104 protein-coding genes and 4 pseudogenes (2 of these 108 cut by a window edge) are annotated in these 115,343 nt (G+C 42.6%); 12 read left to right on the top strand and 96 right to left on the bottom strand.

The window, feature by feature from the left end:
• From ACXAGP_RS12475 to ACXAGP_RS12465, 3 genes are all read left to right on the top strand, one after another.
• Positions 1-1,679 carry the 3' portion of a hypothetical protein gene (locus ACXAGP_RS12475; protein ID WP_475261767.1) on the top strand. It extends 133 nt beyond the left edge of the window, so 1,679 of the gene's 1,812 nt are visible here — the last part of the coding sequence; its start codon lies beyond the left edge, outside the window; the stop codon is at positions 1,677-1,679.
• A 116-nt stretch (positions 1,680-1,795) separates the two neighbouring features.
• A complete protein-coding gene (locus tag ACXAGP_RS12470) occupies positions 1,796-2,800 on the top strand; it encodes an isocitrate dehydrogenase (RefSeq protein WP_475261766.1) in 1,005 nt (334 codons plus the stop codon).
• A 181-nt stretch (positions 2,801-2,981) separates the two neighbouring features.
• Positions 2,982-3,293 (top strand): ComEA family DNA-binding protein, encoded by a 312-nt coding sequence (locus ACXAGP_RS12465; RefSeq protein ID WP_475261764.1) that lies wholly within the window; start codon positions 2,982-2,984, stop codon positions 3,291-3,293.
• Positions 3,294-3,380: 87 nt separating this feature from the next.
• On the opposite strand, the gene galU is transcribed toward ACXAGP_RS12465, so the two are convergent.
• The 8 genes from galU to ACXAGP_RS12425 all read right to left on the bottom strand — a co-directional run bounded on the left by galU (position 3,381) and on the right by ACXAGP_RS12425 (position 10,959).
• Positions 3,381-4,271 (bottom strand): UTP--glucose-1-phosphate uridylyltransferase GalU, encoded by an 891-nt coding sequence (gene galU / locus ACXAGP_RS12460; RefSeq protein ID WP_475261762.1) that lies wholly within the window; start codon positions 4,269-4,271, stop codon positions 3,381-3,383.
• Between the two features lies 1 nt (position 4,272).
• Positions 4,273-5,616, bottom strand: a complete 1,344-nt coding sequence (locus tag ACXAGP_RS12455) for a UDP-glucose dehydrogenase family protein (protein WP_475261761.1) — start codon at positions 5,614-5,616, stop codon at positions 4,273-4,275.
• Between the two features lie 15 nt (positions 5,617-5,631).
• Positions 5,632-6,690: a nitroreductase family protein gene (locus ACXAGP_RS12450; protein ID WP_475261760.1), complete on the bottom strand. Its 1,059-nt coding sequence runs from the start codon at positions 6,688-6,690 to the stop codon at positions 5,632-5,634.
• Positions 6,691-6,715: 25 nt separating this feature from the next.
• The gene (locus ACXAGP_RS12445) at positions 6,716-7,639 is read right to left on the bottom strand and encodes a glycosyltransferase family 2 protein (protein ID WP_475261758.1); all 924 of its coding nucleotides are present in this window, start codon (positions 7,637-7,639) and stop codon (positions 6,716-6,718) included.
• Positions 7,632-8,819, bottom strand: a complete 1,188-nt coding sequence (locus ACXAGP_RS12440) for a polysaccharide pyruvyl transferase family protein (protein ID WP_475261757.1) — start codon at positions 8,817-8,819, stop codon at positions 7,632-7,634. Before ACXAGP_RS12440 ends, ACXAGP_RS12445 begins: the two co-directional genes overlap by 8 nt.
• A 96-nt stretch (positions 8,820-8,915) precedes the next feature.
• Positions 8,916-9,389, bottom strand: coding sequence for a PssE/Cps14G family polysaccharide biosynthesis glycosyltransferase (gene pssE / locus ACXAGP_RS12435; protein WP_475261755.1), 474 nt, complete (start codon positions 9,387-9,389; stop codon positions 8,916-8,918).
• Entirely contained in the window at positions 9,386-9,883 is a 498-nt protein-coding gene (pssD, locus tag ACXAGP_RS12430) for a PssD/Cps14F family polysaccharide biosynthesis glycosyltransferase (protein WP_475261754.1), read from the bottom strand. The genes pssE and pssD overlap by 4 nt, the downstream gene beginning before the upstream one ends.
• On the bottom strand, positions 9,883-10,959 hold the full coding sequence (locus ACXAGP_RS12425) for a glycosyltransferase (RefSeq protein WP_475261753.1): 1,077 nt from the start codon (positions 10,957-10,959) through the stop codon (positions 9,883-9,885). Before ACXAGP_RS12425 ends, pssD begins: the two co-directional genes overlap by 1 nt.
• Positions 10,960-11,302: 343 nt before the next feature.
• Between ACXAGP_RS12425 and ACXAGP_RS12420 the strand changes: the two genes are divergently transcribed.
• Positions 11,303-11,896: a sulfotransferase gene (locus ACXAGP_RS12420; RefSeq protein ID WP_475261752.1), complete on the top strand. Its 594-nt coding sequence runs from the start codon at positions 11,303-11,305 to the stop codon at positions 11,894-11,896.
• Between the two features lie 48 nt (positions 11,897-11,944).
• On the opposite strand, the gene ACXAGP_RS12415 is transcribed toward ACXAGP_RS12420, so the two are convergent.
• The 7 genes from ACXAGP_RS12415 to ACXAGP_RS12385 all read right to left on the bottom strand — a co-directional run bounded on the left by ACXAGP_RS12415 (position 11,945) and on the right by ACXAGP_RS12385 (position 19,815).
• Positions 11,945-13,246: a flippase gene (locus ACXAGP_RS12415; protein WP_475261751.1), complete on the bottom strand. Its 1,302-nt coding sequence runs from the start codon at positions 13,244-13,246 to the stop codon at positions 11,945-11,947.
• A 40-nt stretch (positions 13,247-13,286) separates the two neighbouring features.
• Entirely contained in the window at positions 13,287-14,555 is a 1,269-nt protein-coding gene (locus ACXAGP_RS12410) for an O-antigen ligase family protein (protein ID WP_475261750.1), read from the bottom strand.
• A gap of 18 nt (positions 14,556-14,573) precedes the next feature.
• On the bottom strand, positions 14,574-15,491 hold the full coding sequence (locus ACXAGP_RS12405) for a Wzz/FepE/Etk N-terminal domain-containing protein (RefSeq protein WP_475261749.1): 918 nt from the start codon (positions 15,489-15,491) through the stop codon (positions 14,574-14,576).
• Positions 15,492-15,497: 6 nt separating this feature from the next.
• On the bottom strand, positions 15,498-15,860 hold the full coding sequence (locus tag ACXAGP_RS12400) for a DUF2304 domain-containing protein (protein WP_475261748.1): 363 nt from the start codon (positions 15,858-15,860) through the stop codon (positions 15,498-15,500).
• Positions 15,861-15,863: 3 nt separating this feature from the next.
• Positions 15,864-16,577, bottom strand: coding sequence for a glycosyltransferase family 2 protein (locus tag ACXAGP_RS12395; protein WP_475261747.1), 714 nt, complete (start codon positions 16,575-16,577; stop codon positions 15,864-15,866).
• 64 nt (positions 16,578-16,641) lie between these two features.
• On the bottom strand, positions 16,642-17,838 hold the full coding sequence (locus ACXAGP_RS12390; RefSeq protein WP_475261746.1) for a lipopolysaccharide biosynthesis protein: 1,197 nt from the start codon (positions 17,836-17,838) through the stop codon (positions 16,642-16,644).
• 30 nt (positions 17,839-17,868) lie between these two features.
• Positions 17,869-19,815, bottom strand: coding sequence for a polysaccharide biosynthesis protein (locus ACXAGP_RS12385; RefSeq protein WP_475261744.1), 1,947 nt, complete (start codon positions 19,813-19,815; stop codon positions 17,869-17,871).
• 301 nt (positions 19,816-20,116) lie between these two features.
• On the opposite strand from ACXAGP_RS12385, the gene ACXAGP_RS12380 reads away from it, so the two are divergent.
• The 4 genes from ACXAGP_RS12380 (at position 20,117) to ACXAGP_RS12365 (ending at position 24,357) form a co-directional block, all read left to right on the top strand.
• The gene (locus ACXAGP_RS12380; protein WP_475261742.1) at positions 20,117-21,250 is read left to right on the top strand and encodes a glycosyltransferase family 4 protein; all 1,134 of its coding nucleotides are present in this window, start codon (positions 20,117-20,119) and stop codon (positions 21,248-21,250) included.
• A 23-nt stretch (positions 21,251-21,273) separates the two neighbouring features.
• Entirely contained in the window at positions 21,274-22,221 is a 948-nt protein-coding gene (locus tag ACXAGP_RS12375) for an NAD-dependent epimerase/dehydratase family protein (RefSeq protein ID WP_475261741.1), read from the top strand.
• Entirely contained in the window at positions 22,214-22,765 is a 552-nt protein-coding gene (locus ACXAGP_RS12370; protein ID WP_475261740.1) for a sugar transferase, read from the top strand. The genes ACXAGP_RS12375 and ACXAGP_RS12370 overlap by 8 nt, the downstream gene beginning before the upstream one ends.
• 377 nt (positions 22,766-23,142) lie before the next feature.
• The gene (locus ACXAGP_RS12365; RefSeq protein ID WP_475261739.1) at positions 23,143-24,357 is read left to right on the top strand and encodes an ArnT family glycosyltransferase; all 1,215 of its coding nucleotides are present in this window, start codon (positions 23,143-23,145) and stop codon (positions 24,355-24,357) included.
• Between the two features lie 193 nt (positions 24,358-24,550).
• Here the strand turns inward: ACXAGP_RS12365 and ACXAGP_RS12360 are convergent.
• The 25 genes and pseudogenes from ACXAGP_RS12360 to ACXAGP_RS12240 all read right to left on the bottom strand — a co-directional run.
• A pseudogene (locus ACXAGP_RS12360) lies at positions 24,551-25,174 on the bottom strand (IS256 family transposase); the annotation flags it as partial.
• A gap of 40 nt (positions 25,175-25,214) precedes the next feature.
• Positions 25,215-26,289, bottom strand: a pseudogene (locus ACXAGP_RS12355) (IS3 family transposase).
• A 75-nt stretch (positions 26,290-26,364) separates the two neighbouring features.
• A pseudogene (locus ACXAGP_RS12350) lies at positions 26,365-26,763 on the bottom strand (transposase); the annotation flags it as partial.
• 124 nt (positions 26,764-26,887) lie between these two features.
• Complete coding sequence (locus tag ACXAGP_RS12345; RefSeq protein WP_475261738.1) at positions 26,888-27,997, bottom strand: glycosyltransferase family 4 protein; 1,110 nt, start codon at positions 27,995-27,997, stop codon at positions 26,888-26,890.
• 11 nt (positions 27,998-28,008) lie between these two features.
• On the bottom strand, positions 28,009-28,686 hold the full coding sequence (locus ACXAGP_RS12340) for a sulfotransferase family 2 domain-containing protein (protein WP_475261736.1): 678 nt from the start codon (positions 28,684-28,686) through the stop codon (positions 28,009-28,011).
• Positions 28,687-29,757, bottom strand: a complete 1,071-nt coding sequence (locus tag ACXAGP_RS12335; RefSeq protein ID WP_475261735.1) for a glycosyltransferase family 4 protein — start codon at positions 29,755-29,757, stop codon at positions 28,687-28,689.
• 169 nt (positions 29,758-29,926) lie between these two features.
• Complete coding sequence (locus ACXAGP_RS12330) at positions 29,927-31,282, bottom strand: polysaccharide deacetylase family protein (RefSeq protein ID WP_475261733.1); 1,356 nt, start codon at positions 31,280-31,282, stop codon at positions 29,927-29,929.
• A 2-nt stretch (positions 31,283-31,284) separates the two neighbouring features.
• Positions 31,285-32,256: a GNAT family N-acetyltransferase gene (locus ACXAGP_RS12325; RefSeq protein WP_475261732.1), complete on the bottom strand. Its 972-nt coding sequence runs from the start codon at positions 32,254-32,256 to the stop codon at positions 31,285-31,287.
• Positions 32,253-33,410, bottom strand: coding sequence for an aminotransferase class V-fold PLP-dependent enzyme (locus ACXAGP_RS12320; RefSeq protein WP_475261730.1), 1,158 nt, complete (start codon positions 33,408-33,410; stop codon positions 32,253-32,255). The genes ACXAGP_RS12325 and ACXAGP_RS12320 overlap by 4 nt, the downstream gene beginning before the upstream one ends.
• The gene (locus tag ACXAGP_RS12315; RefSeq protein WP_475261728.1) at positions 33,400-34,338 is read right to left on the bottom strand and encodes a sulfotransferase family protein; all 939 of its coding nucleotides are present in this window, start codon (positions 34,336-34,338) and stop codon (positions 33,400-33,402) included. Before ACXAGP_RS12315 ends, ACXAGP_RS12320 begins: the two co-directional genes overlap by 11 nt.
• 432 nt (positions 34,339-34,770) lie before the next feature.
• Positions 34,771-36,357 carry a hypothetical protein gene (locus ACXAGP_RS12310; protein WP_475261727.1) on the bottom strand — a complete coding sequence of 529 codons (1,587 nt, stop codon included), beginning with the start codon at positions 36,355-36,357 and terminating at the stop codon, positions 34,771-34,773.
• Between the two features lie 117 nt (positions 36,358-36,474).
• Positions 36,475-38,097: a hypothetical protein gene (locus tag ACXAGP_RS12305; protein ID WP_475261725.1), complete on the bottom strand. Its 1,623-nt coding sequence runs from the start codon at positions 38,095-38,097 to the stop codon at positions 36,475-36,477.
• Between the two features lie 3 nt (positions 38,098-38,100).
• On the bottom strand, positions 38,101-38,919 hold the full coding sequence (locus ACXAGP_RS12300; protein WP_475261724.1) for a sulfotransferase domain-containing protein: 819 nt from the start codon (positions 38,917-38,919) through the stop codon (positions 38,101-38,103).
• The gene (locus ACXAGP_RS12295) at positions 38,920-40,338 is read right to left on the bottom strand and encodes a lipopolysaccharide biosynthesis protein (protein ID WP_475261722.1); all 1,419 of its coding nucleotides are present in this window, start codon (positions 40,336-40,338) and stop codon (positions 38,920-38,922) included. It lies immediately after the preceding gene.
• Between the two features lie 61 nt (positions 40,339-40,399).
• Positions 40,400-42,064, bottom strand: coding sequence for an ulvan lysase-like protein (locus ACXAGP_RS12290; protein WP_475261720.1), 1,665 nt, complete (start codon positions 42,062-42,064; stop codon positions 40,400-40,402).
• Between the two features lie 2 nt (positions 42,065-42,066).
• Positions 42,067-43,962: an asparagine synthase (glutamine-hydrolyzing) gene (gene asnB, locus ACXAGP_RS12285; RefSeq protein WP_475261719.1), complete on the bottom strand. Its 1,896-nt coding sequence runs from the start codon at positions 43,960-43,962 to the stop codon at positions 42,067-42,069.
• A 14-nt stretch (positions 43,963-43,976) separates the two neighbouring features.
• Positions 43,977-44,771: a glycosyltransferase family 2 protein gene (locus tag ACXAGP_RS12280; protein WP_475261717.1), complete on the bottom strand. Its 795-nt coding sequence runs from the start codon at positions 44,769-44,771 to the stop codon at positions 43,977-43,979.
• Positions 44,772-44,992: 221 nt separating this feature from the next.
• Complete coding sequence (gene wecB, locus ACXAGP_RS12275) at positions 44,993-46,063, bottom strand: non-hydrolyzing UDP-N-acetylglucosamine 2-epimerase (RefSeq protein ID WP_475261715.1); 1,071 nt, start codon at positions 46,061-46,063, stop codon at positions 44,993-44,995.
• 23 nt (positions 46,064-46,086) lie between these two features.
• Positions 46,087-47,196: a DegT/DnrJ/EryC1/StrS family aminotransferase gene (locus ACXAGP_RS12270; RefSeq protein ID WP_475261714.1), complete on the bottom strand. Its 1,110-nt coding sequence runs from the start codon at positions 47,194-47,196 to the stop codon at positions 46,087-46,089.
• 33 nt (positions 47,197-47,229) lie between these two features.
• Entirely contained in the window at positions 47,230-47,811 is a 582-nt protein-coding gene (locus tag ACXAGP_RS12265; RefSeq protein WP_475261713.1) for an acyltransferase, read from the bottom strand.
• 12 nt (positions 47,812-47,823) lie between these two features.
• Positions 47,824-48,780: a Gfo/Idh/MocA family protein gene (locus ACXAGP_RS12260; protein WP_475261711.1), complete on the bottom strand. Its 957-nt coding sequence runs from the start codon at positions 48,778-48,780 to the stop codon at positions 47,824-47,826.
• Between the two features lie 356 nt (positions 48,781-49,136).
• Positions 49,137-50,603 carry an O-antigen ligase family protein gene (locus ACXAGP_RS12255; protein ID WP_475261709.1) on the bottom strand — a complete coding sequence of 489 codons (1,467 nt, stop codon included), beginning with the start codon at positions 50,601-50,603 and terminating at the stop codon, positions 49,137-49,139.
• 12 nt (positions 50,604-50,615) lie between these two features.
• Positions 50,616-51,905 carry a Vi polysaccharide biosynthesis UDP-N-acetylglucosamine C-6 dehydrogenase TviB gene (gene tviB / locus ACXAGP_RS12250; RefSeq protein ID WP_475261707.1) on the bottom strand — a complete coding sequence of 430 codons (1,290 nt, stop codon included), beginning with the start codon at positions 51,903-51,905 and terminating at the stop codon, positions 50,616-50,618.
• A gap of 14 nt (positions 51,906-51,919) precedes the next feature.
• Positions 51,920-52,942: an NAD-dependent epimerase gene (locus tag ACXAGP_RS12245; RefSeq protein ID WP_475261705.1), complete on the bottom strand. Its 1,023-nt coding sequence runs from the start codon at positions 52,940-52,942 to the stop codon at positions 51,920-51,922.
• A gap of 331 nt (positions 52,943-53,273) precedes the next feature.
• Positions 53,274-54,758, bottom strand: a complete 1,485-nt coding sequence (locus ACXAGP_RS12240) for a Wzz/FepE/Etk N-terminal domain-containing protein (protein ID WP_475261704.1) — start codon at positions 54,756-54,758, stop codon at positions 53,274-53,276.
• A 202-nt stretch (positions 54,759-54,960) separates the two neighbouring features.
• Between ACXAGP_RS12240 and ACXAGP_RS12235 the strand changes: the two are divergent.
• Positions 54,961-55,523 (top strand): annotated as a pseudogene (locus tag ACXAGP_RS12235) (integrase core domain-containing protein); the annotation flags it as partial.
• A 98-nt stretch (positions 55,524-55,621) separates the two neighbouring features.
• Here ACXAGP_RS12235 and ACXAGP_RS12230 read toward each other — a convergent pair.
• The 18 genes from ACXAGP_RS12230 to ACXAGP_RS12145 form a co-directional block, all read right to left on the bottom strand.
• On the bottom strand, positions 55,622-56,719 hold the full coding sequence (locus ACXAGP_RS12230; RefSeq protein ID WP_475261702.1) for a glycosyltransferase: 1,098 nt from the start codon (positions 56,717-56,719) through the stop codon (positions 55,622-55,624).
• Positions 56,712-57,863: a glycosyltransferase gene (locus ACXAGP_RS12225; protein ID WP_475261701.1), complete on the bottom strand. Its 1,152-nt coding sequence runs from the start codon at positions 57,861-57,863 to the stop codon at positions 56,712-56,714. Before ACXAGP_RS12225 ends, ACXAGP_RS12230 begins: the two co-directional genes overlap by 8 nt.
• Positions 57,860-59,020, bottom strand: a complete 1,161-nt coding sequence (locus ACXAGP_RS12220) for a tetratricopeptide repeat protein (protein WP_475261700.1) — start codon at positions 59,018-59,020, stop codon at positions 57,860-57,862. The genes ACXAGP_RS12225 and ACXAGP_RS12220 overlap by 4 nt, the downstream gene beginning before the upstream one ends.
• A gap of 533 nt (positions 59,021-59,553) precedes the next feature.
• Positions 59,554-60,942, bottom strand: a complete 1,389-nt coding sequence (locus tag ACXAGP_RS12215) for a hypothetical protein (RefSeq protein WP_475261699.1) — start codon at positions 60,940-60,942, stop codon at positions 59,554-59,556.
• A gap of 191 nt (positions 60,943-61,133) precedes the next feature.
• Positions 61,134-63,215, bottom strand: a complete 2,082-nt coding sequence (locus ACXAGP_RS12210; RefSeq protein ID WP_475261697.1) for a type II secretion system protein D — start codon at positions 63,213-63,215, stop codon at positions 61,134-61,136.
• Positions 63,208-63,753: a hypothetical protein gene (locus tag ACXAGP_RS12205; protein WP_475261696.1), complete on the bottom strand. Its 546-nt coding sequence runs from the start codon at positions 63,751-63,753 to the stop codon at positions 63,208-63,210. The genes ACXAGP_RS12210 and ACXAGP_RS12205 overlap by 8 nt, the downstream gene beginning before the upstream one ends.
• Positions 63,746-64,297 carry a hypothetical protein gene (locus ACXAGP_RS12200; protein WP_475261694.1) on the bottom strand — a complete coding sequence of 184 codons (552 nt, stop codon included), beginning with the start codon at positions 64,295-64,297 and terminating at the stop codon, positions 63,746-63,748. Before ACXAGP_RS12200 ends, ACXAGP_RS12205 begins: the two co-directional genes overlap by 8 nt.
• On the bottom strand, positions 64,290-65,381 hold the full coding sequence (locus ACXAGP_RS12195; protein ID WP_475261693.1) for a hypothetical protein: 1,092 nt from the start codon (positions 65,379-65,381) through the stop codon (positions 64,290-64,292). The genes ACXAGP_RS12200 and ACXAGP_RS12195 overlap by 8 nt, the downstream gene beginning before the upstream one ends.
• A 10-nt stretch (positions 65,382-65,391) precedes the next feature.
• Complete coding sequence (locus ACXAGP_RS12190; protein ID WP_475261692.1) at positions 65,392-66,183, bottom strand: hypothetical protein; 792 nt, start codon at positions 66,181-66,183, stop codon at positions 65,392-65,394.
• Between the two features lie 2 nt (positions 66,184-66,185).
• Positions 66,186-66,890: a pilus assembly FimT family protein gene (locus tag ACXAGP_RS12185; RefSeq protein ID WP_475261690.1), complete on the bottom strand. Its 705-nt coding sequence runs from the start codon at positions 66,888-66,890 to the stop codon at positions 66,186-66,188.
• Positions 66,887-67,303, bottom strand: coding sequence for a PulJ/GspJ family protein (locus tag ACXAGP_RS12180; RefSeq protein ID WP_475261689.1), 417 nt, complete (start codon positions 67,301-67,303; stop codon positions 66,887-66,889). The genes ACXAGP_RS12185 and ACXAGP_RS12180 overlap by 4 nt, the downstream gene beginning before the upstream one ends.
• The gene (locus ACXAGP_RS12175; RefSeq protein WP_475261688.1) at positions 67,304-67,696 is read right to left on the bottom strand and encodes a type II secretion system protein; all 393 of its coding nucleotides are present in this window, start codon (positions 67,694-67,696) and stop codon (positions 67,304-67,306) included.
• A complete protein-coding gene (locus ACXAGP_RS12170) occupies positions 67,680-68,885 on the bottom strand; it encodes a type II secretion system F family protein (RefSeq protein ID WP_475261687.1) in 1,206 nt (401 codons plus the stop codon). The genes ACXAGP_RS12175 and ACXAGP_RS12170 overlap by 17 nt, the downstream gene beginning before the upstream one ends.
• Positions 68,885-70,534, bottom strand: a complete 1,650-nt coding sequence (locus ACXAGP_RS12165; RefSeq protein WP_475261685.1) for a GspE/PulE family protein — start codon at positions 70,532-70,534, stop codon at positions 68,885-68,887. The genes ACXAGP_RS12170 and ACXAGP_RS12165 overlap by 1 nt, the downstream gene beginning before the upstream one ends.
• A complete protein-coding gene (gspG, locus tag ACXAGP_RS12160; RefSeq protein WP_475261683.1) occupies positions 70,531-70,929 on the bottom strand; it encodes a type II secretion system major pseudopilin GspG in 399 nt (132 codons plus the stop codon). Before gspG ends, ACXAGP_RS12165 begins: the two co-directional genes overlap by 4 nt.
• Positions 70,930-70,993: 64 nt before the next feature.
• On the bottom strand, positions 70,994-72,070 hold the full coding sequence (gene wecA, locus ACXAGP_RS12155; RefSeq protein WP_475261682.1) for a UDP-N-acetylglucosamine--undecaprenyl-phosphate N-acetylglucosaminephosphotransferase: 1,077 nt from the start codon (positions 72,068-72,070) through the stop codon (positions 70,994-70,996).
• A gap of 9 nt (positions 72,071-72,079) precedes the next feature.
• Positions 72,080-74,830 (bottom strand): SLBB domain-containing protein, encoded by a 2,751-nt coding sequence (locus tag ACXAGP_RS12150; RefSeq protein ID WP_475261681.1) that lies wholly within the window; start codon positions 74,828-74,830, stop codon positions 72,080-72,082.
• A 196-nt stretch (positions 74,831-75,026) separates the two neighbouring features.
• Positions 75,027-76,535, bottom strand: coding sequence for a peptide MFS transporter (locus ACXAGP_RS12145; RefSeq protein WP_475261679.1), 1,509 nt, complete (start codon positions 76,533-76,535; stop codon positions 75,027-75,029).
• 245 nt (positions 76,536-76,780) lie between these two features.
• Between ACXAGP_RS12145 and ACXAGP_RS12140 the strand changes: the two genes are divergently transcribed.
• Positions 76,781-77,059, top strand: a complete 279-nt coding sequence (locus ACXAGP_RS12140) for a DUF6170 family protein (RefSeq protein ID WP_475261678.1) — start codon at positions 76,781-76,783, stop codon at positions 77,057-77,059.
• Positions 77,060-77,089: 30 nt separating this feature from the next.
• On the opposite strand, the gene ACXAGP_RS12135 is transcribed toward ACXAGP_RS12140, so the two are convergent.
• The 10 genes from ACXAGP_RS12135 to ccmA are packed head-to-tail and all read right to left on the bottom strand — an operon-like array spanning position 77,090 to position 84,921.
• The gene (locus ACXAGP_RS12135) at positions 77,090-77,839 is read right to left on the bottom strand and encodes an MlaA family lipoprotein (RefSeq protein WP_475261677.1); all 750 of its coding nucleotides are present in this window, start codon (positions 77,837-77,839) and stop codon (positions 77,090-77,092) included.
• On the bottom strand, positions 77,836-79,098 hold the full coding sequence (gene ccmI, locus ACXAGP_RS12130; protein WP_475261676.1) for a c-type cytochrome biogenesis protein CcmI: 1,263 nt from the start codon (positions 79,096-79,098) through the stop codon (positions 77,836-77,838). Before ccmI ends, ACXAGP_RS12135 begins: the two co-directional genes overlap by 4 nt.
• Positions 79,095-79,571: a cytochrome c-type biogenesis protein gene (locus ACXAGP_RS12125; RefSeq protein ID WP_475261675.1), complete on the bottom strand. Its 477-nt coding sequence runs from the start codon at positions 79,569-79,571 to the stop codon at positions 79,095-79,097. The genes ccmI and ACXAGP_RS12125 overlap by 4 nt, the downstream gene beginning before the upstream one ends.
• Entirely contained in the window at positions 79,564-80,151 is a 588-nt protein-coding gene (locus tag ACXAGP_RS12120; protein ID WP_475261674.1) for a redoxin family protein, read from the bottom strand. Before ACXAGP_RS12120 ends, ACXAGP_RS12125 begins: the two co-directional genes overlap by 8 nt.
• Positions 80,144-82,144: a heme lyase CcmF/NrfE family subunit gene (locus tag ACXAGP_RS12115; protein WP_475261672.1), complete on the bottom strand. Its 2,001-nt coding sequence runs from the start codon at positions 82,142-82,144 to the stop codon at positions 80,144-80,146. Before ACXAGP_RS12115 ends, ACXAGP_RS12120 begins: the two co-directional genes overlap by 8 nt.
• Positions 82,141-82,623 (bottom strand): cytochrome c maturation protein CcmE, encoded by a 483-nt coding sequence (ccmE, locus tag ACXAGP_RS12110; protein WP_475261671.1) that lies wholly within the window; start codon positions 82,621-82,623, stop codon positions 82,141-82,143. Before ccmE ends, ACXAGP_RS12115 begins: the two co-directional genes overlap by 4 nt.
• Before the next feature lie 33 nt (positions 82,624-82,656).
• The gene (gene ccmD / locus ACXAGP_RS12105) at positions 82,657-82,884 is read right to left on the bottom strand and encodes a heme exporter protein CcmD (protein WP_475261670.1); all 228 of its coding nucleotides are present in this window, start codon (positions 82,882-82,884) and stop codon (positions 82,657-82,659) included.
• Between the two features lie 2 nt (positions 82,885-82,886).
• Positions 82,887-83,633: a heme ABC transporter permease gene (locus ACXAGP_RS12100; RefSeq protein ID WP_475261669.1), complete on the bottom strand. Its 747-nt coding sequence runs from the start codon at positions 83,631-83,633 to the stop codon at positions 82,887-82,889.
• Complete coding sequence (gene ccmB, locus ACXAGP_RS12095) at positions 83,633-84,298, bottom strand: heme exporter protein CcmB (protein ID WP_338293805.1); 666 nt, start codon at positions 84,296-84,298, stop codon at positions 83,633-83,635. Before ccmB ends, ACXAGP_RS12100 begins: the two co-directional genes overlap by 1 nt.
• Entirely contained in the window at positions 84,298-84,921 is a 624-nt protein-coding gene (gene ccmA / locus ACXAGP_RS12090) for a cytochrome c biogenesis heme-transporting ATPase CcmA (protein ID WP_475261667.1), read from the bottom strand. The genes ccmB and ccmA overlap by 1 nt, the downstream gene beginning before the upstream one ends.
• 176 nt (positions 84,922-85,097) lie before the next feature.
• Here ccmA and ACXAGP_RS12085 point away from each other — a divergent pair, with 176 nt between their 5' ends.
• Both ACXAGP_RS12085 and ACXAGP_RS12080 read left to right on the top strand, forming a co-directional pair.
• Positions 85,098-87,359, top strand: coding sequence for a hypothetical protein (locus ACXAGP_RS12085; RefSeq protein ID WP_475261666.1), 2,262 nt, complete (start codon positions 85,098-85,100; stop codon positions 87,357-87,359).
• Between the two features lie 3 nt (positions 87,360-87,362).
• On the top strand, positions 87,363-87,677 hold the full coding sequence (locus tag ACXAGP_RS12080) for an EscU/YscU/HrcU family type III secretion system export apparatus switch protein (protein ID WP_475261664.1): 315 nt from the start codon (positions 87,363-87,365) through the stop codon (positions 87,675-87,677).
• 13 nt (positions 87,678-87,690) lie between these two features.
• Here the strand turns inward: ACXAGP_RS12080 and ACXAGP_RS12075 are convergent, their stop codons facing one another.
• The 28 genes from ACXAGP_RS12075 to fliF form a co-directional block, all read right to left on the bottom strand.
• On the bottom strand, positions 87,691-88,167 hold the full coding sequence (locus ACXAGP_RS12075) for a DUF2802 domain-containing protein (protein WP_475261662.1): 477 nt from the start codon (positions 88,165-88,167) through the stop codon (positions 87,691-87,693).
• A 45-nt stretch (positions 88,168-88,212) separates the two neighbouring features.
• Positions 88,213-89,625: a mannose-1-phosphate guanylyltransferase/mannose-6-phosphate isomerase gene (locus ACXAGP_RS12070; RefSeq protein WP_475261661.1), complete on the bottom strand. Its 1,413-nt coding sequence runs from the start codon at positions 89,623-89,625 to the stop codon at positions 88,213-88,215.
• Positions 89,626-89,634: 9 nt separating this feature from the next.
• Positions 89,635-90,990, bottom strand: a complete 1,356-nt coding sequence (locus tag ACXAGP_RS12065) for a phosphohexomutase domain-containing protein (protein ID WP_475261660.1) — start codon at positions 90,988-90,990, stop codon at positions 89,635-89,637.
• 56 nt (positions 90,991-91,046) lie between these two features.
• On the bottom strand, positions 91,047-91,538 hold the full coding sequence (locus tag ACXAGP_RS12060) for a chemotaxis protein CheW (RefSeq protein WP_475261658.1): 492 nt from the start codon (positions 91,536-91,538) through the stop codon (positions 91,047-91,049).
• A 32-nt stretch (positions 91,539-91,570) separates the two neighbouring features.
• The gene (locus ACXAGP_RS12055; protein WP_475261657.1) at positions 91,571-92,332 is read right to left on the bottom strand and encodes a chemotaxis protein CheW; all 762 of its coding nucleotides are present in this window, start codon (positions 92,330-92,332) and stop codon (positions 91,571-91,573) included.
• Positions 92,329-93,108 (bottom strand): ParA family protein, encoded by a 780-nt coding sequence (locus ACXAGP_RS12050; protein WP_475261656.1) that lies wholly within the window; start codon positions 93,106-93,108, stop codon positions 92,329-92,331. Before ACXAGP_RS12050 ends, ACXAGP_RS12055 begins: the two co-directional genes overlap by 4 nt.
• A gap of 61 nt (positions 93,109-93,169) precedes the next feature.
• Positions 93,170-94,300, bottom strand: coding sequence for a protein-glutamate methylesterase/protein-glutamine glutaminase (locus ACXAGP_RS12045; RefSeq protein WP_475261655.1), 1,131 nt, complete (start codon positions 94,298-94,300; stop codon positions 93,170-93,172).
• Positions 94,301-94,330: 30 nt separating this feature from the next.
• On the bottom strand, positions 94,331-96,586 hold the full coding sequence (locus ACXAGP_RS12040) for a chemotaxis protein CheA (protein WP_475261654.1): 2,256 nt from the start codon (positions 96,584-96,586) through the stop codon (positions 94,331-94,333).
• A gap of 14 nt (positions 96,587-96,600) precedes the next feature.
• Positions 96,601-97,359: a protein phosphatase CheZ gene (locus ACXAGP_RS12035; RefSeq protein WP_475261652.1), complete on the bottom strand. Its 759-nt coding sequence runs from the start codon at positions 97,357-97,359 to the stop codon at positions 96,601-96,603.
• 34 nt (positions 97,360-97,393) lie between these two features.
• Positions 97,394-97,777 (bottom strand): chemotaxis response regulator CheY, encoded by a 384-nt coding sequence (gene cheY / locus ACXAGP_RS12030; RefSeq protein ID WP_229529426.1) that lies wholly within the window; start codon positions 97,775-97,777, stop codon positions 97,394-97,396.
• 43 nt (positions 97,778-97,820) lie between these two features.
• A complete protein-coding gene (locus ACXAGP_RS12025) occupies positions 97,821-98,546 on the bottom strand; it encodes an RNA polymerase sigma factor FliA (RefSeq protein WP_338293821.1) in 726 nt (241 codons plus the stop codon).
• Positions 98,543-99,409 (bottom strand): MinD/ParA family protein, encoded by an 867-nt coding sequence (locus ACXAGP_RS12020; RefSeq protein ID WP_475261651.1) that lies wholly within the window; start codon positions 99,407-99,409, stop codon positions 98,543-98,545. The genes ACXAGP_RS12025 and ACXAGP_RS12020 overlap by 4 nt, the downstream gene beginning before the upstream one ends.
• Complete coding sequence (gene flhF, locus ACXAGP_RS12015; RefSeq protein WP_475261650.1) at positions 99,406-100,788, bottom strand: flagellar biosynthesis protein FlhF; 1,383 nt, start codon at positions 100,786-100,788, stop codon at positions 99,406-99,408. Before flhF ends, ACXAGP_RS12020 begins: the two co-directional genes overlap by 4 nt.
• A gap of 27 nt (positions 100,789-100,815) precedes the next feature.
• A complete protein-coding gene (gene flhA / locus ACXAGP_RS12010) occupies positions 100,816-102,915 on the bottom strand; it encodes a flagellar biosynthesis protein FlhA (RefSeq protein WP_475261649.1) in 2,100 nt (699 codons plus the stop codon).
• A gap of 81 nt (positions 102,916-102,996) precedes the next feature.
• Positions 102,997-104,118, bottom strand: a complete 1,122-nt coding sequence (gene flhB / locus ACXAGP_RS12005) for a flagellar biosynthesis protein FlhB (protein WP_475261647.1) — start codon at positions 104,116-104,118, stop codon at positions 102,997-102,999.
• Between the two features lie 15 nt (positions 104,119-104,133).
• Complete coding sequence (gene fliR, locus ACXAGP_RS12000) at positions 104,134-104,916, bottom strand: flagellar biosynthetic protein FliR (protein ID WP_475261646.1); 783 nt, start codon at positions 104,914-104,916, stop codon at positions 104,134-104,136.
• Between the two features lie 4 nt (positions 104,917-104,920).
• Positions 104,921-105,190 carry a flagellar biosynthesis protein FliQ gene (gene fliQ, locus ACXAGP_RS11995; RefSeq protein ID WP_229529433.1) on the bottom strand — a complete coding sequence of 90 codons (270 nt, stop codon included), beginning with the start codon at positions 105,188-105,190 and terminating at the stop codon, positions 104,921-104,923.
• A gap of 6 nt (positions 105,191-105,196) precedes the next feature.
• The gene (gene fliP / locus ACXAGP_RS11990) at positions 105,197-105,904 is read right to left on the bottom strand and encodes a flagellar type III secretion system pore protein FliP (protein WP_475262121.1); all 708 of its coding nucleotides are present in this window, start codon (positions 105,902-105,904) and stop codon (positions 105,197-105,199) included.
• Between the two features lie 37 nt (positions 105,905-105,941).
• A complete protein-coding gene (gene fliO, locus ACXAGP_RS11985; RefSeq protein ID WP_475261645.1) occupies positions 105,942-106,325 on the bottom strand; it encodes a flagellar biosynthetic protein FliO in 384 nt (127 codons plus the stop codon).
• Between the two features lie 43 nt (positions 106,326-106,368).
• Positions 106,369-106,797 carry a flagellar motor switch protein FliN gene (gene fliN / locus ACXAGP_RS11980; protein WP_475261643.1) on the bottom strand — a complete coding sequence of 143 codons (429 nt, stop codon included), beginning with the start codon at positions 106,795-106,797 and terminating at the stop codon, positions 106,369-106,371.
• Positions 106,798-106,816: 19 nt separating this feature from the next.
• Positions 106,817-107,881 carry a flagellar motor switch protein FliM gene (gene fliM / locus ACXAGP_RS11975; protein WP_475261642.1) on the bottom strand — a complete coding sequence of 355 codons (1,065 nt, stop codon included), beginning with the start codon at positions 107,879-107,881 and terminating at the stop codon, positions 106,817-106,819.
• Positions 107,882-107,914: 33 nt separating this feature from the next.
• Positions 107,915-108,451 carry a flagellar basal body-associated protein FliL gene (fliL, locus tag ACXAGP_RS11970; protein ID WP_475261641.1) on the bottom strand — a complete coding sequence of 179 codons (537 nt, stop codon included), beginning with the start codon at positions 108,449-108,451 and terminating at the stop codon, positions 107,915-107,917.
• A gap of 86 nt (positions 108,452-108,537) precedes the next feature.
• Positions 108,538-110,535, bottom strand: coding sequence for a flagellar hook-length control protein FliK (locus tag ACXAGP_RS11965; protein ID WP_475261639.1), 1,998 nt, complete (start codon positions 110,533-110,535; stop codon positions 108,538-108,540).
• A 138-nt stretch (positions 110,536-110,673) separates the two neighbouring features.
• Complete coding sequence (gene fliJ / locus ACXAGP_RS11960) at positions 110,674-111,114, bottom strand: flagellar export protein FliJ (protein WP_475261638.1); 441 nt, start codon at positions 111,112-111,114, stop codon at positions 110,674-110,676.
• Entirely contained in the window at positions 111,114-112,451 is a 1,338-nt protein-coding gene (gene fliI, locus ACXAGP_RS11955; RefSeq protein WP_475261636.1) for a flagellar protein export ATPase FliI, read from the bottom strand. The genes fliJ and fliI overlap by 1 nt, the downstream gene beginning before the upstream one ends.
• 21 nt (positions 112,452-112,472) lie before the next feature.
• Positions 112,473-113,252: a flagellar assembly protein FliH gene (fliH, locus tag ACXAGP_RS11950; protein ID WP_475261634.1), complete on the bottom strand. Its 780-nt coding sequence runs from the start codon at positions 113,250-113,252 to the stop codon at positions 112,473-112,475.
• 20 nt (positions 113,253-113,272) lie between these two features.
• Positions 113,273-114,304, bottom strand: a complete 1,032-nt coding sequence (fliG, locus tag ACXAGP_RS11945) for a flagellar motor switch protein FliG (RefSeq protein ID WP_475261632.1) — start codon at positions 114,302-114,304, stop codon at positions 113,273-113,275.
• Positions 114,305-114,307: 3 nt separating this feature from the next.
• A protein-coding gene (fliF, locus tag ACXAGP_RS11940; protein ID WP_475261630.1) for a flagellar basal-body MS-ring/collar protein FliF crosses the window boundary here: on the bottom strand, positions 114,308-115,343 show its 3' portion. Its footprint extends 656 nt past the window's final position; only the last 1,036 of its 1,692 coding nucleotides appear in the window; its start codon lies beyond the right edge, outside the window — the gene reads right to left on this strand; it ends in the stop codon at positions 114,308-114,310.

Here is a 115,343-nt window from a genome sequence, read left to right as displayed (position 1 = left end):
ATGTTGAACAAACCGAATTGTTTTGCGAACGCTTCCTGGACACCTTAATCAATTATCCGGGCCCACTACTGGCTCAGCTACACTACAACAAAACCAATTTAAGCTACTTTTATAATTTTCAATTTAACTGCCTGATCTTCTGTGGCTTGTTACTCTTACGCAATAACTTTAATCTCACTACAGCCCAGCAAATACTATCTGGCGTTCTTACCTGGTGTATTACCGCCAAACCCGAGATTGAGGCTCGTGCCGGGCAAAAAAGTCAAGATTCGAAATGCAATTTTAGCAGTGTTAAGACGCAACTCATTCGGGCCTTAAGCCACTATCAACGACAAATCTGGTTAGAGTTACTCACCCACACCAGTGCTAAAGAGATGGTTCGGTTGCAGGCATTAATAACAAGCCGCAACACGAAATCACCCAACAATGACTACTTAAGCATCACATTGTATATGGCGTCGCTTGTTACTCGCACACCCGAGAAAGCGGCCATTAGCTATAGTAAAGCCATAGTCAAATTAACTCAGACAAGTCATTGTTTCGCCCTATCCCTGCTAGAGCCTCTAATGGACTACCCAGGAACGATACTTCCAGGGTGCACATTACTATTGAGTGATAATCAAAGAGCATTGTATTTAGGCCGCCACCAGAATGAACTTTATTGCCTGCCCTATTCAGCCTCGCTAAAAAATTATGATGATGAAATAAGCGCCATCACTGAGTCCCAAATTCGCAAAGTTGCTGCCCCCGGCAACCTGAATAATATCAAACTCGCCGATAAGTGGTGGGGACCCGCATGGCAAGAAGTTCAAGCTATAAATAAAATATCAGATGGTCAAAAGATCTACGCCAGAGGCTTCAGGCTGGACAAGCCACCCGAGTCACTGGTGGCAGTGATCGAGCATTTGAGCGCTCAAGACATTGATATTGATCAGTTGATCGCGCTGATAGAATCCGAGCCCAGTTTCGCTGATCACATACAGCTAACAGCCAGCCAACAGTCAAGGGCTAATTTACGCATTAATAATGTAAAACATGGACTGTTAATGCATGGCTTTGAGCGCACCCAAAGCGTGTTGGTAGAAAAAGCCTTAACCAGCCGCTTAAGTCAACACCAGTTTCCCATGCAAGACATTATTTATCAGTTCGTCAAATTATGGTCTGGCTTTGCACACGCCATCGCTTTGCGGCACGTCAAATTCATACCGGAGCAAGCCAGTTGTTGGGTGTATTTCGCAGCAGCGGGGCTGTTCACCCATGGAGAATTAAAGTTAAAACAACATTGGCAATACAGTAATACCGCCAGCACCAGAGACAGTCACAAAATCCAGCTCAAACAACCTCAATTGTTGTGGCAACACGCCTACAAACTTGCTTGCAGTTGGGCACAAGATAAGGCAATTAGAGATGCCCTGCGGGACGGTCTGGCGAAACAATCCCTGCCACCGACAGCAAAGCGCTCCCTGCCCCATGTTTTATTAAACTTGAGTCTCAATCTAGCTTCTTCAGTATTTTTCGAAGGTGTAATTCCGGAGTTCGATTCTGATGAATATTTACAACAATATTGTCAAAGACTCGCAATAGACAGGGCGAGGTTTAGCGAAATATGCCAAGAAACGGTGAAAAATTCCCACAATTACTGGCCAATTCACAACAAGTGCTTGTTTGGAAATGGCTAAGCAGGCAAAAAAGTGGTATAAAGTGCGCGAATTATTCATTTCAAAATTCGTCAGAATTAAGACTACACTTTTAGTGCGTGTTGGTCGCTTAACCTAAGTTAATCGGGAAAAATTAGATGACGCAACGAATTACTGTTATTCGCGGTGACGGCATTGGTCCGGACATCGTAGATGCCACTATTCAGGTTCTGGAAAAACTGGGCTGTGATTTTGCCTACGACTATGCTGATGCAGGTTTAATGGCTTTGGAAAACCACGGTGAATTGTTACCACAAGAAACCCTGGATTTGATCGCTAAAAACAAGGTTACCTTGAAAGGGCCTTTAACCACCCCTGTCGGTGAAGGCTTTACTTCTATCAACGTAAGCTTGCGCAAGCAATTCAACTTATACGCCAATGTCCGCCCTGTGCGCTCTTTTAAAGGCACCAAAGCGCGCTATGAAGATATCGATATTATCACCATTCGCGAAAATACTGAGGGTATGTACTCAGGTCTTGGGCAGGTGGTGTCGCCAGATGGTTCAGAAGCTGAAGCTATGAGCAAAATCACTCGCAAGGGCGCTGAGCAAATCGTACGCTTTGCCTACGAATTGGCACGTCGCGAAGGCCGTAAAAAGGTAACTGCGGTTCACAAAGCCAATATTTTAAAATCCACTTCTGGTTTATTCCTGAAAGTCGCCAGAGAAATAGGTGAGCAGTATCCTGATATCGAATCAGCCGAAATGATCGTTGATAACACCTGTATGCAGCTGGTAATGAATCCACATCAATTTGATGTGATGGTAACCACTAACCTGTTTGGTGATATTCTTTCAGATTTATGCGCCGGTCTTGTGGGTGGTTTAGGTATGGCTCCGGGCGCTAACATTGGTCAAGACTGTGCAATTTTCGAAGCCGTTCATGGTTCAGCTCCAGATATTGCAGGCAAGAATCTGGCAAACCCAACTTCTGTCATGCTGGCGGCAGCACAAATGCTGGATTACCTGGAAATGGGTGACAAAGCAGAGAAGCTACGCAATGCACTAAGAGAAGTCATCGAGACAGGTGATCGCACCACTCGAGATTTAGGTGGTAGCCATGGCACCACTGACTTCACCCAGGCGGTTTTAGACAGAGTCTAAGCTTCTTACAAGCAAGTTTAAACGGCCGGCATTTTGTCGGCCGTTTTTGTTTTTAAAAGCCTCTACTCAAAAACTGTACTTTAGTACAGTTGTATGTAATCGCGATTCGAGTTGTAATTTTCTCCGAAGTGAAAGCTAATGTGCCACTTCATCATGGAATCTAAATGTTAAGGAGAAAATTATGAAAGACATGTTTAAACAAGCCAGCATCGCGTTTTTAATGGCTGGCGCATTACTATCCCAACCTACTCTGGCAAACAGCGAAGCTAATTCAGAAGTGGCTGATACGGTGCAAACCATCAGTAAGGTAAACCTCAATACGGCAACGGTTGAGCAACTCACTGGCCTGCCGGGAATTGGCCCTAAAAAAGCACAAGCCATTGTTGAATATCGCAATCAATACGGTGAATTCCTGATTGTTGAGGATATTCAGAATGTCAAAGGCATTGGTCAAAAGGCCTTTGTACGCCTTGAGTCGTTGATCAAAGTCTAGTACCAACGCCATTGAATAATCATTACCAGGATTGGTATAAAAAAACGCGCCAGATGGCGCGTTTTCATAGTTGCCTTTAATGGCCAATCAATTTAGAGAGGCAAGAAATGCTTTAAAATCTTTCGCCAATTCCGGGTGACGCAAGGCGTATTCAACATTAGCTTTCATGTATCCCAGCTTACTGCCACAATCATGACTCTTGCCCTTCATAAAATAGGCTTCTACCGATTGTTTATCCATCAAAGCAGCAATGGCATCGGTTAATTGAATTTCATCACCAGCGCCCGGTGCAGTGCGCTCCAACTGTTTCCAGATATCGGCAGTTAATACATAACGACCCACAATGGCCAGGTTTGATGGCTCCTCTCCTTTAGGCGGTTTTTCTACCATCTGAGTGATTTCAGCGGTTTCACCTTCGTGCAGCTCGACCCCACTAAGATCAACAACACCGAATTTATGCACAAGTTCTCTGGGAACTGCTTCAACCATTATCTGACTGGCGCCCGTTTTATCAAAACGCTTAACCATATCAGCTAAGTTGTCTTTAGTTAGATCACTGGTGGCATCATCAATTACCACATCGGGCAATACGACAGCGAAAGGCGCATCTCCTACCAACGGTTTGGCACACAAAATGGCATGGCCAAGGCCTTTGGCATGCCCCTGACGTACGTGCATAATAGTTACACCCGGTGGACAGATGGCTTGCACGTCTTCCAATAACTGGCGCTTCACTCGTTTTTCCAGTGTCGCTTCTAATTCAAAACTGGTATCAAAATGATTTTCGATACTGTTTTTACTGGCATGGGTTACCAGGACAATATCCTTGATGCCCGCTTTTACACATTCGCTCACGACATATTGGATAAGAGGCTTGTCGACAATCGGCAGCATTTCTTTGGGAATGGCTTTAGTGGCTGGCAACATTCTGGTGCCAAGCCCGGCTACGGGTATTACCGCTTTGGTTACTTTCGTCATATCAATCGAACCTTTTAACTGATTTTCCTCTACCGATGGCATAATAATCGATACCGAGTTCAGCCATAGTTTCAGGGTCGTACAAGTTTCGCCCATCAAAAATGACCGGATGATTCAGACTTTGTTTTATTTGATTAAAGTCCGGAGCTTTAAACATCTTCCATTCTGTACATATCATTAAGCCATCAGAACCCGTTAGCGCTTCCATTGGATCTTCGAGAGTAATCAAGTTGTCCGGATTACCTAACTTGGCACTTAATGCTTCATTGGCAATCGGGTCAAATAGTCTGATTGTTGCTCCTTTTTTCAAAAGCGCATCCATAGCAACCAGGCTAGGGGCTTCTCTGATATCGTCAGTGTTGGGTTTAAAGGTCCCCCCCCAGACAGCAATCACCGTGCCAGCCAGGTTTTCGCCATAATGGCGGTACACCATCTCTTCCAATTTTATCTTCTGAGCAGCGTTTACCGACTCAACGCTTTGTAAGATTTGCGGTGTGTGACCATGATCCAGAGAGGTTTTAATTAAGGCGTTCACATCTTTAGGAAAACAAGAGCCACCGTAGCCGCAGCCAGGATATATAAAATGATAACCAATACGAGGATCGGACCCAATACCATTGCGCACCATCTCAATATCAGCCCCTACCTGCTCCGCAATATTGGCCATTTCATTCATAAAACTGATCTTAGTCGCCAACATGCAGTTTGCAGCATATTTGGTCAACTCTGCACTACGACGATCCATCACAATGGTTCTTTTGTGATTTCGGTTAAATGGTGCATAAAGATTGTGCATAACCCCTAATGCTTTTGCACTATTTGAGCCCAGTATGATTCGGTCAGGCTTAGAGCAATCTGCAATTGCTGCACCTTCTTTTAGGAATTCAGGATTTGATACCACATCAAAGTCAATGTCTGAACCTCGCGCGTCAACCTGCTCTTTAATCACCGCTTCAACTCTGTCACCCGTTCCCACAGGAATCGTAGACTTGTTCACCACAACAGAGTAACTAGTGAGATTTTGCCCAATGGTCTCAGCGACTTTTAACACATACTGCAAATCAGCAGAGCCATCTTGATCCATTGGTGTTCCAACTGCGATAAATATCACTTCAGCATTATCTACGGCAGTTTTTGCATCGGTAGTAAATAATAGTCTCTTTCCACGGTAATTGTTTTTCACCATCGGCTCGAGGCCGGGCTCAAAGATAGGAATGTGCCCCTCTTTCAGTGCATCTACCTTAGACTGATCAATATCCACACAGGTTACTGTGTTACCCAAATCCGCCAGCACTGCAGCCTGAACCAGTCCTACATAGCCAATACCAAAAACCGTGACTCTCATTTAGAATCCTTAATTTTAAACATCTACTTTTAAACTACTCACCGTTTTCTTACTTGAAAACGGTATCATACCGTCGCTGTCACCATAGCCTACGGCAATAAGCATGATAACTCGTTGATCACATTGTAGTTTAAGTTTATTAATTATTTGTTTCTCTCTAACTTCTACATCAGGCCAATTAATTGGGCAAGTGCTCAACCCCAATGTTTCAAATGCCAGCATTAATTGCATAGCGGCTAACGAGCCATCAATGTAGATCAAGTGACGATCTCGTTCAAATGGATAGGCTGATAAATCCCCAACGACGGCAATCAAAACCGGGATATTTTCAGCGAAGCCACCCGTTCCGCCGGCCATTTTTGCGATCTCAACAGCATCCTTTTGTTCCTGCGCGACATAAAAACTAAAGGGTTGGCGATTGCAAGCACTAGGAGCCAGAGACGCTAGCTCTATCGCTTTATCGACTTTCTCTTGCTCAACACTAGCTTCTTTAAACCAGCGGGTTGAACGTCTTTGCATAAACAGGTTGTGTAACTGCTCAGTGGAGATATCCGTTTTAGTCTTGTCAGAGTGGGTATAGGGAACATAGGCTTTTAACTCCAGAGACTCTATTCTTTGAAAAGTCTCTCGCGCCCGTTTAATTGGCGGTGTATCTTTCACAACGTCAAAATAGGCATTGAGTACGTCGTGAGCCCAACTGCGTTCTTCACCACAAAACTCACTACTGCTGCACATTCCTTCATAAGCACGAACAGTTTCTTCAATATAGTTGGCAGCAAAAGATGGCTTCCTGGGCTGCATAATCAGGCCTTTTTCGAGGCGATGAACATTGCGCCGTAACAGGGCACTATTACCCATGTCATAGGAGCGATGAGACTCGTGATAGCGGATTTTGCCTTTTAAAACTGACTGACATTCACGGCCAAACTCGGCTGAAAAAAGGCCATAATACAGTCGGCTAAGCCAGCGTTGGGAACCAAAGAAGCGGTAAATCAACAGTTTAAAGGAAAGAATGTAAGATTTTATGGTGAAAATGTGATGAGGTGACAAGATTTTTCTAAGTAGCGCTTTCATAGCATGTAAATTCCGAGGACAACTCTCAGGCAAAACGTTTTTTCAGATTGAGCAGGAGTCGAAAAATAATAGTAAGGTTCATTTGAGCAAGCACTAATTTAAATCTGGACTTTTTATCTGGTTGACCACAATGGGCCAATTTACGATAGGCTTGCAAAGCTGCCGCTGCATTACCGAGCATCATATTGTAATCTCCTAATGCAGAATACAATACTCTTTTACCCGATTGCGCAGCAGCTGTCTCATTGTTCAGGTAGAACTTATCCAGAATTCTCTGTGCACCGGCAACCTTCTTAGCAAAATTGAAGGTTATTCCTGAATCCGACAATTGATATTCAAGTAAAACCTCAGACAGGACATCTGCTTTGCTAGAATCAGACATTCGCAACATAAGATCTAAGTCTTGATAACTTGCTAAGTCCGGATCAAAGCCCCCAACCTGTATAAAAAGAGATTTGCGAACGATGATAGCAGAACAGGAGACTCCGGCCGCTGCAGCGAGAAAGTGATTGTAGAAATTGCCATCTACATGATATTCAAAACAAGTAACCCTATCTCGGTACACCTGTTTAATGTTGTGGATTAACAATCCCAGCTCTGAGTCTTGCTGAAACGTCGCTATACAATGTTGTAATTTATCTTTTCGCCAGACATCATCATCGTCCAAAAAGGCCACCAGTTCAGCACGGCTTTCTTGTACACCTCGATTCCTCGCAATGCAGGCACCTGAATTTTTAGCAAGGGCAACATATCTGATACGCGGGTCGTCAAATTGTTGCAGTAATTGAGCCGTCGCAGCTCGGTGCTCAGATGACGGATCATTGTCATCAACAATGATCATCTCCCAATCCTCACGCGACTGTTGCCTCACTGTATTTATCGACACCAGTAATTTATCGGGTCTGCCAAAGGTAGGAATAACAACTGATACTGAGGGTGAATTAGACAACAGAGAACGCCTCATCAAACAAGGTACCTAGTTTCAATCGCTGTGCACATGTGTTCAGTTTGTCTGACTCTGCCTGATAATGTTCTAGCAAGAACGCTAAAGCTTTATCAATTTGCTCAACAGCCATATTCTCCCGCACGTCAAAACAGTATTGCTGTTGTTCAAAATGTTGTGTTAGCTCTTGATATTTGACTGCCCAACCTAAGACAAGGCAGGGTTTTCTGCACTTGTAAGCATGCACGACAGCATGGTAACGAGAAGCAATCAGGAACTGCGATTGGTTAATGATCGCGGTTAATTCTAAGGCATTAAAATCGTTTCCGAGAGCGACTACTCTATCATCATCGGCAAACAGCGCTTTGAGCTGGGTAATGATGTCCAAATCTTCAAAAGAGTGGCGTAGAAGATAAACCGTTTTACCTGCCGCAAGCAATTGCTCAATCAAACCTTGATAAAGTGCAGTCAGGGAGTTGCCTTTATTTTTTACATAAACTTTTTGGTTCGGCACAATACACACCGAGTTATTTGCCAACTCCGGTAGATTGTTCTGAGGAATATCGTTAAAAACCAGCTCGTTCTCAAGCTTTGACGTCTGTAACACGGTGTCTAAAGCGACTGAAACATTATCCTCTATTCCCAGCAGTTTCAGGTGTTTTTGTCCATCAACCTCACGGGCAAAGATTTTGTCAGGGTATTGCATTAATTTTTTGGTGTAACGTATCAATAAACCAGCGAACTTTCCCTGAAAAGCGAATGGCCCAAATGATTGAGGGAATAAAACCGTCTTAACACCCGACTTTTTGAAAAAGAATAAATTCGTCAAATAGTCCACAATCCTCGCGGTGCCAAACTGCGAAGACAAGCAAAAACCACTGACATCAATCGCTAAATCTGCCTGTTCAACGGTTTGCCACATTTGTTTTTCTTGTTCTGCGCTAAAATACTTATTCTTGACAAGTAGTCCCAGCAAAGGAAATTTTCTCAGCTTCATACGCAAATCCCAAGGCAAAACGGCAAAGCGATATGATTTTAGCTCATCCGAAGAGCGTCTGGCATCCGGTGCAGAGAGCAATGCGATTTCAGCATCGGGATAACGCTTGCGCACTTCACTAACCACTGATAGCGTCATAGACTGAGCGCCTTTGTTGAACAATTCTCCGCCTGAGATAATTACTTTCATGAATCTAAAGAGTTCCTGTCTTGTCGAGGGAAAAGCCCGCCATTTTATAGCTGACAAGCACAATTGTCATGAAGTAATACCAATAAAAACGGGGAATTATTCACTTTCTGAGAAGCAAGCTTTAAAAATTTTTTGATTTAATTGTTCAGTTAAAAAAAATGACGATTTTTGGTAGGTGCTGGGCTTAAATGATTTAAGTCGATTTAATGAAGATTGTAGCTCATCCAGTTGCATCACACCCAAAGCCAAACCATGCTCAGAAACATAACGTGCCAGTTCGATTTGGTGATTGTCTTTACGCTCAAGATTAGCCACAACAATTGCTGGTTTAACCAATTCCAGCAACTTAAAAACCGTTCCTGCGCCAGCATGACTAATCACCACATCGGCGCTCATCAGCTGCTGTTCGAAATCATCGGCAAATCGAAAATGTTTAAACTTTTTCGGAATATAAGAGCCGCTTGCGATTTGACACTCCACCGCTAAATCTTCCGGAATGTCGCAATGTTCTAATGCTTGAAACAACGAATTAAAAGGCGTCGTTCCAACAGTTACCAAGACTTTTTTCATAATCTGCCACAGTATTTTGCTTTGGGATACAAGTCCAGAAGCTCTTTATTTTGCACCCAAAACTCACTGGCCAGCAGCTCCATAAACTTGCCCGTAAGAGATTTAGAGTAAAATCGACAACAAGTCTCTACGTGCAACACTTCTACCCCTCTGAACCTTGCGAATAAAGAAACTGGAATCGCAAGACCGGGGCCAGTTGTAAGCACATAGCGCACATCATTATTTGAAAAAACACGGACAACTTGCTTTAACAAACTCGTTAAACTGTTGAGCAAGCCTACAACCTTGATACCGCTCTGCTTATCCCTTACCTCTTTCACATCGTAGCGAATTACCCGAGGGTCAATACTTTTGGCTCCAGCTTCTGTTATAGCCACCAAAGCCAATCTCGACACCAGAGTATCAGATATTGCCGCTAATAAGCGCCGCATTTCTTCTGCATGGCCACCCTCTCCATAAACTAACAATAAAGCGGGCTTTTTTGCATTATCCATCAGTGCAGAATTTCCATTAAATGTGTATTGCTGGTTTGGGCATCATATTGTAATGCTGTCTCTCTTGCTGACTCACTGAGTGCATGATAAGCGTCTGGTGTCAACGAAGCACTGTGTAAAAGCTGGTCGACCAATGAATCAACACACCCGGATGAAAAACCAAAACCATTTTGCTTATCCACCAAATAGTCAGCCATACCCGCGTTCATAGTACCAATAACGGGTATGCCACATGCCATTGCCTCCAAGCCTACCAACCCCAAACTTTCCTGCATCTCGGAAGGAAAAACCAGATAATCAAATCTCGTATAAAACTCGGGCAACTGCGCTTGTGGCACCGCACCATGAAATATCACTTTATTTGACAATTCGAGGGGTTTGGCCAAATTTTTGAAGTCATCTGCACGGATACCAGTACCCACAAAATGACAACAAAAATCGATATCAAGCCTTTTTAACGCAGCGATTAGCGTCTCTATTCCTTTTCCAGAATCTAACCTACCAACATAGCCAAGAATCAGTTGGTTATTGGCAACAAAAGATGGCTGCTCGTTCTTGCTCGGCTCAAATTTTTTGGTATCTACACCACCAGACGGGTTCACCTCTACAATATTCCCTGAAATTTCAAACTGTTCCATCAACAGCTGACGAAAGTACTTTGAGGGTACGATGATTTTGCCAGCTTTTTTGAGTGCTTTTCGCGAAATACTCAATTTTATTTTTCTAACCCACTCAGGTTCATATTCAGCTGGTAAAACATCTCCACCGTGGACATGGGCTACGATGGGCAATTTGCGAAACAGCGAAGCCATCAATACGGGAATTGATGAGTGAGCCACATAATGCAAATAAACAACTCTTCGGGTAAACAGCAATCTTATGAATGCCTGTATTATGTACTTCAAATAGTAAAATGCCTTAAGCAAATAACTATCGTGTCTACCTGCTAATACGACTCGCGCTACATCTATCCCCGAAGCCTGCAAAGCCATTTCTATGTTTTTAACAAAAACTCCCTGTGTGGGAGTCTTTGTTGTGGGATACATGTTCGACAGTATAAGAAATCGTTTAGCCATAAAAAAATCTAGCAACCATTAAAAAAATTTAGAGGATAACTGCCTGTGTTATCTCCTGTGTAACCGCACTTAAAGCGGCGATATTTAGCCCTTTTCCTGGTTAATTGTCAATTAAGACAATTTCACATAAAATCCCCTCCCCCAAGGAGCAATGACAAAAACCATGATAGAAACCTTAAAAAAATCACTGAATAACCCGTCAAAAGCCAAACGGGTATTGAAGCATCGTTTACTAAGCCAAATTCAGCGCAATTCCCACTTTAAAAAGGTCATTGTTATCGGTAGAGCGAGAACAGGCTCCAACTTGCTTCTATCCTTTATGAACTCGCACCCACAGTTACATATGGAAGGCGAAATTTTTGCATATCAAAAAAACAAGCCGTCACAAAAGATTTTGGACCGAGTTTATAAGTTACAACCCGAAGCAATAAAAGCTGCGGGTTTTAAAATATTTTATCATCACCCCATGGACGATAAAGATAGTGATATCTGGGAGCTTATCAAGGCCGACAAATCAATCCATGTAATTCAACTTCGCCGCGAAAATATGTTGCGGATGCATATCTCCAGAAAGGTAGCGATGCAATCTGATGTCTGGACCGCCGCATCTAAAAAAGAAGTAGATAAAGTCAGAAACAGACAAGTCTCCTTTACCAAAGAAGAGCTGGAAGAAGGGTTCAACAAAACAAAACGCTGGGAGGCGAATGCGGTTGAGGACTTTTCAGAGCACCCTTTCATTGAGATTTGCTATGAACGCATGATTTCAGATCCCGAAAACGAGTTTGCTAAACTGACAAGCTTCCTTGGTGTTGATCCAATGGCTCCTAAAACCAACCTCAGGAAACAAAACCCAGGAAAATTGCAAGATCTCATTGAGAACTACGATTCGCTTAAAGCAGAATTTGCTGAAACAGAATGGCAACGCTTTTTCGATTGAGAACTGGGTATTTTTCCTTCTCACTCGAACGGCCGCTTTCTAGTTTCTTTATTTGATGCCTGCAATAATCCAACGCACCGGAAAGATTAAGCTTTTTGTCATTACGATGCCCATGGGCCTTGTGGTGGCAGATACGAATAATGCAAAGTAGGAGGCGACGGCATAAGAAAACACCGACGCCCAGGCTGCGCCTATTCCACCATACTCAGGAATGAGCAGATAGTTTGCACCTATATTGCAGACAGCGCCGATGCCGTGGGTAACCAGTGAAAACTTGAGTATGCCCTCGGCAATCAACCATTTGCTTAACAGGGTTCGCATAAAAATAAAAATGCCCCCAAAAATATGAATATTGAGCATATAGGCAGAAGCGCGGTATTCCTGTCCAAACAGCAATACGATAAGGAACTCTGAAAGCAACAAAGTGGGGACAATAACGGCCACTGCCATTGCCAATAATATGTCATTGAGATTTTGCAAACTGCGCTGATATTGTGCCACGTCATTGCTCTTTTTCTTCAATAGAACCGGGAAATAAGCAGCAGTAATCGCAATCGGTATAAAAAACCACACCTCAGATATTCTTGCAGCAACTGAATAAATCCCCGCCTCAGCAGAAGAGCTAAGATGTTGCAACATGACAATATCTATCTTCAAATTAATAACCGTTGCCACACTAGACATGATCAGCCATTTGGATTGGCCAATCATGGAAAATAATCGGTCTTTTTCAACCACCAGTGGCTTTGCTACATCTTTGTCACGCAGGTAAAAAAGCATATTGAATATAGCGACAAACAGAAAATCCAGGCTGTACAAGAATATCAGAACCTGAATCCCCAGATCGTAATAGACTGCCAGCAGTTTCAGACTCAACCCGATTAATAAGGCAAGTAACCGCGAAAAGACTGCGTGATTGTTACGCATCTTTGCCTGAAACCAAAAATTAAATACAGTGAAGGCGCTAAATATCTGTCCCGCAGCTAAACACAAGAGCAAATATTTATTTGACGGACTATCCCAAAAGGCAATTCCCACCAGCACCAGTGCACCTAAACCAGTGCCAATAAAGCGTCCTGCCAGAGCAGTTCCCATTATTTGATGTTGCTTATCTGGTTGGTTTACCAGTTCTCGGGTGATGATTGCATTGAGTCCAAGCGCAGCCAGTGGAACAATGATTAACACTAAAGCAACCAGGTAACTGTAATTACCAAATGCTTCTGTCCCCAAATATCTTGCCAATACAATACTCAGCAACAGGCCACATGGAGCTGAAATGACTTTTTCAAATAATAACCAGTTGGTATTTTTGATTACTGCAATATTGCCAGGTGAGAGCTTTTTCAGCATTAACAACCCAAAATCATAAGTTTATTGAAGTGACGACTCATTAGCTAAAGTGCCCTTTAGCTCCATTGAGCAAACTTTTATTTAAAGCGGCAGCAGTAAGCACTGCCCATAGCGGCGTAACCATACCATTGTACAGCACATGTCCCGCAATGGCAGAAATCAGAATCAATACAACAAAAGCAATAACGGCTGACGAAACCACAGTGTTTTTAGGCTGAATCAACAAACGACCGAACAAAGCCAGGTACCCAAGGTAAACCAATAACGAGAGTAAAATACCAAAGTTAATTTGCATATCAGCCCAATCAAACTCCACTCGCCACACCCCAGCACGTTGCATGGCTTGCATATCCAGGCCTAACATTAGCTGCCAAAAATCTGCTCTCTCAAACAAAGGCCAGATTTCCATCAGCTTCACATCTCTTCCGGAAAATAGCACCCTGGTCAAGCCACCATTGTCATAGAAAAACATGACTCGCTGAAACAGAGGTTGCTCCAGTAACTGCTCTCCAAAAACAAAGATGCCCAGAGCTGTCAGAAAGAGTAAAAGCAAGCCATAGGCGAGCGCTCGAGCGTCGAGGTGCAATGCAATTACCATCAAAGCACAAAGTAAAACGCCAAGAAAACCACTTTTAGTACCTATAAGCAGTGCCACTGCAGAGAGAAAAAGAATCAAGGACAAAAAAAGAATGATAGAACGCTTAAACGCCGTCGTTAGAAACCACGCAGAGCTAATAACTATGACACCGGACACTGCGTTTCCCGAGTAAAAAAAACCTTTTGCTCCAAAGTTCCCATAGGTGGATTGACCTATACCCAACAGTGCAAAAACAACGTTAAGTACCACGATTCCGATGCTAAACAATAAAATCAGGTTGAGCTTTTTGCTGGTGAAGTGGCGAAACGAGCTCAATACCAGCACCATTACAAACAGGTAGATGACTTTGATGGCTTCCTGAAACGCTAAAGTGAACCAAATATTGTCCACCAGATAGAATCGGGCCATTGCCCAGATAAAAGTTGCAGCCACACACAACAAGCACCAGAAGAATCGTCTTGGTTCAAATTGCAAAGCGAACAATAGCATCAGCAGAAACAAACCTTGTTTATAACCCGCAGAAAGGATATTTGGCAGGCCAAGGGTTTTAACAAACAGGCCATTGAGCGTATCGATAAACAGGTAAATCCCCAGCAACAGCAACAATATATTTTCGAAAAGTTGCCGCCTTTGCAGTTCACTTTGCTGTAAACTGCCAGATGGGCCTCGCTTGGCAAGCTCTGCTGCGAAAAAGGTGTTCAAAAGTTTCATTCAGAAGCGAGCTTTAGGTTATGCGCGACGCGGTGTCACCAAAAACACTAAGGTAAACCAAGCTACTACTAAAAAACCACTTAAAAAGCCGGCAGCAATACAAATTAATGCACGACGCGGCGCATGCTTGAGCTCTGGCGTATAAGGTGGGTCGATAATAGTAAAGACAAAATCGGTTCTCACTTCAGCCAGCATTAATTGCTTAGTTTGCTCCTGAATCAATTGATAAAAGACGGTTTTCATTTCGATATCGCCGATCTGTTCAACTTTGGCTTCGAGGTACTCGATATTTTCCTTAGTGGACTGAATTTCCCGACGCCGCATATCGCTGTTTAGCTGGTTAATTATCAGTGCTAACCACTCCTGTGCCAGATGAGGCGAATAAAATTCCAGAGACAACTTAATCAAACCCGTGGCAGTATCTCTTTCAACGGCAAGTATCTGAATAAACTGCTCGTACACTTCTAATGCAGTGGGCTCGGGAGGTCGGCCATTTTTCATCTGCCGAGTCCAGCTATTGGATTGCGCATCGTATACGCCGTCATCCAGCAACAACTCGCCGGATTCGGCATCCCATTCTGTGGCCGCCATCAACTGTGGTTTGATGTTGTATTTTTCCACAAAATTACTCAAAAACTGGCGAGACTTAATTATCTCAAGCGCAACAGTAACCTGATCGGTAGAATCTCCACCAATAGAAATACCCGCTAAAGACGCCAACCCACCAAGCTGCCCCGAAAGATTATTCAACCCACCACCACTTGCCTCCTCTGTAGGAGACAAGGTAGCCTCACTGAGATAGGTATTGGGGATCGTTAAGGTCCAAATTGCCGTTACAAATACCAACACTACAGGGATAGCAATAATCAGTAGTTTTTTTGCGAACAAGTACTTAAATAAACTGTGTAAGCTGTAATCCAGATCACTATTTTCCATGTTGAGTTATTCCTGTGAAGTTCGATTATTGTCTTCAATTTTGGACTCCAAAATTGCGACTTTTTGCACTAATCGGGTAACCGAAATTTGTAATCTTGCGCGCTCAATATCCGCCAATAACAGTTTAATAAGCACAATGGCAAAGCCAACCAAAAGCGGAATGATGGGAGGATACGATATACCCAGCTTAAAACCGATTAAGTCGTTTATGCCAGGGTTTAAGCCATAAAGCAAGATAGCGAATGCCAGAAGCAACCATTTTACCGCATCCCTTTGGATCAGATAATCTCTACGCACCAGCCATAAAATACTACCAGCGATGATAACCGCCAGCACTGAAGAGACGAGTTGAGGATTGTTAAGTACCATGTTTTATTTCAATCTTTTTATTAATTTTGAACGGTCTTCGGGCGCAGCCTTTGCGACACTGATAATTGCTGTTGATAACATGTAATAAGCAACTTTTAACCATGATGAAAATATTCTGGATTCACCATCCAATCGGTCATTAATTTCCACGGGTATTTCCCGATATTTCAACCCTGCAGATTTCAACATCAGTAAAACGCCAACATCTTGATACTCAAGCAAACAGGCTTGCTCACATGTCAGGATAGCCATGGCGGAGCGATTATATGCTCTAAATCCTGACGTTAGATCAGCAATTTGTATTCCCGCAATGGTTCGAAAAAAGCGCCAAGCTACCTTTTTCGAAAAAGTGCCTCTTTCGAAACAAGAGCCAACAACAAAATCCACATCCATATTTTGTTGTATCGCACTAAGTAGCTTGTTTATTTGACATGCCAGGTGCTGACCATCGGCATCCATTGAAATAGCGAGTTCAAAACCTTTATTGTAGGCATGTAGTAAGCCGGTTTGTGTTGCTCTCCAGGCTCCTCTACTTTCCACATGGTTTAATACACACACATCGTAATTGGTGAGCACATTTTTAGTATCATCTTCGCTGCAATCATTTACAACGATAATAAATGCTTCAGGACAATGCTGATTAATGCTGTCTATTACTACACCAATGGTGCTCTGCTCATTTTTCGCGGGGATTACAATAGCTAATGACTGAATCAAACATGCTCTCCATACACTATAAGCGGCGAATTATACAGGGTTACCACAGCAAGGCTACTATGTATCAAGATTTGTTTTTTGCTTCAGGTATGACTTTTAACGTACAAACGAACAATATCACCGCGATCACCATTTCACTGGCCAATCTGCCATATGCCGCGCCTGTTACTCCATAAGTCGGAATAAGAGTCGAATCTAATAGCAGCAACACAAATAAACCGAACAAACTGACTTTAACAAAAATTTTTTCCTTGTGATTAGCGAAGAGTAATGCGGACAGCAATGCATTGATGGCATTTGGTAGTAACGCCAATGTCAGGATTAAAATAAGTTCGAAAGAATCCATGTAGTGGGGGAACAGAGAATGCAAAATAAATTCGCCTAGCAGCCACCAAACCAATAAACCGATCACAAAAGTAAAACTGAGGATTAGCATACTTTTGACCAATAATCGGCTTTGAGCGTTCCTACTTCGACTTTGATTGTAGCGATTAAAAAACAGAAAGGTGACTGGCGCCAATAACAGAATTGCAGCCTCAAACACTTGCAGAGAAAAGAAATACTCAGCCAGTTCATCACTACCAATACCGAAATACTTAATCAGCAACACATCTGATTTCATGAAAGAAACCGTCACCAGTTCAATAATAAAAAAGTGCATCACATTCGCGTTTGCTAACGCTTTTTTCGTATGCGCGGCTTTGATTCCTGTTTTTTTAATCAGATTTAAGCCACCAGCAGATAGAAAAACCAAAATACCAGCTAGTCCCCCAGCAATGAATACCGAGTTCTCACTAATATCTCTACCGTAATAAACAAAAGTGATAAAGACTAGTAACCAAACAAGCCTGTAGACACACAAGGTTAAAACATCTTGCCTATACTTAGACTTACCACGATAGTAGGTTGCCAAAATGTTTATCAACTGCAACCCAGTTACAGCAAAAAGTGCCAAAGCCAGATTGCTATTGAAAGTTTGCCAGCAAACAAAAAACAAAACAGATAAAAAGGTACAGATAAAAAAAGATGAGCCGAGGATCAGCTCACAATCAGGCGTATTGTTTTGACTGGTATATTTAAATAAAGCATCTTTATGACCGGCGTTAATCAATATCAGAAAAAGAGATGCCAAAGTCCACAAGTAGCCATATTCTGCATAGCTGCTTTTATCAAGAAATGTTGCAAAGCTGTACAGCAGAATCAAACTGACAGCAAGATTGAGTGCGGTTAACACCAGGTATTGCAGGTAATCCCTTGCCAATGGCTTTCTCTTATCAATTCATCAAACTGGTTATTTACTGTTTGCTAAAACATGCACGTTTTCTGTGGTCGAGTTATCTTGCTTTTTTTTCACTGACGATGCTTTATTTAAAATATCACACAGTGGCGTTGATGGCTCAAAGCCGGTAGGGGCATCGATTAAAAGTTGTCTAAGTTGCTCAGCGTTATTTTCAATAATGCCGCATTTTATTTTGTCCAACAAAGATTTCAATTCCGCATCTGCGAGCTTAATTTCATTGGCCCTCATGATTCTAGGATGACGCGTTTTGAAGACATCACCGCCAATAAGTAACTCTTCATATAGCTTTTCCCCTGGACGCAATCCTGAGTAGACGATTTCTATGTCTCCCTCTGAGTACTCATCTGGCTTATACGTGTATCCCATTAACTGAATCATGTTTTTGGCAAGATCTGCGATCTTAACGGGTTTCCCCATATCCAAAACGAACACATCACCACCTTCAGCCATCGCCCCAGCCTGGATCACAAGTGATGCAGCCTCAGGTATCGTCATAAAGTAGCGATTAATCTCAGGATGAGTAACAGTAACAGGGCCACCATTTTCTATCTGTTTGCGGAAAAAAGGGATTACCGAGCCTGACGAACCCAAAACATTACCGAATCTCACCATTGAAAATACAGTGTCGGTGCTTTTATCAGCCAAATTCTGAATAATCAATTCTGCCAAGCGTTTTGATGTACCCATTACATTAGTGGGACGCACAGCTTTATCAGTTGAAATCAGCACAAAATGTGAAACTTTGTGTTTCAACGCTGCCTTTGCAACAACTCTGGTACCCCAAATATTGTTCCACAACCCTGCCCCCATATTAAATTCAACAAGAGGGACATGCTTGTAAGCGGCTGCATGATAAACGGTGTCGATATCAAAGGATGCAAAAATCCGCTCAATCAACTTTTCATCTGTTACTGAGCCCAAGATTGGTTTCACCGTAACATCAGGTGCTATTGACGAAAGCTCTTTTTCAATCGCGTATAGATTGTATTCTGACACCTCAAAAATGATCAGTTGTTTGGGAGAATTTTCGACAATTTTTCTGCATAGCTCAGAGCCTATTGAGCCACCCGCTCCTGTCACCAAAACAGTTTTTTCTGCCAAACATTTTTCTAATAAGTCAGCAAAAGGTTTAACTTCATCCCTGCCCAGTAGCTCTTCGATTTGAACTGAACGAAGCTGGGTCACACTGACTTTACCGCTGACCAAATCGGCGGTTCCCGGAATAGTTAACATATCTACGTTCATATTCTGAACTTTAGTAAAGATTTCGCGCTTTTTGTCACTAGAAATACTCGGTATAGCAAATAATACCGTTTTAATTTTGTACACATCAATCAGGAATTGAAGCCTTTCAGGCCCATAAACATCGACGTTCGAAACGGTACTTTTTTGCAAAGTTCTCTCATCATCAACAAAAGCAACCGGGTTGTATTCATTGCCATTTTGCAATGACAAACACAACTGCCTACCTGAAGATCCCGCACCGTAAATAACAACTGGAATCTTGGCAGCATTTTGCCGCATATTAATGACCCCGCGCACCAGTAATCTTGAACCGGCAACCAGTATTAATATAACTGCTCCAAAAATAAACGGTACGGACCGAGGAAGTTGTGCATCAAAGACGAAGACCAAGGCGACAAAAACCATAGTAGATGACAAGGTTCCAACGAACACACTAGAAAGCGCCTTTACATCGAGATATCGAATTACCGCTCTATACAGCCCCAACTTCACCCAAATCAAGAGTGATATCAGTATTGTCAACAACAAAACTGTGTAGATGTCATCTTGCATCCACCTATGCCAGTCCTCTCCTACCCTTACGTATAAAGCAAGAAAAAATGAAAACAGGATCGAGCTAATGTCAATAAACAGTGTGATGAGTCTCTTAGCCCATCTTGGTACTTCAATAATTTTGTCGATTATAGAAAACAAAAACTAGTTCCTACCTAAAGGGAGTGTATTTCTCGCAACTTTGAATCAATACCGCATTGAAAATTCGGTTTTCATCTTAATTGTATTGTAATAAAAAAAGCGCTTATGCCGCAATCGACATTCCCTTAAATTCTGTGGATAATGGCGGACTAATTAAATATGGGAAATCTAAGGGTACTTTGAGGGACTGGTAACATTAAACCTAAACAAAACTCACCTACTGTCAGTTAAGTTTTTCGACAAATACCGCTACTCCCTTACGTCACTAATCCAATACCTGAATCATGAATAAGTAGTAAAAATGTCCTCTAAAAAATTTGTATTAATTGCTAATGCTGCATTTACCATTGTCAATTTCAGACGGGAATTGATTATGTTACTTGTAGAAAGGGGACACACTGTCGTCGTGCTGTGTCCAAAGGAGTGTTCCCTTTTAAATACCCGAAATGCGAGCAAGGAGTTATCTGAATTAGGGGCCCAACATCGTGATATTAATGTCAACAGGCAAGGAATAAATCCTTTAAATGATCTAAAACTGTTTTTTCAAATTGCCAAGATAATTAGGCAAGAAAGCCCCGACTTTGTCCTCAACTATACGATTAAACCTACTTTATACGGCTCTATTGCCGCGAAACTGTTTTCTCAAGCAAAAATATTCTCAAATGTGACAGGCCTTGGATACTTGTTTACCGCGACAGGAGTTAAAGTAAGGCTGCTGGCCATCTTAGTCAAGTCTCAATACTATATTGCGTTAAAGTGTAACACTTTAGTTTTTTTCCAAAATAGTGACGATCTAGCTTTAATGAAAAGCTCAGGGCTTTTGCACAAAGTTCCAACGAAGGTCATTAATGGCTCAGGTGTAAACCTATCTTTATTTGAAAATGTAAAAAGAAATATTAAGGCTGGTCAGTTTGTTTTTGTCGGGCGTTTACTCGTTGACAAAGGGGTGTTGGAATATGTAGCTGCCGCAGAGCAAGTCAAACAACAATTTCCTGAAGCTGAGTTTCTGATTGTGGGGCCGACTGATAGCAACCCAGCAGCAATTAGTGAGGACCAGATAGAAAAGTGGCAAAGCAGCGGTATAATTAATTACATAGGTCCCCAAAAAGATGTGTCCCCATATTTGGCTTCTTCCGAGGTATTTGTATTACCCTCATATAGAGAAGGGACCCCAAGATCTACATTAGAAGCAATGGCAATTGGGATGCCAATTATCACCACTGACGCCCCTGGTTGTAAGGAGACAGTTATTGAACAAAAAAATGGATACAAAGTCCCTGTTAAAAACAGCATCCTGCTAGCCGAGAAGATGATGAGCTTTTTAGAAAACCCAAAGTTATCTAAAGAATATGGTGCCGAAAGTCTCAAACTAGTTCGTGAAAAATACGAAATAACTAAAGTTATAAACTCAATTATCGAAGAATTTGAAGTTTAAGATTTATCACTCTGGAACACAAATTGAAAAAACGAATAGCAATTACCGGCGCAAGCGGATTTATTGGCAAACATTTACTTAAAGCATTAACTGCCAGAGGATACGAAATTACAGTCTTCGTTAGATCTCCGTTGTCAAACTACCCTTCGGAAGTCAACGTTAAGCTTATCTCTGATTTGGATCAAATACAATTTTCACTAGGGGAATTTGATGCACTGGTGCACCTTGCAGGCATTGCTTTTAATTCTGGTATTGGTGAACCTACTAACAACGAAAAATCAGAATATTTTAGAGTAAATTGCCAGCAAACTATTTCTTTATTTGAAAAGTGCATTAGCGCAAAAATCAACAGATTTTATTTCCTCAGCACAGCTTTAGTGCATGGTAACTCAACATTGTCACCGATAAACGAATCACAAGACTTTAACCCTCAATCACCTTATGCTCAATCAAAAATGAGGGCAGAGAAAGGAATCAGAGAAACGAAAAGTGGCCATGAAACGTCTTATACGATTGTTCGAATACCTCCAGTATACGGACAAGGTGTCAAAGGAAACTTGGGATCCATTGAAAAGTTGGTGAGAAAACAGATTCCCACCCCCTTTGGCAGTTTTACTGATAACAAGCGTAGCTTCCTCTCCGTAGATAATCTTACTGACTTTATAAATTCTACATTATTTGAACAAAAAGCGTGTAACGAAACATTTTTCTTATCAGATGACGACGATGTCTCAACCTACACTTTATTTTCTTATATGTACGAAGTTACCGGAACTAGAAGAGTTATGATTCCTGTCCCAATTTGGCTTCTGAGTGCAATTACAAATATTATTGGAAAGAAAGGCTTGTTAGATAAACTAGTTGCTAACTTTCAATTGGATATTCGCAAAGCCAAAACCTTAGTTGGTTGGAAACCCAAAGTTAACCTTTATAAAGGTTTGGAAAAAATGGTAGAGATAAAAAATGATTAGATTACTTGACATAATTTTTGCGATAGCAGGCTTACTTCTTGGCTCTCCTGTTATAATAGTTATTTTCATTGCAGGCCTCTTTGATACAGGATCGCCGCTATTCATACAAGAACGGGTTGGGCGTCACAAAAAACCATTTAAGTTAATCAAATTTCGCACTATGAAAAAAGACACGGCATCTGTGGCTAGTCACCTTGCATCAGCTTCCTCTATCACTCCATTTGGAAAGCTACTTAGAAAATCAAAACTTGATGAAATTCCTCAGTTGTGGAATGTACTTTTAGGTCAAATGAGTCTGGTCGGTCCCCGTCCAGGACTTTTCAATCAATCGGATCTAATTAATGCTAGAAATGCTCTTAACATTTACAAGGCACGTCCCGGAATAACAGGATTGGCGCAAATTAACGATATAGACATGTCAACTCCTGAATTATTAGCAAGAACTGATAAAAAGCTTATCGACTCTTTGAATGTAAGAAGTTACTTTCTATATATTTTTCAAACTATTTTAGGGGCGGGACAAGGAGACCGAGTAAAGCCTTAATGTCAGGCCATACCTTTTTACTTTGAAAACAAGAATTGAAACACTATTCAATCCTCATTATTATCATTACAAATAACGGAGGACGTACAACCTTACATGAATATTTAGTTAGGCTAATGTTTGTATGCTCAGGGAGCATCGTTCACGTTTCAATAAAGAACAACAATCTTTCGCTTAATTGAGTCTTTTAAATAATTACCGACGTAATCAAACACAATAGTTGTTAAGTTGTTTAGATACAGTAAAACTTCTTTAACCTTCGATACATATAACTTTTAACAATAAGGAACACATAAGGTGTCTTGTGAGCTTATGCCGCTATCACGGATAATCTCTGATTTACAGTGGTCACAAAGACTAAATTCCGAGAAAAATCCATGTTAGGTGACTTATTAGGGATAGTACTACTATTAATGCTTGGACTGCTGACAGTCATCGTGAGTCTTACACGCCTTTCCTCTATTGCCGTACCTTTATTGATTGCGGTGACAGTAAGAATTTTAGCTTTACTATACAATGTATATATTGGTCCTTTGCCAGATAGCGGTGCGGATGCATTAAGATTCGAAAGTCAAGCAATGGAATGGGCTGAAAACGGGTTCCAAGCTGCGTTAGGTCATTTTCCGGGGCCACATAGTTTTTTCGTTAGCTGGGTTATTTCGCTCTTTTACGCTGCGACGGATCGCAGCTTATTATTAGCGCAATCCCTGAGTGCTATTTTCGGCGTTGGGACTGTAATGTTGGGTTGGTACCTGACACGTCAGCTGTGGGGCGAACGAGCCGCTCACAAAGCGATCTGGTTGTTGGCCCTGTTTCCGACTCTAATTCTTTACTCTGCATTGGTAATGCGCGAAGCATATATCTGGTTTTTCTTTTTATTAGGGCTTCTTGGGGTGGTGCGATGGGCACAAGGTTACACTAAAAAAGGAATTTTTTTAGGAGCTATCGGTTTCCTCTCTGCAACCATGTTTCATGGTGCCATGTTAATTGCACTTTTAGCATTTGCATTTCTAATAGGAATTTCTGCTATGCGAGTGTTTTTTGTTCGGTTGCTGAGCGGATATTTCCAGCCGTTAGCTCTTTTGGTTATAGCGATTGGTGTGGTAATTTTAGGAAGCTATGCAGCAGGATTTTTTCATGTACCTAAACTTGGATCGGCAGAACAGTTGACAGATGTTGTAAGAATCGTTAATCGTGCAGAAAGTCGCGGGGATGCAAGTTATCCTGAATGGCTACAGCCTAATGATTTCACTGAATTAGTCTTGCTGACCCCGGCAAGAACAGTTTACTTTCTCTTTTCTCCCTTTCCATGGGACGTCAAAGGGCCTAAACACTTGATAGGGCTTTTTGACGGTCTTCTATATATGATGTTGATATATATGATGTGGCGGAACCGGCGTGAAATATGGAGAAACAGAGGCGCACGGGCAATATTTTTAGTAACATTGCCTTTGTTAATAGTCTTTGCGATGGTAATAGGGAACTTTGGCACAGGGCTACGCCACAGAGCTAAGTTTGTTACCTTGATGATAGCTTTGATAGCACCGCGCTTTTGTAGGCGGCGCACAATTTTCAATAATAAAAGGGAATAAGTGATGAGTTGCCATCAATTAATCTAATAAGTTTTAAGGATTCAGAATCTAGTTAATAAAATAAATTAGTGTGATTACCAGGGGAACGTGACGGTCTAACTACCGAGCGATTTTGACGTAATCACACTAGTACAAATAAAAAAACAAACATTACAAAAGAGGGCGTTCAGAATTCTGTGTCAGTTATTCGGGCCTAAATATCTAGCATTCCGTCTAGTCGTCCATCGAAGTGAATAGCGAGCTGAGACAATGTCATATTCCAGTTTTGAATAGGCATTGTCCATTTCTTCGACGCATTTAATATCCCAGCATAGAGCAGCTTAAGCAAACTATTTTCATTGGGGAATCCGCCCTTGGTTTTGGTCAGTTTCCGAAACTGGCGGTGCACCGCTTCAATGGCATTGGTGGTGTAGATGGCCTTGCGTACGTATTCAGGATACTTGAAGTAAACGGAAAGGTTCACCCACTTGTTACGCCACGAGCGAAGAACGATGGGATATTGCTTGCCCCACTTAGCGTCCAGACGCTCAAGCTCTGCTTCAGCGGCCTCTTTGCTTACCGCCCGATAAACCGGCTTAAGATCAGCCATAAACGCTTTCTGATGCTTCGACGCAACATACTTCATCGAGTTACGGATTTGATGGATAACGCATTGCTGAGCTTCCGTTTCAGGATAAATGGAGGCTATCGCTTCAGGAAAACCGTTCAGGCCATCAACACAGGCAATCAGAATATCTTCAACACCACGATTATGCAGATCAGTCAGCACTGATAGCCAATAGTTGGCACCTTCTGATTCAGACAGGTACAGGCCGAGTGGTAATCCCCCCATTTTTAACCGAAGTTAAAAGTAGAGGTTAAGCGGCCATCAGAGGTGGTTTGCCTCCATTAGCCTTGTGCGGTCTCTGGTGATTGTAAAACCAAAGCCATTGGGTTGCATAGTCCTGTACTTCTTCTAATGAATCAAACAGGTGTTTGCTCACCCAACTATATCTTATCGTTCGGTTGTGCCGCTCAATGTAAGCGTTTTGTTGTGGCTTATCCGGCTGAATGTAATCTATCCTTATTTCATGCTTTTTAGCCCACTGTGTGAACTCGTGGCTGATGAATTCAGGCCCATTATCACAGCGTATGACCAGTGGCTTTTCACGCCACTCCAGTAATTGATTGAGGCACCGTAATACCCGCATTGAAGGCAGGGAGAACCCGGCTTCAATCGCAAGTCCTTCACGGCGATAATCGTCAATGACGTTTAACAACCGATAGCTCCGCCCGTCAGATAATTGGTCATGCATAAAATCAATCGACCATACCTGATTCGATTTGATTGGCTCTTTTAGTGGCTCAGGCGCATTACGCTTTAAACGTCGTCGAGGCTTTATCCGCAGATTCAAAGCTAGCTCACAATAAATACGATAAACGCGTTTATGGTTCCAACTGTAGCCTTCTACATTTCTGAGATACAGGAAGCACTGGCCAAAGCCCCAATCAGCATGCTCATCTGTTAAATTGACGAGCCAGTTTGCAATGCAGACATTATCATCATTGAGTTTAGCCTGATATCGATAGCAGGTTTCACTGATGTTGAATGCCCGACACGCAGCACGCACACTTATTTTATTGGAAGCGACAGCTTGTTGCGCCATCTCCTTTCGGCGAGACGGCTTTACCACTTTTTTGTCAGAGCTTCCTGAACAATCTCCGCCTTAAGTCTTTCCTCGGCATACATCTTTTTCAGGCGCGATTCTCTTCTTCCAACTCTTTCAATTTGGACATCAAAGATGCATCCATACCACCGTACTTCGCCCGCCATTTATAAAATGTGGCGCTGCTCATGCCATGCTCACGACAGAGTTCGGGTACCGGTGTACCTGCTTCCGATTGTTTCAGGATCGCCATGATCTGGCTGTCAGTAAATTTTGATTTTTTCATGCAGAATCTCCTGCGTATAGGTTACGAGAAAATTCTACTTTTGACGTCAGTTATTTTTCGGGAGGATTACCCAGTAATAGTGGCTTCGGAGACATCAATGCCATACATGTCTTCTACATGACTACGAATGTCACGGTAGCTCATGCCAAGAGCGAACATCGACAATATTTTCCGGTCTATCTCATCAGTCAGTTTGATTTGATTCTTCTTCACCAGCTTTGGCTCAAAAGAACCTGAGCGGTCACGAGGGGTATCGAGTTCGAACGCACCAACGGATGATTTTACCGTTTTCTTGCTGGAGCCGTTCTTGCGGTTAGGCTGTTCATCTGACTCAAGGTGCTGCTCTAATTCTGCTTTCAGGGCCGCTTCGGTGAGTTGCTTTATCAGGGGAGTTAAGACACCATTTTCACCTGTCAGGCTTTGTCCTGACTGAAGGGCTTTAATGGCATCATCAATATTGAAGTCTTTGGTCATGTGTTATTTCCGTTTTGTATATTTTACTGAAATGACACAGATTTCTAAACACTACCTTACAAAATCATTGACCCATAAGGTAGTTCCGTTTTTTGAAACTACCTTAACCGTCCCATTCCTCATTTTAAACGCTTCGACAATGTTCCGAGTATGATTTTTCAAGCTTGGAAACCAGTTGTTGAATACTAAACTTTTCGATTACTTTTGTTCTGGCAGATTCTATACAGGATATTCTTAATTCTTTATCTTCGATTATTCTCACTAGATTGCTTTCCAATCCTGAAATGTCAGCAACATCTGACATTAAGCCATCTTGTTCATGATTTATCACCTGAGGGATGCCACCAGCATTTGTAGTCACAACAGCACAACCAGAGCTCATGGCCTCCAGTAAAGCAAGGGGTAACCCTTCAAATTCAGAACTCATTAAAAATACATCAAAAGCGGAATAATAAGCGGAAGTATTCTTTTCAACTCCCACCATAATACAATCGATATTGTTCTTGTCTCTGTAATCCTTAATTTCTGTGTATAATGCCCCTCCACCAACAAGTATAAATTGAGTATTTTTACATTTTCTTGATACAGAGTGACATATATCTAACCAAAGCTTTAAACGTTTCTGTTCTCTAAAACTAACCACAGTTCCAATTAACACGGTTTCCGGTGCAATATTATGTTTTTCCCGAACGGCTCGCGCGGATAAAGGGTCGTTTATAAACCGACTGGTATCAATACAGTTTTGCAAAACATCAATCTCAGGTGTTTTTGCAATATTTTTTGAAATAGACTTTAAAACTTCTTCAGAACAAGCGAACACTTGCTCCTGAAAAGGATAAGTAATTTTGTTCAAAAAACCGGTAATCTTGTTATAGCTTTCCTGGAGATTATGCTCTGTATATATTAGTTTACATCCAGTATAGAGCCGAATGATTCGCCCCACTACCCCCACAAGTGGCAGATGGCAATGTAAAATGTCTATTTCGTTGTCTCTTATGTATCTGATAATTTTGGGTATGGACAAAAAGAGTGTTTTATTAATGTTCTTACCGTCAATTAAGAATATTTTACCGCCATTAGATTCGACATCCTCTACCAAATCATTATTTCCCCTAGAAAAAATACAATAATGAAACTGGTACTTTTCTTGATCGTGAAACTTTAGGGTTTCAGATAGCAACATTTCTGCCCCCCCTCTGTTTAACGATTTAATTATGTGTAAAACCTTTATCACAAATATTTCCTTTATTTGGGGTACTTAAAGAGCTCAAAGTCTTTTTGATAGCGTGAATAAATAATATCCTTCACCTCATTTGATAATATTGTGTTTGTATGACTCTTTGACTTATTAATATGTTTTCTCTGGATGGGTTGTTCTGCGAAATTCTGAAACTCCCTATAGAAATCATCAATCTCCTCAACCTTCCATATTTTTTTGACTAATTGCTCACCTTTATCAGAGTGCGTAAATAAATACTGAGGTTGAAATACATAATCCTCAATTTCTAAGTCGACTTTTTTAACCCATTCGTGAACGAATTTCTCGAATGTATCAAAAGCAGAAGTTTGATAACGTTCAGGATTAGCAATCCCCATCACATCGGTGCGCCCCTGTTTTGCAAAATTATATGCCGAAACAAGTCTGTCATAAGGATTTCTCACCAATGCAAAAGTAAAGCTATTATCAAATTCCGATGATAAAGCCGCTTTGAGATCTTTTGCTTTATAGTGGCCTAAAGTCTTGCCGTAAAGTGCATGGCATATTGATGTTCCTGCAGCTTTTGGCACATGTACAAAAATAACTTTGGATTTCGTGTAAGACTTTTTTTTTCGAATCAAATTTAAATATTCAAATTGCTTTTTAGGTAATTGTTTTTTGAAAAAATTAAATATTGATTGTTTAAGTACTTTAAAATTGGCCACTTAGTTTAACTTCCCATAAAGTTCAAGCAGGCTATTACGATGAGACTCAAGTGAAAAAGATTTACGTATAGTCTCCTTTGCGTTCTGAGACAACACCTTTCTTTGTTCAATGCTCATGCCAGACGCATTTTCAACTGCCTTGAAGAAGCTTTCCTTGTTATTGTCAAATACCAAACCATTAACTCCATGCTCAACAATTAACTTTGTTGCTTCCGTGTTTGACACGATTGGTATAACGCCGTATGACATGGCTTCCAATAATGCAAAATTGCCAAAAACAATTTCTGTAGGCAATAAAAAGAAAGATGCTCTCTGGTAATACGCCATGGGATCAATGAATCCATGAAAATCAAACCCTTCCGTTTCTTTCATCTCGTGTAACCGCTGACGATTCTCCGTCGCAATAACGTCACGTTCACCCAGCGATCCTAAAACCGACAAGGAAGTATCTCCTTTACGGTAGAAATACTCTATAACCCAGTCAAAATAGCGCTCTTTGATGATTCTGTTCACCCACAGAAAATCGATTTCTTTATCTACACTTTCATTTTCTTTTGGCAGTTCAACCGCGTTAGGCAAGAAATGAGTATTTTTAACGTTAAGTCGCTTTAAATCATGCTCCATATAGGGTTCCTTGTACCAGACATGATTTGCCCATAAAAACGAGTATTTGACTGACAATTTGTAGAGCCAAGATTCACAATCAAAGTTTTCAGGGCGCAAAGCAATACCTCTGAGAATAGATAACGACTTAATATTTAGGGCTTTAATGATGAGGATATAAAAAATTGCGAACCGACCGATAGGATATAACTCGACATGGTGAATTTTAGACTTATTTTGTTTCAAATAGCCAAACACTTGAAAAATTCGCGTGAATAACTTTTTATCTAAAATCTTTAATGAATTTCTTGAGGATAATATTGCAAAGCGCTCCTTTGAATCTCCCATTGCATCATTGGTGAAAACGGTAAAGTTGTAACCACTTTCATTCATCAACTTAATTTGATTGATATTTTTGTGCTTGAAGGTATCAAGACCTAATATTACTACTTCATTTTTAGTTACCAAGAATTCCTCCAAGAAATACTTCTGCCTTTTATATTGCAAGGCTGGTTAAAACAGAACATAACAATAATGCAAAACTCAATTATTTAAAAAGAGTTATAATGTTATTACCAATCGATTGATTTAGGTCGTGCATACTCAGGAGTCATTCGTTAAAATATTCAGTACACACTTATATGAGTTTCGTGTACAACTTTTTGTCATTTTCATTTTCAAAATGACTGTTGTGCCAAAGAAGACAGTAAACACCGTTATATCTTTGACATATCTCCTTATATTTCAGAAAACGTTCCAACGCCTTATTCGAATATCCCAATCCCTCGTATCTTTCTGCAATAACAGTACACTCCATAGAAATAAGGGGAATTTCTACTACTTTGAGAGCCTCTCTTTTCTTTAAATCAAAAAGTTTAAACGAATGACAGGTTCCGCACCTAAAACCCAAAACCTCTGCATATGCAAGAGTTGAATCATATTTCAGTCCATTAGTGTCCCAAAGTGCCGGAGTTTGCAGCCCATCCCATCGAAGTATGTGCATGCGCCCGCCAAAGCTCGGCGTATTAATACCGGCTTTGGTTAATGCCTTTCTGAGTATATCTACCGACAAGGTAAAGTTCGTTGCATTATCATAGCAATTGTAACCGGGATGAATTCCAATTTCGTGTCCACGACGATGGATTTCCAACATTAACGACTGAATTTCTCTACCTTCCAGCTCAAATACTGAGTCAAAGTTCGACGTTTTATAGGGTATGAAGTAAAACGCTACTTTGTTGCCCTTTTCCTCATTAACGTTCATCATCCAGTCAATTGTGTCTCTGTATCTATCGTTAAGTTTCATACCTAACTGGTAGGCCACATATCGAAACACCGTAGCTACACAAGTTTTTAAGTTTCTTCTTTTTAACAGGTCACCAACTGACTTTCTCGCAGTTAATTGGAATGAACGCCTTATTGGATCGAAGGGACTGTCTAGATCACAGGTGATCAGTTTTTTAAATTTCTCCTCTCTCCGCTTAAGAGATATGTCTAAATGCTTGAAGATGTTCCAAACATATTCAACGTATTCATCCACAACTGGCCGTTCAAGAAAACCGAATTTGTATGCGACGGAAGAAGAAGCTGGAAACCTGTTATGATTATCTCTGGTCTCTTGTAACACTTCTTCATAACGTGACAACATGAAAAATATGCTAGCGAGAACATCCAATCCAATAGAAATTTTTCTTTCTGAAATCTCAGAATAATCGCAACCATAAATAATGACCAAATCTTTTTCTGGAGCAAATTCATTGATTGCGAACATAGGTTCAGGTAAGACACCTAGACGGAGATATTCATGATGGAACTGGTTCCAAAACTCTCCACTTGTTTCGCATATAGTGCCATTTGGCAAAACAAATTTCACACTGGGCTCATTTTCATCTATGTCGATGGTATAGGGCAAACCAAATCTTGTCGACAACAGATAAGAGAGGACATACTTTTTTTCAGGCAGAGCGTTTCCATTACAGACAACTTTGATCATTTCTATTTCAACATTCCCTTAACGGCAATCAATGTATTAAACAATCGCGAAGGAGCATGACTAACAGAAAAGTAAGTTTGTTGTCTGGCGCCAAATGCACGACAAAAACGCTCTACAGGCTCTATCATAGACCCTTCAAAATCAAATTTTTCGGACACTGTAGCGGCAAATTGGATCGCGTGCCAAAGCAACATACTTGTAGCTCCACTATTTCGTAATTCAGGGTCACCACCACTCATAAGATAATAAGTTGAGTCTTTATCCCAAACGATGAAAATGCCAGCATGGGGACGCCCCTTCGTATCTACAGCGATAAATGTTTTGGATCTTTTTTGCACACTGGTTTTGCGGTGAAGATTCTTAACAAATTGCTCTGAGTAAGGAAGAGCGAGCCCCTGTCGTTTGAAGGTGAGCTTATTTAACTCGATGAAAACCTCAACCGGTAAATCATCTTTAATGGTTAAATTGAATTTATCTGTTGCTTTTCTGATGTCTGTGCGAATATTGGCCTGAAATCCGTCCCAAACCTTATCAAGATTCTTCAGATCATCTATAATGTAAGTATAACGTGTGGTCTGAGAGAAACCGGCCCAATAAAATGGCAGCCAATTCTGGAGAGAATAATGCCAATTCTGGTTGAAGAAATGGTACTCAGGCAGTTGAGCAATCAATTTCTCCATGATGTCCTTTTCTTTACTTAGACGTTTTGCATACTTAGCATTAGAAGGAAGTATCCAAGGGCCAAGACTTTTTGTAAGAGGTGGCTGAACTAGCCGTTTAAAGCCTTTTGCGTGTTTCAAAAAATAAGGCATTGAGGCAATTACCTTACCATCCGCCATAACTAGACATACATTCCAGCCATCTTCTCCACACACTATGTCTAACCACCATGCTTGGCTGAACAGTGAAATATCTTCTCTGGTAACACTAAACTCGCGGTAAATGTCTCTTTTTTCTTTTTCACTTAAATTCACTGAGTTTCGAAGCCTCTAACTATGGTATCCAAATCTTGTAGAAATAAATTTTGATGAACTGGAACGTCGAGAGCACACTTTGAAATTTTATAGGAATTCCAATCCATGGACCAATCTCGCCCAATCAAGTTACCCCAGTTAAAGTTGCCAACTCGAATTCCGTTGTTTTGCAATGTTTTTGCTATTTTCGAAGACTTTTCTATTTTGTGAGGAAGAACTCTAAGCTTTAGCCAGGCTGGAGAAACGCCCTTATCGACAAACCACGAATCTATTCCGTTAATTCTTTCAATTAACATTGAAGCATTATCATTCCTAACCGAAACAATCTCTTGGTATCTACTTAACTGCCAGCAGCCTAACTCAGCCCTAACAGGGCCTATTGAAACATCGGGTATTTTAAAAGTACGTTTCCCATTACCCAATAGTCTATTTTGAATTTTTGATAAAAACGAATTTGCGTTTGATATATAATCCCTTCGAACTTGCATTACGCGGTAAAAATCTCGAAGTAACTGTAGTTCTTCCATTGGTTCGATGGCCGATACTTGTGCATAATCTGTAACGCTAAACATGTCATCATTATTCAATACAATCGCCCCCCCCCAACCCAAGGAAATCGGTTTGTCGTAGTTGAAGCTGAATATTGACGCATCACCAATGGTTCCTACTATACGATTATCTATTTTTGCCCCCAAGGTATGAGCGCAATCTTCAATAATCACAACCCCTTTGCGTTTGCATAACGCAATCAACTCGTCAAATTTTGAGGGGATTCCAAAAAAGTGAGTAATAACAACTGCCGCGGTATTGTCAGAAATTTGTTCTTCTATCAGATTTAGATCAAGGGTGCCTAATAATCTCCCAAGGTCATAAGTTTTCACTTCATATCCAGCATTAACTACTGACTCAGCTACAACAGAACAATTAAATGCTGATACAAGCACTTCTGTTTTGCCATTTGCGTGAATTGATTTGAGAAGTGCTGTTAACCCTACTCTACCGCTTGAGAAAAAGTGCACGCTCTTTTTGTTTACATTTAAATATTGAGAAAAATCTAACCTAAACTTTTCTACTGAATCACTTTGATGATTAACGCTACAGTTGCTAATAATTTCAGAGTTCCAAAACTCTTCCACTGTATCTTTAGGTTTCATTCACCGCCACCTTAAGTTCATTCAATAACTCCTCAGGAATAGAATAGCTATTCCTCACTTTGAAAACAGCGGGCACATCATAAGAAGGGGAAAGGTCGACATTGTTCTTCTTAAAGAATGCTCCTATGTCACTCACAGATTTATGAACATCTGAACAAAACGCTTCATAACTCACATGAAATATCTTCGAACTATCCACACTCAAACGTTCTAAGTCCGCATCTATCAACTTCTGGATCTGCTTGACTTGCCCAACAACTTGCTCCGCAGAAGTCAAATTTTTTAAGGACTTAACATTAGGAGGCTCCATCGACCACCATTTATCGTATTGACCGTGAATTTTTTTTCTAACCTCTAATAATGAATGTGCATTTTCCAGAATGTCTCGATCTGTAACAATAAACAAAGCTTCCGGAAACGCCTTAAGAATCGGCTCCAGCCTCAGAGAAACATACATATTTTTAAACAGTATAGGTTTACCACTCACTCTAGTAAATTTTGCTATCGAGCACCTCAATCTAGTCATGGCACTTTCGGAAACATCTTTAGAAGTCGTATATGCAGGATTACGTGGGAAAAATCGATACCAGAATTCACCGCACTCTGAAGGTTCGTGCCACCCTGAGGCTCGACCAAACTGTGAGCTAAATGAAGACTTTTTACGCCGCCCTATATAACGCACAATTCGCTCAATAATGTGAGGAGAGCCGTAGAATTTTGCATGTAAATTGGTCGTATATCCGAGGTCAAATGCATTACAAAGCACTTGCATTAGTACAGTACTGCCTGATCTGGGGGCCCCAATAATAAATATCGGGGGGAATTCAATTGCAACGTTCTTTTTGGCGTTGAGTGAATCAATCCAGCCAAGGACCTTTACATTCAGAAACCAGAGAAAAGCTCGATACACTTTTTTTAGTGTTTTCAAAATTTAATACTTCCTAAATTGCCGAAAAAACATCAAACATTTGCTTCAACAGACAAGACCTCTTCCAACATTAGAGACATTAATGCCAAAGCCTTTTCTAGAACCAAGTTTCAACTCCAAAAGAGACTCAACTCTACCTTGGAGCACTTAATCTCTTTATCTAATGGCCGCCTTTTATTCTGTTAGTATGTTTTATATTGGACTGTTCTAAACCACTACCTCATTGTGACTATCTATTTTGTGACGTTGAATTAGTCAGCCAAAAATACTAAAACGTTTTTCTGTCACACCTAACCAAATAAAACATGACAAACAACCTTTCTGAAATCCAAAGATTACATTGTCCAAGTGAAGAAGTTATTTCATTATTTAATGATAATTTGTGAGCATAGAACTTTATTTTTTTGTCAAACAATGACTGGCCCGAATAATTTAAAGGCTTTCGTCACTGGTCAACTGGTAAAGACTCCACTTAGTACCCTTTGTAGCTATTGGCAGTTCAATTCCAATTTCAGACTGGACCGACTCCCAATCTATCCATCCAACTAAATGGACATCTCTCCCCTTAGTGTCTAGTGGGTTTTCTTCCGACTCATAATACAAAAAGTAACTCCCTTTACAACTTGCCAGATTCTTTTCTATTTCCTCTATACTTCTCCCCCAAAAATCAGCCTCACTATCAGTAATATTATTTTCGAACACCAAATACCAATCGGGAAAGACGTGGATATTTCTCTCCGACGCGAAGTAAAGTACGGCTTCGTGAATAGCTCTTTGCCCGTCAAAAACACGTTGGTAGTTCCCTACAGGATCATCAAAACAACAAATTACTTTCTCACCTGGCGGTATTTTCTCTAATAAATTCACAAGGGCTTTCTTAATTGACCTTAAATCGAATGGTGCTCGTAATGGAACAGTAAATAAATACTTTTGCCTATCGGTAAAAGACAAAAAGTATGGAATTGGATTCATCAATAACAGCCATGAAAGAAATAGCTGCCAGTCAAAAGACATAATTAACATGGCTGTGCAGACTGTCATTATCGGCATCAATATTGAGCCAAGGTCTGCAAATCGCATAATTTTTAAATCGTTAACAATCATTAACATCCACAAACTAACCAGCAAATAATCAACATAACCAGTCGAGAACATATAAAAAAATTGGAATTGAGCTAGTAGAATTGAATAGTAAATCGTTTTGATGTAGTCGCTGGATTCAGCTTTTCTTATTAACTTCTTTTTTCCTTTTACAACTCCAATGCCTTTTGCAACTCGAATGACTTGTTCTAAAAGATGTCCTTTTTCTAACATTCTGAGAAAATGTAGAGCAATTTTCAAAACAGCGGGAATCATGGAAAAAATCGGCATAATACTACTAACTTGCAAAGCACTTGCAAGGCACAGAAATGCTGCAATAAAGCAGGCGGTAATCGAACCAAAACTGCACAACAGCCAACAAATTGCTGCAAGTTCATATTGCTGATTATAAAGGCACCAAATGCCCAAGGGGAAAAACAACCACCCCATAACATTATAATTTTGTAATTCAAATAAATTACAATAAAAGCTAGAGCTGCATAGAGCGCAAGCAATGATCAACCAAAAGTACTCTGTAACTGGCCCTGTTAACCAAAAAGTGTGTAAGAACAACCAACCAAACATACCAATTAGAATCGCTACTGGTCCTAACCGCCAATTCAATATTATTGAGGGTAATGATAAGTGAAACCAACGGCTCAATTCGAAACGGCCGTTACCTATCAGCGTCGAGGTCCCTTGAAAGGAAAACTTTTCAATATTTAGTGCTTGATTCCAATAAAATAGAGAATTGAGTCCCCGGGTTGGATTAAATCGACTGTAATGACTCCACTGACCATTTGCCAAAACCCGACAATTCAATAACGACATAACCAGAAAAAATGGCGTGGTAATGACAACAGTAATCGGTGCAAAAATTAAAGCGAGAATCCCACGATTCCCAAATTTATTAGTGTATCTTTTGATAGCATTTATCATAATAACGATAGTTTAATTCTAGCTTAATAATAGTTCTCTGTTTGTGTCTCCCTCTTTAGCCAAAGCAAAATCCCAGAGATATAAACAGTATGAAATATAGATTGCTGTTCCTATAAGTTACTTCTCAACAACTTTTATAGTTAAATCTGTTTCGATTGCACCTAAAGTAATGATACGTGGAGCAGGTTCACATTCTTGGTGTAAACTAAAGTTAATTGGCTGGTTCATGCACCCATTAGTTATTGTAGACACAGTCAACTTGTTCTTGAGCAATTGTAGCTCAATTGACTGGGCGCCACTAAGATCAATTTGTCCCAAACTGGCTCGACCTATTGTGGAAAATTTACTGTTTGACAGCAAACGATCGATCCTGCGTTGAATATTTCTGAAAACTGCCTTAAAAACGCTTTTCAATCCAGAATTGGGCTTGTAATACTCCCTAGGCGACCATACTTCGATTCTATTATCTTTGACAGAAATCAGGGCTCCGTTGCCCTGTATCGGACTCAGAAAAGAGTTAGAAAGCGCAATGAAAAACTGTTTCTTACCTTCCAATGTGAGAAGATCAATGCTGCAAACCAAAGAACCTGATGACGAAGATCTTCTAATAAAATGTGCTTGGGCATAGTCAATATCTTGTTTTGAAGCAAGCAATGTCACTTTTTCATCGAATACTTCAACGGCTTTCAAAAAGCCTGGCGACACACGAAATTGAGACGATATTACACCAGAATCCCGTAATTGAAATATTGCGAGAGAATTGGTGGCTGCTTGGTGATTCTTACCTTCAAACGGTATCCCCATGAAGAAGCAATCAATAGTTTTATCCATCTGCAACAAAGCTTGTCGATCAAAACAAGGACCTTCGAGCCTATAGCTATGAGAATTGTCCACCGGCCAGCCGTCCGGAATAAGAATTGGGTTTTGTCTGTGCTCCGTCCAATTAATAAAGTCTTTAGTAAAAGCTATCCCGATTGCATAATCGCCCTCTGCCGTACCATTAAAACCAAGCATGAACCAGCCATCTTCAAGTCTAATTATTCTTGGATTACAAACTGCTTCAACGGGCCATGTTTTAACCTGCTTATCAGAAAAAAGTGGACTCCCACCATTCATTGGCGAAAAGTTGATACCATCTGTAGACTTTGCTGCGAATATTTGGCCACGCTTTTTGTTCTCTGACTCATTTGCCTCAAAGCAAATAATGATATTTCCATCGTAATCAACTACCGCATTCAGCACTCCCATCGCTGAAGGATGGGTACGCAGACCCGAAAAATCTTTAGAAGTTAGAATCGGATTGTTAGGATATCGCTCAAAATTTAAACCATCATCACTATATGCAAGACCTATTGCGTCATTGACATTTACTTTTGTAGAACCGCGATAATACATCAGATACTTATTTTCCATCTTAATGCACCAGGGAGATGCCGCGACCGCTCCATCCCAACTCCCTTTATTCACGCTAAGTACGGGCTCTTTAGTTTCTTTCTGCCACGAACGTCCATTGTCAGCACTAACTACTTTCCCGCCTTGCTGCAATGTTCCCTCTTCGGTACTCCCTGTATAAAACGCCTGTAACATCCCATTACTGTTTTTGATAAAACGGCCATCTGGTCCACTTAACAAAGCGATATCTCTGACCCCCCAAGCATCCCAGTCATCTTTTTCTTTACTTTTGCGGTGGACAGGAAAAGCTTCCTTAAGAATCCAATCTGCTTCTAACAGTTGTTTCATTTTCTAAATTATCTCCGAAAAATCATGTCCCACACGAGAAAGGTAGGCTTCTATTTGAGCAAGTTGACCTTGAGAAAACTGATTTATTCCTCTACCAACTTTCCCTTTGTTGAAACGTATTCCTTTGTTGGGATCACGCTTGCCACCTTCAAGCTCATTGATGACTCTTTTTGCTCTATCAACATCAAATTCTATGCCATAGAAATTCAATATTTGCTCAAAGAAACTCAGTTTGTCACCCACCATTTGCTCATAAGAAATAGGCAAAAAATTAATATTTTGTTTGTTTTCCAACCATGGTAAATACAAGTTTATGGAGTAAGGCAATACTATATCAATAACCATCTGGCGCTGGTCTTCTTCTGTCAACTCATTGAAGTTTCTTGGAATATAAAGACCTGTTCCGCCAAGCCAATTTCCATTATTTATATGCTCTTTTACGCTTATCAAACTGTCATAAATATTTCTTGTCATGAACAATGGAGAAAGCCGATATTTCTGTATGAGAGCGAATTGCCTTTCAGACGCAAATAATCTGATATGACGAGCACATGTTTTTCTACTGTTAAAAAACAGCCTTGCGTTGCTTAGCGAGGCATAATCGCCTTTTGCTGCAATTTCAACCTTGTAGGTATCCAAATATTTGTTGAGTACCATCTCGACAAAAGTGGACCCTGTTTTGAACAAGCCCGCTACAACAATTAACTTACCCGGCTTACTTGGCTTGTTTCCGAAATCAGTGACCCAATCTCCAAACTGTGTGTATAGTCGCTCTTTCATCAGTCGGGTCTGTAACTTGTTTAAAATTTTGGAATCAACCACTTAATACTCCAGCGATTTTTTTAATTGAAGCCATAAACTCACACCTATATAAATAGATAACGAGGTAACAATTATAATATCTGATAAATCAATTCCGGGCAGCGCATAACATATTAAATAACCAGTCCCTAAAACACCTATTGCTAAATATTTTGCCACTAAAAAGAAAGGTAAGGGTATTTCCCAGTACTTACGAGAGACCAACACCATTATCACCAGACAGAAAAAATAAGTAAGGGCTGTACTGATAGCTGCCCCTATGTACCCCATTGCAGGTACAAAAAAGTAGTTTAGAATGACACCAACTACCGAAGCTATCCCCATAACATATGCTCTAAGGTAGGTTTTTTCAGCTCGCCAAAGCCCAGGACCGGAAATCATGAAATATCCCCAAAAAACAAATTGCCATGACACTATTCCTACGATAATCCAAGCCTCGAAATATTCAGAAGGAACGACGAAATTTACCAAAACAGGGGAAACAAGAGTCAGAAAAAGTGTTCCAATCGAAGCTATACCAAAATAAACCAACGTTAATTGATAAAAAAGCTTCTCATCACCACTGTTAATTGCATCCATAGCCAATGGAAAAGCCGCTTTTCTGAAAAGTTCAATAGCAACCATAGCAACCGCACCAAACTTTGCTCCAACGGCAAAAAGGCCGAGAACATCCTGCCCATGATAGTATTGAATAAACCATCTATCAGCACTACTCATAAAATAAACAGCCATTCCCGCAGGCAGCAAGGGAGCTCCAAAGCGAATGAGCTTAGGCCATTGCGATGTATGTAATTTGTTAAAACTTAGATAATCGCGCGCATTAAACCACCCTAAAACTCCGATACACGCAGATGCGATCGTCGTTCCCCAGAAGTACCCTTTTAAACCAGCATCTAACAGAAGCGTGAATATGAGGATCAAAGATGTAGCAAGAATTGATTGGCTAATCATAATGAAGATGTACTTCCAAGGTCTGTATAGTAACCTCATTACTTCTGCACTTTGATTCATCACCTGAATGAATAAAGAACCCGCAAATGCGATAGCAAAGTACTCCCAGCTGAGAGCTGAATCAAAGAACACATTGTTTAACAAGGGGGCAAATAGTGTGGCTATCAGAACTATACTTAGCCCCCAAAGCAACCTCCATTGGAGAATGGCGGTAACCAATTCAGCTTGGGCCTGTTTTCCTTGATTTTTTACTTTGTAGAAATAAAACGATTGGGCAGCGTCCATTCCCATTACAAGCAATGCACCAAGGAAGCTACTAATCACAGTTAGCATTTCAATGGCGCCATATTCACTCGGCGAAAATAGTCGAGTATAAATCGGCAGCACCAGAAAGGTGACACTTTTTGCAAAAATTCCGCCAATTCCATAAACAACAGAATCTTTTCCTAACTGTTTTAGCCTACTCACTCACGCAGTCCAATAAATTCTTCATACCATAGAGGCATTGATAAAAAATTCCAGTACCTAACTATTTATTTGCCAATTCCACAGACCATGAATGACAAGTCTCGCCGTCACTATTCAGCTTATTAAGCTGCGCACTGTCGGCTTCAAATCGCATTTCTTTTTCTACGGTGGGGGATTGTTCGATAGAAAAATATCTAGCAGATGCCATGTGCATTCCAACAAAACGATTCCCTTTTTCGAGCCACTCGATTGCTGTGTTCATGACATTACTTTCAAAGTAAAGCCGATCTTCAATTTTAAGCGTATTAGGTTCGATGATTATTGTCCTATTAAGCTCCAACCCAGTTTCTTTCCTCCCACTTATCAGAACCTTCACCAAAAGAGCCTTGGTGATATTTCCAAGTAATATGCTTCTCATGACCGATAAGTTTAAAATGCGTAAAACTAGCATCTTCAAAGGAGTAGGAACCTGGTCAAGCAATTTAAAGAAAGAAACCTTGAACTCAACTTTATGCTCTGAAATTTCTACATTCTCTGCTTGCTGATTAATCTGTGTTGTAACTAATTGACCATTTTTCAGTCGCCCTACATAGCCCACTTCATCAACGATTAAAGTGCGATTTTTTTTGTTAAAAACTTTTAAAACACCGCCACTCGATACTCCAATGACAAGATAAGCCGTAGAGTTAGATATCACAGAGATACCGGCAGCCGAAAAACATTTTAAGAACCCATCTTCTTTCCACTTAAATATTGCATCCCGGACTAGATGAGGTTGTTCCTCCAAAGCTAGTATGTAGTTTGCACTCATTGGCGCGAGATTCCCCATATCAATCTCTAATAAATTGGGCATCCTTCCTTTTTCAATTCCCTTGAGGTATCCCTTTACAAGCCCTGCAGCCAACTTACACGTCCTAGCCAAAATCGAGAGCCCTCCAACATATAAATTGCAAGTACGACGGCTACCATATTCACCTGCAAAACTGCTATCCGGATGGAGAAAATAGGACAAAAATTCGGTACTTCGATTCAGCGAATCCTCTAGATGCTTACATTTAAGTATTGTATTACATTGAGCCAAGTAGTATACGCACAGGGATTGATATCCTGGATCTGCGCCGTCATATTCCAAGAACCAGCCTTCTCCGGACTGTTTTTCCATTATCTGCTGCACAATATAACGGCCCCTGAGAAGGTATTTCTCTTCAGAAAAATATTGATAGGCAAAAATTAAAGACCAAGCTGCACCTGCTAAATGATTTGAAATAAAGCCATGTGTTTCTTCATGAGAAACCAGAAAGTCAGCTGCTCTGCGAAGAGAATTTTCTATACCGATAATTCTGGTAGAATCTATAGAATACTCTTTTATGATTTTTAAACTGGCCAACAGTGGATGCAATAGGAATGCAGTTGCACCGAAACTGTGTTCCTGGGGAAACGCTTGGTCGAAAGAACCATCTTTGTGTTGTATTTTTACAGCAAATTCCAAACCAGAAAGCACAGCTTCTTCTAATGTTTTATCATACCCGTCACCATTTTTTAGAAACCATGCCAAGGTATACACATTTCTTTGATATGTCGCTTCTGGAAAGTCGGTAATCTTCCAAGCCCAATGGTGCCGGTCAAAACACCCATAAGTTTGGCAATAAGGATCGCGATTCTGTGTAAAAAGTAACTTCTTAACAACAGCTTCGATGTCAGAAAGACCAAAAAATGACTCTGACATACCTATACTCCCAACACTTCTTGATGCCACAACTCTAAAGAAAGAATTCCCCATAGCTGTCTTCCACCAACTCCCCCAAACTGCCCTGCATTCCGCAATACTTCAGGTTTGTAAATGCCACGATTCAGACTCTTTGTTGAGGAAAGTGTATCTATGACAAAGTCTCGAACAATTCCAGACTTCATCCAATCATTCAATGGCACAGGAAAACCCATTTTGTCTTTGCGCTCATTGATAGATTTTGGAATGAGATGCCCTGCCGCTTTTTTCAACAGAGACTTTGTTTCACCGCCATTAAACTTGATGCTTGCAGGAATAGATGAGACCAAATCAACAATTCTCCAGTCAAGCAAGGGTACGCGAGACTCAATGGACGCAGCCATGCTGACACGATCTTCAACATGCAACAATGCTGGCAATAATGTTTTCAAATCAAAGTGCGTCATTTTATTAATGTAAGAGGGTGACTCTATGCGATTAAAAATTGACTGGAAGTCTTCAAATACCGATTCAGCACAGAAACCATCAAGCATCTCCCCGGTCAATATATCTCCCAAATCAGGGCTGCGATCTATCAAACGAAAGTATCGCCTATCCATGTCATCAAATAAGCCTTGCTTCCAGAAGTTACTCAACATAGGTTTATATTGTTTTAACATCTGAAGGTTTGACATCAAATGCTCTAATGGAATAGCTGAACTTCCTTCTTCATCGTCTTGCATAATTTTAGCTTTTAAGGACTGTTCTAAGTAACCTACGAGATACCTAGCATAGCCACCGAAAATTTCATCACCACCTTGTCCACCAAGTACTACTTTTACATGTTTAGAAGCTTCTCTACTCACCATGAATTGAGGAAAGACTCCCGGTCCAGCCAAGGGTTCATCCATCATTTTAATTACATATGGCAGGTACTCGACAAAATCATTGGCACTGGGAGTAATTTCATGCAATCGCCCATTAATTTTTTGGCATACTTGTCTAGCGTAAGGAGTTTCATCATATTCTGGACCTTCAGCAAACTTTCCAGTAAACAAAGGTACACTGTCGTGTAATACATTAGACGCAAGTGATGACACTATGCTCGAGTCCAGCCCTCCTGAAAGGTAAGCTCCCAATGGTACATCACTACGAATTTGCAATCTCGCTGAATCCTGAAGCAAACTCGAGAGCTTTTCTAAAAAGTACTCCTCAGTGTGACTCTCATCAGGTTCGTAATCTGGAGACCAATACACATCTGTAGATGTAACCTTGTTACCTTTCCCTTTTATATACGTCGCGGCATCTAATTTAGTTATATCATTGAATAACGTATTTTCTCCAATACAAAATTGGAAAGTAAAGTATTGATTAAGGGATTCTCTGCTAACTTGAGCTTTAAACTCAGGGGTCTCGGTAAGCGCTTTAATTTCTGAAGCAAAATAAATAGCATCACCGAAGATTCTGTAATACAGCGGCTTTATGCCAAAGTGGTCACGAGCCATTAACCACTTACCTGAATGCGTATCGACAAAACAAAATGCAAACATACCTATCAGTTTGGACAATGCCTGCTCTCCGTATTGTATTAGCATCTGCAACAATACTTCTGAGTCTGAAAAAGTTTGAAATGATACCCCTTTGCCGATCAGTTCATTTCTCAACTCAATGTAATTATATATTTCTCCATTAAATACCAAAGCATAGCGACCATCTCCTGATATCATAGGCTGATGACCATGCTCCAGATCAATAATCGAGAGCCGTTTATGCCCAAGAACAGCTCCGTTTAATTCAATGCACCCTTGGTCATCAGGACCTCTATGATGTAACTGCTGCATCATAGAGTGTGCAACATTTTGCATGTCAGCTTGTTCTGCTGATGAGCGGCTGTTCAATATCCCTACTATTCCACACATAAAACTAACTACTTCTATTTGGCTTTATTGAACTGCTTGTACTTTTTCTTATATGACAATCGCCAACCACCAAATGGCCAATGGTACAATAATGCCATTGTCAAATATCCTAAGGTGGTAACACTACTCACCATCTTGCTCTCACTCACCTTTTGATCATAACGCAACATAAAAGGAACTTCTCCAAACTTGGCGCCCAGAATTTTAAGTTTTACCAACTTTTCTAAAGTGCAGGTAAACCCTAGCCCCTTTAATTGGATAAAATCGTTGCCGTAAAAAGTAATTGCTGATTGAATAATACTTGCGCGATATGCTCTGAAACCGCAGCTATATTCTTTTAATCCTTTTATCGGAAAAAATAACTTCATGAACATGTTCGCTGCACGACTAATTAAAGCCCTGTAAGCACTAACCCCTTGCTGACCACCACCCGGTTCAAAACGAGATGCAATCACCACATCAAAGCCCGCCTTCACTTTATCCAACATTGTTGGAATAAACTCAGGCTCATGAGTATCATCGCAATCTAGTCGAATGATATAGTCATCAGGTTTTGTAATTTCAGCAGCTCGCTCAAAAAGATCTCTAGAAGCTTCTCCTAAACCGCGATTAATTTTGTGAACGATTACTTCTATATTCATCGTTTTCTGGTACTCGTTCAGCAGTTCCAAAGTTCTATCTTTGCTACCGTCGTCACAAACCAGAATTTTGTATTTCTCACCCATTTTTTCAAATACAGTTGCCAGCTTAGGCATCAACAATGGCAGAGATTCCTCTTCATTATATGCTGGCAGTAGTACTAATATCATAATAGCCTTCCTGAGGTTAATAATCTTTTGATCACACAAGTACAAGAAAAAACAATATTCGGTCGTTCCTTTTTTTTAAGTACGTACGTGGTAATTTTCAATGAATGGACCAATAATAGTAGAAATGTTTGTAGACATGGTCTGAATAATTCAGCCGCATGGGCAACAAGTATTTTCTCTTCGATTTACTTTTACGTATCGATATACTAGAAATATAAACGTCAAATTAATGTAGTAACGATAGTTGCAGCCGCATTACCATCTCCATACGGAGAGCTCGGTACAACACTTTCCAGCTGTTTTTGTTTAGTGAATGCATCAATAATTTTGTTTCTTGAAGCACCAGCTATAATGTTCCAACCACTATCAACTGTTTCTACCCATTCAGTTTCGTCGCGTAGTGTAATACAGGGAACTCCATGAAAAAAGGCTTCTTTTTGCACACCACCAGAATCCGTTAGTATCATCCTGGAACCGGCCTCTAGCCTCTGCATTTCCAAGTATCCTACAGGGTCAATAACCTTGACGTTTCGCAATAAATCGTCCAAATTTAATTCAGCCAACTTTTTACGGGTTCGTGGATGCAAAGGCAAAACTATCTGTTCCTGTTGAGACAGCTCATCTAAAGCGCTAACAATGTTTCTCAACCTATCTGCACTATCGGTATTTTCTGCGCGGTGCACTGTACACAGTGAAAAAGCTTTATCCTCAAGCCCCCAATGGTCTAACTTATACTCGCTTTTGGCTTTTTCCAGATAATAGAGAGTAACGTCGAACATTACATCTCCAGTCAGGTACACCCCTTTCTGAACGCCTTCATTAGTTAGATTATCAATAGACAATTTCGTTGGACAATATAAATACGTTGAGACTCTGTCGGTCAATATCCTGTTAATTTCTTCTGGCATACGCATATTAAATGAACGCAAGCCTGCTTCCACATGGGCAACCGGTATATGCAATTTGGCAGCGGCTAAAGCTCCAGCTAGTGTTGAATTTGTATCACCATACACGAGTACGATGTCTGGAGATTCTAACTTTAAAATCTCTTCTACTTTTTCTAACATCCTACCTGTCATTGCGCCGTGGTCCAGCCCTGAAACTCCGAGATTATATTTGGGGAGTTTAATATCTAACTGATGAAAAAAAACATCAGACATTCCCGCATCAAAATGCTGGCCTGTATGAACAATAATCTCTTCGATGTGTGGTGCATTCAATGAAATGTATCGAGAAATAGCCGACGCTTTAATGAACTGTGGGCGAGCCCCCAGTATTGTAAGTATTTTCATAGTGTTTGTTTGGCTCAAATAAGTTAAATATTCATTAAAACATCGGAAATTTTGAGAACGCTCTCATCAGATAAATAACCGTGCATAGGTAGACTAAAGACGGTTTTAGCTAACGTTGACGCGATGGGGTAATCGCCATCAGAACAATTCAATGCCTTAAATGCTGTTTGTTGATGCATACAGGTACCGTAATATACCATGGTGGGAATACCATTAGCTTTAAAGACTTCCTGCGTTTCATTTCGATTTTTTGAAACAAGCGTATATTGGGCCCACGAGCTCAAATAATCATTAGGAACAACAGGCGTTGTAAATTGCTTTTCAAAAACCTGCAGGTATCGTTCTGCTAAGTTATTTCTCGCGTTTAACTCAGCAGGAAATGCATCTAGCTTTTCTAACAAAATGGCGGCTTGTATTGTGTCTAGTCGGCTATTAACACCGATACGAACATTATCATACTTATCTTGGCCTTTACCGTGGACCCTGAGTGAGCGACAAAGTGCTGCATAATCATCATTATTGGTAAAAACAGCCCCTCCATCACCATAGCAACCCAGTGGTTTTGCCGGGAAGAAACTTGTGGTGGCAATATCACCAAATGAGCCGGCACGCTTTCCGTTAATTTCTCCACCAAAGCCTTGAGCTGCGTCTTCAATTAATTTTAAATTATATTTATCAGCAATTGCTTGAATTTCAGGATAATTTGCTGGCAATCCAAAAAGATCGACCGCTACTATTGCTTTGGGATGCAATTCCCCTTTTGCAATAACTTTCTTGATTTGCTTTTCTAAATCCATCGGGCAAATATTGAAGGTCGATTCATCAGAATCTACAAAAACTGGCGTAGCCTTTTCCAATGCTATCGTTTCAGCCGTAGCGAAAAAGGTGAATGTTGGGCAAAACACAGCATCTCCTTCTTTCACCCCTAAAACCATCAAGGATAACGTTAATGCATCGGTACCATTTGCACAGGTGATTGCATGCTTAACACCAACATATTCAGCAAGTCTCTCTTCTAACTCCTGAACCTCAGGGCCCATGATATATTTGCCGTGCGTCAAGACAGTTTGAATTCGCTTGTCTATCTTAGTTTTTAAATGTTGATACTGTGCTTGTAAGTCTATGAATTGCATTCTTTTGCTTCTTTTTTAAAGGCTGTAATGACTTTAAACTTTTACTGTAACTTCACTGCCGATCAACTGATAGGTTTGACCTGTGTGAGGGCACTTAACTTCATCGTTTCCAGTCAGCGGTAAATTTAGTTGTTCTCCAAATTCACTCATCCAACCAACTTGTTTTGCTGGTACACCAACCATTAACGCGTATGGTTTCACATCTTTATTAACGACCGCACCAGCACCAACAAACGCCCATTTGCCAATGGTTACACCACAAACGATGGTACAGTTAGCGCCCAGCGTTACCCCCTTTTCCACTTTAGTGTTCCGATACTCATCTTTTCTTTCTATTCCGGAACGAGGGTTGTAGACGTTGGTGAATACCATGCTGGGACCACAAAACACCTCATCTTCCAAATGTACATTATCGTAAACAGAAACATTATTCTGTATTTTGCATTTATCGCCGATAGTGACTTTATTACCAACAAATACATTCTGCCCTAGTGAAACTTCAGAACCAATTACCGCACCAGCACATATATGAACAAAATGCCATACCCTGGAGTCTTTGCCTATTTTTGCACCGTCATCAACGATAGCACTTTCATGTTTATAATATTGTGTCATAAGTTAAATGGTTTATCTGTTTACTTTACTTATAAAAGGATGCTCGTCAGACCGATTAGTCAAAGTACTTTGCTCACGTATGGCGCTAACTATTTCAATGCTCATACGCGCTTCTTCTAAGCCAAATCCGTCACCAGAAAGGATATGTTCATAACTCTTAGTATGGAGATCTGTAAAGCCCCCCGAAAATTCAATTTCTTTACCATCAACAGTGATAGAGCGGTAGGTACGTTGACCAGCGGCTTTCACCACCTCAGGAATATAATCGTAATTCACTGATAAGAACCAACGTACTCTCGCGTGTTTATATTCTAAATAACCAGCATTAGCATCTTCTTGCTTTAAGTGGGTTTCATTCTTAACTGCCGGACCGAATACATAGCCCAGCATATCGTAAAAATGAACGCCTATGTTGGTCGCAATCCCACCAGACTTGCTATCTTCGCCTTTCCAGGAGGCAAAATACCAGTGCCCTCGACTGGTTAAATATGTCAAATCTACTTCAAACATCTTGTTGGGATCCTTTGCAACCTCTTTTGCAACGAACTCCTTCAAATCGATAATACTCTGATGCAGACGAAGTTGAAGGATGTTATAGATTTGTTTTCCAGTATCTTCCTGAACAACTTTCAGTGCGTCGATATTGCGCGTATTTAAAACAAGCGGCTTTTCACAAATAGCATGCGCATTGCTTCGAAGTGCAAATCTGATATGTGAATCATGTAGATAATTGGGAGTAGCAATGCTGACATAATCAATGCTTTTACCCTTTCGTCTCAATAAATCGATATGACGGTCAAAACGCTCATATTCAGTAAAAAAATCAGCGTTTGGAAAATAACTATCTATGATTCCCACTGAATCATTCTTATCTAATGCAGCAACAAGGTCATTCCCCGTTTCTTTAATCGCTTTCATATGCCTTGGCGCAATATAACCAGCTGCACCTATCATCGCAAAATTTTTCATCTATTGATTCCTAACGATTGTATTTAATTCAGGAATACTATGAGTATTCCGTAAGCAATTTTAAATCAGGGCTAATAATCTATTAGCAATAATCACTTTTGTTTTTTAGACCGCAAATGTGGAAAAGGTCGTCACTACCAACCTAAACCATTTTTACACGTAATTACCGAACACACTGTCTTTAAAGTTCTCCGTTCGCGAAAAGTAACTCAGTATTAATAACCTTGCTCTTGTATCATCGCCTATGTATCCTGATTGCGTTTAATAGAATTTGTGCAAATTCACCATTAAACTATCAACACTAAAAGCATCACCTCGGAAGCTGCCGCACATGCTCCTACAACACTTGGCATCAGCTACAAATTTTCGACCATTTCTGTTCTTTGCGAAGTTAACTGTGCATTTTTCCTTGCTACATTTTCATGGTACATTCCCAATAAAAAAGCAACGGTGACACAGCATCCTAACATCAACATCGCTAATTGAACTCTATAAGTGCGGGCGTTGATAACTTTAGATTGTTGAAATCGCTCAGCTACAGTAGACCTAAGACTCACTGAAATAAAATAGCTGGCGCAAATCACCCAAGGCAAGCTGTGATCTGGATAAAAGTCCACCATTAAGCAAGCTAGCATCGAGAAAATTGGCAGTAGCTGCAACATCTTCGTTCCGCTCATATACAACCGTCTGAATAGGAAAGCACACAGTAATAACACGACAATCCCCCCAAGCAAACCTGCGTCAACTAGCACTTGCAAGAAAAGATTATGGGTATTGTTCTCCTCATTTGGTGATGCCAGCCGGGCAACACCATTACTCGGCCCTAACCAAGGATTTTGCTGGATTAACTGAGCTGCAGTTTCCCATAATGGCAATCTATCACCAAATGCAACCAGCGATATATTGGGTATTAACTCAGAAAATGTAATCGTCCCTCCAGTTCTAAGTGAAATAAGGTACGGAAGCATGCTGGACAATTTCAATGCCGTTCTTTCCGGAGAAACCATAATAAACAGGTGAAAAAGCAAGAAAGCAAAAATCACCGACAAAAGAAACAATGACCTCTTACGCCAGAAAAAATGATATAGGAGTAGTCCAGACATTACCATCACTTGCAATAGAAAAACTCGTGCCCCGTTGATAGCCGCCGCATAAAAGATTAATGCCGCAAGCAATATAAGTAAGACTTTGCTTCTGCGAGGGAGAAGAGAAAAATTGTCACTCAGAAATACCAGGACAAGACTCGCAATGCAAATTCCAAGAACAGCCCCTAAATCGGTGCTTATTCGGAAAAATCCGGCTTTATTGTAGCCAATAGAAATAAAGAATTGAGAAATATAGTTTGCAGTAGAGGGATCCAGATGTTGCCATATTCTCAGTCCACATAGTAAAAACACGAAAAACCATGGCAATAGAACTAAAGTACTTCTTTTTAATCGGTTTTCGTCAGCCTGATTAGCTCGGACATCACAATTGAATAAGAAAAACAATGCTGCAAAAGTTCCGGTGACTGCCACACCCGTCAATCCGAAACGAATTATTTCATCGGCTTCTGCAGCTCCTTGAGCATTTGCAAATACTGATGTAATACACAAAAGGTGATAGACGGTGACCAGTATACTTACAGCCTTATATCTCTTCCAAAATTCTCTAAGACCGATATCAAAGAACACACGTTTGAATAGTAAACTGAAAACAACAACAACTGTAATCAATTCCATTGAGACTGGCCAATCTTCCCAAATCGTTTCCGGTCTGAAAATTGAGAGAAATAACACCGCAATAAAGAGGTAAGCCTGACTCAATGGATTGTAACGATACATCTCAAACAAACACTATAATCTAAAATCAACGAAATCCTTATCGAGACAGTTCTTTAGATCATAAATAACTTTGTCAGATTTACAGATTTTATTGAAATACGCGGCATCTAACGCGGTGAACTCGTTATGAGCGACCGCAAGTAACACGGCACTATAATAGTCATTTTTCTGAGGCAATGATTGCAATAAATCTATATTGTATTCAACCTTCGCTTCTTTTTGTTCCACCCACGGATCGTACACTTCTACGTTCAAGCCATAATCTTGCAACTCAGTGTAAACATCTGCAACCTTGGTATTTCTTAGATCGGGACAGTTTTCCTTAAAGGTCAATCCTAAAATCAGCACATTTGCTGATTTTATTTCCACCTGTTTTTGACACAAACACTTTATTAATCGAGAAGCTACAAAACTCCCCATACTGTCGTTGATTCGCCTTCCAGCCAAAATCATTTCAGGGTGATACCCAATACTTTGTGCTTTATGAGTCAAATAATAAGGATCAACACCAATACAATGACCACCAACTAAACCAGGCTTGAAAGGAAGGAAGTTCCATTTAGTTCCTGCAGCCTTTAATACCGATTCTGTGTCTATCCCCAACTTATCAAATATCAAAGCCAGCTCATTGACTAGTGCAATGTTGACATCACGCTGTGTATTCTCTATCACTTTCGCAGCTTCTGCGACCTTAATACTCTCAGCCTGAAATGTCCCCGCTACAATGATTTTTTTGTAAAGCTCATCAACAAAAGTAGCCGCTTCACTAGTTGACCCCGAGGTTACTTTTGCGATTGTAGGTAATCTATGCTCTTTATCACCCGGATTTATACGTTCTGGACTGTACCCAACATAAAAGTCAACATTGAACTTCAAACCCGAAACTTTTTCTAGAATAGGTACGCAAAACTCCTCGGTAGCTCCCGGATAAACAGTCGACTCATAAATGACCACATCCCCTTTATTCAGCACCGAACCTATGGCTTTACTTGCGCCATCCAGTGGGCTCAAGTCTGGCCTTTTTGATTCTTCAATCGGAGTGGGTACAGTAACGATAAATACATTACAGTCTCTCAAATCTGCAATCTCAGTGGTAAAATTTAGTTTCTCAGCACTGACTAACTCATCCTTTGGCACTTCCATGGTGCGGTCATGACCATTATTCAACTCGTCTATGCGACAGCTGCTTATATCAAACCCCTTGACCTCCAATATTTTGCCGAATTCAACAGCCAACGGCAGGCCAACATAACCCAAACCGATTACGGCAACTCTCACATCAGATATGTTTGATAGTGTCATAATTTTTCTGATACCTATATCTCGTAATAATCTCTATACCAATTTACAAAGTGTGACACACCTACTTTTACAGGAGTATCTGGCTTATAATTTACGCTATTTTCCAACTCAGAGCTGTCAGCATATGTATCAGGAACATCACCGGCTTGAAGTGGTAACAAGTTAAGACTAGCCTTCATCCCTAAAGCCTCTTCAATCGCCTCAATGTATTCCATCAACTTGACAGGATTATTATTCCCGATATTAAAAATTCTAAATGGAGCGGAACTAGTTGCAGGGTCCGGAGCGTTACTATCCCATTCGGGATTCGGCGTCGCGACTTTATCATTAGCCTTAATAACCCCAGCAACAATATCTTCTACATAGGTAAAATCACGAGTATGATTTCCGTTATTAAAGACGTCGATAGGTTTGCCTTCCAATATATTTTTTGTAAACAAATACAATGCCATATCTGGTCTGCCCCATGGACCATATACGGTAAAAAATCGTAATCCCGTCGTTGGTAAACCAAACAAATGACTGTAGCTATGTGCGATTAATTCATTTGACCTTTTTGTTGCAGCATAAAACTGAAGAGGATGATCAACACCACGATGCTCACTAAAAGGCATATTAGTATTAGCACCGTATACACTACTTGTGCTGGCATAAGTTAAATGCTGAACATTGTTATACCTGCAGGCTTCGATTATATTTGTAAACGCAATTATATTACTTTCAACATACGCGTGAGGGTTCTCCAATGAATACCTCACCCCCGCTTGCGCTGCCAGGTTTATTACTCTTTCAATTTGATTCTCTTTGAAACACTGAGCCACTGCACTTTGGTCAGCCAAATTAGCCCTAACATGAGTATATTCAGAGCCTGTTTTTTCAGCTGTTTCTTTGAGGATTTGCAATCTCTTTTCTTTTATCCCAATATCATAATAATCGTTAACCGAATCAAACCCGACTACTGAATCACCTCTTTCCAAAAGGTTTTTGGCCGTATGAAAACCAATAAAACCGGCATTTCCAGTTACTAGTATCTTCATTGATTTCCTCTTTTTACATTTATTTCTATTAGAACAATTAACAGCTATTGGGAAATGGCAACAATTCTTAAGACGAATTAACTTTAAAGTTGCTGGCAGACTTCTTTATCATCTTAGTGCGATCGTAAACCAGTAAAGGCCAGTGAAAAATACAAAACATGAGTATACATCTTTTAATTCCAGTGCACACCGTAAGGAATGTCTGCTATTACTATCTGAGTCAACATTTGACTATAGTGTTCAATCTAATAACACATTTGACAATAATGAATCATTATTAATGTGTAAAATCTCTGAAGGCAGACACTTTGCGCATTCTATTCGTTTACCTTTAATTGAGCCTTCGCCTCTTAATTCCGGCTCCAACCAGCACTACTATCAGCGCAACAAGCACACTTATCAATATCCCAAGTACTATAATCAAGTTTCTATTGGTCTTGATGGGAATGCCTGTAGCAAATGCAGATTTGGTAATTCTTATTGGCTCCACTGATTCCAGGACCATAGGCTGTTGTTCAAGTTTTCTGATATCCGCTAAGATGCGCGGTAAGTCTTCGATGTAAAGATCATCTGATTCTCTTTCTTTCAAAAACTCTAGATCTTTATCATTTTTGAGAAGAGCCATTTTTCTTTTTATCTCTGGAATATCGGATAATAACGAATAATCTTCAGTCTGATTTTTTAATCGTTCCAAACGCTTATCATCTTTTAACCGTTGAATTTCCATAGAAATTTCAGATAGCTCTTTAACATAAACTTCGTCGTTTGTTCGATTGACCAACGAATCTATAAGAGCCACAAGAAACTCAGTACCCATAAGGTACAGTGGAAGGGTAGTGTTTTCAGTTAAGTTTATATTGGTAGAGTTATCACCTTCCCTGGCTTCTCGGAACTCAGTCACTGGCGTTGGCAATTTAATATTGAGCCGTTGAGCCACTTTAAGGGCGTCTTTTGCTTCAGCTATCTGTGTTTCACGATCTTTTTTGCTCTTTTCCACAAGAAGTTGGTAGCGCTGATTCAAACGTTGGATTGCTATCTCATTTTTCGCCTCAATGGTGGCTATCTCAACCAACCTATCTTCTTTGGCTTTTTCTACCATTACCTCTATTTGCTGACTGAGCTTCCGCAATTCAAGAGCATTTCTCTGTTCTATCCGCTCAATTTCCATTAATCTTTCAGCTTTAGCGGATTCCCTTAGTACAGCTAATTGTTGTTTAAGCTGATTAATTTTACTCATTTTTAACGTCTGTGATTGCGCTTTCAAGTCATCTAAAAGCTTCTCTGAAGTGAATGACAAATACTCATTAATAATTGCAACTATTTCTTTTTCTTTAGAATGAGTTAATGAAATTGAAACTTTGAAAGCAGTAGCTTCACCAGGTTCGTCTGTACGAGTGAAATTCTGAAATGACAACTCTTCACCCAGATTAACCGCTAGTATAGTATCAGTTAATTCTGACTCAGGATACAACGCACTTATAGTTCCACTAGACAGAAGAAACTCAGTAAAATTGTTGGATGCGTTTAACGTGTCTAAATATCGAGTAAATAGTTGCTGTGCATTCAAGTTAATTAACGAGTTATTATTAATTACTGCGACATCACCCTCATTCGGGAGTGCAATATGTGCAACTACTTTGTACTTAGTGGGGATAGTTGATGCAAGTAAAAAGGATATCAACGCACCTATAATTACACTTAAAAATAACGACTTCCAATGCTCAACAATATCCATTATCAGCCGTAATAAATCGATCTCGTCGCTTTGGTAGTTTTGTTGACTCTTTTGCGATGATAGCTGTATTTCGTTTTCCATTCTCAGTTATGCTTGCCTCACCATTCCAAGGCGGTTGATACTATAGCATTTACACTAATCTTAAAAGCATATATTTACATTTAATCACAGTATTCAGTCTCATTTTATTGGTCCAGAAAATAAGATTATCTGGACTTTGCTACCCGTTTTTTATACATCAAAGACTTTAACTGGAACTCCGATGACCTTTCCCCTGAACCGGAGCCATAAACGCGTTTATCGTATTTATTGTGTGCTTGCTTTAAATCTACGAATAAAGCCTCGAAGACGTTTAAAGCGTAATGTGCCTAATCCACTCAAAGAGACAATTAAGTCGAATCATGTATGGTCGATTGATTTTATGCATGACCAGTTGTCTTGCGGACTGAGCTATCAAGTATTAAACGTCATTGATGATTATACTTGTATTGAAGCTGGGTTCTCCCAGCCTTCAATACAAGTATTACGGTGCCTCAATCAATTACTGGAGTGAGGTGAAAAGCCACTGGTCACACGCTATCATAATAGACCGGAATTCATCAGCCATAAGTTCACACAATGGGCTAAAAAACACGAAATAAGGATAGATTACTCCAGCCAGGTAAGCCACAACAAAACGCTTACATTGAGTGGCACAACCGAGCAAAAAGATACAGCTAGGTGAGCAAGCACCTGTTTGATTCATTGGAAGAAGTACAGGAGTATACAACACAATGGCTTTGATTTTATAACCATCAGAGACCACACAAAGCCAATAGAGGCAAATCACCTCTAATGGCAGCCTAATCTCTACTTTTAACTTGGGTTAAAAATGGGGGTTCACAGTTTATTTCTTAGACTAAATCATTAAATAAGAAGTTGACTTTTACATATACTAATAAATCTTAAAGATGCTTACCTAATTGCTTCCAAAAATAACTTTGACTAAAAACATTAACACTTTCTTGGCATTGATACCTATAATCAACCTCGTTCTTTTTTTTAATCAAATATTCGACCGCATTTATCAAAGAGTTACCATCAGAGTTTTCAAGTAAAATTCCGGTTACATCATCAACTATTGTCTCAGTTAAACCTCCCTCATTAACCCCAATTACAGGCTTCCCCGCCCCCATCGACTCAACAGGGCTCATTCCAAAATCTTCGTCTTTGGGGATGTATATTGTTGCAAGACAATTGCCTACCAGCCTAGCTAGCTCTTCTTCTGAGACCCAACCTGTAAAAGTGATATTTGGGTAACCTTTGGCGAGTTGTCGTAAATAGCTGTCCTGTGAGCCGCCTGAAGTGACTACCAGCTTTTTATCAGGCATTGCCATAAATGCCCTTACTATTGTTTCTACGCGCTTGTAGGGCTCTAATCTTGCTGTAGAAAGAAAATAATCCCCATCAGAAATATATTTAAAGCGCTCAATATTCACTGGTGGATAGACAACTTCGGCTTCTACATTGAGATACTTCTTCAATCGCTGCTGGACATTTTTTGAGTTGCACAAAATTACGTCCATTTTTTCAAGTGATTGCTCATATTTTGGCTTATACCAATTGATGAGAGCCTTTAGCGCCGGCCTCTGCCATATAGGCACTGAGTCTAAATAATAATCTATTAAGTCATATACAAATCTTGGAGGCGTATGACAGTAATATATGTTCTTCTTTGCAGTGGTATTTAATGCGGCCAAGGGCGCATTGCTACCTGAAAAAATAACGCTATCGTAATCGCTTAAATTCGGGCATTTTTGCATAAACGCTTTTGCGCATTTAATGGTTTGCCATCCCTGCATTGAAGTTGCTAAAGTTAATTCTGTAACTCTGCTTGCTTCTATGGGTAAGGATTCAAAACACGCTTTGTTTATCCAGCCGGTTATCAAGTCCATTTGGGGGAAGTGTTTGCAGAGATCGAGTGTCACTGCCTCTGCCCCTCCTTTCACTTGCAGGAAATCGTACATAACGGCGCTTTTAGGCTGCGATGTAGCACTATTCATTACCGATGCCTGTATAAAGTTTATTTATCTTGGTGGAGACAGCTTTGATATCAAAGTGGGATAGAACTTTTGCATAAGCATTAGCACTGTATTCTATCAACTTCTTTCCACTAGCCAGATTCAATATCAACTGCACGATGCTCTCTGAGTTCGAAGCTTTTGTAATTATTCCGGTTAACCCGTCTTCCACAACATAACTCATCCCAGATCCTTCTACATCACTAATCAGGGCTGGCACACCATAATTAGCAGCTTCCAATAAAACCACCCCAAATGCTTCAGTACGTTCTAATGAGGGCAACAAAAGTAAATGAGACTTTTTGAGAACATCTTCTTTAATAGACTCTCCGACACTGCCATGCCAGGTAATCATGTCACTAATCCCCAGCATCGAACACTCTTCGTGGAGACTATCTTTTAGCTCTCCGTCACCGATAACATCTAAATGCACAGAAATATTCTTTTCTTTCAGTTGTCTCAACGCTTTCAGCACCAGCGAGTGCCCTTTGTAGTAAGAAAGCCTGCCAATCATGCAAAGCTTTAGTGCGCCATCACTAAAAAACGTTTTACTACGAATATCAAATTCTTGTAGTTTAATACCTAGAGGGACAACCACACATTTATCTGCGAAAGGTTGCAGTGGAACACTGGTTTGAAGATAAGGTGGAGAAGTAGCGATAACCTTATGCGCTTTTTTTAGCATCCAGGATTCTAAAACTCTGTAAAACGGATAAAACAAGCGCACAAGTCTGGTTGGAGCAGAGCCTAGCACATCTGCATGCCAATGAATGATGATTTTTGCTTTTTTGGAAAAAAAGCGCTTTATAAATAAGATCCAAAAAGCCGATAAGTTTGGCATGTGCACATGCAATATATCCGGCTCTTCCTGCCTGATCGCCTTAATTAACTTGCCAGGGAACAAAGGGGCGACTGGTGCAAACACCAGTTGCCCAAATGATTTAACCTCATAAATTTTGCAACCTTGCCATTGGTAACATCCATTTTCTGATTGCAATGTGTCTGCGTGTATTAATGCAGAAACATTTATGCCGCTCTTTGCTTGCTCTTCCATAAGTTGTGACATGAATGTCTCTATACCACCGTATCGTGGTGGAAAGTACTTCCCTATATGCAATACCTTCACAGGCCACACGCTTTCTGCAAAAGGGGAACGGCTGCATTTTCAGGATCCAGTCTTGCGGCGCGCTCGATTAACCCTTCTGCCATATTGCAGTAACCCTGATTTATTTTCTGTTCAGCCATGACGATAAATATCCTGGCTTTTATTTTACGATTATCAATTTCTTTAAGAGCGACTGCAGCGAAACGGTTTGCTGTGGCGATTTTGCCGTTGTCATACAAAACTTTCATGTAGGATGTAATGGCACCCGCTTCAACCTTACCAATTTCTTCACTTACCTGTAATCCCATCTGCATCCATTTTTCAGCTTTTTGCAAGCGCCCTCTCTCGGCATAATAAACCCCTACCGCGGAATAGGCCCTTGGATTTTGAAAGGTATGAGTGAGCTCATTACGATAAAAGTCTAGTTTATCGCTCCATAGTTGGCCACGCTGATAAGTCACCTGGGAGAACACCAACAATATCCCGCCACATATTACTACTATATACTTAGAAGGCACTTTGCTTGTAATAAGTACATGAGCAACAACAAGCAGAAGCGCCAGATTGGGTAAATAAGTTCGATGCTCAAAAGCCAAATCATCTAGCACAATCAAGCCGCTAGATTCCACACTATGCAGCGCGTAAAAAAGCATAATGGCGAAACTCAGTAAAGGCGCTTTATCGCGTTTTGCGACAGCCACACCAATCACGACTATATGTCCAATAAATGCTAACCAGGTCGCTGAGTCCGACCATGTATTGAGTATCGGCTCATATTCCAATAACAATGGATGGGGAATAAAAAACTTATAGCTATATAACCACAATACCGACAACTGATGTGTAAAGTATTGCCATTGAGTCATGGTAGTTGTGTTTGTAAAGGAGTTGAACTTATCCAATAAATTCATACTGAATAGAAAATCTGCTAGTAAAAAGCTAAATAACGCCCCCAGGGAAACAATTATCAGCTGTGATACATATCCGTTTAAAACACCCTTTTTATGAAGTGCCTCAAAAACAAAAACTCCAAGAAACAGGGTGGCGAAATTTTGTTTGGACATAAGGCCAGCGACCACAGCAACCAGAAATAGCGTAAGAAAGAATAATTTTCTAAGTGTAGTTGTGCTGTTAAAGCGCCATTGTAGGTATGCGATAAACGCCAGCATAGCAAACAAATAAGCTAACAATACCCCGCGCTGTACCACATAAATAACGGCCTGTGAATTCAGCGGTAAAACCACAAACAACAAGCCACAAAATAATGCAGTATAGCGCAAGCGTTTGGGGCTCTTATTTACTGTGAAGTGTGTCAGCAGCAAACGTATAAGCAAATACGTCAACACACCATTAATGAAGTGCAATAACAGATTAATAACTCTAAAACCTACGGGATCTTCGCCCAACCATTGTAAATTCAGCGCAAAGCTAAAATAGGTGATTTCGCGAAAGGTAAAAACCTCAGCTATGGTTGCCCATGTAGGGGAGTTCCTCAATACCATATGATTGACGATTGATTCGAAATCATCAAGGTAAAACGGTGCCGAGAAAGAGGAAGAAAAAACAATGGTAACCCAAACAACAGCGAAACATACAAAGAAAAGATTTATTCGATTACTCATAAAGCTTGAATATTAAAAGTTGAGTTCAGTAAATATCAGACACAAAAAAGGCGAGTAAAACTCGCCTTTTGCTTAGTAACTAAACTAAATTAGTCAGTGAAAAGACCAACTTGAATGCGGTCACCACGTACGTTGTAAGCGGCGAATACTTCGATGTCAGCTTTCGGGCTGTTAACAGTCAATGTCATATCAACGTTACCAGAACCTGCGAAACCTGCGTCAGTCAGAGCAGTTTGGATAGCACCGTTCAGACGAGTTACTGTACCAGCAACAGCAGATACATTCAGAGTAACTGGACCGTAAGACTCACCACGGCTGTCGATAGCAGTCAGCTCAATCTCACCAGTAACAGAACCGTCGTTAGTGATGTGAATGATTTGAGAGATACCAGAACCGTAAGGCATGAATGGAATGTTTACAGTTGCACCACTTAATGCCCATGAACCAGCTGAAAGACCAGATACAGTCAGTTCATCAGTACTGGTAGTAGAACCAACAGTGTAGCTGTAACCTAACTCAACAGCAGCAGAGAAGCTTTGAGCCGCCAATACTTCAGCGTCGTCGTCGTCAGCACCGTCAACAGTCAGAGTTAACCCCAAGTTGTCGTCGCCAGAAGTCAAGCCAGCAGTTGTGCTGATAGTGAAAGTAGTGTTGTCGTCAGACAAAGTTGTTTCGTCTTCGTCTTCTGAAACGCTCGTACCAGTCAAAGCATAAGTGTCGCTGTCCAGGTTACCGTCACCGTCACGCATGAAAGAAAGGTCTGAACCTGTGAACGTTAAAGTTGCACCAGTTGAAGTAGTACCTAAAAGGTCTGCACCGAACTCAGCGTCGATAGTGAACGCGTCAGTAGTACCACCAGTGAACTCTTTACGCTCTTCTTCAACGTCGATTACACCGTTAAGGGCCGTACCTGCAACAACAGCGAATTCAGAAGCAAGGTAAGCAACAACGTTAGAAGCCGCAGCGTCAAACGGAGTTACAGTTGCACCGAAGAAACCTGAAGAAGATACAGAAACCGCACCAGTGATACCAGACAGAGTCAGGTTATCAAGTGCGAAAGACTCACCAGCTTCAGCTACAGTACCAGCAGAATCCAAACGGAAAGTGATAGTTGCAGTGTTAGTATCTGCATCATTCTCTGTAGACAACCAAGTGAAGTCAGAACCAGCAGTACCAGTGTTAGTCAACGTTGGAGTATCAGAAGTGCTTGCTTGTGCACCTGAGATAGTGAATACCAAAGTTGTTTCTTCGTCGTACTGTGCGTTAGAACCAGCAGTGAAGATAACATCGATTTCGCCAGAACCAGCACCGATATCGATGCTTTCAGCGATATCGAAACCTTCAGCAGAAATCAGTGGATAATCAGCACCAGTGATGTAAGAAGAAGAAAAACCATTAGTTGTAATGGTGCCAGCGTTTGCAGAAGCAGTAGCAACTACAGCAGCAGCAATTAGCGTTTTTTTAAAGATTGAATTCATTATATCAATTCTCCAATTTCATGAAATTGGGAGCTAAATATTAGAGTGTGTTTAGCTCCGTTCCTATTCCTTAATTTTACCTAGGGTTTAAGGATTCCAGCTTCAGGCTTCTTGCCCTCCACTGTTACCGGATATAATTCTTATTGAGTGACTACATATTGTCAACTAAAAATTCAAATAAATTCAGTCGACTAGTTCTCAATTGTAATGTTTCTTAAACCGCTTTGAAAATCCGATATGATTTTGTCCCATTGTTCTGAGCTTTCTATGACTTTAGGGGTAACTACCATTACCAGTTCGGTTTTGGTTGAGCTGTCATTCTGCCCCCTAAAGACATTGCCAATAATAGGCAAGTCACTCAAGATAGGCACCGCATTTTCACCATTGGTGGTGTTCTCACTTATCAACCCCCCCAATATCACGGTACTACCACTTTCCACTACTGCCTCTGTTTTTAAAGAGCGTTCAAATATTGTTGGTGCACTGGCAGTGGCTTCAGCGTTTAGGGCATTGCTAATGGTTTGATTAATAGTCATGATCACAATGCCTTGAGCATTCACTGTGGGGGTCACAGTGAGTGTCACTCCGGTTTTCTGATAACTGATATTGGTACTGGTTACCCCTTCACTGGCTACAGCTGTCTGAATAGGGAAGTTTGTGCCCACATTAATTGTGGCACTCGTACCATCGCGCACTAACAAAGAAGGGTTTGATACTATATTAACCGCCGTGTTACCACGAAAGAACGAGGCGGCCACCTGAGCTTGAGTAGTACCGACAAAATCCAAATCCTGAAACTCTGTCGAAATCCCTCCAGTACCGTTGGCATTGAATGCACCCAATGTGGAAATACTGAATCGGTCACTATTGCGCAGCGCAAACTCAACACCGTATTTGAAATCATCCGTTAAACTTACTTCCGCAATCATCACATCCAGTATGATTTGTTTTGGCAGGGTGTCCAGGCGCTTGAGTAAGGGCAGCAGCTTGAGGTAATGAGTCCCGGTTGTACTGAAGATCAGCGAGTTACTGCGCTCATCCACAACAAAAGAGATATCCGAGCTATTTAAAACGTTTGAATTGACGGATTCGCTGCGAAGTGCATCGGCACCTGCACCAGTACTGGCATTGTTTTTTCCGGCCCTTGGTGATGGTGATACACCTGTACGTAAAGATAGCAAACCACTGATACTGTTCCCCAAATCAGAGGCTCTGGCATAATCCGGGTTATAAATAAAGTACTGGGCATTTTCGCCTTTGGAAGGTTGATCCAATATAGTCGCCCAATAGCGCACACGATTGAGATGATCTTCTTCACCAGTAAAAATCGCAATTGCCCCAATGTGGCTTAATGGTACAAAATACACCACTTTGCTTTTATCGCCGGAAAGTCCCGCGGGAACCCCTTCATTTTCCAGTAGCTCTACCGCTTCCTGTACAAACAACTCAGAACTGATGTACTCCAAGGTAAGTAACCCTATATATTTACCTCGATTTGTAGGCACATCCAACAAACTAACAAGTTCCAAGGCTCGCAAAATATCCTGACGTTTACCCAAGATAAACAATGCGTTTTGCTGAAAGTCTGGGCTTATGGTGGCATCGGTAAGCTGCAATAAGGTTCTTTCCAGCGATATTTTGATGCCGTACTTTATGGGCACAACTTGCAATATTTGTTCATTTGACTGCGGAACCGAAGATGCCGTTCGGCCAATACCGATTTGTGCCTTCGCTTTGGCCATCGTGCTTTTTTGAATAAAAAAGGTATTCTCATTAAAATCAATCGATATCTGCATGGGGGTTAGCACCGCAGAAATCAGTTTTAGCACTTCCGGTTTGGTCAAGGCATTTTGAACATTTAAGGTAACTTTGTTTTTATCGCCTTTTAGCTCGGGAGAGAGAACATAATTAATCCCTAAAATTTCACCAAACGCGTAGTGCAGAAACTGCTCCATCGGTAAATCATTGGCCGCCATGGTCACGGATTTATCATCCAGGCTGGGCAATGCACTTGAAAAGCGATCAATCGTTAACTCATTATTGCGTTCGAGTACTTCCAATAAGTCAAAACCAGATTGACGTAATCGAATTCCCTCAATTTGCTTTCCATAATCATTTGATAAACCAGAAACATCACCCGTATCTTTCAAGTAGGAACTTGCTATGTTGTGTTTTTCCCGCTCAGTGTTCTCTGGCGTAGATTGACAACCAGCCAATGTCAGTAAAAATAATGTACATGTTGTGATTTTTTTTGAGTGGGAGCGTTTAAACACCGTTACTCTCCTTATTAAACAAAATTAGGCTGATTATTTGTTGACCATTGTCAAGGGTAATGCCTTTGGCATTAATTTCTGTCACCTTGTAACCGTCAAGCTCCTCTCCCGCCTGCAATCTATGATAGGTTGATGCTTTATCAGCAAATTTAATTTTATTAACAACCGCAAAGGGCTGCTGTTCAAAAAACAAGCCTGATAATCCAATTTGGTAATCTTCGCCAAACTTCTGAAAATACGGCCTGATGGTTTTATCAATCTTTGGACTTCTTTTAGCAGCATTTGCTGCTCGTCGCGCAGCCTCGTCTTCACGCTCAGAGTTTTTCTTTCTTGACCATTCATCAAAAATCGACATCTTAGATTCAAACTCTGGCTTCTCACCAAGGCTATCTCCTGAATGTAAGCCTTGGACGGCAGGTATCTCGCGAGGTGTAATACTGCTCTCAACACCAGAGAATAAATTGGGTACAAAATCAAACAACAATAAGCCCAGCATGATGAGTAAAAAACTGAATGCAGTATGCGAAGCTCTAACCATTGTTACCCTCGGCTACATAATAAAATTGATAAACCATAGTGCCAGAAACATCCCCCAACCTCTTTTGTCTGAGGATCTGCTTTTTGATTTGAAGCCTTACTTGACTGGTAGTAATACCCTCGCCCAGGTTTTCCAGGCTAGTTTGAAATCCGACAAAGTCTTCCAGGTTAGCATCCACTTTAAGCTCCATAGTAGAGATCATGGGCAGTCCTTCGATGTGACTAACCCATTCCTGGCTCTCAAAAGTCACATCGTGCTGCTCGGCTAACTCATCAAGTCGTTTCTGTATTTGCAACGTGGCGGCTTTCTGAGATTGATAGGATGGAAACTCAGATTTTTGTGCACCGAGCAACTGATTAACCTCAGCAAGGGTTTTGTCTAATTGTTCAGCAGAATTCAGCATGCTCTCGCCTTTTTGATACCTGGCGCTGAGGGTATCCACTTCGGCTTCAAGCTCTTCTAAGATAGCAAATCCTGGGTATAGCAAAAATCTAACCACCAGCAACGCCGCTACGATGGCCAATAATATCTGCTGCCTATTCATTTGTACCTCCTTGCCCAAATTGAACATCCAGATTAAACCGCTGATTACCACGACTCCTCGCCACCGAACTAGCGAGTTGTGCTTTTGCCACAAACGCTAAGGATTGCACGAATTCCAGGCTTTCCGCAGCAGACTTTGCCTCTAGTCGCACGGTAAGGTCTCCGCCTTCTCGCTGAAGCCTCAATACGGAAATATCATTGCTCACCAGATGCGCTACTAACTCCCAAATATACTCTGTTCCCGATGCCCCGCTGCCACTGGCCTGCACTTGTTCAAGCAAAGCGATTTGTTTTTCCAGTTGCTTTTCTTTTTTGACAAACAAGTGTAGCTGTTGCTGCTCAATTTTATCTCGGAAATACCCTTCCATCATATTCAGATAAGCAAAGTTGGCACCTATATAAAGAGCCACAGCTCCGAATACTCCGAGCAACACAGAGGGCCAATGAAACGCACTATTCAGGTATGCCCCCCACATCTGTGCTTTCATGATTGGCACAAACAAGGTTTTTCTAATGTTGAAGATGCCTGTGAGCAAATCCGTGGCTAAGCGGGTTTCATCTTTACTCACAGTTTTAGCATCAATATCTGCGCCAATGGAAAGCAGAAAATTGTTTGGTGCGGAAAAGGTCCCTTTGCTCAACGTGGAATAAACACGAGGCCCTTGTTTAAATAAAAACAATTGGTGTTGGGAAAGCTGATAACTGACCAATTCGCCATCCACCGTACCAGCCTCCAATACTATGGTTTCTGGCACCCAGACAGATTGAGCATTTGTCAGAAACTCGCAAACACTAGCATCCGGTGTCCAAACTTTAACTAGCGTGTTGTGATCAGAGCTTTCATGCACAAAGCGTATTGCGTTATCCGGAAATTCATTATTGATGATCCCATTGAGATCAGCTCTGTCTACTATTGGATACTGTTTATAGGTCTCTTTGTAGTGCTTGCGGGAAACTATACACAGAGCATATCGACAATCTGTAACCTCTTCTTGCTCAACCTTTATAAAGCCCGATTCACATACTCGATACACGACATTGTCGCAATACCAGTAAATTCGTTTTTTTATTAAATTTGTTATCATTGAATGCACATTAATGGCCCAGTTCAAGAATGGGTGTAAAACTATCGGGGTCAACAAAAAACTTTCTGCTACGAGTTAGTTTTTTATCCTTACCCACTGCAACCTCGACGCGTGTGGTTTCACTTGGCTCCGATACCAGCAACGTTTCGTCTACATTGAGTGATGCACCACGTAAATACGATGCCGTCAATTTACCGTCTCTTCGGGCGCCGATGAGCCCAGTAGCTTGATTAGCGTAAACTTTTTCGATCAGTTTTTGCGGGGCGTTAACCAGAGAAAAATAAGCGGTAGGTAGATGTGTCAGTACTGACAAATCGACACCATCCCATCCTGGTAAAAATCGAACTTCTGCCACATAAGGCATCAATCCATCCCGCACACCACTGTTATTAAAGCTGACCTGCGCTGTTCCTTGCCATTTTTTTACCGCATCTAACAAATTCTGCTGACCATCCAACCACTGCAGTAAAACATCCTCGGAATAAGGTAGGGAAAGCAAACCGGCCTCATCCTGAAACGCCAACTGCACTTCGCTGTCAAGTTTAACGCTTTCGCCAAAGAAGCCAATCTTGCTTCCTCCTGGCAGTGAGATAAACGGCTCTCGCGCTTCAGTTAATAAAGCAAACTTGCTTTGTTCAATGGTTGAAATCGCGGCGATCAATTTCTCACTTCGCTGTTTCAGCGCGATAGCGGTTTTCACTTGCTCGCGACTTTCTTTGCTCAATTGCACGGTTAATACTATTAACATGAAAGAGATGAGTAAAACCTGAATGAGCGCAACGCCTTTTTGTTTTTTTATCATATTTACAACTCGCTCATATCTGCTAAATAAAACTCAAGTTGCTTTCTGTTAAATTGTGGCACAGGTATTAAAAGTTCCGACTTGGCACCATGGCGAGTGATTGAGAGCTTTACCACTTCCGGCGTTATCAAGGTATCTTTACCACTATAAAAACCAAACCATCTAGCACTTTCTGAGGATTCTTGTTGGTCGCGTTTAACCCAATCATCGTAATTCGCCACCCCAAAATACTCAAATGTCACATCATCTAGCCCTGACAGTAAAAGAGTGCTCTCTCCAAATTTGCCAATATCACTCTCAGTCTGCACCGGTTTTTGCTTGATGGGGGCCTCTCGATAATATATGGAAGAAAGTGATGTCTCCTTATCCAGTTCCACTTTAATTTCCATGAAAGCCGGTACGTCGGGATCCGCCAAAGAACGTTGCGTAACCGCTCTGATGACGGATTTACCGCCTTCAAAATAAAAGTAAGCGCCTTTATCTCCCCCTTTGAGTACATAGGGTTGAGTGTTGCGAATAAAGGCGTGAAGACCATTCACCGCTTTCATCAGCTGCATCTTCTCAGTGAAGCTACCCAACTCATTGTGCCAATATTTAGAATATAACCCGTGAGCGTAAGTACCGATAAACATCACCAACATGAAGATGGCCATAGCCACCAACATTTCAACTAAAGTAAACCCTTGTGATGATGAATGTTTAGTCATGACCAGGTCGTCACATTAAAGCTGAAGGCTTCAGAGCCTTCCATGGTTACAGTCACCAACCAAAGGATTGCTTTTTTGCCTGTCCCACTGGATTGACTTTGACCGGGTTCGGCTCCATTGAGGTCATTGTAAAGCGAGACGATTGGCTTCTGGCTTTGTGATTTTGCAGACCACGCATAATTTACTTCCAGGAAACTCCCTCTGCCTGAAGTTTTCCCCATTTTCATGAAGGTGGCGATATGTTCAGCAATTAAGGGCTTGTAACCATGTGCAAGCGCTGCTTTTTCAGCATTCACTTTAGATTTAACAGCGCCACTAAAAACTATTGAGGCAGTAGATACCACAAGGAACAAGATAAAACTGGCGACCAATACTTCCAATAATGTAAACCCTGACCTACGGAAAGATATCATTTATCCCCCAACAATGCTTACTTGTCTGGTGACAGAGCCGGTAACCAAAGTGACATGAGATGCAGACTGCACTCCTAAGAGATTGATATTGATCACTTGTTGGTAAAAGTGAATATATTCAAACTGAAATTCTTGCTTCATTGCACCACTACGACTGAGGATCAGCTTGTTACCTTGCAAAACAATATCAATATGAGATTCATCAATAAAGGCCATGTCACTGGCTTTTCTGAATATTTGCTGTAGTTCGAGAATTTCTGCTTTGCGCTGGTATTTTTTGACACTATCTAAGGTCATCCCCCCCACTAGCGCAGTGGCGAGCATGGTAATTGACATAACGATAAGCAATTCCACCAACGTGAAACCACGACAATGGTTAAATGTTGATGTCATTGACAGATACAACGCTCAATAACATGGTAATAACCACACTACCTACAATCCCCCCCATCACCAGAATGAGAAGCGGCTCAAGCATACTTGTTACTTTGTCGGTCCAGCTTTCAAACTCAGACTTAGAGCGAGAAGCAATTTCCTGGAAAACCGTAGGTAACTGTCCACTCTCTTCTCCCACTTCCAGTAACGAAACGTAAAAAATAGGGAAAATGGGTGTCTTAGCTAAACTTTCTGCTACACCGTAACCTTTTTTAATCTTTTCATTGGCGATTTCCAGACTCTTTCGGATAACGCTATTACCCACATTTTTTGTGGCCGAACCAATAGCCGTATCTACTTTGACTCCGGCTTCCAACATAAGAAACATTGAGGAATTAAATCGAATACGTTCCACCTGTTTAACCAAATCGGAAATCACCCAAAAAGACAAAGCATAGGTTGACCACAGCGTTTTAAACTTTGCCGACTTTCTTTGTTTAATACAAAAGCCAACAGCTGCGCCAACCACTAAAAATACATACAATTGATATTTGATCATCCAATTGCTGGCGCCGATTAGGATGGCAGTGTAAATAGGCAGTTCATCACCTTCAGTAAATATCGATCCCATTTGCGGCACGATATAATTGAACACAAAAAGCAAACAGGCGATACACACCACTAAAATAACAGTGGGATAGGTCAAAGCTTGAGTAACTTTGGCTTTTAGGGCCTTTTTAAACTTGAGATCGGAGGCAAGCCCTTCAAAAACCTGGGGTAATCGACCCGACTTTTCACCAATGGCAATCAAGTTGATGTACAGAGAATCAAACACTTCCTTTTTGGTTTGAAAAGACTCTGCAATGCCTTTACCGGCTTTTAAATTCGCCAGTATTTCAGCGATCAACTGTCCTGTCGCCCCTTGCCCTTTACTGCGCGCAATAATGCTCAAACCTTTATCAATTTTAACGCCACTGTTTAATAAAATGGCAAGTTCAGAGGTGATAAATTCCAGGTCGTCTAGTGAGACGGTTTTCTTCTGCCACGGAAAATTTATGGCATTGCCAGCGCGCTTTTCCTTGAGCGCAGACACCATTAACTTCTGTTTTGCTAACGCGGCTTTGGCTCCTTCCAAATTCGCAGCGTCCAACTCTGATTCAATGATGTGACCATCACTGTCGTAAGCCTTATAACTGAACGTTGGCATCAGGAGCACACTCTCAGTACTTCATCAACGGTGGTCAGCCCATTCGCAGCTTTTAACAAACCATCTTCCAACAAAGTGCGATTCCCTAATGCCTTGTTGTGAGCACGCGCTTCTGGAATGAAATAACTATCTTTATCCATTGCGCGGATAGCATCATCACAAGGTAGATATTCCATAATGGACATACGACCTTTATAACCATTGTGGTCGCAAGCGTCACACCCCACTGCTTTAACAAACTTCGGCGCGGTAACCGCGAATTTATCCAGCAGGTCATTGATATTCAAGCGCTCCTGAAACTCCGGGTTTTCGTCCACGACTGCGCAATGTTGACAGACTTTTCTCACTAGTCTTTGCGCCATCACCGAAATAATTGCAGCGTTAAGTAAAAACTCCTCTACCCCTAGGTCAACCAAACGCGTATAGGCACTGGGTGCATCATTAGTATGCACTGTTGAGAATACAAGGTGTCCGGTTAATGCTGACTGCATGGCAATGCGCGCCGTTTCCTGATCTCGAATTTCACCCAACATGATAATATCCGGATCCTGACGAACAATACTTCTCAAACCAGCAGAAAAATCAAAGCCGATTTCGGCGTTCACCTGAACCTGATTTATACCCTCAAGTTGGTACTCCACAGGATCCTCCAGGGTGATGATTTTCACCTGGTCGCTATTTAACTCATTGAGAAAGGTATATAAACTGGTGGTTTTACCGCTTCCCGTCGGACCGGTTAACAAAATAACGCCCGCGGTGGATTTTAAGTCCTGCGTGATTTTAGCTCTCGTGTCTGGTGCAATACCCAATACATCCATATCGTAGGTAACAGAATCTTTGCGCAAGAAACGCAGTACCACGCTCTCGCCCTTGTTCAGCGGCAAGGCAGATACACGGATATCTAACTCCACATTGGCAATTTTGGTTTCGATTTTGCCATCTTGCGGACGACGCTTTTCGGCGATGTCCATGTTGGACAGGATCTTAATACGCGATACCACAGGTAAGCTTAAGGCCGCGGGTAATACTCCATCGTCTTTTAATACACCATCAACTCGATAACGAATGCGATACTTACCGGCAACGGGCTCCAGGTGTAAGTCCGAAGCCTTAATCTTAAGTCCTTTGGCAATTAAACTATTCAACAGGTTTACTGTGGGAGCCTCTGAGGCCAGTTCTCTTAGCCTGTCCTCTTCCAACTCGTTTAGAGTTTGCGTTTCACTTGGAGCACTAACTTCTAGCTTTTCAGCTATTGCCGCTTCCACAAACTCTTTAGCAGCGATTGTGCATTGTGGCTCAATCCCTTCGTTAAGAAAGTACTGATTAATCTCCCAATCAAGTGGGTCACTGCACAGGAAACAAGATTCGTTGTTTAGGGGGATCCAGCCCTGTTTGGAAAGGTAAGCAAGATCGAGTTTCTCACTCCAGGCTGGAATTTGATAATCTTCCGGAAATGCTAATTCAGGCTGCCATAGTGGCAGCTGCAACAGTTTTGCAAACAACTGCGGTAAAACATCTTCCGACAAACTGCCCATGTTAACCAGGAGCTTTTCCAGTCTACCGCCAAACTTTTGCTGATAATTTTTGGCTTTTTCAAGATCTATCTCGGAGACTTGAAAATCTTCAAGTAATAACTTTTCCAGATTCATCCGCTTACAACGATATCCTGATTCTCACCGTCACCGCCTTCGCGGCCATCTTTACCCAAAGATTTGATGGCATAAGGGCTACCACTTTCCCCGGGTACCTGCAGTTGATATTGATTGCCCCAAGGATCTAATGGGATTTCTTTGCGAATATATGGGCCATCCCAACCGGGTTTACTGCTACTGCGCAGCTCTTCCAAATTCGACGGATAATCACCCACGTCCAGATAATAAGTATCCAGTGAGGTTTCAAACATCTGCATCTGGGCTTTGGCAGTGCTTTGTTTGGAACTACCAATCTTAGAAAACATCTCTGGCGCCACAAGTGAACCCAACAAGCCAATGATCACGATCACGATCAGTAGCTCTACTAAAGTAAAACCGGAATTAACTTTCATAAACTTCCTCATAAGACTGTGACACATCTTAAAGTGCAACGATTAACAAAAACTGAATAACAGACTAATTGGATATGAGCTTGGGGGCAATGTATTTGCGAATAAACTTGCTCACTTTCCAGGCGTGTTTGAGGGCATAAAAATACAAAACAAACACCAGCATGAACATCACGAACATAAAGCTCTCTGGCCATCGATAATATTCTCCGCATAAACCAAATGCAGCGAATACCAAAGAAACGAAAGTAATTAACGCCAAAGCGGATTTCGCAGATAACCCCAATCGCATCACGATATGATGCAAATGTTCTTTGTCGGGTTGAAAAGGAGAACGTTTTTTGATGATACGCCTTATAGTAATGGCACACATATCAAGGAAAGGTACAGCAATAAGCCACAATGCGGTTACCGGCCTGAATGAGGTTGTCTCGCCCTGGCTACCAATTACCAACAACCAGACAATGCTAAGTCCGACGAACATACTGCCGGCATCGCCCATAAAGATTTTCTTAGCTTTTCCCCCGACAAGACCCAAATTAAAAAACAGAAAGGGGACAATCGAAGCGGATAATATAAGCGGTAAAATAAATAACGGCTCACCCCCGAACAACATCAGTACGGCGATGCCTGTAAATGCCACCAAACTCAACATACCCGCTAACCCATCAATACCATCAGTCATATTGAACGCATTGATTGCCGCGATGGTTGCCAGAATAGTCAAGGGATAACCAAACCAGCCAAGATGAGTACTGAATCCAAATAAGATATCGCCAAATTCGATTAGATGCAGCCCCGCACCGTACACCATCAAAGAGGCAATCAGAATTTGAGCGATGATTCTCACGCCCACAGATAAATCCTTGTAATCATCAAGTGCCCCGAGCAGCACAATTAATCCCGAAGAGATTAAATAAATATTGACGATTTGCCCCTGTGGCAATAATACCGAGCTTGAAGTTAGCACGCCTAAATATACAGCTATCCCCCCCACCAGAGGAACCTCACCTGAATGAATTTTGCGATGATTAGGGATATCAACTAAGCCCACCTTTAAAGCGAAAGGTTTCACTAATTTAATCGCGGCATAACACGCAACAGAAGCCAATAGTAAAGTGAATATTGTAGTTACTGAAATCACTCCAAACTCCTATAAACTGCCAACCGCGGCTATAGTTACAGCAAACTGATACATAATTTGCGATGCACTGGTCCACAGGGTTAAGTTATCAACGTAACTACTATCAAAGGGCGCAACAATCGTGTCTCCCGGTTGTATGGTGAAATCACTGTTGCCGTTGCTTTGATACCAAAAACCACCTCTTTGTGGCACGACTACCGAGCCGTTAGCTTTGATAATATAGGTACGTTCTTCATCCGCTAAACCTTTATAGCCCCCACTCAGGCTGACATATTCCTCATAGGACAAACCTTGCTTGTAGAGGTGACTGGTGGGGACGTATACCTCTCCGATAACATTAACGGTATTATTTCTACCTGGCACCACAAGCACATCTCTATCTTCCAGAGTCAAATCGTTTTCCTGGCGAGCAATGAGACCGGGAAGATCGATTACCAAGCGTCCCAACGCTCTGACATTAGTCAGATCTTTTAGCAGCTTTTGAATCTCTGAATAACTTACAAGAGAGCCTGCCCCACTGTCTTTCCTGAGACCTTCAGAGGCAATTTCCTTACGTAGATCCTGAGTGAGTTTTCTCAGGTTATCGGCCTCTTGCTTACGCAAAGACTTCCTCAAGAAAACCGATGCGTTGGCATCGGCATATTCGGTCAAACCACCCGCTCTCGCCAATACACTGGACAGCGTCTCTCCGCGACTGATGGTATACGTGCCAGGGAAAGTCACTTCGCCTTTTAACTCCACCGTGAGTTGTTCTTGCCACTCCGGGTTGCGAAATACATTGATGCGATCACGGCTCTCGAGCTCAATTGTATTAACTCCCGCCATCACTTCTTGTGGGCTAAATTGAATGTTCTGAACATTTAAATCACCCGTACCGTTCTGCGAATAACGAGTGATTTCGGAGCTTTGGGCAAACGCTGACTCAGACAAGCCACCAGCTGCTAAAAAAACGTCTCGTAAACTGCCGTTGTCAGGCAATGGATATAAACCAGGATATTGCACGGAACCGGAAACTTCAACAATGCGCAGAGGACGTTCAAAAGAGGCGTGCACTCTCAGCTTTTCGATGATGGGAGCTAACAAACGAGTGCGGGAAAATGCAGTGCTATCATAGAACTTCCCGAGATTCTCTACTTCCAATTGAGTGAGCTTTATTAACGGCTCGTTGTTCAAAGCTTGTTGTTCACTATCTAACAGTTCATCTTCATCCAACTCAGCAGATTGGTAATCAAAACCAATTTGCTGCCAGAAAAGTCTCTCCTCTATACGATCTTTCCACGCTTGTTTTTCTTTTTCTTTTAATCCCGACTTAGTGAGCGCCAAGGACTGGATATCGTCGCCCCCCAATCCGGTAGACTCAACCTGAGAGAAAAATACGATGATATCTTCTTTATCTAATGCAAAATCGTGTGTTGCATCACCCGCCAATAGCCTGGAGGGACGGAACTGATTAATTTGCAGATTTTCGCCGGTCTGATAGTCCTTAAGCACTAAGGCGTAATCCAGATCAACCTCTGCCAACAGGTCTTTTTTACGACTGGTGATCAAATTACTCAGCCTTAATCCTTCGTACCATTGCACAGGACCTGGTCTCGCCACGGCCCCCACCAAAGTGACGGCACTATCAAGACTGTCAGACACCCCAGACACATCAATAACATCACCACTTTCTACAGGACTATTCATATCTGAGGCTTTGACTGTGAGCTGAGTTATGGCACCACTTGAAAAACGTTGTACATTTATCGCCCCCTTGTAAGCATCAGATGCGAATCCCCCCGCAAGATTGATCGCATCTTCAAAAGAGGTATTGTTTTTTAGCTCGTAGATGGCAGGACGTCTGACATTGCCCTTAATAGTAACCGAAGATTCTATGGTGGGAATAAAAACTACATCGCCTGGTTGAAGCAAAGCGTCATCTTTAGTGTTGCCGTTTGTCAGCAAATCATAGATATCAAGGTTAGAGATAGTTTGTCCTGCGCGTTTCAATTGAATATTGCGCAAAGAAGCGATATCCGAAACTCCACCACTTAAAAACAAGGCTTGCGTCATGGTGGTTAACGAGCTGACTGTGTAGGCGCCAGGCTTATATGCTTCACCCAAGACGAAAATACGCATACTGCGCAGTTGCCCCATACTAACGTGCGACTCTACTCCCAGTAAGAACTTAGAGATTTCTGAGGAGATATAATTTTTAGCTTCGCTGAACGTCAAACCCGCCACTTTTAATGGTTTCATGGAAGGAATAACTACGAGCCCTTCCCTGTCTACCTGAAGGGTGTAATTTTTGTTTTCCTTACCATAAATCTGGATATCGAGCGTATCACCTACCCCTAATAAATAGTTAGCTGGTACAGGGGTATCAGTAGCCGGAGCGAAAGTTGATGGGCTTCCTGCAAAAAGATCATAGCCGTAAGGTTTTAGCTCCTGCTCTTCAATTTCCAGGAATTTGGCTATGGGGTCGGTGTAACTTACCGGATTGCCGAATTCATCAAACTCAGTGCCTCGCGGAAAAACTGTCGATTCGTTAGTATCGATATTATTTTGAGTTTGATTAGCCGTGCCTCCAAGGTATCCTTGGATCATCGAATAATCCATCCCTAGCTGCTGCGCTAGCGCCCGCTGTTGGGCTGCAGGTAAACGTTTAAACTGCTCTAATTGTTGCGCTGTTGGGGCTTGAGACAGTTGAGCATTGACAGCAAACGCAGTTGCCCAAACGAGCAACATTAAAAATATCGATAATACTCTTTTTTCCAGCATGTGAGTTCGAATCCAGTCCTGTTCTTAATTATCGGTGTATACCACTTATTAACCGTGCATTTTGACGTAAATATGACATCGCCTGAAGCAACGCGCATTCTACCCCAATTTCTGTTGAAAAATCTCTACAATTTGTTTTCAAACAAACAAAAAAGGCTTCCTGTGGAAGCCTTTTTCAATAACCACTGAGATTGGGTTATTTTTCTGCCAACTTTTCCCACTTATTAGTCTTAAACGTAAGAAGCAGGATGACTATTCCAATTGCAATGCTAAAAAAACTAATTTGAAGATACAGATTAGGCATTTCGGCGACATTCTCAGGGTCAAAGTTGCCTGCCAACAGACCTGCAACCACGTTACCGATTGAATAGGTTAAGACAAAAACGCCCATCATCTGACCGGCAAAACGCTTAGGCGACAATTTACTCACAGCACTCAAAGCCACCGGGCTAAGGCACAGTTCACCCACTGTGTGCAAGAAATAAGTGGCGACCAACCAATAAGGCGCGACTTTTAAACCCGATGCTGCCAACTGAGCAGCAAAAAACATGGCGATAAAACCCGTTGCCATAATAATTAAACCTAAAGCGCATTTTACACCATATGAAGGGGTGATCATTCGTTTTGCAAGATTAATCCAAAGTGCTGCAATAAACGGCGATAGGGTAATGATGAATATGGAATTGAGTGATTGGAACCAACCAGTTGGGATCTCAAAAGTCCCCAGCATTCTGTCGGTATAATCACGGGCAAAAAGGTTTAATGAAGAGCCAGCCTGTTCAAAACCCGCCCAAAAACAGATAGACGCAATACAAACTAAAAACAAAGCACCTAAGCTGCGCTTTTCATTACAGTTGAGATTACCGGTGAAAAAGATGAAGCCAAAATAAGCCAGGAAAACAATGGTAATTATCGTAACAACGTATTGCGCTACTGCGACAGGGTCGATGGTCATGGCGCCTGTCATCAAAGCCAGAATGGTTAACACTAAGAGGCTGAGAAAAATACCGATTGAAGTAAACGCTGTCTTGCGTCCTTTCTCGGAAAGTGGTTCTAATGGCTTCGCTCCGGCACCATTCAAGCGATTTGCAGTCTTTTTGAATTGAATAATACCAATCCCCATACCAACAGCGGCTGCCCCGAAGGCATAATGATAACCGTACTCAACTTGCAACCAACCACACAAAAAATAACCAAATATGGAACCTAAATTGATCCCCATGTAATACAATGTGTAACCTGAATCCCGACGTTTGTCCTCGGCGCTGTAGAGCATTCCTACCAATGCACCGATGTTAGGTTTCAGTAATCCGGTTCCTAAAACCACCAATACTAAGCCAAGGAAAAAGGTTTTGTCACTTGGAATGGCAAGTACAATGTGACCCGCCATGATCACCCAAGCGCCCAGCAAAACGGCTTTTTGTCCACCCATTAAGCGATCGGCTAACCAACCACCCGGTAAGCCCATAAAATATACGGCACCAGTATAAAGTCCATAGATTGCTGTTGCGGTTGCGACGGTTATGCCCAAACCGCCTTCTTGAAGCGCTGCGGTCATGTAGAGTACCAATAACATGCGCATGCCGTAATAACTCATGCGTTCCCACATTTCGGTAAAAAACAGGGTCTGAAGACCTGCGGGATGGCCAAAGAACTCTTTCGCCTTGTGCTGGGGAGATGAAGCGTCGAGGATAGGTTCACTCATTCTTTATTTCTGCCTGTAAGATTTAATTATTGTTGTAGATTTTTATTCCTCAGTCGCAGAAGTTACGTACTGGCGTCTGGGGCTGCAACCCGGCTTTATACAAGATGCTAAGCCTTAACTCAAGACTGTATTACTAAATGATATATAAATGTAAAGATACCAAATTATCGTCCGAATGGAATTGAAACAGGTATTTCCAGCGTTTTTTTGCTATCCTGCTGCGGAATTATTAGCTGGTAAATGCAATGAAGTTTTATTTCACCCACCGCTCAATTCCCGAACTCGCCAATTTATCTTTGGAGGAACGAATAAACGCTTTACAAAAGGCGAATCAAAAATTGACTCCGCCAGAGCGTTTGTTATTGAACTTGCTTAAGTTATTGGTATTAGTGCCGGTTTTTGCACTGCTATTGCGCAGTGGTGAAGATTGGACGGTGCTAGGTTGGGCAGCTTTGGTTATCCTTGTTTACCCCTTAATTGTTCGTCCCATCCAATTCAATATGAGCCGCAAGTATCTGAGATAAAGACTGCGGCTCATTGCTGTGTACAATTATTTAAAATTCTTCCAGTAAGGCATCGAGCTCGGCATCTTCTTCCGTCATTTCGGGTTCTTCCACTTTGCCATCAGTCACTTTATGGGCCAGGTCCTGGAAATAGATATCTTTAACCAAAGTATAACTGTCTAGAGAATCGTAAATCAGCTGCTCCTGTGCCATCAATGATGCTCTTCCTTCTAACGCTTTTATTGCTCTGGAAAATACTGAAAAGTAGATATTTAGATCGGCAAGAGGCCAATAAGACGAATCCACTACATCACCAGCAAGTGAACGCACATCACTGGGCCCTAAGCCAGGTAACATTAAATATGCTCCGGTGCCAGCCCCGGCCTTACCCATAGTCTGGCCAAAATCTTCTCGTTTGCGCTCCAGCCCCATATCACTGGCAAAATCAAACACGCCAAAAATACCAAACGTAGAGTTAATCGCGAAACGTCCGAGACTCACAAGTGAATCGTTCACTTTACCCTGCAACAAATTATTCAACAGGTTAGCGGGCTCATCCAGATTTCTGGCAGCATTATACAGGCCATCCCTCATGACTTCGGGCGTATAATCAACATAGGCAACAGTAACCGGTTTCAGTACGTGTTTGTCCAGCACCTCCCAGTTAAACTCCCATACACTGCGGTTTACTGATTCCAGCGGGTCATTGTGTTGCTGAACCTGCTCATCAACCTGCCGATTTGAGGCACAAGCGGATAGAAGCAGGCTAAAAAGCAGCGCAGTGATTAGTTTGATATTCACATCAATTCCTCATCAATTTGTAAGCTATAGTCTTTACTTTGTCCATGCTGAATTGGAACAAGTATTTCTCCCTGGAATTCGCCAGATGCAGAGGCAACATTCTCATCTTTTGACAAACGCGCAATTAAACGTCCGTTGACAATCTTAGACAAGTTAAAATCTTGTAGCATGGCATTTTGATTACTCAGTACCACAGATATAGCGTCGTGCTGAGTTTTTTGGGTGAGCGGGATTTTTTTAACTGCTACCGGCATTCTGTTGTCACTGTCAGCGTCTTGTACAAATACAAACAAAAAGCCCATGGCCCCCAAATCCACTTGCAGCTCTGGCGCTATAGACACTGAAACTCTTAATTCAGTTCCATCATCAGCATCGCTATCCTCTACAGCACTGCCGCCTTGCAAAGCGGCAAGCTGTTGATTAATAGTGCTTAGCATAGGATCACCCGGCGCTATTCTCGATTGTAGCCTTTGCCAGGTTGTAATCGCCTTTTCCGGTTCATTATTGCGAGTGTATGCCACAGCGAGAAGACCTGTGACGTTATTGTCCTGCGGCGTAATTTGTTCAAGCTGCTCTAATACCCGTTGCGCTTTGACAATATTACCAGAATCGCTTGTCAACAACAGAGCTTGTGCATAACTGAACAGGGTTCCCGGGCGTTCCGGCTCAATTTCCAGTGACTTATCAAAAGCAGCTATGGCACCCTGTATATCGGTTAAAGTAGTCAGTACTCGTCCCAATAACAACCAACCAACAGCGTCTTCTTTTTGAGAATGTAACTTAGTTCGCAGAGCCAAAGCAAACTCAGCTAATTCCTCGCGAGACACCTGATTACTGGCCTGCACCACTATTTTTTGCCCCAACTCTGGCAGCGCTTTCTGCACCCGCTGCCAGCGCTTGAGCTCTTCCACTTGATTAATATCTAAGTAAACCCAGGTAGCAGCGAGAATGGGGAAAATGGCAACTGCGAACAATAACCATTTGCGAGTTTTTCTTGTGGCTGGCGCGGTAGCGTCGACTTCACTATCAATCTCATCGGCAAGACTAAGCTTTGTCTCAATGACGGCCTCATCAAAGTCTGAGTCCGACAATAGTGATTCTCGCTTTTCGATTTCAAGCTCAGACAACCTTTGTTTAACGACCTCGGGGTTGCTTATTCCGGTTTCACTTTGGGCTCTTTTTGCAAACCAGAAGGGCATAAAAACAAATGCCAAAAACACTGCGAACAGCGCTATCGCAGAAACAATAAAAACGGTCATGAAACATCCTTAAGCGCAGTTTCAGCTTGCTTGAGTTTTTTCAACCTTTGCGCTTCCACATCCTGCACTTCACTTTTAGTATCCGCTTGCCCGGCTGAGCGACGACTCATCACGAAATAAGCAAAACAAAGTACGACAAATAAAGTCGGGCCAAAGTACAGCCAGAAAGTCAGCGGGGTCATAGGAGGTTGGTAGTGCACAAACTCCCCATAACGAGATTTCATAAAGGCGACGACCTCTTCTGGAGAGTTACCTTTCAATAACAATTGATGTACCTTGCGCTTCATATCATTGGCAATCAATGCGTTAGAGTCGGCAATATTTTGGTTTTGACATTTTGGACATCTGAGCTCTTTGCTGAGCAACATAAAGTCAGCGCGTTGCTGCTCCGTTTCGAATTCGTATTTTTCTTCTGCGCTTACAAAGCAAGAAAAAACAAGAAAAAACAAAGTAAAAAAGCTAATCCTAACCATTGCTGTCACCCTGTAAGGCATGCTGGTAGACCGCTTTGAACTTACTTTCCCAAACACGTTCATTTAAATCACCTACATGATGTAATAGCACTTTACCATCGCGCCCCACCAGAAACGTTTCAGGCGCACCTGTGACGCCCAAGTCCATGGAATAATCGCGAGTTTCATCAAAGATATTAAATACATAAGGATTGCCAAGACGAGCTAGCATCGTGGTTATTTCACGCCTGATTTGTGGTAAAGCTTTGCCGCCAAAATCAGGATCAAGATCTTGCTCAATGTAAAGACCAACAACTCTGACCCCTTGTTCTTTTAGCGAAGTTAAATAAGGCAGTTCGACGGCACAGGTGACACACCAAGTACCCCAGACATTCAACAGTGTGACTTCACCTTTAAAATCCTGCACGGAGTAAAGTGTATTTTCGTCCATAACATCCGGTAAGTTGAATGTCGGCAGGCTTTTATCAACCTGACTGGAAACCTGGTATCTGGGCTCCGAAAACAATCCCTTCAATAGGAATACCGTTAGGACTAAAAACAACAGCAACGGCAAAAACAGTAACAGGTACTTTTTAGCCATGCTGCCCCTCCTGCGCAACATTCATTGCTGCAGCCTTGTTTTTAGCAATTCCTTTAACCTGTTTAACCTTTGCCAATCGATAACGCTTATCCATAATAGACAGCAATGCCCCGAATGCCATGATCCCCGCACCCAGCCAAATCCACACCACAAAGGGTTTAACGTAAACCCGCAGCCCCCAAGCGCCGTCAGGGAATTGTTCTCCTAGTGCCACAAATAAGTCTCGCATCAAACTGGTATCGATACCCGCTTCGGTCATGACATTGCGTTGAACTGGATAGAATCGTTTCTCTGCAATCAACTGACTGATAAAATTACCCTCGTCATAGATAGAGACCACGCCACCATCGGCGGTATAATTAGGTCCTTCGACATGAATGACCTCATCAAAGCGGAATTCATAACCGCGCAAGGTAATACTCTGCCCGGGCATTAACCTTACTTCACGCTCCTCACTAAAATTACTGGTAATCGTGATCCCCATTAAACACACGGCAAATCCCACATGGCCTAACACCATGCCCCAGTGACTGCGACTTAATTTTTTCAACGATTTGATATTCAACTGATTTCCGGTGCGCAATAAAACCTCTTGCACTGTGGTGATCAAAATCACAAAAGACAAGAACACGCCCAAAATTGCTAACATTGGAAACGCTTTGAAGCCCGTTAACAATACTGCTGTCATCAAGGCTCCGAGTCCCACCGCCCAAATTATTTGCACACTCAATTCGGATAGTGGTTGACGTTTCCAGCGACTCATCGGGCCAAGTGCCAGAAGCACCACAAAAGGCACAATTAACCAGGTAAACATTTGATTGAAAAAAGGTTCGCCCACCGAGATGGAGCCCATGCCTAATTCTTTGTGTATTAAAGGTAATAAAGTGCCTAACAGAACAACAATAGTGGCAGCCGTTAAAAACACATTGTTACCGATAAGCATCATTTCACGGGATAATAGTTCGTACCTGGCGTTACTTTTCAGCTTAGCACTGCGCACCGCATACAAGGTTAATGACGCGCCGATAACCAACACGAGCAGGCCTAAAATGAACAGGCCTCGTTCTGGATCACTGGCAAAAGCATGCACGGAAACAATAATTCCTGAGCGCACCAGAAACGTACCAAGCCAACTTAATGAAAACGCAGAAATAGCCAGCATTACGGTCCAGGATTTAAAGACCTTACGCTTTTCCGTAACGGCAAGGGAATGGATCAGTGCAGTTCCTGCAAGCCAGGGCATGAACGACGCATTTTCCACTGGGTCCCAAAACCACCAGCCGCCCCAACCCAGTTCATAATAGGCCCACCAGCTTCCCAGTGCTATGCCCAGTGTCAAAAACGCCCATGCCGACAACGCCCAAGGTCTGGCCCAGCGAGCCCAGGTGGAATCTAGCTTTCCGGCCAATAGAGCCGCAATAGCAAAAGCAAACGCTACAGAAAAGCCCACATAGCCCATGTAAAGCATTGGCGGATGAATAATCATGCCAAAGTCTTGCAATAACGGGTTTAAATCCCGGCCATCAATGGGAAAATAAGGCAAAAGGGTCTCAAATGGGTTTGAGGACAGGATCATGAAAAGGTAAAAACCCGTGGATATAATACCCAGTACACCCAGCACTCTGGCCACCATAATCAAGGGCACAGCACGGCTAAACATAGCCACAGCACAGGTCCACCCTGACAGCATTAACGACCACAACAATAGCGAGCCTTCATGCCCTCCCCATACCGCAGTGTACTTGTAATAAATGGGCAGCATGCTATTGGAGTGGTTCGCGACATACTTAACGGTGAAGTCATCTGTGACAAACGCATGAGTCAGCGCCGCGTAAGCAAACACGGTAAACAAAAACATGGCAAACGCCAATGGTTTAGCCATCAACAGTAATTTTTGCTCTCCCCGCACACTCCCCCAAAGCGGGTAAATCGCCAGCAGCATTGATGCCAATAGCGCCAGAACCAATGCTATCTGGCCTAATTCAACTATCATTCGCTATCATCCCCAGCTGAATATATCTGTTTCGGCTTTTCGTGCTTAATGCCTTTCATAGCTTCAGCAAGCTCGGGAGGCATATATTCTTCATCGTGTTTGGCCAACACTTCATCTGCCATGACGGTGGTTGAATCGATCAGCTTTCCAGTTGCCACAATGCCCTGTCCTTCCCGAAATAAGTCCGGTAATAAACCTTTGTAAACAATACTCACTACGGGACCGGTATCCACCAAATCAAACCTGACGGCTAACTCTTTTTCATCGTGCTCAACAGAGCCTTCTACCACCATCCCACCGATACGCAAACGTTGTCCACTCACAGGTTTAGTGCCGTTTTTACCGTTGACGATTTCACTTGGGGTATAAAACAAATCAATATTTTGATTAAGTGAATACAGCATCAAACTCACTGCGAGTCCGATAAGTAAAACCGTACCACTTACGGCTAATAAACGACCTCTTCGTCTGGGGTTCATGATGTCCTGTTTACTCCCACTACTTAATGGTTATTAATCTGTTGCCAAATCTGATGTTTTGGCTTGTTTATTTTTACGGGCCGCTTTTACGCGAGCAACCCGTTTCAATTCTTTATCCGCCACTTGAAACAAGTGCTTTTGCTGCCAGTGACTTGCCCAAAGCAAACCAAACAAAGCGAGGAAAGAGACGCCAAAAGCTAGCCACACATAAAAGCCATAGCCGCCCATTGCGAAAAACTCTGCAAAACTTGAAAATTGCATGTTTATGCCTCCCCAGCTTTTTTGACCATCTTGATAACCCAAGGACGTCGGATTTCCCGCAGGAAGATTTCATTCTTCAAGCGAATACAAACAATACCGGCACAAAATACAGCGAGTGCTAATATGTTTAACAACAATGGCCAGAGCATTTCAGTGGCCATTGAAGGCTTAGCGAACTTGGTAATAGTCGCCCCTTGATGAAGGGTGTTCCACCACTCTACTGAAAAGTGAATAATTGGCAAATTTATAACCCCGACCAATGACATCACAGCCGCAGCTTTCCCCCCTTGTAACTTATCCTGAAAGCTCGCATACAAGGCAATTACACCAAAGTACAAAAACAGTAAAATAAGCTCTGAGGTCAATCTGGCATCCCAAACCCACCAAGTGCCCCACATGGGTTTACCCCACGTTGCACCTGTCCACAAAGCGATAAAAGTTAAACAAGCTCCCACCGGCGCAATACTGATAATCGCCATATAACAAGTCCGGATTTGCCATACCAGGCCAATGAATGCGCAAATCGCCATGCCGGAATAAAACCCCATTGACAAGATGGCCGAAGGCACATGCAAATAGATGATCCTGAAAGCATCCCCCTGTTGATAGTCAGCCGGGGCGAACGCCAAGCCCCAAATCGTTCCTACCAAAAGACCGAACAATCCAAGGCCAAGCAACCAGGGAACCAATTTAGCGGCAAGACGGTATGTTTCTTCCGTTTTTGCGTAAGGATGTAACCATTTCCACATTAATGATGACTCACTCTAATAGCGTAACTGATCGCATAAGGGCACACGGCCACAGCGAATATTAACATCGCGCCGATGATGCCCAATTGCCCATACCAGGTCAATTGTAAGGCGGCGTTGTTAATGGCCGCAGTGGCAAAAATCAGCAATGGAATAAAAACAGGGAGTAACAGCACTGCCAAGAGCACTCCTCCCTTATTAACTGAGAGAGTCAATGCCACGGCGATAGCCCCCACCAGACTCAATAACGGGGTTCCAAGCAGCAAAGTTGCCAAAAGTGCCCAGTACATGTTCAGAGTTAAATTCAGAAACAAAGCTAAAAGCGGTGAAATAACAATGAGCGGCACAATAACAAACAGCCAATGGCACAATACTTTCACCGTAATCATCAGCGTTAAACTGGCAGGTGAAAGCAGATATTGTTCAAGGCTACCATCCTGAAAATCGTCCCGAAAGAGGTGTTCAAGCCCCAGTAAAGCGCTCAACAATGCAGCCACCCAAATTACTCCCGGGCCAATCAGTTGCAAAGTATCTGGCCCCGGTCCAACTCCCAGTGGGAACAAGCTGACTACGATGACGCTAAACAATAGCGGCATCATCATTTCAGCGCTACCTCTGGCGATAAGGGTAAACTCTTTTTTAAAAATTGCTTTTATCGCCAACACTAAATATTGTACTCCAACCTGAGCTCTCGAGCGTCAAACACTTCTGGCAATTGCCAATGAGAAGTAAGAATAAGCAGTCCACCGGAGTCCACGTGTTGTTGTAACTTGTTCTCCAGTAACGCTCTGGAATCTACGTCCAGTGCATTAAAAGGTTCATCCAGAATTAACAACTTTGCTTGCTTCAACCAAATTCTGCACAAACTAACACGTCGCTGCTGTCCGGCGGACAAATTGGCCACTGGCACATCTTCCAATCCTGTCAATCCCAAATGCGCCAACAATGTATAATAATCAGTGTCTGATGGGAGTTGATGCAAACCACTCCAGAATTGCAAATTTTCTCTCGCTGTGAGATGACCATTTAGCGCCAGCTTGTGACCCAGATACAACACATTGAGGTTAAACAATTCTGGCTGTTCTGAAATATCTAACTGATTCCAACGCACACGGCCTTGCTGAGGCTGAGACAAGCCAGCCAAAATACGCAACAAACTGGTTTTCCCGGCTCCGTTATCCCCGACAATGTGTAATGCCTCTCCAGTGCACACTTGCAATGACAAACCTTCAAAAAGCTCCCGATCCTGTTTAATGCAAGACAGTTCCGAAGCTGACAAACAATCCACGCTATATCGCTCCTGATAATTCGCGTCAGAATATATCACATAAACACAGTCTGTTTTTACGCTACATCAATAATTTATGCGAGCCAGTAGCGACTTTTTCAAATCAGTCCTGGTATTTTCAATTATTTACTAAACAGTATTTTACCTGCGCCCTAATATGCCGATAAACTAAGAATATGAGTAATGTTCCACCATCAGGCAATATCGCTTCAAGTCAGTTAACTGCATCCAGTAATATTGCGAATGCCACCAGCAATAACGCATTCAAAACCATTGCTAATGTAGGGACAACAGCAACGGTAGTAGCCAGTACTAACGCTCAACTCACACTGAACTTACCTTCGGGCAAGTTCAGTGTACCGGCGGCAAAGATACCTGCTTCTCTGGAAACAGGTAAAGCAGTTTCGTTTACGATAAATTCTGAATCATCGGCAACCTTGCTCGACATTAATGCCAAATACACACAACAACGCCTGACATTAACAGCACAACAATCTGACCAGGTTATTCAAACCATACTGAAGAATCCCGGCAGCCTGGCACCCATGCCAGCAGTTAAAGGGACGGTATTGTCCATTCAAGCGAATGGCATACAAGTAAACGTTAACGGTCAAACGCTGCACCTTGCGGTTAAAAACCCTCAAGAATATCAACCCGGACAAATTTTAAAACTGGAGCTAAACTCTGGAACTTTAGGCTGGGAAACTAAAATTACAGCCCAAAATAAGCAAGAGACGGTAAGGTTACCCGCGCCAGAAACACAAAAGTTATTACAAAAGCTTCCCCCCAACCATAAGATAGAGTTGACGGATAGCGGCCAACAAAAACTTCGTCCACTGCTCAATCAAATAACGGAAAGCCAGGTACCGACAAAATTTGAACGAGTACAATTCAGAGGTAACCACGACAAGCTTGTGGCACAACTGGATTTTGGCAGTAAACCCATTGCCTCTATTCCTCTATCAAACAAACAAAGTGCTGAATTACAAGCGCTGCAACAAAAAGCGGAGTTATCTGTTCAATTTAAAAACAATATCCCCGGCGAACAAACATCGAATACGTCCGCGCAACAGCGCAATAGCAACACGTCTAATGCCCAACAGGCCATCAATGTCACTTATAAAATTCCGTTGAGTAAAACACCGGATGTTTCCCCTGACATTGATAAAACAATCATTGATAGTCAAAAACAATTCAGTGAGCTGAAGATTAAAACACCTATTGCGGAAATTAAAATAAGCGAACAAAAGGCACAGCTTCAAGCAACGAACCGTGATGCCAATCTGATACAAAGTCAAACAACAAACCGCGACTCCGAACAGCCCCCCACAGAAGTCAAAAACAAGTTGAGTAATTCAGCGCAGCAAATACTTCAAACCCTAAAATCACTTGGCGCGGGTAGTAACAATGAGTTGCAGAAAACAATTTTGAGTAATATTGAAAAGTTACTCGGCTCCGACAGCAGTAAATCCAATACTTCCCTAAATCCCGCCCAAGGCCCAACAAAAGTCAATGAGGTCTTTCAGGCAATAAGGACCTTGGCGGAGCACACCAATAAACCGGTTGAAGGCGACCTCAAAAACTTACTCAGCGCTATTGGGGAAATTAACAAGAATCCCAATATTGCTGAGGGGCTAAAATCTCATATCAATAACATGGTTACGATGCCCAACGTTGAAAAGAGCATCTCAGCACCGCCTGAACCGGCCAGCATAAAACAGTTATTACAAACTCCAGCATTGCCAATAACTCCGGTGAGTCTGGTATCAGCACCGAGTGGCGGTATGGTGGCTGGGCTGATCAACCTGCTACAGGTTTCTTTGGCCGCTCGACTGAACCGAACAAATGCCGAGCTCAATGAAAAAATCACGTCGACTTTGAGTCAGTTTATCTCCGCATCGGGAAAAAACCCTGCACAGCAAAAAGCGGGAAGTGCAGGCCTGAAAGATCTGTCGCAACTTGAACAAAAGCACAACCTCGTAAAAGTTTTAGGCGACTTAATCAACCAGCACTCAAAGCAAAAACTGAAAAATGCAGAGCGCACTTTACAGGGTCAGGAAAGCTTTTATTACGTTTTACCTTTCAGACAAAGCGAGCACCACGCTCCCCCAGAACTATTAATAAGCCGTGACAAGCCCGATGAACAGGAAGCAGCTAGCGATAAAGTTGAAGCTCGGGCATGGCTGCTAACTATGAAACTGTCGATAGGCGAACTCGGGGAATTACTCACCAAGACCAAAGTTAACGACGAAACAATTCACATCGACTGTTATACCTCTAATGAGGCACTGAAAAACAAAGTACTAGAACACCTTCCCATGCTTAAGAAACGATTTGAAAGCCTCGGACTTAATCTTGAGATTGGCCGCTGTGAGCGCGGCAATATTCCGGAGCAATTATCCAATAACCCATACCAAATCTTACAGACAAGAGCTTAAGTTATGAATGAGAAAACCCCATCTCCAGATAAACGCGCTGTTGGATTGAAGTACGATGGCAATAATGCGCCGGAAGTTGTGGCTAAAGGTTTTGGTACGCTTGCTGAAGAAATTATTAGTTTAGCGAAGGACAGTGGCGTATTGGTTCACGAAGATCCTTACCTTAGCGAACTCCTTGCTCGTATGGACTTGGGTCAGGAAATTCCAGAAAACCTCTATCATGTTATCGCGGAGTTGATTGCTTTTTCGTATGTTCTGCAAGGGAAAGTTCCTGACAACTGGCGTCCAAAACCGGGACAGTTGAAGACAAAGGTTTAGCTTTATCGCTGCACTAGCTTTTGGCGTGCAAACTCATTACCAATTCTGCTTCGGCCCTCGGTAGATCACATTCCTGCATAATCTCTTCCACCGAGGCGCCAGAGGCAACCAATTTACTGGCTTTGGTATATAAACGAGAGGTGGGATCCTGACTTTCTAATCCTTGCAGCTTATTTTCGATTTGCTGCAGTTGCTGCTTTAGAGTGGCTACTTCTGATTGAGTAACCATATCCTCAGGTGGCGGTTTTGCATCCAGCAGAGTCAACTTTTGCGACATCCCTTGAGTGACCATTTTGAGTTCATTGAGTAGTTCGTTATGCTGTTTGAGCCCTGCTTTCAATGAGTCTATAGCCGTATTTGATTGCTCCATTGCGGTAAGCTTCGACATTACTTGCCGCAACCGCAATACCAACACCAAAAACACAACCATGCTAACAAGCAAAGCAGCAGAGCCCAATATCAAGGCCTTATCGTCCAATAATAAATCCATTGTGGCTCCTCTTGTGAATTACTTAGCGCAATAATTGTCGCAAGGCTATTCCCGATTATATGGATCATCAAACCTAACTATATCATCCTCGGCTAAATATGCCCCACTTTGCACTTCGATAACCTTTAAAGGCAGTTTTCCGGGGTTCTTTAACTGATGCTTTTCCCCTACCGGAATATAAATAGATTCATTTTCAGTGAGTATATGTTGAGTTTCACCCACCACCACCTCAGCAGTTCCTTCTACGATGATCCAATGTTCAGCTCTGTGATGATGAAGCTGCATTGATAGCGATGCCCCGGGTTTCACAGAGAGCTGTTTCACCTGATACCGTTCACCACTTTTTATGGAGTCAAAACTCCCCCATGGACGGTGAACACTGCGATGGTGTAAACGTTCGCTGCGTGACTGCTGTTCAAGCTGAGCCACAATAGTTTTAACTTCCTGAGATTGCTTTTTATCAATAATCAATAAAGAATCATCGGTATCAACGACTAATAAGTCTTCAAGTCCCACCACTGTGGTCAGCTTTTCTTTAGAGTGAATAAAACAGCCGGATGATTGGTAGGCCAGCACGTCTCCAATCAATACATTTTGTTGACTGTCTTTGGGTGACTCTTGCCAAATTGATTCCCAACTCCCAATATCACTCCATCCGACATCCATAGAGATGGACACCACATTTTCGGATTTTTCCATTAGTGCATAATCGACAGAAATACTTTTGCACTTAGAAAACTCAGTCTTGTCCAGCCTGATGAAATCAAGATCTTGTTTGGCCTGAAGTAAAGCGTTCTGGCAATTTTCCACCAGCTCAGGCTCTGTAAGCTTCAACTCATGGAGTAAAGTATTGGCGCTAAACATAAACATACCACTATTCCAAAGATAGTGACCCGCTTTGACATATTCACAAGCAACCTCATATTCAGGCTTTTCCACAAACTGCTTTACCACATGGCTTTCACCCACTTTTTGCTCATCGAGGTCTATATAACCATAGCCAGTTTCCGGTTTGTCGGGACGCACACCAAAAGTGACAAGTTTTCCTTGCGCACACACTTCAACGCCATCTTTTAAAGCGGCTATAAATGCCGTTTCGTCAGACACCAAATGATCAGCTGGAAATACAGCGATAATGGCATCTTCAGCGATGCTTTTTGCAAAATGAGCAGCTGTCGCAATAGCAGCAGCGGTATTTTTTGCCACAGGCTCAAGAATTATCGCTCTGGGGTTTATACCAATAGACATTAATTGCTCAGCAACGATAAAACGATGTTCTTCACTACATACCACAATGGGCGCACCAAAACTCGCAGTCCTCAACGCTGACATTTGCAACATGGTATTGCCGGAACCCGTTAAATCAATAAATTGCTTTGGGTAGTGTTTTCGAGACATTGGCCAGAGCCGGGTACCGGCACCACCTGATAAAATCACGGGGATTATAGAATTCGTCAAATTTTTTCCTTAACTACTTGCGATCAAACTGGTCAACTCTTTGGTTTTACTCTGTAAGAGATTAATATCTCCACGGGTTTCGATATTGAGCCTTAAAAGTGGCTCAGTCGCAGAGCTTCTTAAATTAAAACGCCAATGTTCAAATTGCATACTAAGGCCATCAAAAAAATCAACTCCTTGAGCACTTTTCTCATAATAACGTTGGATTCGCTCAAGCGTATCGGCGCTATTATTCACTCTAAAGTTAAGCTCACCCGATGATGGAAACTGGGCTTGCATGACTGAAACAATATCAGAGATGCTTTGATTCCCCTCACTCAGCAATTTTACTACCAATAACCAAGGTATCATCCCGCTATCACAATATGCAAAACTCTTGAAGTAATGATGGGCGGACATTTCCCCACCATAAATGGCATCACAACTTCTCATCTTCGCTTTAATCAGCGCGTGACCCGTTTGAGACTTTACCACTTCGCCATGACACTGTTCTACTATATGTGCCGTATTCCAAAAAACACGAGGATCATGCACAACTTTCTGACCAGGATTATCCGCTAAAAATGATTGTGCTAACAAGCCTACAATATAATAACCATCAATAAACTCCCCATTTTCATCAAACAAAAAGCAACGGTCAAAGTCACCGTCCCAAGCAATCCCCATATCGGCATCATTATTTTTAACTGCTTCAGATGTTTTCCAACGGTCTTCAGGTAACAATGGATTTGGGATCCCATTTGGAAATTCAGAATCTGGTTCGAAAAATATCTTAATAAATGTGATAGGAACTTGATGCTGCAAAAAACGCTGCTCTATTGCATCTATGACACGGCCAGCCACACCGTTTCCCGGATTTACAACCAAACGCAAAGGTCTTATGTTTTCTGTTGCAATGTGGGAGAGCAAACAATCTATATAGGCATTCATGTGATCATAAGTACGGTAATTCCCGACATTTGTGCCTGGCGGTGGTTGCCCCGCGATAGTGTATTGCTTTACTTGTTCAAACTCCTTCTCAGAAAACGGTTTTGAATCTCTTCCGACAAATTTAATTCCATTGAATTCGATTGGATTATGTGAAGCGGTAACCTCCACTCCCAGATCGCAATTCAAATGCTGGCAAGCAAAATAAATCTCTTCAGTACCTGTTTGCCCCAAATCCAATACATCAACGCCACTTGCTAACAATCCATCCACTAAGGCTTTTTTTAACCTTGGAGAGGAGGCTCTGGCATCGCAGCCTACTACAGCCGTTTGAGCATGAGCTACAGTGGCTAAAGCTATGCCGATTTGATTGCAGATATCTTCAGTCAGCTCCTTGTCAACAACACCACGAACATCGTATTTTTTAAAACAATTCACCCATTTTCCTTAAAAAAAAGGCCGTCTCATGGACGGCCCGTTTATCGATTCAGTACTTATAGCTTTGAGAGTTCATCCCACTCGTCATCAGTGAGCAACTTATTAAGGTCCACAAGTATAAGCAACTCGCCATCGCGATTGGACACACCCTGAATAAATTTAGCACTTTCTTCAGTACCAACATTTGGTGCGCTGTCGATTTCAGAAGAGCGCAAGTAAACTACCTCCGCAACACTATCCACAAGAATACCCACTACCTGTTCATCAGATTCAATGATGACGATCCGGGTATTATCTGTAATATCTGTTGGTGGTAAACCAAATCTCGCTCTGGTATCGATAACGGTAACGACATTACCACGAAGATTGATAATACCCAGCACGTAATCAGGTGCGCCAGGTACCGGAGCTATTTCGGTATAACGCAATACTTCTTGCACCTGCATTACGTTGATACCGTAGGTTTCTTCACCCAGACGATAGGTTACCCATTGCAGTACCTCGTCGTTTTGATCTTCTGCTATATTTGAACTTCTTTCATCACTCATATGAGGTGCTCCAGTATAAGCGCTTTTAACTATTAATCGTTGCTACCAAGCCCGTTATCAAGCATTTTAATTAATTGCTTAACATCGAGCATAGCACACATTTTTTCTTTAACCATGCCAGCGAGCCAAGGCCGCTTGCCGCCAACATCTCGCCATTTAACATCTTCTGATTGCAAGGAAACGGTATTTACCAGCTCTTCGCAAGCTAAACCCCAACCGCTATCGCCTAACATAATAAGATATTGATATTTTATGGAATCTTCCAGTATTTCATTACATTTTTCTGGCATTACCCATTTAGCTGTATCGACAACATTGAGTTTTTCTTCACGATAAAGCATTACCCCCATAAACCAATTGGGTTTCCCGAAAAGTGGTCCGGGCTTTTCGAGGTTGTGAATACCCCCTAATTCAGTGAGCGGCACTGCCAAGGTCAAACCTGCAACATTGAAAAATAACGCCTGAAAGTTACCGCTGATCACCCTGTCATTAGTTACAACAGCGCCATCACCACCACTCTGTTCAGTTTGGGGCGCAACCTCAACTTCTGGCACCGACTCAGGTGCCTTTACGACAGGCTCTGAGGGCGTGGGTAAAGGTACAGGCTTCTGCACTGGGAGTGGACTTTCCACAGGTGCTGGAATTTCCACTTTTGGAATATCCGGTTTCACCCCTTCCAGTAATCTGGCAACAGCCTGATTTTGTACGGTATCTTCCGCGGGCTCCTGCTCTTCAGTCAACAAAGCCGACAGATATTCTTCCATCACATCTTCATTTGCAAAAGACCCACTCATCGGGACGGCTCCATAGATTCAACGTAACTCAATAAACTATTATACGCGAATACTCCACGAGATTTAGGACAAAAAACCGAAGGCGGGGTTTGTGCCTGACTGGCTTCCCTAAACCGGGTATCCACCGGGATAACACTTGACCATACAGATGTACCGTAGGTTGCCCTTAGCTTTTTATAAGCATCCAACGCTGCATTAGTGCGTTTGTCATACATAGTCGGCACAATGGTATGATTAAATTTGGTATTTTGCGACTTTTCCATTATTTCCAAAGTATGCATCATTCGGTCTAAGCCTTTGAGGGCCAAAAACTCAGTTTGCACCGGCACAAGAATTCGGCTACAAGCTGCCAATGCGTTTACCATCAACACGCCCAACACCGGGGGGCAATCGATTAAGGCAAAATCAAATTCGTCTTTCAATAAGCGCAATGCTTTTTTTAAAATAAGTCCCATTCCGCCTTGTTGTCCCATTTTACGGTCCAAAGTAGCAAGCGCCATCGTGGCAGGTAGAATAAACAACGAATCTAGTTTGGTGGGGCACAAGCAATCCAGTACCTTGTCTTTAGTGAGGTTTTTACCAGACATAAAGACATCGTATACACTGGCACCTAACTCTTCCGAATCAATACCGAAATAATAACTCAACGATGCATGCGGATCGGTGTCCACCAAAATAACACGCTCACCTCGTTGCGCTAACAGTCCACCAAGGGTCACAGTCGTGGTGGTTTTTCCTACACCACCTTTTTGATTTGCTACCGTCCAGATGATCACAACATTAGACTCTCAGTTAACATAAATAGATAGACCGTTAATTTGGCTTATTATCACTGATTTACATCTCTTTCTGAATCATTTCTGCAAATTCAGAAAGTGGAATACTTTTTTCGGCGATATTTTCACTGGCAACCGCCTGTGGCATACCGTAAACCACACTCGATTTTTCATCCTGTGCCCAAATGGTAGCGCCGCGAGATTTCAGTTTTTTGCAGCCTTCTTTACCATCGGCTCCCATTCCAGTGAGAATAATGCCTAACACATCTCCACCGTACAATCGGGCAACAGAAGAAAAGGTAAGATCGACACTGGGCTTGTAAGTCACCAATTCAGTATTGTGAACATCAGTTATTGTTATTGATGCTCTACTCGCTGTTCCTTCTACCAGCATTTGCCGCCCCCCTGGGGCAAGGTAAGCGACACCCGGCGATAACAAGTCGCCATCTTGCGCTTCCTTTACTTGAATTTCGCAGACGTTGTTTAGTCGTTCTGCAAACGCGGAGGTAAAAGTGCCAGGCATGTGCTGTACCAACAATATTGGATAAGGAAAACCACCTTTAAACTTTGTCAGTATCGTTTGCAGTGCAACCGGTCCTCCGGTGGAAGTACCAATGACCAGGATCTTGTATCGCTTACCTGACGGGCGATATGACGTAAGGGGCTTTATTGGAGCTGCCGACTCTCTTAGATTGGTTCCAGAAGTCTCCCTTTTTTGTCGTAAAAAAGTAGGCGCAGTTGTGCTCGAAGCGTTAGTAGAAATCGGATTGCTCCGATAAGAACGCAACCCTATTTTTCTGGCCCCTAATGTCTTGACCCTCTGCTGCAACAGTTCTACAGCTTCTTTCCGATCTCGTGCGATATCTTCAAAGCGCTTGGGCAAGAAGTCCATCGCTCCAGCATCAAGAGCATCTAAAGTTGCTTGTGCGCCTTCATAGGTTAACGAGGAAAACATGATGACAGGGACAGGATTGCTGCGCATGATCTCTTTCACAGCACTGATGCCATCCATCACTGGCATTTCAATATCCATGGTAACAACATCGGGGTTGAAGCGTTTGACAGCCTCAATCGCCTCTTTGCCGTTGCGAGCATCCCCGACAACTTCAAGGTCCGGGGATTGATTTAGTATTTCCGCAACACGCCGTCGAAAAAAAGTGGAATCATCAACAACCAGGACTTTATATGGCATTTCGGATATTCATTGTTTTTATTCGATTACCTATTTCAGTGCTTTTTTGGCATAGCGCTTTAACAGACTAGGAATATCTAAAATCAACGCAATACCGCCGTCACTGGTAATTGTTGCTCCTGCCATACCGGGCGTACCCTGTAACAGCGCATCGAGTGGTTTAATCACCACTTCTTCCTGCCCAATAAGGGAATCCACTACAAATCCCACTTGCTGAGTACCAATCTGTACAACAACGACATGACCAGACGCTTTATCAATCTCGCCCGGTATGCGCCTTAACCACTCTCTCAAATAAAACAGTGGAATCGCCTTAGAACGCACGATCATAGTAAGCTGACCGTCGACTGTATTGGTCTTGCTCAAATCCATGTTAATGATTTCGTTTACCGATGAAAGCGGAAGGGCAAATGTTTGGCCGCCAACGATTATCATTAAAGTGGGTAAGATGGCTAAGGTTAAAGGAACTTTAATTTCCAGCCTTGTGCCTTTGCCCAGTTCAGAGTCAATACTCACTGAACCATTCAGTTGGTTGATCTTGGTTTTCACCACGTCCATACCAACCCCGCGACCTGAAATATCCGAGATCTCGGTTTTGGTGGAAAAGCCAGGAGCAAATATCAAATTAAAGGCTTCGACGTCCGACATTCTTGCTGCCGCATCAGCATCCAATACACCACGACTGATGGCGATTTCTTTCAGCTTTTCAGCATCCATACCTTTACCATCATCATCGATGGTCAGCAGGATATGATCACCTTCTTGCGAAGCAGCAAGTGTTACCGTTCCCTTGGCTGGTTTACCCGCGGCAACACGATCGTCCGGCATCTCAATACCATGATCCACCGAGTTTCTCACCAAGTGAACAAGAGGATCTGCCAAAGCCTCTACAAGGTTTTTATCGAGATCAGTCTCTTCACCTTTAAGCTCGAGCGCAATGTCTTTTTTCAAGCTTCGTGCTAAATCACGCACTACGCGAGGAAAGCGCCCAAATACCTTTTTAATAGGTTGCATGCGGGTTTTCATCACCGCACCTTGCAAATCACCTGTTACCACATCCAGATTAGCAATCGCCTTGGACATGTTTTCGTCATTCAGGTTTATTCCCAAACTCAACAAGCGATTACGTACCAATACTAATTCACCCACCATATTCATGATCTGGTCAAGTCGCTTGGTATCTACGCGTACTGTGGTTTCGGCAGGTGGCGCTGCAGCCGCCGCTTTTTTGTCATCTTTTTTGGGTTCAGCTTTAGCAGACGCAGGCGCTGCTTTGGGTGCCGGAGCAGGTGCCGCCTTTGGCGCGGGGGCTGGCGCCGCTTTAGGTGCAGGGGCTGGTGCAGCCTTAGGTGCCGGGGCTGGGGCTGCTTTGGGTGCCGGGGCAGGTTCTGCTGTGGCGGCTTTGCCCGGTCCTTGACCTGAACCGTGTAATTGATCTAGAAGCGCCTCAAACTCTTCATCAGTGATATCTTCGTCGTCACCTGTTGCCGCGGCCGAGGGAGCAGGTGCAGGTGCTGGCGCAGGAGCTGGTGCTGCATCTGCTTCTCCTGCAAATTTACCCTTGCCGTGTAACTGATCCAGCAGAGCTTCAAATTCCTCATCGGTGATATCTTCGTCACCACCCGCAGAGGATGCTGCTGGGGCTGACGGCGCAGGAGCGCTTTCTGCCTTACCGGGAGCGCCTCCTGAACCATGCAACTCATCGAGAAGTTGCTCAAATTCGTCTTCGGAAATTTCATCGATTCCGCCATCATCTGACGAGGTAATACTATCGGCATCAAAGTCAAAGAATTCGTCATCATCGTCATCAGATGCGGCCGGAGCAGGTGCAGGTTCTGGAGCGGCTTCTTCTGGTGCCGATGCTAAGGTGGCGTTTGCTGGCGCTTCATCAGCGGTTTCGGGCTGACTTAAACGGTGTAAGGTATCCAATAAAGCCTGATCAGCAGCTTGTAATGGCTCTCGCGCCTTAACCAGCTCAAACATCTCTACAACCACATCAGTGGCTTGTAATATGACGTCCATGAGTTCTGGGGTTAAGCTACGTTGGCCGTTACGCATCATATCAAATACGTTTTCAGCACCGTGACAGATGTCAACAAGCTCGGTTAATGACAGGAACCCGGCACCGCCTTTAACCGTGTGATAGCCCCTGAAAATTGCATTAAGCAAGTCAGAATCTTCAGGATTATTTTCCAGATCAACGAGTTGCTCTTGTAATTGTTCCAGAATTTCTCCGGCTTCCACCAGGAAGTCCTGAAGTATATCCTCGTCAACATCAAACGACATGCATTAACTCCACATTAAAAACCTAAGCTTGAAAGCAAATCATCAACGTCATCTTGTCCCTGGACAACATCGTCTCTGTTTTCGGCATCAATGATTGGCCCTTCTGCTTCACTGGCTCCCACTTTTTTGGGTTTGCTGGTTTCGTCCACAACCTTTTTCAATTCAGATTCTGGTTCACCGAACACAGTAAGCATGTTAACCAAGCTATCTTCAACTTCTTTAACCAGTTGAATTACTCTACGTATCACCTGGCCTGTTAGATCCTGATAGCCCTGCGCCATTAGAACCTCAGTTAATAAATCGTTCAATTGCGAAGAATCTTTACTGGCTTGTTCCAAAAAACTGTCAAGTTCGTGACATAGAGACTTAAATTCCCCTAATTCAAGTTGACGTGTCATCAACTTTTTCCACTCAGGGAGGATGTGACCAATACTGCTATTAATTTTTTCTGCGATTGGCATACTGGACTCAACGGCATCCATCGTGCGATTGGCCGCTTGCTCAGTGGTTTCGATCACATAATTCAGGCGAGTCTGTGCATCGGGAATATCTTCATTAGCAAGATCCACAATCCTCGAATCAATATTGAAGGTGTTCAATGAATCATGAAGTTGTCTGGTTAGCTTCCCGACTTCGGCAAACAACTCCATAGAATCCTGTATTTTACTGGCTTCTAGTAGTGCTCTTGCCGCTTCATTGTCCCCTTGCTCCAGGAACGCCACAAGTTGTTTGGCATCCTCAAGAGATATGGGAGAGCTCTTATCATTAGTCATTTCAGCTCCTTTTAACTATCAGGACTGTCCTGAACTAACCAAGACGCTCAAAAATTTTGTCGAGCTTTTCTTTCAGTGTGGCGGCGGTAAAAGGTTTAACTACGTAACCATTTACACCGGCTTGCGCAGCCGCGACTATCTGTTCTTTTTTGGCTTCAGCAGTAACCATCAACACTGGGGTGTGCTTAAGCTTGTCGTCGGCTCTGATTGCGCGAAGCAAATCAATACCTTGCATGCCTGGCATATTCCAGTCAGTTACTACAAAATCAAAATCACCTTGTTGTAACATCGGTAGAGCGGTACTACCGTCATCAGCTTCCTGAACGTTGGTAAAACCAAGGTCTTTCAACAAGTTTTTGATTATTCGTCTCATTGTAGAAAAGTCATCAACAACGAGAATTTTCATGTTTTTATCCAAAACTGCCTCCAGTGAGGATTCGATCAAATTTTATTATTATACGCTATCCAGCTTGCCATGCCTGCATTCTGGACTTTAATCTTAGCATAGCCTGACTATGAATTTGACTCACCCTGGATTCGCTTACATCCAGTACTTCGCCAATTTCTCTTAGATTCAGTTCTTCATCATAGTACAGAGACAATACAATTGCCTCTCGTTCCGGTAAAGTCGTTATTGCATTGGCTAACGCTTTTTGAAAAGACCCTTCCATCAAGTCATCAAAAGGGGTGTTTTCCCCCTTATTTTTGTCCGTCGTCAGGACATCCTCAGTAACGCCTAAATCTTCGATACCAATGATTTTTCCAGCATTTACCTCTGATAACATTTGGTGATAATCAGCCAGAGAAACTTGCATTTTTTCAGCGACATCGACATCTTTCGCATCGCCACCGGTTTCCCGCTCCACCTCAGAAATCGCCTCAGCGATGGCTCTACCATTTTTGTGCACGGAGCGCGGAGTCCAGTCACCTTTGCGGATCTCATCTAGCATCGCACCGCGAATTCGGATACCCGCAAAAGTTTCAAAACTAGCGCCTTTGCTGCCATCAAAATTACGGGAAGCCTCCAGCAAACCAATCATGCCTGCCTGAATAAGATCTTCCACCAAGACACTGGCTGGTAGGCGGGCCATAAGATGGTGTGCAATACGCTTTACAAGTGGGGCGTGCTTTTCTACCAGCAGCCTTTTATCATCGTGTTGTTTGTAAGCGTTTGCTTTACTGTTCACCCTTGGATACTCGCTGCCTGTCTATTCACTAGTTGTTCAATAAAGAATTCCAGATGGCCACCGGGTTGAGCGGGTATCGGCCACCCAAGCGCTTGTTTGGCTAATTGAGTGATGGCCAGCGCAGCAGGTGAGCCGGGGAATACGTCAACAATGGCTTTTTGCTTGCGTACGGCTTTGCGAATATTCTCATCGTAAGGTACGGTTGCCACCAACTCCAAAGCGACATCAAGAAATCTATTGGTGACTTTCGACAGTTTTGCAAATAACTCTTGTCCCTCTCGAGGACTGCGTACCATATTAGAAACCACTTTGAATTTAAATACACCGTGGTCGCGGTTGAGTATTTTCATGAGGGCATAAGCGTCGGTTAGTGAGGTAGGTTCGTTACACACCACCAACATAACGTCCTGCGATGCTCTGCAGAAGCTAAGCACCATATCAGAGATGCCAGCCGCGGTATCCACTAACAAAACGTCAAGGGGAATCTTAAGTTCACTAAAAGCTCGGATAAGACCAGCGTGCTCTGTCGGTGACAGTTCCGCCATATTTTTAGTACCGGATGTGGCCGGAGCGATCAATATGCCGTGGGGGCCTTCGATAAGAATATCTTCAAGGCTACATTCTCCAGCAAGCACGTGAGAAATGTTTTTACCCACCCGCAGTCCTAGCATGACATCGACATTCGCCAAGCCTAAGTCCGCGTCCAGCACCAAGACCTTTTTACCTAATTTGGCCATGGCAATCGCCGTATTTAAGGTTACATTGGTTTTACCAACACCCCCTTTACCACCGGTAACAGCAATTACTTTTGTTAAATTATTTCGGCTCATTTTTCTTAAACTACTCGCCTGGTCTTCAATCATACTGCCACTGCTGAATGAACTGTTTTCTTCTTCGCAGTATGCGGTAAATCGTATTTCTTATAAAGCTTTGCAGCTAAAGAAACTATATACTTCGCATCCGCTATTTTTATATCTTCTGGAACCTTTTGTCCATCGGTCAAATAGGCCACCGGTAATCTTTCTTGTATCGCGACGCTTATCGCTTCACCTAAAGAGAAGCATTCATCAATTTTGGTAAAGATACAACCTTGAACCGGCATTTTATTATAAATACGCAAAGTATGTTCCATAACATGTCTTTGAGTATTTGCCTGCAACACCATGTACATTTTGATATTAGCACAAGATGTTTCGTTTAAGGTATCTAACTGTTTGATTAATCGCGTATCTCTTTGTCCAAATCCGGCGGTATCAATCAATACTAACCTTTTATTCCTAAATTGGTATAAAACGTCTGACAACTCTTGCGCGTTTGCCGCTTTTTTAACCGAGCAGCCAATTATTTTACCGTAAGTCGCTAGTTGCTCAAATGCAGCAATTCGATAACTATCAATAGTCACTAATGCTACCTGGTCGGCACCATAACGTTTAGCATACTGCGCCGCTAATTTTGCAATCGTTGTGGTTTTTCCCGTACCAGTTGGTCCCAAGAAGGCCATCACACCACTTTGAGTCAGAATATCGTTACGGGTGGTCTTAAGTCTATTAGCCAAAAGTTTTAGAATGAATAACCAGGCTTCTCGCTCATTGGCACTCTCAGGCGCATAAGATACGACGTCTTCAGCAAGCTCGGAACAAACCCCCATGGCTTCAAGTCGATCAACTAAATAGGATTGAAGTGGGTGCCCTCTGCGTTGCTCTTGCTTCAATAAGCCTCCTACCTGAAACTGCAGCACATTTCTCAATGAGCGCAACTCTTCCTGAATGGATTGAATAGCCTTGTCACCGTTTTGTAGTCCAGCTGATGCAGCAGGTTTTGCGACTGTGGTTTGTACTTCCGGCTCAGGTGCCGTTTTAGAGGCACTGGCTATAGCAGGCGCTTTCTCCACATTACTTTGAGCACCCTTTTTGGAATAGGTTGTTGACTCTGTCTCTGCTGAAAAGTTGCCTGCACCTTGCTTTTCCAGCAATTCTTTCAGGCTATCAGCGCCAGAATCCCCAATAACTTCACTCAACGTTGGTGTACCGTTACCCGTGGGCTTTTTCAGGGATGGTATAGCTATCGCAGCATCAAACTTTTCTGCGGGCTTTTTAACGGGTTCGTTGTCATAAGCGGCAACTATTTCTACGCCATCTGCCACTTTTTTATTTGACATGATTACGGCATCACCGCCCAATTCAGCTTTAACCTCGTTTAAAGCCTCATGCATGGTTTTTGCAAAGAATCGTCTGATTTTCATCTCATCACCTCAGGTATTGGTGCTCTGTTATTGTCCTATAGCACTGACAATTTTTATTTGTTTGTCGTCAGGAACTTCTTGATAAGAGACTACATGCAAACCCTGTACCACATGTTTTAGGAATCTTGAAAGTACTGGTCTTAACATTCCGGACGTCAATAAAACGGCTGGCTCTCCAGCCATCTCTTGTTGCTGTGAAGCCTGATTCAAAGAATTCTGTAAGTTCTCTGCCAGGCCAGGTTCTATACCGGCTCCATCCTGGCCACCCGCCTGTAAAGACTGATGTAACATCTGCTCAAGTTCAGGTGAAAGTGTGATCACAGGGATTTCTTTCGCACCGCCATTTATTTCCTGGATAATCAGACGTTTTAAGGCGATTCTTACTGCAGAAACTAAAACGTCAGGATCTTGACTCTTAACACCATACTCCGAAAGCGTCTGGATTATGGTGCGCATATCGCGGATCGGCACCCCTTCATAGAGCAAGGTCTGCAGGACTTTAACCACTGTACTGAGCGGTAAAATGTCTGGCACCAACCCTTCAACCAGTTTGGGATTAGATTTGGCCAACATATCCAATAGCTGTTGCACTTCTTCATAACCGAGTAACTGATAGGCATTATTCGTTAATAACTGACTTAAGTGCGTTGCCACCACAGTTGCAGCGTCAACAACCGTATAACCCAATGTTTGAGCGTGCTCACGTTGCGAGGGTTTAATCCAGAGCGCGTCCAGGCCGAATGCCGGATCTTTGGTTTTGGTGCCATTTAAATTGCCAAATACCTGTCCGGGGTTGATGGCCATCTCTTCATCGTGATGAATATCAGCTTCGCCAACGTTCACCCCCATCATGGAAATCGTGTAGTTGTTCGGTGTCAGGTCGAGATTATCCCGGATATGCACTGGCGGAATCAAAAACCCTAGTTCCTGAGAAAGCTTCTTACGCACCCCCTTGATACGCGTCAAGAGTTCGCCACCTTGTGATTTATCCACCAATGGGATCAGGCGATAGCCCACTTCCAATCCTATGGTATCTACCTGTTGCACATCATCCCAACCTAACTCTTTAACCTCAGTCGGTTGCGGTGCTACATCCGACTTTTTCTCGATAGTTTTGGGTTTTTCTGCTTCTTTTTTGGCGCGATACTGCTGATAAAAGGCGTAGCCGCCAATGCCGAAACTGAATCCAAGAAATGCCAAGTGTGGCATGCCAGGCACAATGCCCATAACAAACAAAATACCTGCAGTAACATAGAGTGCACGCGGATCACCCAGCTGAGAGGATAGCTCACTACCCATTTCCTGGGTTTCATTTTCACGAGTTACGATAATCGCCGTGGCGACCGATAGCAAAAGGCTGGGGATTTGTGCTACCAGACCATCACCAATAGTCAGCAGTGTATAAATCTCAATGGCATCACCAAACCCCAGATCATGCTGGATCATGCCGATAAACAAACCACCAACAATGTTGATAAGCATGATAAACAAACCAGCGATGGCGTCGCCTTTAACAAATTTTGACGCACCATCCATAGAACCATAAAAGTCAGCTTCCGCGGTAATTTCTTCGCGACGCTTTCGCGCTTCATCGGAATCAATATATCCGGCATTCAAGTCGGCATCGATTGCCATCTGCTTACCAGGCATAGCATCCAAGGTAAAGCGAGCACTTACTTCCGATATTCTACCCGCACCTGCGGTTACGACTTTAAAGTTAATGATCAGCAGTATGGCAAACACCACAATACCAACTGCAAAGTTGCCACCGATAACCACTTCACCAAAGGCTTCGATTACTTTCCCTGCGGCGTCCCCACCTTCGTGACCTTCTAGTAAAACGACACGAGTAGAAGCAATGTTTAAGGCCAGTCGTAGTACCGTGGCAATCAATAACACCAATGGGAATATGCCAAAGTCCACCGGTTTTTGTGTGAACACACACACCAGAATAACAATGAGTGAGAGCGCAATATTGAAGCTGAATAACACATCCAACAGAAAAGCGGGCATGGGCAGAATGACCATGCCCATGATCGCCAATAGCACCATGGGAGTGCCTAAACCTGTGGTGATCTCTTTTAATTTATTTTGGTCGATGCGGTTAAAGTAAGTGGCAACTGACATATCTACATGTTAATTATTTGACGGAACTGCAGGAGTTCAGCAATTAACAGGCCAACATGCGCACTAAACCGCAAAAAACGCTTAGTGGCGTAACTCTGGGGGTATAGGTAAGTCTTTAGCCAGCGGCTTAGGACGATGTCCGCGGCCCGTTTTAAACCGTTTTAATTGGTAGACGTAAGCCAACACTTGCGCCACGGCCTGGAATAGTTTTTCCGGGATCTCTTCATCGATTTCCGTTGTATAGTAAATTGCACGGGTTAAGGCTGGAGAAGCCAACAAAGGCACATCATTACCTTCAGCAATTTTTCGGATGTGCATGGCTAATTCATCTGCCCCTTTCGCCACAACATAGGGGGCGCGATTTCCCTCCTGATCGTATTTGAGGGCTACTGAATAGTGAGTCGGGTTGGTCACCACGACGTCGGCTTTAGGTACTTCCTGCATCATTCTTCTGGCAGCGGCCTGATATTGCAAGCGTCTAATCCGCCCTTTAACCTGCGGGTCACCTTCAGCATTTTTGCGTTCGTCCTTAACCTCTTGCTTACTCATTTTCATTTGCTCATTGTGAGTATAACTTTGGTAGGGAATATCAATAGCGGCGATAGGAATAAGGGCACAGCAGATAATAATAAAAGTCCAGCCAATCAGCTCCATGGCGTGAAACAGACTGCCAGGAAAAAGCTCCTGATCCAGGTGCAAGGCTTCTTCCATGTAAAAAGCCAACATAAAATAAGTGACTACCGCAACTATGCCGAATTTCGCAATCGCCTTGAGTAGCTCAACTAAACCATTCATGCCGAACATACGTTTCAGGCCATTAATTGGACTCAAATTAGATGCTCTGAAACTAGCGGTATACCAGGTAAAATTAAAACCGCCCATCGCAATACTGCCATAAATTCCGGCAGCAGACACAATAAGTAAAAAAGTCAGCATGGGTACTGAAATGATTCCCATCACCCAATCTAATGAAGTTAACATATGAGTATAATCCCAGGCCTCGTCATGACTGAGATCGAAAAAGCGGCGCATTACGGTAAGCATCATATTACCGAGACTTGCCGCCAATAAATATAGCGTAACGGCGCTAAAGATAAGCACCAGAACCGTCGACAATTCCCGACTTCGGGCTATCTGTCCTTTCTTGCGCGAATCTGCTGTTCGTTTCGCTGTGGGGTCTTCCGTCTTTTCTTCATCAGCCATTGCACTTGCTCGTGTTTAACCTGGACAGATATTTAACAAATTACACATCAACAGTTGCGCACGATGCCACTGCTGTCCGAAGTGATTGGTAAAGTTATCCATTATCAACCACATGATGGTAAGGCCGCCAATCTGTGCGAATGAAAATCCGATAGTAAATATATTCAATTGAGGGGCCGCTTTGGTCATCACGCCAAAAGCCAGATTGATAATCAGCAATGAAACAATAGGTGCCAAAGTTAAGGTTAACGCAGCAATAAACATCCAGGCACTCCAATTAACGATGGACATAAATTGCTCTGCCGTCCACCAAGCTTCGCCAATGGGAAAAGCTTGAAAACTCATGACTATCATTTGGATCATATTCAAATGGCCGTCGAAAGCTAAAAACAACAAAGTGGCTAAAATCAGATAAAACTGACCTACTGCAGGTACATTGATGCCGTTTACAGGGTCAACAATTGACGCAAAGCCCAAGCCAGTCTGCATCGCTATAACTTGCCCCGCGAGGACAAAAGTTTCCAGCACTAATGTAGAAATAAAACCGATAGAAAGCCCAATGATCACCTGTTGCACGCCCATGACGAAGGTCTCAACCGAAATCGGATCTTTAACTGGCACGGCGGGTACTAAGGGCATAGTCATAATTGCAAGAGTGAAAGCCAACATCACTCGTATTGGAGTGGGTAATGTTTTGGCACTCATCACCACCATTGACCCCAGTAAACCACTGATCCGCATAAAAGGTAGTGCGTAATCCACTATCGCCTGAAGGATTTCGGCTTCTGAGAAGTTCATGGAACTATCCCACCACCTCCGGAATTCGAGCGACTATCTCAAAAGTGAAATCCATCAACTTGTTTACCAGCCAATGCCCTCCCCAGCTCAGCGCTAATAACGTCACTAATAACCTTGGTAAAAAGTTTATGGTTTGCTCGTTTATGGAAGTGGCAGCCTGAAAGACTGCCACACACAACCCTACAATCATGCTAGGTACAATGATGGCAGACACCAATAAGATGACCATGAACAAAGCATCATTCAAAATATCAACAAAGACTTCTGGACTCATACTTCACTACCCCATGCCATAACTATTGACTAAGGTGCCAAACACCAGATTCCAACCATCCACCAGTACAAATAGCATAAGCTTGAAAGGCAGAGATACAATCATGGGAGACAACATCATCATCCCCATAGCCATCAAAATGGAGGCTACTACCAGGTCCAATATCAAGAAGGGAATAAACAGCATAAATCCAATTTGAAACGCGGTTTTCAGCTCACTGGTAATAAACGCAGGAATCAATACTGTCATAGGTACTTCCTCGGGTTTAGTCACCGTATCTTCCAGTTTCGCCATTTCCACAAAAGTTTGTAAATCCTTAATTCGCGTTTGCGAAAGCATAAAAGCACGAATGGGGATGATAGCCTCATCAATAGCCGCTCTGGCCGTCATCTCCTCCTTCAGATAAGGCTGTAACGCCTTATCGTTCATTTCCTCAAAAACCGGGGCCATAATAAACATGGTGAGGAACAGTGTCAGACCAATCAATATCTGATTAGAAGGCGATTGCTGCAAACCAATGGCTTGTCGAAGAATTGACATCACTACGATTATTCGAGTGAAAGAAGTCATCATGATCAGAAACGCCGGCAGCAAAGTCAACGCGGTCATGATCCCCAGAACTTGCAAGGTCATAGTGTAATCTTGCGTTCCATCTGGATTGGTGGTTACCGTTAGTGCCTGGATGCCGGGATTCGCCAGAGCCGTGTCGGGCATCCATAGCACCAGAAAAATAGCGAAAAAAGTAGCTATTCTAATCATCATTTTTGCCTTGGATTTTTTTGTGTTGTTGTAGTATTCCTGCAAAGGTTTGCTTAAGTGAATCTTCTTTGCGTGCAAGCTCTATAGGCTGCTCCAGTTTTGCGAGGTGATTGATATTGTGTGCCGTCACCCCCACCAAATGCTGCTCTTCGCCAACCTGGATAACTGCGATACGCTCTCGGGTTCCCACCATCATACTGGCCACCGTTTTAATCTGCCCGCCTGATGTTTGCAAACCAGAAAACCGTCGCATAATGTAAGCCAGTAGCAATATTACGCCAATCACCAGCAATAGCGAAAATGCTACAGACACCCAAGAAGAAAGCGGCGTTGATATTTGACTATCTTCAGCAAAAGAGGAAGGGGAGGCTGCCAACAAGATACTGAAGAGCAGCCATACTAACGTCGGAAATAGATTTTTATTTGAGTTTTTTGATACGTTCGATTTGACTAATAACATCCGTTAAGCGGATCCCGAATTTGTCATTAACTACAACCACCTCTCCATGGGCGATCAAAGTTCCGTTCACTAATACGTCTAAAGGCTCACCCGCTACGCGATCTAGCTCTACTACTGATCCTTGGTTCAATTGCAGCAGATTTCTGATACTGATAAGGCTTCGCCCAACTTCCATGGATATAGTGACAGGAATATCGAGAATTGTATCTAGTTTTTTCTCTTCTTCACCAGAAACACCGCCCGATTCTGAGAATTCGTCTAGTTCTGCAACCTCAACACCAGACATGCCTGAGGCAGCATCGCCAGATAGCGTATCTTCAGATTCTGATTCGGCTTGCTCGGCCATTGCCGCAGCCCAATCGTCCATTGCATCATCTTCACCACTCATCTTCTTTTCCTCTTAATCTCTACAATACTAAATCATCTTCAAGGGTTTGCAGTTCCGCATCAGAATCGATACGACGCCCACCTTTGGTCAGCAGGTGTAACTGCGACTTCACTGAAACAGGTCTTGGTATTCTTTCAACAATCTGCAGCGCAATATTCTCTCTTGAGCGCCCCAACTTGCTACGGAAGGTAGGCAATCCTTCAATTAGCACAGTAATATACTCGGGCATATCAATGGGGATCACATCCCCCGCTTTCATCTTAACAATGGCCTCAAGCGGCAGCTCTAAATCCAACATGTGGGTTGTCAGTGCCACGTTAACATCGAGAATTTCATCCCGCAGCGCTTTACTCCAACGCAGATCGGTATCTTCTTTATCGCTCTGTACACCCGCATCCAGCAATTCCCGGATAGGCTCCAACATGGAGTAAGGTAAAGCCACGTGAAAATCACCACCACCACCATCTAGTTCAATGTGAAAGGAGCTGATCACCACCACTTCTGTGGGACTCACAATGTTTGCCATGGCCGGGTTAACTTCTGAATCGAGATATTCAAAAGACACGTCCATAACCGGACCCCATGCCTCTTTATAATCCTCAAAGATGATCTTAAGTAGCATCTGTATAATACGACGCTCAGTGGGGGTGAACTCACGCCCTTCGATTTTCGCATGATACCGCCCATCACCACCAAAAAAGTTATCTACCAGGATAAACACTAAGCGAGCTTCCATGGTGATCAAACCCGTTCCCTTGAGTGGACGAAATCTCACCATATTCAAGCTAGTCGGCACGAACAAGGTGTGAATGTACTCACCAAACTTGATCATTTGAATGCCGTTAATAGACACTTCTGCGGAACGACGCATCATATTAAACAGGCTAACCCGCATGTGTCTGGCAAAGCGTTCATTTACCATTTCCAGGGTGGGCATCCGACCACGAACAATCCTATCCTGAGACGAAAAGTCGTACTCCATCGCCGAAGAGGAAACGTCGGACTCTTCGATATCCTCCTCTTCAACTTCGTCGACCCCATGTAAGAGGGCATCAATTTCGTCTTGTGATAATAAATCGCTCACCTGCTCAGCCTCTATATTTAGTTAATCTATAGCCTATTGCATAACAAAACCGGTAAATAACACTTGCTCGATGACTGGATTACCGGCAATTTCCTGCATCGCTTTTTGCACTTCACGCAAAGACTGTTCTTTCATGGCAATTTTGCCCGCCTCTGTCACCAGGTCATCAGCATTGGAACTACTGAACACTCTCAGCAATGTCCCTTCGATCATCGGAATGTGCATCTTGGTAGTTTCTTCTGCGTCGGTCCCACGTACCATCAACTGCACCTTGATCTGTACCAGCCTGTCACGGCCTGAACCCGGCACATTGAAAACAAATGGTCTGGGCATGGCAACATACAATGCTGTTCCAACATTTGTGGAACCTATACCTGTACCTGCAGTAGGCGCTTGCTCCACAACCTGTTCAGTTTCCAGTTCATCCAATTCAGATTCATCACTGCTGCCACCTAACAAAAAGAAAGCCGCTACGGCACCGATTATTACGACAACTGCAGCAATGATGATGATCATCATTTTACCCTTTTTAGGGGCACCTTCTTCCATTTGTAATTCTTGTTCAGCCATTTTTTTGCTTCTCTGCTAATTAACTCTCTTTATTATGGATAACAGTGCCTCAATAAGGCAATGATCTTTGCGCATCTATCAGTGATTTAAGCAAAAAAATCGATACCTTCTGGCTCATCCAGTCCAACGGTTCTGGTTTGAGAAGAAGATTCAGCCTCTATATCTTCCATCGCCTCTTGTCCCTTTCCTGAGGCAAAGTTCTGTCCATCACCTTCACCTTTTTGGCCTTGTTGCTCTTCGCGCACCGAAGATTGGCCTAATTCAATCCCCTGTTGCTCCAGCAACTCTTTCAATCTAGGCTGATTGTGTTCCAGTGCTTCACGGGCCGCTTGAGATTGCACCACCATACTGACTGAAGCGGTGTCACCTTGCATACTAATTTTTATTTGCATCTGTCCCAGGTCAGGCGGATCTAAGCGAATATCAGCCACCATATTTTTCTGATTCAGCATCACCTGAACCTTATTCGCCAACTCTTGTGCAGCTTCAGGTTTTTGAATGTTTACCGCCTTGTCAAAAGCGCTGTTTTGCAAATTCTGTTGCTGGGTTTTCTGCGCCTCTAATTGCGCGGTATTATTGTCTCTGGCAGTCAAACTACTATTGAAGCTACTGAGTAAAGTCTCACGAGCAGCACTATCCATACCGCTGGAGGCGTGAGCCACATTAACGATTTGTTGCAATGCGCTTTTAACTTGCTGTTCAAGTGCAGCGCTTTCTACAGAAGCAGAATCAGCGACCATTCCTTCTGTGACAATTTTACTGATATTAATGCCTGGCTCATGGCCAGATTTTAATTGTTCTTTGAACTCAGCACTGACATTTTTCAAGCTCTCAATAAACTTCTTACCTGCCGCCGTTTGACCAACTTCTGAGGATTCAAGTCGTCGAGTTAAACTATCTATAGCGGCTATTTTACCGTCGGTTGTCTCGGTAGCATTGTCTAAATCATTGAGCAATTGAGTGAGATTGAGTTGTTCTGGTTTGACTTGTGTATCGCTGACAGTGTTATCCGCTGCGGTATTAGCAGCAGATTTGCCAGGGTCTTGTTGCATTCCAACGCCTGCAGCTTCGTCCTCAGATAAGGCTTCACCTTCCGATAACGCTTCACCATTCACGGTCTCTTCAACATTCAGCGTTTCAGTTACTGCATCAGTAAACTGTGCATATTCAGCTTCAGCGCCGTCATTGTTGTCATCTTGCTCGGCGTTTTCAGCTGTGTTGTCATTCAATAAATCTGCGAGTGTTTGCTCTTGCTCAGAGCCATCAGATGTTTCTGAATCCTGTGCGGATAAAATTTCTTCATTGCCCGCAGCTTGCTCCGCTTGTCCGTTGTTTTGCTCGCTTAACTGTATTAGCAAGGAAACATCATGGGGATGAGGATCTTCAACTTTTAAAATATCAGACATCATTTGTTTTAATGCGGCATCATCGTGCAGCAGTTGCTGAATTTCTTCATCAGACAATCCGTTAACGGCCTTGTCCACCGATTTCATCTGGTGAGCGTTTAAGGCATGCCCGGAATTCAACAACTTTTCTCGTAATTGTTGCTTCCAATCCTGGATAGAAGAGGCAGTAACCACTTCAGGTTCTGGTTCAGCGGGAATTTCAGCGCTTTTTTCAGATGAATCTTCTATAACAGTATCCGCAACCAGAACTGGCGATTCTGTGGAAGGATCTTCTACGACAGCCGCATCCGTTTCAGCATCAGGTTTGATAGCTTCACCATTAAGCTTTTGTATAATGCTAACCCATTCTTCATGAAGCTCTCCCTCTTCGCTCTGCCCATCTTGGGATTGGCCATCTTGCGCTATTGACTCTTCAGAGCCAGGTTTTTCGAGCTTGAATTCTGATTCTTGTGTCTTTAATGAAGGCTTTTCACTCTCAGAAACAGTGTCTTTCGCGGTATTTTTCAGATCGCCATGACCTCGGTAGCTCTGTTCACTTTTTGCAGAATCAGCACCTTCGCTGCTACCTATCATAAACTTGGCAAACTCATCACCTGTCCCGGATGCTTCTGCATCGACATCTCCAGGAAAGAGTTTCTGAGCGGCAATATCATTGTTGGAAGCGGCAACTTGTTGCATATTTGTTCACCTGATTCTGCCAGAAATCCCGCATTTGCACGGTAATAACGGTTTTAAAGCGTCAAATTTCTGTTAGTTGTTTCGTTACCAGGTAGGAAAGCATAAATCAGGCCAACTGTTTTTAATCAGTATTTAAAACTAGCGTTTTGAGGCTCTGAGGAACTTTTGCAGGGCAAACTCGTCCATCATATTTTGTTCATGACGGTCCAGACGAGCTTGCTTTTCAGCATTTTTCTTATCCAGCAACATTTCTACGGCTTTGCGCTTCTTTTGCTGTTCCAGCCATTGCTGTTTTCGCTGCTCAGCAGCATTACTGGCATCTTGAATGATCTGTTGTTGTTGCGCGCAGGCTTTGTCTAATTTGCTGATGAATGATTGATGATGGGAAAACGCCAGCGCCTCAAAGCCGTTCGCCCCTTTCTCCTGCATTTTTTTGAAATAGTCGAGGCGATATTGCATCAAGCCATCAAGACGCTCCTGGTTTTGCCGAACATAGGCTTGCGCTTGCTGGAAATCAGAAGCGGCTTTTTCTTCTTTTTCGGCTTCCCATCTGGCCACCATTTGCAGTTGTCTGGTCATTATGCACTACCACCAAACTTCTGCAGTAGTTGCACCATCCCCCCCAAACTCTCATCGTAAGGAATAATGTCTTTCATGCCTTGTTGCAGGAAATTATTGATCATCGGTTCAGCTTTGATAGCCATATCGATTCGCGGATCGGTACCTCGATTATAAGCCCCAATACTAATGAGATCTTTGTTCTGTTGATAAATGGAATAAATCTGTCTGATGCGTCGCGCCGATTGCAAATGTTCATCGCTTACCACTTGTGGCATCACACGACTGATAGACGCTTCCACATCAATAGCGGGGTAATGCCCGGCATCTGCCAGTGAGCGAGAAAGTACAATGTGCCCATCAAGAATGGCTCTGGCTGCATCGGCAATCGGATCTTGCAGATCATCACCTTCCGTGAGCACAGTGTAAAAGCCCGTTATAGAGCCTTGGTTCTCGGCGCCATTACCCGCTCTTTCTACCAAGGCCGGTAAACGCGCAAATACTGAGGGTGGGTAACCCTTGGTAGCAGGGGGTTCTCCCACCGCCAGTGCAATTTCACGCTGGGCCATGGCATAGCGCGTTAGCGAGTCAATTAACAACAGTACATTCATGCCCTGATCGCGAAAATATTCCGCAATACTAACTGCGGTCTCACAACCTTTAAGACGCATGAGCGGAGAGGTATCAGCAGGTGCCGCAACCACTACAGACTTGTGTCGCTCTTCCTCACCCAAGATATCGTGAATAAATTCTTTTACTTCTCGGCCCCGTTCGCCTACCAGTCCCACCACCACAACATCTGCAGTGGTACCTCTGGTCATCATACCCATCAGGACACTTTTACCCACACCACTGCCCGCAAACAAGCCCATGCGTTGCCCGGTGCCAACAGTAATCATGGAATTAATAGAACGCACGCCCACGTCCATAGGCTGTTTAATAGGTTTGCGAATAAGTGGATTCATTGGGGGGCGAGTAAAAGGAACATATTCCGTGGTTTTTAATGCACCAAGACCATCTATTGGATTACCATTGCCATCGACAACTCGCCCCAGCAGGCCCATTCCCACAGCAATACCTTGTTGTCGTGTGAGGGGCTGAACGCGTGAACCGGGTACAATGCCTTTTACTGCTTCAGTTGGCATGAGGTAGGTAACATTGTCGCCAAAGCCAACCACTTCTGCTTCAATTTCACCATCGATGGTTTGCACCAAACATTGGCTACCAACAGGCAACTGGCATCCCACCGCTTCCAGCGTCAGGCCAATACCACGCACAAGTTTTCCGGCTGCCACTGTAGCTGGTTGCGGAATTTGCCCTTGTAAATCTTTTATTTTACTGAGAATGCGTTCAGTCATTATAGCGTTTCGATGAGGTTATCAGGCTTCACGTTCACGCAAGCCTTGCTCCAATAAAAACTTATCCAGGCTTTCTCGCACTCGTCGCTCAATAGAGACATCCACGGCATTGGAATCGGTAACGATTTCGCAGCCACCGCGAGATTGCCCGACACTTTCCGCCAATATCCAATTGTGTTGTTGAATCTCTTCTTCGGAAAAGTGTTGTTTTACTAACGTCAAATCTTCCGGGTGTAAGTTTATTTGATAACCATTTTCGCGAATGGGCAGTACTTTCAGCCCCGACTTAAGCGCTTCAAAAATGATATTTTCATTGAGCTGTACTTCGGTGCGGATCACGGAACGAGCTAGCGCCACAGCCAGCTGAGTTAACTCTTTTTCTAACTCCGCTTCCACCAGCGTCAAGGGCTCTTGCAGTGACTCATTTAGTGATTGCCAGGCCTGCATCTGCTGCTGAATAATTTCTCGCCCTTCCTGTAGTCCTTCATTCAGGCCTTGCTCATAGCCTTTTTTTTGTCCTTCTTCGGTACCTTTTTCCAGCCCTTCTTCATAACCTTTCAACTGGCCTTCATCGAGCCCTTGTAAAAAGCCTTCTTCATAGGCTGCTTTGCGAATGGCCTCAATTTCTTCTGCAGTCGGCGGCAGGATTTCTTCTTCTTCCTCAGGAGGTTCCCATTTCCAGTCCGAGGTTTTGTTAAGCGCATTACTCTCGCTTTTGAATTTAGACTTTTTGTCCTCGACATAAGGTATCTCAAAGGACTTGAATTCCTCATTTTGTTCGTCGTTAACAAAATCAACCATTTCACACTACCACTAATTGATTACAGGAATTCTTCGCCGCCACCGCCGCCAAGCATAATTTCACCGGCATCAGCCAGACGTCGAGCCACAGAGAGAATTTCTTTCTGCGCGGTTTCCACTTCACTGATACGCACAGGTCCCAAGGCTTCCAAATCATCCAATAACATTTCTGCCGCACGTTTCGACATGTTTTTGGCAATCTTGTCGCGCAATCCTTCATCGGCACCTTTAATGGCTTTGATAAGTACGTCTTGCTGTACTTCACGAAGAATCGCCTGAATCGCTCTGTCATCTACATCCGCCAGGTTATCAAAGACAAACATCAAGTCCTGAATCTGCTGACTCATCTCTTCGTCTTGCTCACGGATGGCATCCATCAACTGGCCTTCGATGTTGGTATCCAGATAGTTCATGATATCGGCAGCTGATTTCAAGCCGCCCATCTTGGCAGCTTGTGTACCCGCTTGACCCGCGAACTGTTTCTCCATGATTTCGTTCAATTCTTGCAGTGCTGCTGGCTGTACTTCTTCCAGGTTAGCAATACGCATCATCAAATCGAGGCGTACCTTCTCAGGGAACTGTGACATGATTTCCGCAGATTGCTCGGGATCCAGATAAGCCAATACAATGGTTTGAATCTGCGGGTGTTCGTTGCGGATTATACCGGCAACCTGTTTAGAATCCATCCACTTCAAGGAATCCAGACCTTTGGCACCGCCACCCACCAGTATCTGATCGATAAGGTTCGCGGCCTTGTCTTCACCCAAGGCTGCGGTTAAGGCTTTCTTCACAAAGTCATGGCTGTGGAAACCGATAGTACTGAAGTTCTGGATCTCTTCGATAAAATGCTTGTGCACCGCAGTGATCTTACCCTGCGTCATGTCATCCATGGAGGCCATGGCCTGACCCAGCTTTTGGACCTGCTTAGGCTCCATGTGTTTCAGAATTTGCGCAGCGTCTTCCTCGGAGAGACTGAGTAGCAAAATTGCTGCCTTCTCAACCCCTTCCAGTTTACCTACGTCGTAGCCAATTTCTTCTGCTTCTTCAGCCATAACTTATTCGTCCAGCATCAACCAGCTGCGCACCACCTGCGCAGACAGTTCAGGTTCATTTGCCACCAGAGCACGTACTGCTTTGAGCACATCTTCATCTTTATGCAGGTCTGGCAACATCAACGATCCATCCGCTGCGAAGCCTACTGCATCTTCATCAAACTCTTGAGTTAACATAGTGATGGTTTCATCACCCAAGTCAAGACTTTGATCCACATTGAACTCATCTTGTTCTGAGGTATCTTCTGGGTAAATCAGACGTTTCAGCATCGGACGCACAATCGCCAGAATCAGAACAATTATAATCAGACCACCCATCACCAGCTTCAGCGCACGCATGGCCCAAGGCTGTTCCCAAAGTGGAACTTCTTTTTCAAGACCAGTATCAATGCGGCTAAACGGAATAGTCACTACTTCCAGAGAGTCACCACGCGTCACGTCAAAGCCAATACCACCTTGCAACAAACGACGCAAATTCAACAATTCTTGTTGTGTACGCGGCTCAGTTGTCTCATTCCCGTCTGCATCTGTGCTGCTTTTATAATCCACAGCCACCGAAACACTTAAACGACGGATAACACCGGTTTGCTGTTTGGTATGGCTAATAGTGGTATCCAATTCAAAGTTACGAGTCGCCTCTTTGTGAGTTCTACCCGGAGACGTTCGCGTAGAGTTTGCGCCTGCGTTGTTTTGCGGAATATTAGCATCCAAAGGCGGTTGGTTTGTCAGTGCACCAGGTACACCGGCAATCATACTGCCGACACTGTTTTCTTCTACGGTCATTTCACTGCGCACTGCAGGTAGATCAGGGTTATAGCGTTTTTGTGTTTGTTCAGTAGAGGTAAAATCCATACTGACATCCACTTGCGAGGTATAGTTGCCCAAGCCTAATACCGGGATCAAGATAGAATCAATTTTGCCTTGGTATTCTGCTTCACGCTGCTTAACGATTTCGAATTCTTTTCTTGAGCGCGCTGAGATTGAGTCTTGAGAGCCAGAATTCAACAGGCGTCCGTTACTGTCTGTCACAGTAACTCTG

Source organism: Planctobacterium sp. AWM4_229 (assembly GCF_056160305.1).
This window is presented reverse-complemented; position numbering and strand designations above follow the sequence as displayed.

What these genes read in the sequence shown, in the direction of transcription:
- ACXAGP_RS12125 (WP_475261675.1), bottom strand. Translation starts at nt 79,571, where the DNA reads ATGGTTAGGATTAGCTTTTTTACTTTGTTTTTTCTTGTTTTTTCTTGC.
- ACXAGP_RS12465 (WP_475261764.1), top strand. Translation starts at nt 2,982, where the DNA reads ATGAAAGACATGTTTAAACAAGCCAGCATCGCGTTTTTAATGGCTGGC.
- ACXAGP_RS12060 (WP_475261658.1), bottom strand. Translation starts at nt 91,538, where the DNA reads ATGAGTGATGAAAGAAGTTCAAATATAGCAGAAGATCAAAACGACGAG.
- fliP (WP_475262121.1), bottom strand. Translation starts at nt 105,904, where the DNA reads ATGCCCGACACGGCTCTGGCGAATCCCGGCATCCAGGCACTAACGGTA.
- asnB (WP_475261719.1), bottom strand. Translation starts at nt 43,962, where the DNA reads ATGTGTGGAATAGTAGGGATATTGAACAGCCGCTCATCAGCAGAACAA.
- ACXAGP_RS12420 (WP_475261752.1), top strand. Translation starts at nt 11,303, where the DNA reads ATGGAAGGCGAAATTTTTGCATATCAAAAAAACAAGCCGTCACAAAAG.
- ACXAGP_RS12400 (WP_475261748.1), bottom strand. Translation starts at nt 15,860, where the DNA reads ATGGTACTTAACAATCCTCAACTCGTCTCTTCAGTGCTGGCGGTTATC.
- fliQ (WP_229529433.1), bottom strand. Translation starts at nt 105,190, where the DNA reads ATGAGTCCAGAAGTCTTTGTTGATATTTTGAATGATGCTTTGTTCATG.
- ACXAGP_RS12205 (WP_475261696.1), bottom strand. Translation starts at nt 63,753, where the DNA reads ATGGTTAGAGCTTCGCATACTGCATTCAGTTTTTTACTCATCATGCTG.
- ACXAGP_RS12075 (WP_475261662.1), bottom strand. Translation starts at nt 88,167, where the DNA reads ATGGATTTATTATTGGACGATAAGGCCTTGATATTGGGCTCTGCTGCT.
- ACXAGP_RS12020 (WP_475261651.1), bottom strand. Translation starts at nt 99,409, where the DNA reads ATGATTGAAGACCAGGCGAGTAGTTTAAGAAAAATGAGCCGAAATAAT.
- ACXAGP_RS12270 (WP_475261714.1), bottom strand. Translation starts at nt 47,196, where the DNA reads ATGCAATTCATAGACTTACAAGCACAGTATCAACATTTAAAAACTAAG.
- fliH (WP_475261634.1), bottom strand. Translation starts at nt 113,252, where the DNA reads ATGGTTGATTTTGTTAACGACGAACAAAATGAGGAATTCAAGTCCTTT.
- fliN (WP_475261643.1), bottom strand. Translation starts at nt 106,797, where the DNA reads ATGAGTGGTGAAGATGATGCAATGGACGATTGGGCTGCGGCAATGGCC.
- flhA (WP_475261649.1), bottom strand. Translation starts at nt 102,915, where the DNA reads ATGTCAGTTGCCACTTACTTTAACCGCATCGACCAAAATAAATTAAAA.
- ACXAGP_RS12035 (WP_475261652.1), bottom strand. Translation starts at nt 97,359, where the DNA reads ATGACTAATGATAAGAGCTCTCCCATATCTCTTGAGGATGCCAAACAA.
- ACXAGP_RS12265 (WP_475261713.1), bottom strand. Translation starts at nt 47,811, where the DNA reads ATGACACAATATTATAAACATGAAAGTGCTATCGTTGATGACGGTGCA.
- ACXAGP_RS12320 (WP_475261730.1), bottom strand. Translation starts at nt 33,410, where the DNA reads ATGAAACCTAAAGATACAGTGGAAGAGTTTTGGAACTCTGAAATTATT.
- ACXAGP_RS12215 (WP_475261699.1), bottom strand. Translation starts at nt 60,942, where the DNA reads ATGAATTCAATCTTTAAAAAAACGCTAATTGCTGCTGCTGTAGTTGCT.
- galU (WP_475261762.1), bottom strand. Translation starts at nt 4,271, where the DNA reads ATGACGAAAGTAACCAAAGCGGTAATACCCGTAGCCGGGCTTGGCACC.
- ACXAGP_RS12040 (WP_475261654.1), bottom strand. Translation starts at nt 96,586, where the DNA reads ATGTCGTTTGATGTTGACGAGGATATACTTCAGGACTTCCTGGTGGAA.
- ACXAGP_RS12085 (WP_475261666.1), top strand. Translation starts at nt 85,098, where the DNA reads ATGAGTAATGTTCCACCATCAGGCAATATCGCTTCAAGTCAGTTAACT.
- ACXAGP_RS12115 (WP_475261672.1), bottom strand. Translation starts at nt 82,144, where the DNA reads ATGATAGTTGAATTAGGCCAGATAGCATTGGTTCTGGCGCTATTGGCA.
- pssE (WP_475261755.1), bottom strand. Translation starts at nt 9,389, where the DNA reads ATGAAAAAAGTCTTGGTAACTGTTGGAACGACGCCTTTTAATTCGTTG.
- ACXAGP_RS12280 (WP_475261717.1), bottom strand. Translation starts at nt 44,771, where the DNA reads ATGATATTAGTACTACTGCCAGCATATAATGAAGAGGAATCTCTGCCA.
- fliR (WP_475261646.1), bottom strand. Translation starts at nt 104,916, where the DNA reads ATGAACTTCTCAGAAGCCGAAATCCTTCAGGCGATAGTGGATTACGCA.
- ACXAGP_RS12170 (WP_475261687.1), bottom strand. Translation starts at nt 68,885, where the DNA reads ATGCCAACGTTCAGTTATAAGGCTTACGACAGTGATGGTCACATCATT.
- fliJ (WP_475261638.1), bottom strand. Translation starts at nt 111,114, where the DNA reads ATGACCAGACAACTGCAAATGGTGGCCAGATGGGAAGCCGAAAAAGAA.
- fliI (WP_475261636.1), bottom strand. Translation starts at nt 112,451, where the DNA reads ATGACTGAACGCATTCTCAGTAAAATAAAAGATTTACAAGGGCAAATT.
- tviB (WP_475261707.1), bottom strand. Translation starts at nt 51,905, where the DNA reads ATGACACTATCAAACATATCTGATGTGAGAGTTGCCGTAATCGGTTTG.
- ACXAGP_RS12080 (WP_475261664.1), top strand. Translation starts at nt 87,363, where the DNA reads ATGAATGAGAAAACCCCATCTCCAGATAAACGCGCTGTTGGATTGAAG.
- ACXAGP_RS12410 (WP_475261750.1), bottom strand. Translation starts at nt 14,555, where the DNA reads ATGAAACTTTTGAACACCTTTTTCGCAGCAGAGCTTGCCAAGCGAGGC.
- ccmI (WP_475261676.1), bottom strand. Translation starts at nt 79,098, where the DNA reads ATGACCGTTTTTATTGTTTCTGCGATAGCGCTGTTCGCAGTGTTTTTG.
- ACXAGP_RS12425 (WP_475261753.1), bottom strand. Translation starts at nt 10,959, where the DNA reads ATGGCTAAACGATTTCTTATACTGTCGAACATGTATCCCACAACAAAG.
- ACXAGP_RS12440 (WP_475261757.1), bottom strand. Translation starts at nt 8,819, where the DNA reads ATGAAAGTAATTATCTCAGGCGGAGAATTGTTCAACAAAGGCGCTCAG.
- ACXAGP_RS12150 (WP_475261681.1), bottom strand. Translation starts at nt 74,830, where the DNA reads ATGCTGGAAAAAAGAGTATTATCGATATTTTTAATGTTGCTCGTTTGG.
- ACXAGP_RS12055 (WP_475261657.1), bottom strand. Translation starts at nt 92,332, where the DNA reads ATGAGTGGGTCTTTTGCAAATGAAGATGTGATGGAAGAATATCTGTCG.
- ACXAGP_RS12200 (WP_475261694.1), bottom strand. Translation starts at nt 64,297, where the DNA reads ATGAATAGGCAGCAGATATTATTGGCCATCGTAGCGGCGTTGCTGGTG.
- flhF (WP_475261650.1), bottom strand. Translation starts at nt 100,788, where the DNA reads ATGAAAATCAGACGATTCTTTGCAAAAACCATGCATGAGGCTTTAAAC.
- ACXAGP_RS12195 (WP_475261693.1), bottom strand. Translation starts at nt 65,381, where the DNA reads ATGATAACAAATTTAATAAAAAAACGAATTTACTGGTATTGCGACAAT.
- ACXAGP_RS12165 (WP_475261685.1), bottom strand. Translation starts at nt 70,534, where the DNA reads ATGAATCTGGAAAAGTTATTACTTGAAGATTTTCAAGTCTCCGAGATA.
- ACXAGP_RS12290 (WP_475261720.1), bottom strand. Translation starts at nt 42,064, where the DNA reads ATGTCAGAGTCATTTTTTGGTCTTTCTGACATCGAAGCTGTTGTTAAG.
- ACXAGP_RS12405 (WP_475261749.1), bottom strand. Translation starts at nt 15,491, where the DNA reads ATGGAAAATAGTGATCTGGATTACAGCTTACACAGTTTATTTAAGTAC.
- ACXAGP_RS12120 (WP_475261674.1), bottom strand. Translation starts at nt 80,151, where the DNA reads ATGGCTAAAAAGTACCTGTTACTGTTTTTGCCGTTGCTGTTGTTTTTA.
- ACXAGP_RS12185 (WP_475261690.1), bottom strand. Translation starts at nt 66,890, where the DNA reads ATGACTAAACATTCATCATCACAAGGGTTTACTTTAGTTGAAATGTTG.
- fliG (WP_475261632.1), bottom strand. Translation starts at nt 114,304, where the DNA reads ATGGCTGAAGAAGCAGAAGAAATTGGCTACGACGTAGGTAAACTGGAA.
- flhB (WP_475261647.1), bottom strand. Translation starts at nt 104,118, where the DNA reads ATGGCTGATGAAGAAAAGACGGAAGACCCCACAGCGAAACGAACAGCA.
- ccmE (WP_475261671.1), bottom strand. Translation starts at nt 82,623, where the DNA reads ATGAACCCCAGACGAAGAGGTCGTTTATTAGCCGTAAGTGGTACGGTT.
- ACXAGP_RS12310 (WP_475261727.1), bottom strand. Translation starts at nt 36,357, where the DNA reads ATGATAAATGCTATCAAAAGATACACTAATAAATTTGGGAATCGTGGG.
- ACXAGP_RS12305 (WP_475261725.1), bottom strand. Translation starts at nt 38,097, where the DNA reads ATGAAACAACTGTTAGAAGCAGATTGGATTCTTAAGGAAGCTTTTCCT.
- ACXAGP_RS12180 (WP_475261689.1), bottom strand. Translation starts at nt 67,303, where the DNA reads ATGATATCTTTCCGTAGGTCAGGGTTTACATTATTGGAAGTATTGGTC.
- ACXAGP_RS12140 (WP_475261678.1), top strand. Translation starts at nt 76,781, where the DNA reads ATGAAGTTTTATTTCACCCACCGCTCAATTCCCGAACTCGCCAATTTA.
- fliL (WP_475261641.1), bottom strand. Translation starts at nt 108,451, where the DNA reads ATGGCTGAACAAGAATTACAAATGGAAGAAGGTGCCCCTAAAAAGGGT.
- ACXAGP_RS11965 (WP_475261639.1), bottom strand. Translation starts at nt 110,535, where the DNA reads ATGCAACAAGTTGCCGCTTCCAACAATGATATTGCCGCTCAGAAACTC.
- ACXAGP_RS12470 (WP_475261766.1), top strand. Translation starts at nt 1,796, where the DNA reads ATGACGCAACGAATTACTGTTATTCGCGGTGACGGCATTGGTCCGGAC.
- ACXAGP_RS12175 (WP_475261688.1), bottom strand. Translation starts at nt 67,696, where the DNA reads ATGACATCAACATTTAACCATTGTCGTGGTTTCACGTTGGTGGAATTG.
- ACXAGP_RS12450 (WP_475261760.1), bottom strand. Translation starts at nt 6,690, where the DNA reads ATGAAAGCGCTACTTAGAAAAATCTTGTCACCTCATCACATTTTCACC.
- ACXAGP_RS12455 (WP_475261761.1), bottom strand. Translation starts at nt 5,616, where the DNA reads ATGAGAGTCACGGTTTTTGGTATTGGCTATGTAGGACTGGTTCAGGCT.
- gspG (WP_475261683.1), bottom strand. Translation starts at nt 70,929, where the DNA reads ATGAAAGTTAATTCCGGTTTTACTTTAGTAGAGCTACTGATCGTGATC.
- ACXAGP_RS12365 (WP_475261739.1), top strand. Translation starts at nt 23,143, where the DNA reads ATGTTAGGTGACTTATTAGGGATAGTACTACTATTAATGCTTGGACTG.
- ccmD (WP_475261670.1), bottom strand. Translation starts at nt 82,884, where the DNA reads ATGCAATTTTCAAGTTTTGCAGAGTTTTTCGCAATGGGCGGCTATGGC.
- ACXAGP_RS12240 (WP_475261704.1), bottom strand. Translation starts at nt 54,758, where the DNA reads ATGGAAAACGAAATACAGCTATCATCGCAAAAGAGTCAACAAAACTAC.
- ACXAGP_RS12245 (WP_475261705.1), bottom strand. Translation starts at nt 52,942, where the DNA reads ATGAAGATACTAGTAACTGGAAATGCCGGTTTTATTGGTTTTCATACG.
- ACXAGP_RS12190 (WP_475261692.1), bottom strand. Translation starts at nt 66,183, where the DNA reads ATGATAAAAAAACAAAAAGGCGTTGCGCTCATTCAGGTTTTACTCATC.
- ACXAGP_RS12045 (WP_475261655.1), bottom strand. Translation starts at nt 94,300, where the DNA reads ATGCCATATAAAGTCCTGGTTGTTGATGATTCCACTTTTTTTCGACGG.
- ACXAGP_RS12230 (WP_475261702.1), bottom strand. Translation starts at nt 56,719, where the DNA reads ATGAATAGTGCTACATCGCAGCCTAAAAGCGCCGTTATGTACGATTTC.
- ACXAGP_RS12370 (WP_475261740.1), top strand. Translation starts at nt 22,214, where the DNA reads ATGATTAGATTACTTGACATAATTTTTGCGATAGCAGGCTTACTTCTT.
- pssD (WP_475261754.1), bottom strand. Translation starts at nt 9,883, where the DNA reads ATGGATAATGCAAAAAAGCCCGCTTTATTGTTAGTTTATGGAGAGGGT.
- ACXAGP_RS12415 (WP_475261751.1), bottom strand. Translation starts at nt 13,246, where the DNA reads ATGCTGAAAAAGCTCTCACCTGGCAATATTGCAGTAATCAAAAATACC.
- ACXAGP_RS12145 (WP_475261679.1), bottom strand. Translation starts at nt 76,535, where the DNA reads ATGAGTGAACCTATCCTCGACGCTTCATCTCCCCAGCACAAGGCGAAA.
- ACXAGP_RS12380 (WP_475261742.1), top strand. Translation starts at nt 20,117, where the DNA reads ATGTCCTCTAAAAAATTTGTATTAATTGCTAATGCTGCATTTACCATT.
- wecB (WP_475261715.1), bottom strand. Translation starts at nt 46,063, where the DNA reads ATGAAAATACTTACAATACTGGGGGCTCGCCCACAGTTCATTAAAGCG.
- ACXAGP_RS12100 (WP_475261669.1), bottom strand. Translation starts at nt 83,633, where the DNA reads ATGTGGAAATGGTTACATCCTTACGCAAAAACGGAAGAAACATACCGT.
- ACXAGP_RS12260 (WP_475261711.1), bottom strand. Translation starts at nt 48,780, where the DNA reads ATGAAAAATTTTGCGATGATAGGTGCAGCTGGTTATATTGCGCCAAGG.
- ACXAGP_RS12330 (WP_475261733.1), bottom strand. Translation starts at nt 31,282, where the DNA reads ATGATCAAAGTTGTCTGTAATGGAAACGCTCTGCCTGAAAAAAAGTAT.
- ACXAGP_RS12255 (WP_475261709.1), bottom strand. Translation starts at nt 50,603, where the DNA reads ATGTATCGTTACAATCCATTGAGTCAGGCTTACCTCTTTATTGCGGTG.